The organism is Pseudacidovorax sp. DMC4, from assembly GCF_056314265.1.
This window is the reverse complement of the sequence record NZ_JBQUYR010000015.1, coordinates 31,597-146,329: the sequence shown is the minus strand read 5'-3', so window position 1 is coordinate 146,329 and position 114,733 is coordinate 31,597. Positions and strand designations below refer to the sequence as shown.

At 69.9% G+C, this 114,733-nt stretch carries 95 protein-coding genes (1 of these 95 cut by a window edge); 58 read left to right on the top strand and 37 right to left on the bottom strand.

Annotated elements, in window-relative coordinates; genetic code table 11:
- Positions 1–889 carry the 5' portion of a porin gene (locus ACT54X_RS24245; RefSeq protein WP_294377167.1) on the bottom strand. Its footprint begins 260 nt before the window's first position, so 889 of the gene's 1,149 nt are visible here — the first part of the coding sequence; it begins with the start codon at positions 887–889; its stop codon lies off the left edge, out of view.
- Positions 890–1,048: 159 nt separating this feature from the next.
- Positions 1,049–2,005 (bottom strand): AEC family transporter, encoded by a 957-nt coding sequence (locus tag ACT54X_RS24240; protein WP_294377170.1) that lies wholly within the window; start codon positions 2,003–2,005, stop codon positions 1,049–1,051.
- 183 nt (positions 2,006–2,188) lie between these two features.
- Here ACT54X_RS24240 and ACT54X_RS24235 point away from each other — a divergent pair, with 183 nt between their 5' ends.
- The 5 genes from ACT54X_RS24235 to ACT54X_RS24215 are packed head-to-tail and all read left to right on the top strand — an operon-like array spanning position 2,189 to position 7,069.
- Positions 2,189–3,310: an ABC transporter substrate-binding protein gene (locus ACT54X_RS24235; protein ID WP_294377173.1), complete on the top strand. Its 1,122-nt coding sequence runs from the start codon at positions 2,189–2,191 to the stop codon at positions 3,308–3,310.
- A 1-nt stretch (position 3,311) separates the two neighbouring features.
- A complete protein-coding gene (locus ACT54X_RS24230) occupies positions 3,312–4,334 on the top strand; it encodes an adenosine deaminase (RefSeq protein WP_294377176.1) in 1,023 nt (340 codons plus the stop codon).
- Between the two features lie 21 nt (positions 4,335–4,355).
- Positions 4,356–5,153 carry an ABC transporter ATP-binding protein gene (locus ACT54X_RS24225; RefSeq protein ID WP_294377179.1) on the top strand — a complete coding sequence of 266 codons (798 nt, stop codon included), beginning with the start codon at positions 4,356–4,358 and terminating at the stop codon, positions 5,151–5,153.
- Positions 5,153–6,007 carry an ABC transporter permease gene (locus ACT54X_RS24220; protein WP_476349093.1) on the top strand — a complete coding sequence of 285 codons (855 nt, stop codon included), beginning with the start codon at positions 5,153–5,155 and terminating at the stop codon, positions 6,005–6,007. The genes ACT54X_RS24225 and ACT54X_RS24220 overlap by 1 nt, the downstream gene beginning before the upstream one ends.
- A gap of 42 nt (positions 6,008–6,049) precedes the next feature.
- On the top strand, positions 6,050–7,069 hold the full coding sequence (locus ACT54X_RS24215; RefSeq protein WP_476349091.1) for an isopenicillin N synthase family dioxygenase: 1,020 nt from the start codon (positions 6,050–6,052) through the stop codon (positions 7,067–7,069).
- Between the two features lie 67 nt (positions 7,070–7,136).
- Here the strand turns inward: ACT54X_RS24215 and ACT54X_RS24210 are convergent, their stop codons facing one another.
- From ACT54X_RS24210 to ACT54X_RS24190, 5 genes are all read right to left on the bottom strand, one after another.
- Positions 7,137–8,054: a LysR family transcriptional regulator gene (locus ACT54X_RS24210; RefSeq protein WP_476349089.1), complete on the bottom strand. Its 918-nt coding sequence runs from the start codon at positions 8,052–8,054 to the stop codon at positions 7,137–7,139.
- 66 nt (positions 8,055–8,120) lie between these two features.
- On the bottom strand, positions 8,121–9,131 hold the full coding sequence (lipA, locus tag ACT54X_RS24205; RefSeq protein WP_476349087.1) for a lipoyl synthase: 1,011 nt from the start codon (positions 9,129–9,131) through the stop codon (positions 8,121–8,123).
- Between the two features lie 32 nt (positions 9,132–9,163).
- A complete protein-coding gene (gene lipB, locus ACT54X_RS24200; protein ID WP_476349125.1) occupies positions 9,164–9,781 on the bottom strand; it encodes a lipoyl(octanoyl) transferase LipB in 618 nt (205 codons plus the stop codon).
- Positions 9,782–9,885: 104 nt separating this feature from the next.
- Entirely contained in the window at positions 9,886–10,185 is a 300-nt protein-coding gene (locus tag ACT54X_RS24195) for a YbeD family protein (RefSeq protein ID WP_476349085.1), read from the bottom strand.
- On the bottom strand, positions 10,182–11,057 hold the full coding sequence (locus ACT54X_RS24190; RefSeq protein WP_476349083.1) for a D-amino acid aminotransferase: 876 nt from the start codon (positions 11,055–11,057) through the stop codon (positions 10,182–10,184). Before ACT54X_RS24190 ends, ACT54X_RS24195 begins: the two co-directional genes overlap by 4 nt.
- Positions 11,058–11,174: 117 nt before the next feature.
- On the opposite strand from ACT54X_RS24190, the gene ACT54X_RS24185 reads away from it, so the two are divergent.
- The 16 genes from ACT54X_RS24185 (at position 11,175) to ACT54X_RS24110 (ending at position 26,493) form a co-directional block, all read left to right on the top strand.
- On the top strand, positions 11,175–11,663 hold the full coding sequence (locus ACT54X_RS24185) for an ATP synthase subunit I (RefSeq protein ID WP_476349081.1): 489 nt from the start codon (positions 11,175–11,177) through the stop codon (positions 11,661–11,663).
- 26 nt (positions 11,664–11,689) lie between these two features.
- Positions 11,690–12,568 (top strand): F0F1 ATP synthase subunit A, encoded by an 879-nt coding sequence (atpB, locus tag ACT54X_RS24180; protein WP_476349079.1) that lies wholly within the window; start codon positions 11,690–11,692, stop codon positions 12,566–12,568.
- Between the two features lie 83 nt (positions 12,569–12,651).
- Complete coding sequence (atpE, locus tag ACT54X_RS24175) at positions 12,652–12,906, top strand: F0F1 ATP synthase subunit C (protein ID WP_038200332.1); 255 nt, start codon at positions 12,652–12,654, stop codon at positions 12,904–12,906.
- A 37-nt stretch (positions 12,907–12,943) separates the two neighbouring features.
- A complete protein-coding gene (locus ACT54X_RS24170; RefSeq protein WP_017762128.1) occupies positions 12,944–13,414 on the top strand; it encodes a F0F1 ATP synthase subunit B in 471 nt (156 codons plus the stop codon).
- Positions 13,415–13,424: 10 nt separating this feature from the next.
- A complete protein-coding gene (locus ACT54X_RS24165) occupies positions 13,425–13,955 on the top strand; it encodes a F0F1 ATP synthase subunit delta (RefSeq protein WP_294377211.1) in 531 nt (176 codons plus the stop codon).
- Between the two features lie 50 nt (positions 13,956–14,005).
- A complete protein-coding gene (gene atpA / locus ACT54X_RS24160; RefSeq protein ID WP_354321865.1) occupies positions 14,006–15,559 on the top strand; it encodes a F0F1 ATP synthase subunit alpha in 1,554 nt (517 codons plus the stop codon).
- Positions 15,560–15,579: 20 nt separating this feature from the next.
- Entirely contained in the window at positions 15,580–16,464 is an 885-nt protein-coding gene (gene atpG / locus ACT54X_RS24155) for a F0F1 ATP synthase subunit gamma (RefSeq protein ID WP_294377217.1), read from the top strand.
- 52 nt (positions 16,465–16,516) lie between these two features.
- Positions 16,517–17,923: a F0F1 ATP synthase subunit beta gene (atpD, locus tag ACT54X_RS24150; RefSeq protein ID WP_043117619.1), complete on the top strand. Its 1,407-nt coding sequence runs from the start codon at positions 16,517–16,519 to the stop codon at positions 17,921–17,923.
- A 14-nt stretch (positions 17,924–17,937) separates the two neighbouring features.
- Complete coding sequence (locus ACT54X_RS24145) at positions 17,938–18,357, top strand: F0F1 ATP synthase subunit epsilon (RefSeq protein ID WP_294377223.1); 420 nt, start codon at positions 17,938–17,940, stop codon at positions 18,355–18,357.
- A gap of 264 nt (positions 18,358–18,621) precedes the next feature.
- Complete coding sequence (locus ACT54X_RS24140; protein ID WP_294377352.1) at positions 18,622–19,791, top strand: ROK family protein; 1,170 nt, start codon at positions 18,622–18,624, stop codon at positions 19,789–19,791.
- Positions 19,792–19,813: 22 nt separating this feature from the next.
- A complete protein-coding gene (locus tag ACT54X_RS24135; protein ID WP_294377227.1) occupies positions 19,814–21,337 on the top strand; it encodes a sugar ABC transporter ATP-binding protein in 1,524 nt (507 codons plus the stop codon).
- On the top strand, positions 21,324–22,352 hold the full coding sequence (locus ACT54X_RS24130; RefSeq protein WP_476349074.1) for an ABC transporter permease: 1,029 nt from the start codon (positions 21,324–21,326) through the stop codon (positions 22,350–22,352). Before ACT54X_RS24135 ends, ACT54X_RS24130 begins: the two co-directional genes overlap by 14 nt.
- A gap of 118 nt (positions 22,353–22,470) precedes the next feature.
- Positions 22,471–23,433, top strand: a complete 963-nt coding sequence (locus ACT54X_RS24125) for a substrate-binding domain-containing protein (RefSeq protein WP_476349072.1) — start codon at positions 22,471–22,473, stop codon at positions 23,431–23,433.
- A gap of 13 nt (positions 23,434–23,446) precedes the next feature.
- Positions 23,447–24,472: a sugar phosphate isomerase/epimerase family protein gene (locus tag ACT54X_RS24120; RefSeq protein WP_476349070.1), complete on the top strand. Its 1,026-nt coding sequence runs from the start codon at positions 23,447–23,449 to the stop codon at positions 24,470–24,472.
- A 23-nt stretch (positions 24,473–24,495) separates the two neighbouring features.
- Positions 24,496–25,677, top strand: coding sequence for a Gfo/Idh/MocA family protein (locus tag ACT54X_RS24115; protein WP_476349123.1), 1,182 nt, complete (start codon positions 24,496–24,498; stop codon positions 25,675–25,677).
- A gap of 126 nt (positions 25,678–25,803) precedes the next feature.
- Positions 25,804–26,493, top strand: a complete 690-nt coding sequence (locus ACT54X_RS24110) for a DUF3617 domain-containing protein (protein WP_476349069.1) — start codon at positions 25,804–25,806, stop codon at positions 26,491–26,493.
- 1 nt (position 26,494) lies between these two features.
- Here ACT54X_RS24110 and hpxZ read toward each other — a convergent pair whose 3' ends face one another.
- The 13 genes from hpxZ to ACT54X_RS24045 form a co-directional block, all read right to left on the bottom strand.
- A complete protein-coding gene (gene hpxZ / locus ACT54X_RS24105) occupies positions 26,495–26,872 on the bottom strand; it encodes an oxalurate catabolism protein HpxZ (protein WP_476349067.1) in 378 nt (125 codons plus the stop codon).
- A 23-nt stretch (positions 26,873–26,895) separates the two neighbouring features.
- Positions 26,896–27,657, bottom strand: coding sequence for an ABC transporter permease (locus ACT54X_RS24100; RefSeq protein WP_476349065.1), 762 nt, complete (start codon positions 27,655–27,657; stop codon positions 26,896–26,898).
- Positions 27,654–28,487 (bottom strand): ABC transporter ATP-binding protein, encoded by an 834-nt coding sequence (locus tag ACT54X_RS24095; protein ID WP_476349063.1) that lies wholly within the window; start codon positions 28,485–28,487, stop codon positions 27,654–27,656. Before ACT54X_RS24095 ends, ACT54X_RS24100 begins: the two co-directional genes overlap by 4 nt.
- An 8-nt stretch (positions 28,488–28,495) precedes the next feature.
- On the bottom strand, positions 28,496–29,482 hold the full coding sequence (locus tag ACT54X_RS24090; RefSeq protein WP_476349061.1) for an ABC transporter substrate-binding protein: 987 nt from the start codon (positions 29,480–29,482) through the stop codon (positions 28,496–28,498).
- Positions 29,469–30,005 carry a VOC family protein gene (locus tag ACT54X_RS24085; RefSeq protein ID WP_294377255.1) on the bottom strand — a complete coding sequence of 179 codons (537 nt, stop codon included), beginning with the start codon at positions 30,003–30,005 and terminating at the stop codon, positions 29,469–29,471. Before ACT54X_RS24085 ends, ACT54X_RS24090 begins: the two co-directional genes overlap by 14 nt.
- A 31-nt stretch (positions 30,006–30,036) precedes the next feature.
- Positions 30,037–31,293, bottom strand: coding sequence for an FAD-dependent monooxygenase (locus tag ACT54X_RS24080; RefSeq protein WP_476349059.1), 1,257 nt, complete (start codon positions 31,291–31,293; stop codon positions 30,037–30,039).
- Positions 31,290–32,690, bottom strand: a complete 1,401-nt coding sequence (locus tag ACT54X_RS24075; protein ID WP_476349057.1) for an amidase — start codon at positions 32,688–32,690, stop codon at positions 31,290–31,292. Before ACT54X_RS24075 ends, ACT54X_RS24080 begins: the two co-directional genes overlap by 4 nt.
- Before the next feature lie 5 nt (positions 32,691–32,695).
- A complete protein-coding gene (gene atzD, locus ACT54X_RS24070) occupies positions 32,696–33,898 on the bottom strand; it encodes a cyanuric acid amidohydrolase (RefSeq protein WP_476349055.1) in 1,203 nt (400 codons plus the stop codon).
- Between the two features lie 139 nt (positions 33,899–34,037).
- On the bottom strand, positions 34,038–34,736 hold the full coding sequence (locus tag ACT54X_RS24065; RefSeq protein ID WP_476349053.1) for an aspartate/glutamate racemase family protein: 699 nt from the start codon (positions 34,734–34,736) through the stop codon (positions 34,038–34,040).
- Positions 34,737–34,799: 63 nt separating this feature from the next.
- On the bottom strand, positions 34,800–35,510 hold the full coding sequence (locus ACT54X_RS24060; RefSeq protein ID WP_476349051.1) for a GntR family transcriptional regulator: 711 nt from the start codon (positions 35,508–35,510) through the stop codon (positions 34,800–34,802).
- Between the two features lie 63 nt (positions 35,511–35,573).
- The gene (locus ACT54X_RS24055) at positions 35,574–36,506 is read right to left on the bottom strand and encodes a polysaccharide deacetylase family protein (protein ID WP_476349049.1); all 933 of its coding nucleotides are present in this window, start codon (positions 36,504–36,506) and stop codon (positions 35,574–35,576) included.
- A gap of 147 nt (positions 36,507–36,653) precedes the next feature.
- The gene (locus ACT54X_RS24050; protein ID WP_476349047.1) at positions 36,654–37,700 is read right to left on the bottom strand and encodes a tripartite tricarboxylate transporter substrate binding protein; all 1,047 of its coding nucleotides are present in this window, start codon (positions 37,698–37,700) and stop codon (positions 36,654–36,656) included.
- Between the two features lie 389 nt (positions 37,701–38,089).
- Positions 38,090–38,995: a LysR family transcriptional regulator gene (locus ACT54X_RS24045; RefSeq protein ID WP_476349045.1), complete on the bottom strand. Its 906-nt coding sequence runs from the start codon at positions 38,993–38,995 to the stop codon at positions 38,090–38,092.
- 168 nt (positions 38,996–39,163) lie between these two features.
- On the opposite strand from ACT54X_RS24045, the gene ACT54X_RS24040 reads away from it, so the two are divergent.
- From ACT54X_RS24040 to ACT54X_RS24025, 4 genes are read left to right on the top strand one after another with little or no spacing between them, the layout of a single operon-like run.
- Positions 39,164–40,363, top strand: a complete 1,200-nt coding sequence (locus tag ACT54X_RS24040) for a ligase-associated DNA damage response exonuclease (protein WP_476349043.1) — start codon at positions 39,164–39,166, stop codon at positions 40,361–40,363.
- Positions 40,360–42,174, top strand: coding sequence for an ATP-dependent DNA ligase (locus ACT54X_RS24035; RefSeq protein WP_476349041.1), 1,815 nt, complete (start codon positions 40,360–40,362; stop codon positions 42,172–42,174). Before ACT54X_RS24040 ends, ACT54X_RS24035 begins: the two co-directional genes overlap by 4 nt.
- Positions 42,175–42,227: 53 nt before the next feature.
- Complete coding sequence (locus ACT54X_RS24030) at positions 42,228–42,500, top strand: BrnT family toxin (RefSeq protein WP_476349039.1); 273 nt, start codon at positions 42,228–42,230, stop codon at positions 42,498–42,500.
- Positions 42,481–42,762, top strand: coding sequence for a BrnA antitoxin family protein (locus ACT54X_RS24025; protein ID WP_017758158.1), 282 nt, complete (start codon positions 42,481–42,483; stop codon positions 42,760–42,762). The genes ACT54X_RS24030 and ACT54X_RS24025 overlap by 20 nt, the downstream gene beginning before the upstream one ends.
- 12 nt (positions 42,763–42,774) lie before the next feature.
- Here ACT54X_RS24025 and ACT54X_RS24020 read toward each other — a convergent pair whose 3' ends face one another.
- Together ACT54X_RS24020 and ACT54X_RS24015 are read right to left on the bottom strand one after the other, a co-directional pair.
- A complete protein-coding gene (locus ACT54X_RS24020) occupies positions 42,775–43,563 on the bottom strand; it encodes a GntR family transcriptional regulator (RefSeq protein WP_354321883.1) in 789 nt (262 codons plus the stop codon).
- 100 nt (positions 43,564–43,663) lie between these two features.
- A complete protein-coding gene (locus ACT54X_RS24015) occupies positions 43,664–44,635 on the bottom strand; it encodes a Bug family tripartite tricarboxylate transporter substrate binding protein (RefSeq protein ID WP_476349036.1) in 972 nt (323 codons plus the stop codon).
- Positions 44,636–44,878: 243 nt separating this feature from the next.
- On the opposite strand from ACT54X_RS24015, the gene ACT54X_RS24010 reads away from it, so the two are divergent.
- The 5 genes from ACT54X_RS24010 (at position 44,879) to ACT54X_RS23990 (ending at position 51,774) form a co-directional block, all read left to right on the top strand.
- Complete coding sequence (locus tag ACT54X_RS24010; protein WP_476349034.1) at positions 44,879–47,611, top strand: ligase-associated DNA damage response DEXH box helicase; 2,733 nt, start codon at positions 44,879–44,881, stop codon at positions 47,609–47,611.
- A gap of 209 nt (positions 47,612–47,820) precedes the next feature.
- Entirely contained in the window at positions 47,821–48,543 is a 723-nt protein-coding gene (gene pdeM, locus ACT54X_RS24005) for a ligase-associated DNA damage response endonuclease PdeM (RefSeq protein WP_476349032.1), read from the top strand.
- Complete coding sequence (locus ACT54X_RS24000) at positions 48,531–49,094, top strand: Crp/Fnr family transcriptional regulator (protein WP_294377307.1); 564 nt, start codon at positions 48,531–48,533, stop codon at positions 49,092–49,094. The genes pdeM and ACT54X_RS24000 overlap by 13 nt, the downstream gene beginning before the upstream one ends.
- Positions 49,095–49,445: 351 nt before the next feature.
- Positions 49,446–50,474: an aromatic ring-hydroxylating dioxygenase subunit alpha gene (locus ACT54X_RS23995; RefSeq protein WP_354321888.1), complete on the top strand. Its 1,029-nt coding sequence runs from the start codon at positions 49,446–49,448 to the stop codon at positions 50,472–50,474.
- A 91-nt stretch (positions 50,475–50,565) separates the two neighbouring features.
- Positions 50,566–51,774, top strand: coding sequence for an ABC transporter substrate-binding protein (locus ACT54X_RS23990; RefSeq protein ID WP_476349029.1), 1,209 nt, complete (start codon positions 50,566–50,568; stop codon positions 51,772–51,774).
- A gap of 13 nt (positions 51,775–51,787) precedes the next feature.
- On the opposite strand, the gene ACT54X_RS23985 is transcribed toward ACT54X_RS23990, so the two are convergent.
- From ACT54X_RS23985 to ACT54X_RS23975, 3 genes are all read right to left on the bottom strand, one after another.
- Positions 51,788–52,558: a TetR/AcrR family transcriptional regulator gene (locus ACT54X_RS23985; RefSeq protein ID WP_476349027.1), complete on the bottom strand. Its 771-nt coding sequence runs from the start codon at positions 52,556–52,558 to the stop codon at positions 51,788–51,790.
- Positions 52,559–52,683: 125 nt separating this feature from the next.
- Positions 52,684–53,271: a nucleotidyltransferase family protein gene (locus tag ACT54X_RS23980; protein ID WP_294377318.1), complete on the bottom strand. Its 588-nt coding sequence runs from the start codon at positions 53,269–53,271 to the stop codon at positions 52,684–52,686.
- Positions 53,268–54,149: a BUD32 family EKC/KEOPS complex subunit gene (locus ACT54X_RS23975; RefSeq protein WP_294377320.1), complete on the bottom strand. Its 882-nt coding sequence runs from the start codon at positions 54,147–54,149 to the stop codon at positions 53,268–53,270. Before ACT54X_RS23975 ends, ACT54X_RS23980 begins: the two co-directional genes overlap by 4 nt.
- A gap of 105 nt (positions 54,150–54,254) precedes the next feature.
- Here ACT54X_RS23975 and ACT54X_RS23970 point away from each other — a divergent pair, with 105 nt between their 5' ends.
- Both ACT54X_RS23970 and ACT54X_RS23965 read left to right on the top strand, forming a co-directional pair.
- Positions 54,255–55,046, top strand: a complete 792-nt coding sequence (locus tag ACT54X_RS23970; RefSeq protein ID WP_476349025.1) for a YecA/YgfB family protein — start codon at positions 54,255–54,257, stop codon at positions 55,044–55,046.
- Positions 55,047–55,149: 103 nt separating this feature from the next.
- Entirely contained in the window at positions 55,150–55,950 is an 801-nt protein-coding gene (locus ACT54X_RS23965; protein WP_476349024.1) for an SDR family oxidoreductase, read from the top strand.
- Between the two features lie 240 nt (positions 55,951–56,190).
- On the opposite strand, the gene ACT54X_RS23960 is transcribed toward ACT54X_RS23965, so the two are convergent.
- Positions 56,191–56,463 carry a hypothetical protein gene (locus ACT54X_RS23960; protein WP_476349022.1) on the bottom strand — a complete coding sequence of 91 codons (273 nt, stop codon included), beginning with the start codon at positions 56,461–56,463 and terminating at the stop codon, positions 56,191–56,193.
- Positions 56,464–56,821: 358 nt separating this feature from the next.
- Entirely contained in the window at positions 56,822–57,400 is a 579-nt protein-coding gene (locus ACT54X_RS23955) for a hypothetical protein (RefSeq protein WP_476349020.1), read from the bottom strand.
- Positions 57,401–57,477: 77 nt separating this feature from the next.
- On the opposite strand from ACT54X_RS23955, the gene ACT54X_RS23950 reads away from it, so the two are divergent.
- Positions 57,478–58,092, top strand: coding sequence for a hypothetical protein (locus tag ACT54X_RS23950; RefSeq protein WP_476349018.1), 615 nt, complete (start codon positions 57,478–57,480; stop codon positions 58,090–58,092).
- Positions 58,093–59,681: 1,589 nt separating this feature from the next.
- Here ACT54X_RS23950 and ACT54X_RS23945 read toward each other — a convergent pair.
- Positions 59,682–60,809 (bottom strand): GTPase, encoded by a 1,128-nt coding sequence (locus ACT54X_RS23945; RefSeq protein ID WP_476349016.1) that lies wholly within the window; start codon positions 60,807–60,809, stop codon positions 59,682–59,684.
- Between the two features lie 1,280 nt (positions 60,810–62,089).
- Between ACT54X_RS23945 and ACT54X_RS23940 the strand changes: the two genes are divergently transcribed.
- From ACT54X_RS23940 to ligD, 4 genes are all read left to right on the top strand, one after another.
- Positions 62,090–62,374, top strand: a complete 285-nt coding sequence (locus ACT54X_RS23940) for a hypothetical protein (RefSeq protein ID WP_476349014.1) — start codon at positions 62,090–62,092, stop codon at positions 62,372–62,374.
- Positions 62,352–62,960 (top strand): hypothetical protein, encoded by a 609-nt coding sequence (locus ACT54X_RS23935; protein WP_476349012.1) that lies wholly within the window; start codon positions 62,352–62,354, stop codon positions 62,958–62,960. Before ACT54X_RS23940 ends, ACT54X_RS23935 begins: the two co-directional genes overlap by 23 nt.
- A 1,343-nt stretch (positions 62,961–64,303) precedes the next feature.
- Positions 64,304–65,281, top strand: a complete 978-nt coding sequence (gene ku, locus ACT54X_RS23930; RefSeq protein ID WP_294377327.1) for a non-homologous end joining protein Ku — start codon at positions 64,304–64,306, stop codon at positions 65,279–65,281.
- Between the two features lie 68 nt (positions 65,282–65,349).
- Positions 65,350–68,229, top strand: coding sequence for a DNA ligase D (gene ligD, locus ACT54X_RS23925; protein WP_476349010.1), 2,880 nt, complete (start codon positions 65,350–65,352; stop codon positions 68,227–68,229).
- On the opposite strand, the gene ACT54X_RS23920 is transcribed toward ligD, so the two are convergent.
- Positions 68,219–69,037, bottom strand: a complete 819-nt coding sequence (locus ACT54X_RS23920; RefSeq protein WP_294377333.1) for a transglutaminase-like domain-containing protein — start codon at positions 69,035–69,037, stop codon at positions 68,219–68,221. The two genes, ligD and ACT54X_RS23920, sit on opposite strands and share 11 nt — an antisense overlap.
- 300 nt (positions 69,038–69,337) lie before the next feature.
- Between ACT54X_RS23920 and ACT54X_RS23915 the strand changes: the two genes are divergently transcribed.
- Together ACT54X_RS23915 and katE are read left to right on the top strand one after the other, a co-directional pair.
- Positions 69,338–69,487 (top strand): hypothetical protein, encoded by a 150-nt coding sequence (locus ACT54X_RS23915; protein ID WP_294377336.1) that lies wholly within the window; start codon positions 69,338–69,340, stop codon positions 69,485–69,487.
- A gap of 29 nt (positions 69,488–69,516) precedes the next feature.
- The gene (gene katE, locus ACT54X_RS23910; RefSeq protein WP_476349007.1) at positions 69,517–71,700 is read left to right on the top strand and encodes a catalase HPII; all 2,184 of its coding nucleotides are present in this window, start codon (positions 69,517–69,519) and stop codon (positions 71,698–71,700) included.
- A 782-nt stretch (positions 71,701–72,482) separates the two neighbouring features.
- Here the strand turns inward: katE and ACT54X_RS23905 are convergent.
- The 8 genes from ACT54X_RS23905 to ACT54X_RS23870 all read right to left on the bottom strand — a co-directional run bounded on the left by ACT54X_RS23905 (position 72,483) and on the right by ACT54X_RS23870 (position 82,063).
- Complete coding sequence (locus ACT54X_RS23905) at positions 72,483–74,216, bottom strand: sulfatase-like hydrolase/transferase (protein WP_476349005.1); 1,734 nt, start codon at positions 74,214–74,216, stop codon at positions 72,483–72,485.
- A 31-nt stretch (positions 74,217–74,247) separates the two neighbouring features.
- A complete protein-coding gene (gene fumC / locus ACT54X_RS23900; RefSeq protein ID WP_354321379.1) occupies positions 74,248–75,639 on the bottom strand; it encodes a class II fumarate hydratase in 1,392 nt (463 codons plus the stop codon).
- A gap of 63 nt (positions 75,640–75,702) precedes the next feature.
- A complete protein-coding gene (locus tag ACT54X_RS23895; protein WP_476349002.1) occupies positions 75,703–76,875 on the bottom strand; it encodes an ABC transporter permease in 1,173 nt (390 codons plus the stop codon).
- The gene (locus tag ACT54X_RS23890) at positions 76,875–78,050 is read right to left on the bottom strand and encodes an ABC transporter permease (protein WP_476349000.1); all 1,176 of its coding nucleotides are present in this window, start codon (positions 78,048–78,050) and stop codon (positions 76,875–76,877) included. The genes ACT54X_RS23895 and ACT54X_RS23890 overlap by 1 nt, the downstream gene beginning before the upstream one ends.
- A gap of 67 nt (positions 78,051–78,117) precedes the next feature.
- Positions 78,118–79,104, bottom strand: a complete 987-nt coding sequence (locus tag ACT54X_RS23885; protein ID WP_354321376.1) for an HlyD family secretion protein — start codon at positions 79,102–79,104, stop codon at positions 78,118–78,120.
- 2 nt (positions 79,105–79,106) lie between these two features.
- Positions 79,107–80,531: a TolC family protein gene (locus ACT54X_RS23880; protein ID WP_476348998.1), complete on the bottom strand. Its 1,425-nt coding sequence runs from the start codon at positions 80,529–80,531 to the stop codon at positions 79,107–79,109.
- 10 nt (positions 80,532–80,541) lie between these two features.
- Complete coding sequence (locus tag ACT54X_RS23875; RefSeq protein WP_476348996.1) at positions 80,542–81,246, bottom strand: MerR family transcriptional regulator; 705 nt, start codon at positions 81,244–81,246, stop codon at positions 80,542–80,544.
- Between the two features lie 121 nt (positions 81,247–81,367).
- Positions 81,368–82,063: a Crp/Fnr family transcriptional regulator gene (locus ACT54X_RS23870; RefSeq protein WP_294377789.1), complete on the bottom strand. Its 696-nt coding sequence runs from the start codon at positions 82,061–82,063 to the stop codon at positions 81,368–81,370.
- A gap of 96 nt (positions 82,064–82,159) precedes the next feature.
- Between ACT54X_RS23870 and ACT54X_RS23865 the strand changes: the two genes are divergently transcribed.
- The 19 genes from ACT54X_RS23865 to ACT54X_RS23775 all read left to right on the top strand — a co-directional run.
- Positions 82,160–82,675: an Mpo1 family 2-hydroxy fatty acid dioxygenase gene (locus ACT54X_RS23865; protein ID WP_476348994.1), complete on the top strand. Its 516-nt coding sequence runs from the start codon at positions 82,160–82,162 to the stop codon at positions 82,673–82,675.
- A 185-nt stretch (positions 82,676–82,860) separates the two neighbouring features.
- Positions 82,861–84,996, top strand: coding sequence for a CHAT domain-containing protein (locus tag ACT54X_RS23860; protein WP_476348993.1), 2,136 nt, complete (start codon positions 82,861–82,863; stop codon positions 84,994–84,996).
- An 8-nt stretch (positions 84,997–85,004) separates the two neighbouring features.
- Complete coding sequence (locus ACT54X_RS23855) at positions 85,005–86,660, top strand: ShlB/FhaC/HecB family hemolysin secretion/activation protein (RefSeq protein ID WP_476348991.1); 1,656 nt, start codon at positions 85,005–85,007, stop codon at positions 86,658–86,660.
- Between the two features lie 40 nt (positions 86,661–86,700).
- Positions 86,701–92,289: a two-partner secretion domain-containing protein gene (locus ACT54X_RS23850; protein WP_476348989.1), complete on the top strand. Its 5,589-nt coding sequence runs from the start codon at positions 86,701–86,703 to the stop codon at positions 92,287–92,289.
- Positions 92,290–93,323: 1,034 nt separating this feature from the next.
- A complete protein-coding gene (tssK, locus tag ACT54X_RS23845) occupies positions 93,324–94,658 on the top strand; it encodes a type VI secretion system baseplate subunit TssK (RefSeq protein WP_476348987.1) in 1,335 nt (444 codons plus the stop codon).
- 54 nt (positions 94,659–94,712) lie between these two features.
- A complete protein-coding gene (locus tag ACT54X_RS23840) occupies positions 94,713–96,035 on the top strand; it encodes a DotU family type VI secretion system protein (RefSeq protein ID WP_354322378.1) in 1,323 nt (440 codons plus the stop codon).
- Positions 96,032–99,640, top strand: coding sequence for a type VI secretion system membrane subunit TssM (gene tssM, locus ACT54X_RS23835; protein WP_476348984.1), 3,609 nt, complete (start codon positions 96,032–96,034; stop codon positions 99,638–99,640). The genes ACT54X_RS23840 and tssM overlap by 4 nt, the downstream gene beginning before the upstream one ends.
- On the top strand, positions 99,640–100,332 hold the full coding sequence (gene tagF, locus ACT54X_RS23830) for a type VI secretion system-associated protein TagF (RefSeq protein ID WP_294377766.1): 693 nt from the start codon (positions 99,640–99,642) through the stop codon (positions 100,330–100,332). Before tssM ends, tagF begins: the two co-directional genes overlap by 1 nt.
- On the top strand, positions 100,329–102,281 hold the full coding sequence (locus ACT54X_RS23825; protein ID WP_476348982.1) for a serine/threonine protein kinase: 1,953 nt from the start codon (positions 100,329–100,331) through the stop codon (positions 102,279–102,281). The genes tagF and ACT54X_RS23825 overlap by 4 nt, the downstream gene beginning before the upstream one ends.
- Positions 102,282–102,325: 44 nt before the next feature.
- The gene (gene mltA, locus ACT54X_RS23820; RefSeq protein ID WP_476348980.1) at positions 102,326–103,972 is read left to right on the top strand and encodes a murein transglycosylase A; all 1,647 of its coding nucleotides are present in this window, start codon (positions 102,326–102,328) and stop codon (positions 103,970–103,972) included.
- A 3-nt stretch (positions 103,973–103,975) separates the two neighbouring features.
- The gene (locus tag ACT54X_RS23815; RefSeq protein WP_476348978.1) at positions 103,976–104,755 is read left to right on the top strand and encodes a hypothetical protein; all 780 of its coding nucleotides are present in this window, start codon (positions 103,976–103,978) and stop codon (positions 104,753–104,755) included.
- A 26-nt stretch (positions 104,756–104,781) separates the two neighbouring features.
- Complete coding sequence (locus ACT54X_RS23810; RefSeq protein ID WP_476348977.1) at positions 104,782–105,954, top strand: hypothetical protein; 1,173 nt, start codon at positions 104,782–104,784, stop codon at positions 105,952–105,954.
- Positions 105,955–105,965: 11 nt separating this feature from the next.
- Positions 105,966–107,930 (top strand): caspase family protein, encoded by a 1,965-nt coding sequence (locus tag ACT54X_RS23805; protein WP_476348975.1) that lies wholly within the window; start codon positions 105,966–105,968, stop codon positions 107,928–107,930.
- 36 nt (positions 107,931–107,966) lie between these two features.
- On the top strand, positions 107,967–108,521 hold the full coding sequence (locus ACT54X_RS23800; protein WP_294377749.1) for a type VI secretion system tube protein Hcp: 555 nt from the start codon (positions 107,967–107,969) through the stop codon (positions 108,519–108,521).
- Positions 108,522–108,555: 34 nt separating this feature from the next.
- Positions 108,556–109,422 (top strand): type VI secretion system accessory protein TagJ, encoded by an 867-nt coding sequence (locus ACT54X_RS23795; RefSeq protein WP_476348972.1) that lies wholly within the window; start codon positions 108,556–108,558, stop codon positions 109,420–109,422.
- The gene (gene tssE / locus ACT54X_RS23790) at positions 109,415–109,939 is read left to right on the top strand and encodes a type VI secretion system baseplate subunit TssE (RefSeq protein ID WP_234197456.1); all 525 of its coding nucleotides are present in this window, start codon (positions 109,415–109,417) and stop codon (positions 109,937–109,939) included. Before ACT54X_RS23795 ends, tssE begins: the two co-directional genes overlap by 8 nt.
- Before the next feature lie 9 nt (positions 109,940–109,948).
- Positions 109,949–111,847, top strand: a complete 1,899-nt coding sequence (gene tssF, locus ACT54X_RS23785; RefSeq protein WP_294377743.1) for a type VI secretion system baseplate subunit TssF — start codon at positions 109,949–109,951, stop codon at positions 111,845–111,847.
- Positions 111,844–112,968 carry a type VI secretion system baseplate subunit TssG gene (gene tssG, locus ACT54X_RS23780; protein ID WP_476348970.1) on the top strand — a complete coding sequence of 375 codons (1,125 nt, stop codon included), beginning with the start codon at positions 111,844–111,846 and terminating at the stop codon, positions 112,966–112,968. The genes tssF and tssG overlap by 4 nt, the downstream gene beginning before the upstream one ends.
- 42 nt (positions 112,969–113,010) lie before the next feature.
- Positions 113,011–114,733 (top strand): Clp protease N-terminal domain-containing protein (locus ACT54X_RS23775; RefSeq protein WP_476348968.1); only part of this gene is annotated, 1,723 nt, incomplete at its 3' end.

Genomic DNA, 114,733 nt, shown 5'->3' with positions numbered 1-114,733 from the left:
GCACCTGGCCGTAGGAGGCGCGGATCAGGCCCGCGCCCACCGGCATGCTGGCGCCGATCAGGTAGCCGTCGTAGTTGTTGCTGAGCGAGGTCTGCAGCGTGTCGGAGCGGTCGCGCACGTTGGAGAGTTCGCCGAAGAGCTTGACCGGCCCGAAGTCGTAGGTGGCCCCCAGGTTGCTGCGGCGCACGGTGCGGGTGAGGCTGCCGCTGTCGGTCACGGTGGTCTGGCCGGAGGCCAGGGCGATGTCGAGCGGGCCGTTGGCATAGCCGAAGCGCGCGCCGGTGTAGCGGCCCGCATCGCTGGTGCCGGTGAGGCTGGTGCTGGTATCGACGTTCTCGTGCGCTGCGTACTGCACCTGACCGTAGAAGCCACCCAGCGTGGCCGGCAGGAAGTAGCTCACCATGTTGCTGGCGCGCAGGTAGTTGGTCGCCAGGCCGGTGTCGGCCGCGCTCACCGCGCCGATGATGTTCGCGCCCGAGCCGTTGCCGCCGAAGGGGTCGAAGATCGTGTCGTTCAGGGAGTTGGCGGTGCGGTCGCGGCCGAGGCGGATCTCACCGAAACGGCCCGACAGGCTCACCGTCGAGCGGCGTGTGAACGCCAGGCTGCCGGCGCCATCGTCGGTGGACAGCGGCGCCTCCAGCCAGAAGCTGGCGGCCAGGCCACCGCCGAGGTCTTCCACGCCCCGCAGGCCCAGGCTGCTGTTGCCGTAGCCCGAGTTGCCCAGGCTGGTGCGGCTCTGGCGCGTGGTGAGGCCGGTGGTGGCATCGGTGGCCGTGGCCGACTGATAGGTCACGCCCGTGTCGATGGTGCCGAAGAGGGTGACAGACGATTGGGCCGAGGCGGCCCCGGCGAGCGCGCCGCAGGCCAGGGCGACGAGGGTGTTCTTCATTCTTGCTCCGTTCCTTTCGAGCCACGGCCGGCCGTCGGCCGGAACCATGGGCGCCGGCAGGAGACCGGCGCGAGCGAATGGTCGGGGGCAAAGTCGGAGGAAATTTGAATGGGCCCACGCTGCCGTGCGAGGGCGCAGCGCGGGCCCGGCGTGCCGCGGCTACATGCCGAGCAGGTGTGGCAGTACCGCCAGCAGGGCGCTGATGGTGAAGAAGGACAGGGCGGTGGTGGCCAGCAGCGAGGCGGCCGCCAGCGAATCCTGGCCATGCGGCTGCGCCAGGATCGGATAGATGCTCAGCATGGGCGCAGCCGCCGACAGCACCAGCGCCAGGCGCAGCGCCGGCTCCATGGGCGGCATGCCCAGCGCCTCGGCGGCCAGCAGCACGGCCAGCATCAAAGCGGGGTGCAGCAGCAGCTTGCCGGCCGCGATGCGCAGCACCTGGCGGCGCATGCCCGCCAGGCCCAGGCCCACCAGCGAGCCGCCGATCACGAACAGTGACAGTGCGGTGCTGGCCTGCGCGAACAGACCGATGGTGCGCAGCAGCGGCGCCGGCAGGCGCAGGCCGGTCAGCGCCACCGCCACGCCCGCCGCCATGGCCCAGATCATGGGGTTGCGCGCCAGGCTGTGCGCCGTGCGCCGCAGCGTGAGGCGCCAATCGCCGCGGCCGTCGGCGGCATCAGCCAGCGCCATGGCCAGCGGCACCAGCAGCAGGTTCTCCACGATCATGTTCAGGCCCAGCACCAGGCCGGCGCTCTGCGCGATCACCATCGACAGGATGGGGTAGCCGACGAAGCCGCTGTTGGGGCAGCTCATGCCCATGGCCACGAGCGCCGGCACGGGGCTGCCGGCGGGTGCCTGTCGCGCCGCCCACCAGCGGCCCACGAAGAGCGTGAGCAGCGACCCCACCGCGTACAGCAGCATGTAGCGCAGGTTGAGCACATCGCCCGTCGGTCGCTGGACCAGCGCGCTGAACAGCAGGGCCGGCAGCGCCAGCCGGATGACGAACTGCCCCAGCACCCGCATGTCCGTCCGGGCAAACAGGCCCCTGCGGGTGACCAGCCAGCCGGCAGCGATGGCGAGATAGATGGGAACGGTGATCGAAAGGATGGCGAGCATGGCGGGTCCGGCGAGCCCGGCACTGTAGCCATGCGTCCCGATCCGCGTCGTTTGCGAATCGAACAGCCCCATGCCGCGCTGCGTCTGAATGTGCAAAAAATCAGTACATGAATTGCTGAAATCTGATCCCAAGGTGAACTTCACGGGTGCTATCTTTTCCTGCATCAAGACAGAGGACCCCGCATGCTCTCCCCCACGACAACCGCTCTGCGTATTGGTTTTGCCCGCCTGGCCCTGGGCTTTGCGGCCGCTCTCGCGGCGCTGGCGCCGGCCCATGGGCAGGCACCCGCCAAGCCGCTCAAGCCCGTCACCATCGCCCTGGGCACGCAGGTGGTCAACGTCACCTATCCCTGGCTCACGCTGCCCATCGCGCTGGGCTACTGGAAGGAGGAGGGCTACGACGTCAAGGTGGTCACCGTGGGTGGCTCGCTGCAGGGCATCCAGCAGATGGTGGCCGGCGGCGTGGAGTTCGCGCAGGTCAACTCCACCGGCCTGATCCAGGCCAACACCGACAACAACGTGGCCGTACGCGGGCTCATGGGCACCGGCGTCATCGACTGGGGCATCGGCGTGACGCAGGACGGCCCCATCAAGAGCGTGACGGACCTCAAGGGCAAGAAGATCGGCATCTTCAGCCTGGGCACCGGCGGTGTGCCGCTGCTCAAGGGCTACCTGCGCTCCAACGGCATCGACCCCGACAAGGACGTGCAGATCATCGCCACCGGCGCCGGTGCGCCCGCGCTCGAAGCGCTCAAGAGCGACCGGGTGCAGGCCCTGATGTTCTGGGGCTCGGCGCTCACCGGCTTCCAGAACGCCGGCACACCGCTGCGGGTGCTGTACGCGCCGGCTTGGCGCGCCCTGCCCGACTTCACCTTCGCCACCATGCAGAAGACCATCGACGCCGACCCGGCGATGGTGGAGGCCATCTCCCGCGGCGCCGCCAAGGCCACGCTCTTCGCCTGGACCAACCCGGACTGCGCCCGCCGCATCCACTGGAAGAGCTTCCCCTCCACCAAGCCCACCGGCGCCGACGAGGCCACGCTGGCCAAGTGGGACCTGGCGCTACTCAACACGCAGCTGGACACCATGAAGGCCGCGCACACCATGAATGGCGGCAAGCTGATCGGCGCGATGGACCCGGCCGCCTACGGCCGCATGCAGGACTTCATGCAGGGCGAAGGGCTGATCAAGCGCACGGTGCCGGTCGAGTCGATGCTCTACCTCAAGCCGGGCTTCGTGGAGGCGATCAACCGCTTCGATCACCAGGCCGTCGTCGACGCCGCCAAGGCGTGCAAGAACGGCTGACATGACGCCCGAACAATTCATCGCCGGCCTGCCCAAGGCCGAACTGCACATGCACATCGAGGGCTCCATCGAGCCCGAGCTGATGCTGTCGCTGGCCCGGCGCAACGGCGTGGCCATCCGCTGGCAGACCGAGGCCGAGTTGCGCGACGCCTACCGCTTCACCCGGCTGCAGGACTTCCTGGACCTGTACTACGACGGCTGCCGCGTGCTGCTGCAGGTGGCCGACTTCCACGAGGTGACGCGCGACTACCTGCGTCGCGCCCATGCCGATGGCGTGCGGCATGCCGAGATGTTCCTCGGGCCGCAGGGCCACACCACGCGCGGGGTGCCGCTGGCGGTGGTGATGCAGGGCGTGCTGTCGGCCATGGACGCGGCCGAGGCCGAGGACGGCATCACCAGCGGCCTGATCCTGGTGGCCCAGCGCCACCGCAGCGAAGAGGAGGCCATGGCGCTCCTGGCCGAGGCCGAGCCCTGGTTCGACCGCATCCTGGGCTTCGGCCTGGGCGGCGCGGAGCTGGGCCATCCCCCCTCGAAGTTCGAGCGCTTCTTCGCCCGCTGCCGCGAACTGGGCTTCAAGGTGACGGCCCATGCCGGGGAGGAAGGCCCGGCCGCCTATGTACGCGAGGCGGTGGAGCTGCTGCAGGTGGACCGGCTGGACCACGGCAATGCCTGCCTGGACGACCCGGCGCTGGTGCAGGAGTTGACGCGCCGCCGCATTCCGCTGACGGTGTGCCCGCTGTCCAACCTCAAGCTGCAGGTGGTGACGGACATGGCGGCGCATCCGCTCAAGACGCTGATGGACGCCGGCCTGTGCGTCACGGTCAATTCCGACGACCCCTCCTACTTCGGCGGCTACGTCAACGACAACTACCTCGCCTGCCAGCAGGCGCTGGGCCTGACGCAGGGCGAGCTGGCGCAACTGGCGCGCCAGAGCTTCGAGGCCGCGTTCATGCCCGAGGCGCAGCGCGCGCAGGCGCTGGCGGCCATCGACGACTGGGTGGCGCTGGCCGATGCCGCCGTCTGACCCTTCTCCCGAGGACCTCGCATGAGTTCGACCCTGGCGCCCGAAGCGCCGCCGGCCTTCCGCTTCGGCGGCCTGCACAAGACCTTCCGCTCCAAGGACGGCGGCGACGTCGTCGCCCTGCACGACGTGCATTTCAGCGTGCGGCGCGGCGAGTTCGTCACCGTGGTCGGCCCCAGCGGCTGCGGCAAGAGCACGCTGCTGCGCATCCTGGCCGGCCTGGAGCGCGCCAGCCGCGGCCAGGTGGAGCTGGGTGGCAGGCCGCATGCCGGGCCCAGTCGCGACGTGGGCGTGGTGTTCCAGTCGCCGGTGCTGCTGCCCTGGCGCAACATCCTCGACAACGTGCTGGTGCCGGCCGAGATCCAGGGCCGCGACCGTGCCGCCGCGCGTGAGCGGGCCCGGCACTACCTGCAGTTGGTGGGCCTGTCCGGCTTCGAGACCAAGTACCCCGGCGAGCTGTCGGGCGGCATGCAGCAGCGCGTGGGCATCGCCCGGGCGCTGGTCAACGACCCGCTGCTGCTGCTCATGGACGAGCCCTTCGGCGCGCTCGACGCCATGACGCGCGAGACCATGAACACCGAGCTGCTCAAGCTGCGCGAGCGCACCGGCGCCACCATCATGCTGGTCACGCACAGCATTCCCGAGGCGGTCTTCCTGGGCGACCGGGTGATCGTCATGTCGCCGCGGCCCGGTCGCGTGACGCAGGTGGTGGAGGTGGACCTGCCCTCGCCGCGCACCCTGGACCTGATCAACACCGAGCGCTTCGGCACCTACGTGTCGGGCATCCGCGCGAACCTGCATGCCAGCGGAGGGCTGGACTGATGGCCGACACCCTGACCTCTTCCGTGCCGCCGGGCGCGGCCGCCGCCGAGGACGCCCCGGTGCGTGCCACCGGTCTGACGCCGATGCGCCGGCGCGTGCTCATCGCCGCCGTGTTCGTGGCCGTGATCGCCGCCTGGCAGCTGGCGGTCACAGCACTCGACGTGTCGCACCTGATCTTCCCCGGCCCGCTGGCCGTGGTGCAGGCGCTCTACGACGGCATCGCCTCTGGCGACATCCCCTCGCACCTGTGGGTCACGCTCTACGAGATCCTGGCCGGCTTCGCGGCCGGGGCGCTCGCCGGCTTCGTGCTGGGTGCGCTGATCGGCCAGAGCGCGCTGCTGGAGGCGGTGCTCTACCCGTACGTGGTGGCCTTCCAGACTGTGCCCAAGGTGGCCGTGGCGCCGCTGTTCGTGCTGTGGTTCGGCTTCGGCACCACGTCGAAGGTGATCATCACGGCCACCATCGTGTTCTTTCCGGTGCTGGCCAACACCATCGTCGGCCTGCGCTCGGCACCGCGCGAGCAGATCGACCTGATGCGCGCCTTCACCGCCTCGGGCTGGCATGTGTTCCGCATGGTGCGGCTGCCGCATGCGCTGCCCTATGTGTTCGCGGGGCTGGACATCGGCATCGTGCTGTCGGTCATCGGCGCCATCGTGGGCGAGTTCGTCGGCGCCCAGGCGGGACTGGGCTACCTGATCCTGCAGCGCAACTTCTCGATGGACGCGGCGGGCATGTTCGCCATCCTCATCGTGCTCTCGCTCATCGGCATCGTGCTGCATGCGGCGGTGCGCTGGATCGCCCGGCGGGTGATCTTCTGGGCCGACGCCTTCACCGATCTCTCGCGCGGCAGCTAGCCCTTCCGAACCGCGCGCACCCCCAAAACCAAGGAGCCTCCCATGACCGAATCGAACGACCACGCCGTGGTCGCGCCCCGCCGTGCCTCGGCGCAGGAAATGCCCGTCCTCGACCTGGGCGAATGGATCGCGGGCGGCGACATCGCGCCGCTGGTGGCGCAGTTCCGCGAGGCCTGCACGCACACCGGTTTCTTCTACGTGAAGAACCATGGCGTGCCGCAGTCCGTCATCGATGCCGTGTTCGACGCCACCCGCCGCTACATGTCGCTGCCGATGGAGGAGCGGCTCAAGGACAAGATCGACGAGCGCTTCCGCCGCGGCTTCATGCCCATCGGCGTGACGCAGCATCCCGGCCACAAGCCCGACCTGAAGGAGAGCTACGAACTGGGCCTGGACCTGCCGCTCACCGATGCCGACGTGCAGGCCGGGCGCCCGCTGCATGGCCCCAACCGCTGGCCGGCCGACAAGCCCTGGCTGGAAGAGGCCGCGATGGCCTACTTCAACCACACCATCGCGCTGGGCAAGCGGCTGCTGCGCGTGTTTGCACTGGCCCTGGGCCAGCCGGAGGAGTTCTTCCTGCAGTACGCCCGCAAGCCGATGGTGCAGGCGCGGCTCTTCCACTATCCGCCGCAGGAGTCGCCGACGCAGCTGGAACTGGGCGCCGCCGCCCACACCGACTACGGCATGCTGACCCTGCTGGTGCAGGACCCGATCGGCGGCCTGGAACTGCGCACCAAGGCCGGCGAATGGGTGGCCGCGCCCTACATCGAGGGCACGCTGGTGGTGAACCTGGGCGACCTGGTGAAGGTATGGACCAACGACCGCTATGTGTCCAACCTGCACCGCGTGGCCAACCGCACCGGCCGCGAACGCTATTCGATCCCGACCTTCTTCAACCTGGACTACGACACGCCGGTGGCCTGCCTGCCCGGCTTCGTCGAGCCGGGCGAGGCGCCGCGGCATGCGCCGATCAAATCGGGCGAGTACCTGGTGAGCCGCTTCGCTTCGGTGCAGAAGTACAAGACGCCGGCGGAGCTGGCGGCCGAGGAAGCGGCGGGCTGAGCGCGCCCCACAGTGCACGGGCCCGTGCCGCGGCGGCCGGGCCGGGCGGCACCGAGGGCGGGCGCGTTCACACCTTCTCGGGCTCCAGCTGTTCCAGCGCCGAGGTCAGCTCCGCCGTGAAGGTGGTGACCGGCAGCGGCAGGTTGCGCCCACGATGCACGCACAGCGAAAAGCGCTGCGGCTTGGCGCGCGGGTCCTTCAGCAGGACGTAGCGGCCCCGGCCGGCCAGGTGCTGCGTGTCCTGCAGCGGCGGCGTCAGGATCGACAGCGCCATGCCCTCGGCCGAGACGTTGCGCAGCAGCTCGTAGGAGTTGGTCTCCAGCGCCACCTTGGGCCGGATCTTGGCCTTGGACAGCATCTCGTCGTATTGCTGCTTGGTCCACATGGTGGCGTCGGGCAGCGCCAGGCCGTATTCGGCGCAGTCCGACAGGCGCAGCGTCTCGCGCCCGTGCAGCGGATGGTCGGCGCTCACGTACACGTACAGCGGCAGCAGGCGCTGATAGGCGATGGTCACGTCCTGATGGGTGACGTTGCCGAAGGTCAGGCACAGGTCCAGCCGGTCGTCCACCAGCATCTCGATCAGCTGCGGGCTGTTGTAGACCTGCACGTTGAAGGTGAAGCCCGGAAAGCGCCGCGTGAAGCGGGCCATGAAGCCGGGCATGAAGTCGCGGACCAGCGATTCCGGAATGCCGAGGTTGACGTGGCCGCGGCGCAGGCCCTGGATGGCCTCGATCTCGGAGCGCAGGCGGCGCGATTCGCTGTCCACGCTCTTGGCATAGCGCATCAGCAGCTCGCCCGCGGCCGTCAGCTTGAGGGTCGAGCGGCCCCGGCTGCGCTCCAGCAGCGGCGCGCCCAGTGTCTCTTCGAGCAGGCCGATCTGGCGGCTGATGGCCGAGGGGGCGACGAAGAGGATCTCGGAGGCGGCGCGGATGGAGCCGCAGCGCACCGATTCGACGAAGTAGCGCAGGGCGGTGGTGGAGATCACGGCTTCACCACCCGTACGGGCAGGACGGTGCGCGCAGGCGCCGCCAGCTGCCTCATGGTGCGGTGATCAGGCAGCAGGCGCGGCTTCGGCGCCGGCGGCCAGCACATGGCCGGCCTGCTGGTCGGCGTGGTAGCTGGAGCGCACCATGGCGCCCACGGCGGCATGGCTGAAGCCCATCCTGTAGGCCTCTTCCTCGAACATCTTGAAGGTGTCCGGGTGCACGTAGCGGCGCACCGGCAGGTGGCTGTTGCTGGGCGCGAGGTACTGGCCGATGGTCAGCATGTCGATGTCGTGCGCGCGCATGTCGCGCATGACCTGCAGGATCTCTTCGTCGGTCTCGCCCAGGCCGACCATGATGCCGCTCTTGGTCGGCACGTTGGGATGCAGCGCCTTGAACTTCTTGAGCAGGTTCAGGCTGAACTGGTAGTCGGAACCCGGCCGCGCTTCCTTGTAGAGGCGCGGGATGGTCTCCAGGTTGTGGTTCATCACGTCCGGCGGCGCGGCCTTGAGGATCTCCAGTGCGCGGTCGTCGCGGCCGCGGAAGTCGGGCACGAGGATCTCGATCTGCGTCGTGGGCGAGAGCTCTCGCGTCTTCTGGATGCATTCGACGAAGTGGCCGCTGCCGCCGTCGCGCAGGTCGTCGCGGTCCACGCTGGTGATCACCACGTACTTCAGGCGCAGCCGGGCGATGGTCCTGGCCAGGTTGAGCGGCTCGTCCTTGTCCAGTGGGTCGGGCCGGCCGTGGCCCACGTCGCAGAAGGGGCAGCGGCGGGTGCACTTGTCGCCCATGATCATGAAGGTGGCCGTGCCCTTGCCGAAGCATTCGCCGATGTTGGGGCAGGAGGCCTCTTCGCAGACCGTGTGCAGGTTGGACTCGCGCAGGATCTGCTTGATCTCGTAGAAGCGCGTGGTGGGGCTGCCGGCCTTGACGCGGATCCATTCGGGCTTCTTGAGCACCTCGCCCGAATGCTCGACCTTGACGGGGATGCGCGAGAGCTTGGCGGCGGCCTTCTGCTTGGCCAGCGGGTTGTAGGTGTCGGCGCTCTGGGCGTCGCGGACGACTTCGGTGGAGCTCATTGGGAGGCTTTCGGGGAGGGGCCGGGGGGGTGTCAGGGCAGGAGGTAGGCCTGCAGCTTCCGGCTCAGTACCTGGGCGGCATCGTCCCAGGCCACGGGGACGCCGATTGTAGAAAGGTCGACCGTGCGCAGCCCTGCGTAGCCGCAAGGGTTGATGCGCGAATAGGGTTCCAGGTCCATGGCCACGTTGAGCGCCACGCCGTGGTAGGTGCAGTGGCGGCTGACCTTGAGGCCCAGCGCGGCGATCTTGCCCAGGCCGCGGAAGGGGTCACCGCCGGGCATGGGGCCGGTCAGCGCCGCGTGCGAGAAAGGGTCGTCCAGCCGCACGTAGATGCCCGGTGCCGTGGGCACGCGGTGGCCGGTCACGCCGAAGTGGGCCAGCGTGGCGATCACCGACTCCTCGATGCGGTAGACGTATTCCTTGATGAAGTAGCCGGCGCGCTTCAGGTCCAGCAGCGGATAGGCCACCACCTGGCCCGGGCCGTGGTAGGTGACCTGGCCGCCGCGGTCGGTCTGGATGACGGGAATGTCGCCCGGCAGCAGCAGGTGGTCCTGCCGTCCGGCCAGGCCCTGGGTGAAGACCGGGTCGTGTTCGCACAGCCAGAGACGGTCGGGCGTTTCGGGCACGCGCTCGGCGGTGAAGCGCTGCATGGCGGCGAAGGTGGCGGCGTAGTCCACCCGGCCCAGCCACTCGGGCGTGGGCGGGGGCGGGCGGACGGCTTCTGCCGCGGCCGGGGCTTCGCCGTCGGCCACGCTCACAGCACGACCTTGACCATCGGGTGCGAGGACAGCGTGTGGTAGAGCTCGTCCAGCTGCTCGCGGCTGGTGGCGGTGATGGTGATGGTCACGCCCAGATAGTTGCCGGCTCGGCTGTCGCGCAGTTCGATGGTGCCGGCGTCGAACTCGGGGTCGAACTGCTTGGCGATGTGCGTCACGGCGCCGACGAAGCCGTCCACCTTCGCACCCATCACCTTGATGGGAAAGCGCGAGGGGTATTCGATCAGCGAATCCTTGCGCGGGTCGGTCGAACCGGGGGTGGCGGGGGTGTCGGTCATGGCTGGGGCTCCTGCTTGGCGTCCTGGTAGGCCGCATACAAGGCGTGGTAGATGGGGCCGGGCTCGCCCTTTCCAACCGGGCGGCCGTCCACGCGGGTGACGGGCACGATCTCCTTGGTGGCGGAGGAGATCAGCAGTTCGTCGGCCGAGAAGACTTCACCCCGCGTGATGTCGCGCAGGGCGAAGGGAATGCCGCGCAATTCGCACAGCCGCTGCAGCAGCCCGTACCGGATGCCGCGCAGCACACGGTGGTCGGGCAGCGGCCCGGCGACGGTGCCGTCCTTGATCACCCACACGTTGCTCGACGAGGCCTCGCTCAGCAGCTCGCCGCGGAACATCAGCGTCTCGGCGGCGCCGGCTTCCACGCTGATCTGGCGCGCCAACACGGCGCCCAGCAGGCTGGTGCTCTTGATGTGGGCCTTCTGCCAGCGGAATTCCTCCGCCGTGACGCAGGCCACGCCCTCGGCGCGGGCCTTGTCGGCCACGGGCTTGAGCGGGTTGAGCATCACGAAGACCGTGGGGATGAGGCCCGCCGGCATCGCGTGGTCGCGGATGGCGACGCCGCGGGTGATCTGGATATAGAGCGACTGGGAGGGCGAGCGCTCCGAGGCCTCGATCAGCTGCTCCGCGATGGTGCGCCAGCCGCCGCGGTCGTGCGGGTTGGGAATGCGCAGTTCGTCGAGCGAGCGCTCCAGGCGGGCCATGTGCTCGTCGAAGCAGAACAGGCGGCCCTCGTACACCGGCACGACCTCGTAGATGCCGTCGCCGAAGATGAAGCCGCGGTCCAGAACGCTCACCTTGGCGTCGCGCAGCGGCAGGTATTCGCCATCGAGATGGCACAGGGATTCGGGCAGGGGCGTGGCAGCAGGCATGGGTCGATTATCGAAGGCGCACCACTCTGGGCTGGCCTCTACGTGTTTTTGCTACCTATAATGAGTGGCTTTGTAGATTTCTCCACTTGACCGTTTGGACCGACGGCTGCCATTCGAATGACAACCAAGGCCCCGATCCCCACGGTCGACACCGAGCTCGCGGAAGCTGACGAAGACAGCTTCACCCCGCTGACCGCCGAAGAGGCCCAGCGGCTTCGCGAGCGCCATCCCGAACTCTCCCCCTGGTGGGTGGTCGGGGCCCAGATCGCCTCGGGGTTGATCGTGGCAGCGGTGGCCTGGGGCTGGACGCAGCGGCCGGTGGCGGCGGTGTCCGCGTTCTACGGAGCCATGGCGGTGGCTGTGCCCGCTGCGCTGTTCGCCCGTGCCATGGGTCGCATGCGTGGTGGCGTGTCGCAATCGGCTGCCATGCTGGGTTTTATGGTGTGGGAACTGATCAAGATCGCGCTGACCGTGGCTCTGCTGGCCGCGGCACCGTGGCTGATCGAGGGAATTCACTGGCTGGCTCTGCTGGCCGGCGCGGTGGTCGCGCTCAAGATGTACTGGCTCGCGCTGGTCATGCGGCCCCGCAAACCGAACCGTATTTGACTGTTTAAGAGAAAAGACGCTGAAAGATGGCCGCCGAAGGACACGCCCCGACCGCGAGTGAGTACATCGTCCACCACCTGCAGCACTGGCAGGTGGACTGGAGCCTCAAGCCCGTGGTCCAGAAGGCCATCGTGGACTTCGGTGTCATCAACCTCGACTCCGTTCTCTATGCGCTAGTGATCGGCGCGCTCGGCTGCTTCGTCCTGTGGCTCGCCGCGCGCAAGGCCACGGCCGGTGTGCCCGGCCGCTTCCAGGCCGCCGTCGAGATGCTGGTCGAGATGGTCGACAACCAGGCCAAGGCCAACATCCACAACGCCAAGAGCCGCAAGTTCATCGCCCCGCTGGCGCTGACCGTGTTCGTGTGGATCTTCCTGCTCAACGCCATGGACATGCTGCCGGTCGACCTGCTGCCGGCGATCTGGTCCAAGGCCTACGCCGCCCTGGGCCACGACCCGCACCATGCCTACATGCGCGTGGTGCCGACCGCCGACCTGTCCACCACGCTGGGCCTGTCGACCTCGGTGCTGCTGCTGTGCCTGATCTACAGCGTCAAGATCAAGGGCCTGGGCGGCTGGGGTCACGAGCTGATCTCTGCGCCCTTCGGTGCCCATCCCCTGCTGTGGCCCATCAACCTGCTGATGCAGATCATCGAATACCTGGCCAAGACCATCTCGCATGGCATGCGGCTGTTCGGCAACATGTATGCGGGCGAACTGGTGTTCATGCTGATCGCCCTGATGGGCGGCGCCATGGCGGCCTCGCTGTCGGGCGTGCTGCTGCCCATCGGGCACATCATTGCCGGCACCATCTGGGCGATCTTCCACATCCTGGTGATCACGCTGCAGGCCTTCATCTTCATGATGCTGACGCTCATCTACCTGGGCCAGGCGCACGAAGCCCACTGAGTGGCCCTCGCGGCCCTCGTGCTCCCGCTTTTCCTCTCGTTTCGTTTTTCCCCTCTCTCTTGCCTTTCATCTAAGGAGTCATCATGGCAAACGTTCTCGGTCTCGTCGCTCTGGCTTGTGGTCTGATCGTCGGTCTCGGCGCTATCGGCGCTTCCATCGGCATCGCCCTCATGGGTGGCAAGTTCCTCGAGTCCTCGGCTCGCCAGCCTGAACTCATGAACGACCTGCAGACCAAGATGTTCATTCTGGCCGGCCTGATCGACGCCGCCTTCCTGATCGGCGTGGCCATCGCCCTGCTGTTCGCCTTCGCCAACCCCTTCGTCGTCGCCGGCGCCTGATCCTTTTCGTCCACACCGTCTGTAGAAAGGTGTTGTCGTGAGCATCAACGCAACCCTGTTCGTTCAGGCCGTCGTCTTTTTGCTGCTCGTGCTGTTCACGATGAAGTTCGTGTGGCCGCCGATCGCAAAGGCGCTGGATGAACGGGCTCAAAAGATCGCTGCGGGCCTGGCGGCCGCCGAGAAGGCCAAGGCCGAACTCGCATCTGCCAACCAACGCGTCGAGCAGGAGCTGCAGGCTTCGCGCACCGAGACCAGCAACCGCCTGGCCGATGCCGAGCGCCGCGCCCAGCAGATCATCGAAGAGGCCAAGGCCCGCGCCACCGAGGAGGCCAACAAGATCGTGGCCGCCGCGCGCGACGAGGCCGAGCAGCAGTCCGTGCGTGCCCGTGAGGTCCTGCGCGAGCAGGTCGCCACGCTGGCCGTCAAGGGCGCCGAGCAGATCCTGCGCAAGGAAGTCGATGCCAACGTGCATGCCGACCTGCTCAATCGCCTGAAGACCGAGCTGTAAGGACGAACCGATGGCCGAACTCGCCACCATTGCCCGTCCTTACGCCGAGGCGCTGTACAAGGCGTCAGCCGGCAACGCGCAGGCTGCGGCCGAATGGCTTGAGCCGCTGGCCCAGGTGGCTGGCAGTGCGCAGCTGCAGCAATTCGCAGCCAGCCCCAAGGTGTCCTCGCAGCAGGTGTTCGACCTGATCGCCGGGATGGTGCCGGGCGGCCTGCCGCAAGCTGGCCAGAACTTCCTGCACGCCGTCATCGACAACGGCCGCCTGGCCGCGCTGCCGGAAGTGGCGACGCAGTACCGCGCCCTGCAGAACGCCGCCAGCGGCGCTGCCGATGCCGTGCTCTTCAGCGCCTTCCCCATCGAAGGCCCGGCTCTGGGCGAAGTCCAGGCCGCACTGGAGCGCCGCTTCGGCCGCAAGCTGACCACCCGCGTGGAGCTGGATCCGTCGCTCATCGGCGGCATCCGCGCCGTGGTCGGCGACGAAGTGCTCGACACCTCGGTCAAGGCCCGTCTCGAACAAATGAAGGCGGCGCTCACCGCCTGACCCGGCTGGTGGCGCGCGTCCTTACACCCGATTGAAAGAAGGAAAGAGTCATGCAACTCAATCCCGCAGAGATTTCCGAACTGATCAAGAGCCGCATCGAAGGGCTGGGCGTCAGCGCCAACATCCGTAACGAAGGCTCCGTGGTCTCGGTGACCGACGGCATCGTGCGCGTGCACGGCCTGTCCGACGCGATGCAGGGCGAAATGCTGGAGTTCCCGCCCACGCCCGGTGGCCAGCCCACCTACGGCCTGGCGCTGAACCTCGAGCGCGACTCCGTCGGCGCCGTGATCCTGGGCGAGTACGAGCACATCTCCGAAGGCGACACCGTCAAGTGCACGGGCCGCATCCTGGAAGTGCCCGTCGGCCCCGAGCTGATCGGCCGCGTGGTCAACGCCCTGGGCCAGCCCATCGACGGCAAGGGCCCGATCAACGCCAAGCTGACCGACGTGATCGAGAAGGTCGCGCCCGGCGTGATCGCCCGTCAGTCCGTGGACCAGCCGATGCAGACCGGCCTGAAGTCCATCGACGCGATGGTGCCCGTGGGCCGCGGCCAGCGCGAGCTGATCATCGGCGACCGCCAGACCGGCAAGACGGCCGTGGCCATCGACGCGATCATCAACCAGAAGGGTCAGAACATGACCTGCGTCTACGTTGCGATCGGCCAGAAGGCCTCGTCGATCAAGAACGTGGTGCGCGCCCTGGAGCAGGCTGGTGCTATGGAATACACCATCGTCGTCGCCGCTGCGGCTTCGGAATCGGCTGCCATGCAGTACGTGTCGGCCTACTCCGGCTGCACGATGGGCGAGTACTTCCGCGACCGCGGGCAGGACGCGCTGATCGTCTATGACGACCTGTCCAAGCAGGCCGTGGCCTACCGCCAGGTCTCGCTGCTGCTGCGCCGCCCGCCGGGCCGCGAAGCCTACCCCGGCGACGTGTTCTACCTGCACAGCCGCCTGCTGGAGCGCGCCGCCCGCGTGAGCGCCGACTACGTCGAAGCCTTCACCAAGGGTGAAGTCAAGGGCAAGACCGGCTCGCTGACCGCACTGCCGATCATCGAGACGCAGGCCGGCGACGTGTCCGCCTTCGTGCCGACCAACGTGATCTCGATCACCGACGGCCAGATCTTCCTGGAAACCAACCTGTTCAACGCCGGCATCCGTCCCGCCATCAACGCGGGTATCTCGGTGTCGCGCGTGGGTTCGGCAGCGCAGACCAAGGTCATCAAGGGCCTGTCCGGCGGTATCCGTACCGACCTGGCGCAGTACCGCGAACTGGCCGCCTTCGCGCAGTTCGCCTCGGACCTGGACGCTTCGACCAAGAAGCAGCTGGACCGCGGTGCCCGCGTGACCGAACTGCTCAAGCAGCCCCAGTACAGCCCGCTGCCCGTGTCGCTGATGGCCGCTTCGCTGTTCGCGGTGAACAAGGGCTTCATGGACGACCTGGACGTCAAGAAGGTGCTGCCCTTCGAGCACGGCCTGCACCAGTTCCTGAAGACAAGCCACGCCGCCCTGGTCGACAAGATCGAGCAGGCCCGGGCCCTGGACAAGGACGCGGAAGCCGAACTGACGGCCGCGATCACCTCGTTCAAGAAGTCCTTCGCCTGATCCGAGAGGCATAGAGCGCTATGGCAGCCGGCAAGGAAATCCGCGGCAAGATCAAATCGGTGGAGAACACCAAGAAGATCACCAAGGCCATGGAAATGGTGGCCGCGTCCAAGATGCGCAAGGCGCAGGAACGGATGCGCTCCGCGCGTCCGTACAGCGAAAAGATCCGCGCCATTGCGTCCAACCTCAGCCAGGCCAATCCGGAGTACACCCACGCCTTCATGAAGACCAGCGACGCCAAGGTCGCTGGCATGATCGTGGTGACGACGGACAAGGGCCTGTGCGGCGGCATGAACACCAACGTGCTTCGTGCCGTCACCAGCAAGCTGCGCGAGCTGCAGTCGGCCGGTGTGTCCACCGAGGCGGTGGCCATCGGCAACAAGGGCCTGGGCTTCCTGACGCGCGTGGGCGCCAAGGTGGTCTCGCAGGCGGTGCAGCTGGGCGACACGCCCCACCTAGAGAAGCTGATCGGCCCTGTCAAGGTGCTGCTGGACGCTTACGCCGAAGGCCGCCTTTCCGCCGTGTACCTGAGCTACACCAAGTTCGTGAACACGATGCGCCAGGAGTCGGTGGTCGAGCAGCTGCTGCCGCTGAAGGCCGAGAGCCTCAAGGGCGGCGAGGGCAGCGCCCCGCAGCATGCCTGGGACTATATCTACGAGCCCGACGCGCAGACCGTCATCGACGACCTGCTGGTGCGCTACGTGGAGTCGCTGGTCTACCAGGCTGTGGCCGAGAACATGGCCTCCGAGCAGTCGGCGCGCATGGTGGCCATGAAGGCCGCCACCGACAACGCGGGCAACCTGATCAACGAGCTGAAGCTGGTCTACAACAAGACCCGCCAGGCCGGCATCACCAAGGAACTGTCGGAAATCGTGTCCGGTGCGGCCGCGGCCACCGGCAACTGATTCCGCCCGATCCGGCATTCAGCAGATTCAAGACAAATTACTGGAGCACAACATGGCTCAGGCTCAAGGAACAATCGTTCAATGTATCGGCGCCGTGGTCGACGTGGAGTTTCCCCGTGACCAGATGCCCAAGGTGTACGACGCCCTCAAGTTCGAAGGCGGCGGACTGACGCTGGAAGTGCAGCAGCAGCTGGGTGACGGCGTGGTGCGCACCATCGCGCTGGGCAGCTCCGACGGCCTGCGCCGCGGCATCACCGTGGTCAACACCGGCGCGCCCATCACGGTGCCCGTCGGCAAGGCCACGCTCGGCCGCATCATGGACGTGCTGGGCAACCCCATCGACGAGCGCGGCCCGGTCTCGCAGGAGTTGACGGCTTCGATCCACCGCAAGGCCCCGGCCTATGACGAACTGTCGCCCTCCACCGAACTGCTCGAAACGGGCATCAAGGTGATCGACCTGGTCTGCCCGTTCGCCAAGGGCGGCAAGGTGGGCCTGTTCGGCGGCGCCGGCGTCGGCAAGACCGTGAACATGATGGAGCTCATCAACAACATCGCCAAGGCCCACAGCGGTCTGTCGGTGTTCGCCGGTGTGGGCGAGCGTACCCGCGAGGGCAACGACTTCTATCACGAGATGTCCGACTCCAAGGTCGTGGTTCAGGAGAACCTGTCCGAGTCGAAGGTGGCCATGGTCTACGGCCAGATGAACGAGCCCCCGGGCAACCGTCTGCGCGTGGCCCTGACCGGCCTGACCATCGCCGAATCCTTCCGCGACGAAGGCCGCGACGTGCTGTTCTTCGTGGACAACATCTACCGCTACACCCTGGCCGGCACCGAAGTGTCCGCCCTGCTGGGCCGCATGCCTTCCGCCGTGGGCTACCAGCCGACGCTGGCCGAGGAAATGGGCCGCCTGCAGGAGCGCATCACGTCCACCAAGGTCGGCTCGATCACCTCGATCCAGGCCGTGTACGTGCCGGCCGATGACTTGACCGACCCGTCGCCCGCCACCACCTTCGCCCACCTGGACTCCACCGTGGTGCTGTCGCGCGACATCGCGTCGCTCGGCATCTACCCCGCCGTGGACCCGCTGGACTCGACCTCGCGCCAGCTGGACCCGAACGTCGTCGGCGAAGAGCACTACGGTGTGGCCCGCGCCGTGCAGGGCACGCTGCAGCGCTACAAGGAACTGCGCGACATCATCGCCATCCTGGGCATGGACGAACTGGCGCCCGAGGACAAGCTGGCCGTGGCCCGCGCCCGGAAGATCCAGCGTTTCCTGTCGCAGCCTTTCCACGTGGCCGAAGTGTTCACCGGCGCGCCCGGCAAGTACGTGCCGCTGTCGGAAACCATCCGTGGCTTCAAGATGATCGCCAACGGCGAGTGCGACCACCTGCCCGAGCAGGCCTTCTACATGGTCGGCACCATCGACGAGGCCTTCGAAAAGGCCAAGAAGCTCGGCTGATCGGCGCATCACCCATGGCAAACACCATTCACGTCGACGTCGTCAGCGCCGAGGAGTCCATCTTCTCGGGCGAGGCGAAGTTCGTCGCGCTGCCCGGCGAAGCCGGTGAGCTCGGCATCTTCCCGCGCCACACGCCGCTGATCACGCGCATCCGTCCCGGTGCCGTGCGCATCGAGACGGCAGACGGTGGCGAGGAGTTCGTGTTCGTGGCCGGTGGCATCCTCGAAGTGCAGCCCGACTGCGTCACCGTGCTGTCCGACACCGCCATCCGCGGCAAGGACCTGGACGACGAGAAGGCCGCCGCCGCCAAGAGCGCCGCCGAGGAAGCCCTCAAGAACGCCAAGAGCGAGATCGACATCGCCATGGCCCAGTCCGAGCTGGCCGTGATGGCCGCCCAGCTGGCCGCGCTGCGCAAGTACCGCCAGAAGAAGTGAGGGCCCTGCGGCACCACGCCGCGCTCTTGCCTCCACAGAAAAGCCAGTCAGTTCGCTGACTGGCTTTTTTCTTTGTGCTCGCCGCAGGAGGGGATCAAAGGGAATGACAAAACCGCTTCGGCCTTTTTATGGCCGAAGTTCGGTCTTGTCCGTGCAAAGTCGACCGCCTAGCATCCGTGCCGCTGCTACATCCCTTCACGGATGGCCGCAAGAACACGGAGACAACGCCGAATGGCGCCCTGGAACGGCCTTTCTGCTGCTGAGCTGGATCTGCTGTCGACCCTTTTCTGGTCGGCCGGCGGCTCGCGTCACGGCATGGCCGATCGCCTGGGCTTCTCCCGCAGCCGGGCCAACGCGCTGATCGCAGGCCTGATCGAGCAGGGGCTGCTGGCCGAGGCCGGCCCGCGCGCTTCCACTGGCGGACGCCGGCCTGAGCAACTGCAGCTGCACGCAGAGCTGGGCGTTCTGCTGGCTGTGGACATCGGCGCCACCAGCCTGGATGTCGCCGTGATGCAGCCCGACCTCACGGTGCTCGCCCGGCATGCCGAGGCCATCGACGTGCGCGAGGGCCCGGGCGTGGTGCTGGCCCGCGTGCGCCAGCGACTGCGCGAACTGCTGCAGGCCCGCGGCATTCCAGCTCGTCGCGTGCTGGGCATCGGCATGGGCGTGCCGGGACCGGTCAACTTCGAGGCCGGCCAGCTCGTCAATCCGCCGCTGATGCCGGGCTGGGACAGCTTCTCCATCCGCGATTACCTGCGCGAGGACTATGCGGCGCCGGTCTTCGTGGACAACGACGTCAACCTGATGGCGCTGGGCGAGCTGTGGCGGCTGCAGCGCGGGCTGTCGAACTTTTTGGTGATCAAGGTGGGCACGGGCATCGGCTGCGGCATCGTGTGCCATGGCGAGGTCTACCGCGGCGCCGCCGGCTCGGCCGGCGACGTGGGCCACATCTGCGTGGACCAGCAAGGGCCGCGCTGCCACTGCGGCAACGTCGGCTGCGTCGAGGCGATGGCGGCCGGCCCGGCCATCGTGCGCATGGCGCAGGCGGCGGCGGAGCGGGGCGAATCACCGGCGCTCGCAGCGGTGCTGCGCACCCAGGGCCGCATCGAAGCCATCGACGTGGGCCACGCCAGCCGCGCGGGCGACGTCGCGGCCAACGCCATCATCCAGCGCGCCGGCAGCCTGATTGGGCAGATGCTGGCCTCGGTGGTGAACTTCTTCAATCCCTCGCATGTGTTCATCGGCGGCGGCATCACGCAGATCGGCCCGCTGTTCCTGGCGGCCGTGCGGCAGAGCGTCTACCAACGCTCGCTGGCGCTGTCGACGCGGCACCTTGAGATCCAGTACACGCCGCTGGGCACCGACGCGGGCGTGACCGGTGCCGGCGTGCTGGCCATGCACGAGACGCTGCGCGCCCGCGGCGTTGCACCTTGAGCCGGAGCCCGCGATGACGGCCATGACCACCCCCTCCACGGCAGCGACGTCCGGCGTCGCCGTCGAGTTCGACGGCATCATCAAGGCCTTCGGTCCGGTTCAGGTGCTGCATGGCGTGAGCTTCGCGCTGCCGCCGGGCCGGGTGGTCGGCCTGCTGGGCGAGAACGGCGCCGGCAAGTCCACGCTGATGAAGATCCTGGCCGGTTATGAGAGCCCGAGCGGCGGCGTGCTGCGCATCAACGGCCAGCCGCAGACCTTCCGCAGCTCGCGCGACGCGGAAGCGCTGGGCATCGTGCTGATCCACCAGGAATTCAACCTGGCGGAGGACCTGAGCGTGGCCGACAACATCTTCCTGGGCCATGAAAAGAAGAAGGGGCTGTTCCTCGACGAACGGGCCATGCAGGCCGAGGCCGCCGCGGCGCTGGCCCAGGTCGGGCTGCAGGTCGATCCGGCCGCCAAGGTGCGGCGCCTGATCGTGGCGGAGAAGCAGCTGGTCGAGATCGCCAAGGCCATCGCACGCCGTGCCCGGCTGCTGATCATGGACGAGCCCACGGCCACGCTCACGCCGGGCGAGACGGAGCGCCTGTTCCGCCTCATCGCGCAGTTGCGGGCCGACGGCGTGACCATCGTCTACATCTCGCACAAGCTGGACGAGGTGGAGCGCGTGACCGACGAGGTCGTCGTTATGCGCGACGGCCGCTTCGTCACGCGCGCGGCCACGGCCGAGGTCACGCGTCACCAGATGGCCAACCTGATGGTTGGCCGCGAGATCGCGGACCTCTATCCGCCGCGCGAGCCGGTACCCGCCGGCCGCGAACCCGCGCTGCGCGTGCAGGGCTTCGACGTGCCCGGCTGGGCGCATCAGGCGAGCTTCGAGGTGCGGCCGGGCGAGATCCTGGGCTTCGCCGGGCTGGTCGGCGCCGGCCGCACCGAGCTCTTCGAAGGCCTGCTGGGCCTGCGCCCGGGGCGCGGCCAGGTCGAACTGGCAGGCCGCGCGGTGCAGCTGCGCTCGCCGCGCGATGCCGCCCGCCACGGCCTCACCTACCTCAGCGAAGACCGCAAGGGCAAGGGGCTGCACGTGGCCTTCGGCCTGCGGCAGAACCTCACGCTGATGGCGCTGGAGCAATACGCGCGGCCCTGGCTGCGGCCCGACGCCGAGCGCGCCGCGCTCGACACCGCCGTGAAGGACTACGGCATCCGCACCGGCTCGCTGGACGTGCGCGCCTCGTCGCTCTCCGGCGGCAACCAGCAGAAGCTGGCCCTGGCCAAGGTGCTGCAGCCGCATCCGAAGGTGGTGGTGCTCGACGAGCCCACGCGCGGCGTGGACGTGGGCGCCAAGCGCGACATCTACTTCCTCGTGCAGCGCCTGGCGCGCGAGGGCCTGGCCGTCATCGTCATCTCGTCGGAGCTGATGGAACTCATCGGCCTGGCGCACCGCGTGGCCGTCATGCGCGCGGGCCGCATCGTCGCCACGCTGCCGGCCGACGGCCTCACCGAAGAACAGCTCATCGCCCATGCCACGGGAACAGCCCATGTCGACGCCTGACACCTCTTCCTCCACCGCCGCGGTCGAAGGCGCACAGCACCGCGCCGCCGCCAGGCCGGGCTGGGCTGAACGCCTCCACGGCTTCGGTCCGGTGATCGGCCTGGCGCTGCTGTGCATCGCCGGGGCCGCGCTCAACAGCGACTTCGCCACCGTGGACAACGCCATGAACGTGCTCACGCGCACGGCCTTCATCGGCATCATCGCGGTGGGCATGTGCTTCGTGATCATCTCGGGCGGCATCGACCTGTCGGTGGGCTCCATGGCCGCGCTGATTGCAGGCAGCGTGATCATGTTCATCAACTGGGCCGGCCCGGCCACCGGCTCGCCGCTGCTGGCCGTGGTGCTCGGCGCGGCGCTGGCGGTGGTCCTGGGTGCGATGTTCGGTCTGGCGCACGGGCTGCTCATCACCAAAGGGCGCATCGAGCCCTTCATCGTCACTTTGGGCACGCTGGGCATCTTCCGCGCCTACCTCACCTACTTCGCCGACGGCGGCGCGCTCACGCTCGACAACGACCTCTCGGACCTGTACGCGCCGGTCTACTACGCGAGCCTGCTGGGCATTCCGGTGCCGGTGTGGGTGTTCGTGGCGGTGGCGCTTGTCGGCGGCGTGATCCTCAACCGCACGGCCTATGGCCGCTACGTGCAGGCCATCGGCTCCAACGAGCAGGTGGCGCGCTATGCGGCAGTGGACGTGGACCGCGTGAAGATCCTCACCTACATGCTGCTGGGCGTGTGCGTGGGCATCGCCACGCTGCTGTACGTGCCCCGGCTGGGCTCGGCCTCGCCGACCACCGGGCTGCTGTGGGAGCTGGAGGCCATCGCTGCCGTGATCGTCGGTGGCACCGCGCTCAAGGGCGGTGCGGGCAGCATCGCCGGCACGGTGGTGGGCGCCATCCTGCTCTCGGTCATCAGCAACATCCTCAACCTCACCAGCATCATCAGCGTGTACCTCAACGCGGCGGTGCAGGGCTTCGTGATCATCGTGGTGGCCTTCCTGCAGCGAGGCCGCCGGTGACCGTCGACCCCCGACCGTTCGCCCAGCCTGTCGAAGCCGCGCTCCGGCGCTTCGGCACGCCAGGCGACAACAGATCTTCCGTGCCAGTGACCTTCCATCCAACCCAGGAGACAACCCCATGACCTTCATCACCCGCCGCCTCGCGCTCACCGCCGTGGCCGCCGCCGCCTTCGCCAGCCTGCCCGCGCTGGCCGCCGAGAAAGTCAACCTCGGCGTGTCCATCCCGGCCGCCACCCACAGCTTCATGGGCGGCATCAACTACTGGGCCAACCAGGCCAAGAAGGACCTGGAGAAGCAGTACAAGGACCTGAAGATCACCATCAAGACGGCCGCCAACGCGCCCGAGCAGGCCAACCAGCTGCAGGACCTGAGCACCGTCACCAAGATCAACGCGCTGGTCGTCTTCCCCTTCGAGTCAGCCGCGCTGACCAAGCCGGTGGCGCAGGTCAAGGCCAAGGGCGCCTACGTCACGGTGGTGGACCGCGGCCTCACCGACACCAGCGCGCAGGACGCCTACGTGGCCGGCGACAACACCGCCTTCGGCAAGATCCCCGCCGAGTACATCGCCAAGAAGCTGAACGGCAAGGGCAACGTGGTGGCGCTGCGCGGCATCGCGACCACGCTGGACAACGAGCGCATGGACGCCTTCAACGCCGTGCTCAAGAACTACCCGGACATCAAGCTGCTGGACGCCAAGTACGCCAACTGGAACCGCGACGACGCCTTCAAGGTGACGCAGGACTACCTCACGCGCTTCAAGGAAATCGACGCCATCTGGGCGGCCGACGACGACATGGCCGTGGGCGTGCTCAAGGCCATCGAGCAGGCCAAGCGCAACGACATCAAGATCGTCTTCGGCGGCGCCGGGGCCAAGGGCATGGTCAAGACCATCCTCGACAACAAGGACCCGCGCATCCAGGCCGACGTGAGCTACTCGCCCAAGTTCATCTACGACGCGATCAAGCTCACGGCCGAGGCGCGCCTGAAGGGCGAGAAGCTGCCGGCGACGACCATCATCCCGTCGGTGCTGATCACCAAGGACAACGCGAAAGATTTCTACCACCCCGACTCCCCGTTCTGAGGAAGGACGGTCCATGCCGCGCCCCATCACCCTCTTCACCGGCCAGTGGGCCGACCTGCCCCTGGCCGAGCTGGCGCCGCTGGCGCGGCGCATGGGCTATGACGGCCTGGAGCTGGCCTGCTGGGGCGACCACTTCGACGTGCAGCAGGCGCTGGCCTCCGAGACCTACGTGCGGGACAAGTGGGCGCTGCTGCGCGAGCATGGCCTGACCTGCCTGGCCATCGGCAACCACCTGGTGGGCCAGGCGGTGTGCGACCTGATCGACGAGCGGCACCGCGCCATCCTGCCGGCGCGCGTGTGGGGCGATGGCGAGCCGGAAGGCGTGCGCCAGCGCGCGGCCCGCGAGCTGGCCGACACGGCGCGCGCCGCGGCGAAGTTCGGCGTGCGCACCGTCACCGGCTTCACCGGTTCGTCGATCTGGCACGCCACCTATGCCTTCCCGCCCACCACCCAGGCCTACTGGGATGCAGGTTTCGCGGACTTCGGCCGGCGCTTCGGGCCCATCCTGGACACCTTCGAGCAGCAGGACGTGAACTTTGCGCTGGAGGTGCATCCCACCGAGATCGCCTTCGACATCGCCTCGGCCGAGCGGGCCATCGCCGCCGTGGGCGGCCACCGGCGCTTCGGCTTCAACTACGACCCCAGTCACCTGGCCTACCAGGGCGTGGACTATGTGCGCTTCATCCGCGGCTTTGCCGACCGCATCTACAACGCCCACATGAAGGACGTGTGGTGGGGCAGGGGCGATGGCAGCGTGGGCGTCTTCGGCGGCCACACGAGCTTCGGCGACGCGCGCCGCTTCTGGGACTTCCGCAGCGTGGGCCGGGGCTTGGTGGACTTCGAATCCATCATCGTGGCGCTCAACGACATCGGCTATGGCGGCCCGCTCTCGGTGGAGTGGGAGGACAGTCGTATGGACCGCGTGCATGGCGCCACCGAAAGCGCCGCCTTCTGCCGCCGGCTGGACTTCCCGCCCGCGGCCGGCGCCTTCGATGCCGCCTTCGACAAGGCCGCCCAGGGCGGCATGGCGGGCACATGAGCGAACACACCCAAGCACGGCCCATGGGCATGGACGGCTCGGGCGCGCCCCACGCCACCCGCAAGCTGCGCTACGCCATGGTCGGCGGCGGGCAGGGCGCCTTCATCGGCGCCGTGCACCGCCAGGCCCTGGCGCTGGACGGCCAGGCCGAGCTGGTGGCCGGCGCCCTGTCGTCCATGCCCGAACGCGCGCGCGCCTCGGGCCGCGAACTCGGCCTGGCCGATGCGCGCAACCATGCCGACTGGCAGTCGCTGCTGGATGATGAGCTGCGTCGCAGCGCCGACGAGCGCATCGACTTCGTCTCCATCGTCACGCCCAACCACCTGCATCACGAGGTCGCCCGCGCCTTCGCCGAGGCGGGCATCCACGTGGTGTGCGACAAGCCGCTGGTCCACACCAGCGAGCAGGCGCAGGACCTGGTGGAGACGGTGGCGCGCAGCGGCAGCGTCTTCGGCGTGACCTACAACTACAGCGGCTATCCCATGGTGCGCGAGGCCCGCGACCTGGTGGCGGCCGGCGCCATCGGCGAGGTGCGCAAGGTGGTGGTCGACTACCACCAGGGCTGGCTGGCGACGCGGCTCGAAGGCGGCGACAACAAGCAGGCCGGCTGGCGCACCGACCCGGCGCGCAGTGGCGCCGCGGGCGCGTTGGGCGACATCGGCTCGCATGCCGAGAACCTGGTGGCCACCGCCACCGGCCTGGAACTCGAAAGCCTGTGCGCCGACCTGTCGGCGCTGGTGCCCGGCCGGCGGCTGGACGACGACGCCAGCCTGCTGCTGCGCTTCAAAGGCGGCGCGCGCGGTGTGCTCGTGGCCTCGCAGATCGCGGTGGGCTGCGAGAACGACCTGCGCCTGCGCGTCTTCGGCAGCACCGGCACGCTGGACTGGCGGCAAGAGCAGCCCGAAGTGCTGGTGCATGCGCCGCTGGACGGCCCACGCCGGCTGCTGACTCGCGGCTCGCCGTGGCTGGGCGAATCGGCGCGGCTGGCCACGCGGCTGCCCTCCGGCCATCCCGAAGGCTTCATCGAGGCCTTCGCCAACGTGTACCTGGGCGTGATCGCGCACATCCGCGCGCTGCAGCAGGGTGTGGCGCCCGATCCGCTGCGGGCCGACTACCCCACGCTGGCCGATGGCGCGCGCGGGGTGCGCTTCATCGAGAAGGCGGTGGAAAGCGCGGCCAGTGCGCAGAAGTGGACGGCGTTCTGAGCGGGATCACGGCGCAGCTCGGCGGGCTGGCTCGACCTTCGACCTAGTACGCGCGCGGTATTCGCAGCGGCGGCGCGGGCCACTACAACGGCGGCAGGCGGAGTGCGCATCCGCCAAGGAGCTGCCATGTCCGCCTATCACCCGTTCCGCACCGTTCGCTTCACCATCGCCGTCGCACTGCTCACCGAGGCGGCCGCCGCGCTCGCCGGCCCGGCATTCCCGCGCCGCAAGGACGGCCTGTGGGAGATGCGCGTCGAGACCTCCGCCAAGGGCCAGCCGATGACCCTGCAGCAGTGCGCCGATGCCGCCACCGACCGCCTGCTGCAGGAGCAGGGCGCGAGCCGCCAGGCCGAGGCGCGCAAGCCCACGAACTGCCAGGAGGACATGCGCAGCGAAGTGGGCCGCGTGCTGACGCACAAGGAGGTCTGCAAGCTGCCCGACACCACGATGACGCGGCTCACGGTCGTCACCGGCGACATGAACAGCAGCTACCGCGTGAGCTCGCACACCACCTACGCACCGCCGCGCGCCAAACAGGACGAGAGCGACATGACGATGGAGGCGCAATGGAAGGGCGCCTGCCCTGCCGGCATGCGGCCCGGCGACATGGTGCTGCCCGGCGGCATGAAGATGAATGTCGTCGACATGCAGCGCATGACCGCGCCGATGGGCGCCGCCGCCGCGGCCGGACGGGCGCCCAGCCAGGCCGAGATCCAGCGCATGATGGGCCAGATGCAGCAGTCCATGTCGCCGGAGGACATGCGCCGCATGGCGGCCGAGATGCAGAAGGCGATGCCGGCCAGGGCTGGGAAGTAGCTCAGCCCATCAGACTCACATGTGCCGCCACCACCTTCCAGCCCTCGGGCAGGCGCACCCAGGTCTGGCTCTGGCGGCCGATGCGGGTGCTGCCGGTGCGGCGGAACTCCACGTTGGCCACGGCGAAATCGTGGCCGAATGTGGTGACCGAGCGGGCCGTGATCTCGCGCTCCAGGTTGTTGGCGGGGCGGCCCTGTCGGAATGCCTGGATGGCGGCAAAGCCGTAGAGGTTCTCGGTGGCGCCGTAGCGCAGCGTGTGCTCGGAGTCCCAGAACAGCTGGTCGAGCACCGGCACGTCGTTGGTCGTCAGCGCGCGCTCGTATTCGTCGAACACCGCGTTCACCTCGGCCAGCACGTCCGGCAGGTTGATCTCGTTCATGGACACAGTCATGGGGTCGTCTCTTACTTTCCGCCCCAGTGCACGAAGCGCCGCTCCGCCACCAGGAAGATCAGGTTCATCACGTAGCCCAGCAGGCCCGCCGCGAAGATCGAAGCGTACATGTCGGGCATGTCGAAGATGGTCTGGGCATTCATGATGCGCTGGCCCAAGCCGTCGGTGGAACCGATGAACATCTCGGCCACGATCACGATCACCAGCGCGATGGACACACCCGAGCGCATGCCCACGAAGACCTGCGGCATGGATTCGAGCAGCGTCACGTCGGTCAGCACCCGCCAGCGCGGCGCGCCCATCACGCGGGCCGCCAGCTGCCGCTGCTTGCGCGCGCTCATCACGCCATAGGCCACGTTGAACAGGATGGCCAGCGCCGCGCCGAAGGCCGCCACGGCGATCTTGGTCTTCTCGCCCACGCCGAACAGCACCAGGAAGAGCGGGAACATGGCCGAGGCCGGCGTCGAGCGGAAGAAGTCGATGGCGAACTCGATGCCCTCGTAGATCTTCTCGTTGGCGCCCAGGATCACGCCCAGCGGCACGGCCACCGCCAGCGCGATGACGAAGGAGACCAGCGTGCGCACGATGGTCTTTTCGAAGTCGCCCCACAGCGTGCCGCCGGAGAGCCCCTTCCAGAAGGCCTGCAGCGCCTCGCCGGGCGAGGGCAGCAGCACCGGGTCCACCGCCTTGGTGGCATGGGCGAAGGCCCACAGGGCCACCAGCAAGGCCATGCCCCACAGCGGCCGCAGTCGGGCCGAGAGCGTGGTCTTCATTTGCGCACCTCGCGTTGGAAGATCTCCAGCGCCCGCGTCTTCACATCGATGAACTCGGGCGTAACGGTCGTGGCCGCGGTGCGCGGACGCGGCGCATCGAAGGGCAGGTTGTCGGCCACCTGCGTGGGTCGCTTGGTCAGCAGCAGCACATGGTCGGCCAGCAGCACGGCCTCGTCCAGGTCGTGCGAGACGAGCAGCGTCGTCACCTTGCGCCCCACCAGCACCTTCTGCAGCCGCTCGCGCAGGAACATGACCATCTCGTAGTCGAGCGCCGAGAAGGGCTCGTCCAGGAACAGCACCTCCGGCTCCACCACCAGCGCCCGCATGATCGACACCAACTGCTGCTGGCCGCCCGACATCTGGTAGGGGTAACGCGAGAGGTCGAGCTTGACGTCGAAGTCGGCCATCAGCCTGTCCATGCGCGCCTCGCGCTCGCCCTTGGACAGGCCCAGGTACTGCAGCGGATAGCGGATGTTGTCGATGGCCCGCATCCACGGGAACACCGCCTCGCGGTAGTTCTGGAAGACGTAGCCGATGCGCGTCTCGCGTGCGGTCTTGCCCTCGAACAGGATCTGGCCGCCGTCGTGCGGCAGGATGCCCGCGATCATGTTGATCAGCGTGCTCTTGCCGCAGCCGTTGGGGCCGAAGACCGAGGTGATCCTGCCGTGCGGGATGTCGAGGTCGAAGTTCTCGTACACCGCCGCATCGCCGAAGCGCTTGGTCAGCCCGCGGATGGTGATGTGCGTGCCGGGCGCGAACCAGCGGTGGCCTGCGGCCGCCTCGGCGGCGGTGGCATGGGCGGGCGCGGTGCGCGGCGGGGAGACGTCCATGGCCCGCATCACAGCGCCTTGACCACGGCCTTGCCGTCGATCCTGTCCTTGATCACACCCAGCTCGGTGCCGATGTCCAGGAATTTCTGGAAGTCGGCCACGTCGGCCGGTGACAGGTCGCCCGTCATCACGATGCGCGGCAGCGGCACGGTGGCAGCCAGCTCCGGCGGCACCTTCATGCCCTGGACCAGGTAGCCGCGGGTGCTGGTGTCGGTCTGCGCGGCCTTCACGCCGCGCGCCCACACGGCGGCGAATCGCTTGGCGACCTCGGGCCGCTCGGCGATGAACTTGTCGGACAGCACGGCCCCGGCAGCGAAGGCCGAGGCTTCCTTGCGGCCCAGCAGGTAGGTGGCGATCACGCCCGTCTCCACGCGCCGGCCCACGCCCTGCGCCACCATGATGGTGGCCGAGGGCTCCAGCGTGTAGCCGCCGTCGAAGTTGCCCGACTGCAGCGCGCCCACGTGCACGCCGATCTGCTGCTCCTGGATGGTGAAGTCCTTGCCTTCGACCAGACCCACCTTCTTGAGCACCGCGCGCGCCGCGCCGATGTTGGCCGGGCCCGGCGCAGAGAAGAGCTTGAACCCGTTCTTGAAATCCTTGAGCGACTTGGCCGGGCTGGAGGCCTTGACCACGAACTGCTCGATCACATGCTGGCTGTTCTGGCCGTTGAGCGAGATGTACTTGAGCGTGCCGGGCCGGCGCGACTCCATGTTGGCGCCTTCCAGCGTCACCAGGTTGGCGGCGCCGTCGATGCTGGCCGAGACCAGGGCCTGCACCGTCAGCGGGTGGCTGGTCATCGGCACCTCTTCCACCTCCAGGCCGGCCTCCTTGAACCAGCCGCGGTTCTGGGCGATGTAGAAGGGCAGGGCGGCGCTGGACGGGAAGACGCCGAACTTGATCTTGTCGGCCGCATGGGCGACGCCCGCGAAGGGCAGGGCCAGTGCCAATGCGGCGGTGGCGCGTGCGGCAAGCCGCAGGAAGTCAGTGCGAAGCATGGGCGGGTTCTCCGGGAGGGTTCTTCAGGGAAAGGACGGGATAGGGTTCGGTGGCAAAGAAGGACTCGCCCGCGCGGTAGACGCGGCCGGGCGACATGTCGGGTGGGGCGCCGGCTTCCACCGCGCCCTCGAAGGTCAGTTCCAGCTGCACGCCGCTGGGGTCGTAGACGAAGAGCTGCCACAGCGTGGTGCCGGGCACCAGGAACTCGCGCCACGCCAGCCCCGCGGCGCGGAAGCGGGCGATGTAGGCGTGGTAGCCGCTGCAGGCCAGCGACACGTGGTCGATGGCGGCCGTGCCCTGCGGCACGCGGGCCTCGCCGCCCAGCGCCGGGCCGCCGGCATAGACGTGGATGATGGCCTGCCCGCCCGGCTGGCCGCAGGCGAGCCAGGCGCCGGGATAGCCGAAGTCGGGCCGGGGCACCTCGCGCAGGCCGATCACGCCGATCCAGAAGGCGCGCGTGGCGGTCAGGTCGGCGGTCTTGATGGCCAGGTGGAAGAGGCCGTGGGTGAGTGCGTTGTCCATGGGGCGTGGGGCGCAGGAGGACGAGCAGGAATCAGGCCGCCGGCATCGCGGCGGCGCTGGTCGTTGCGGCGCCGGCCTGGGCAGAGGCGTCATCCGGCACGCCCAGCGCCACGTCGCGGAACAGCGCCGCCAGCTCGGCCTGGAACGGCGCCTCGGTCTTCCAGCGTGTGCCGGCCACCGGGTCGGCGCCTTCGAGCATGGTGTCGGTGGCGCGCACCGACAGGTCCATCACGAAGCGCAGGCGCTCGGTGCGGGCCTCGGCGATGCGGTCGAGCCAGACGCGCGGCCTGCGCTGGCCGCGGGCCCAGGCATCCTCCACGATCAGCGCGGCGGCGCAGGCGTCTTCCATGGCTTGCGTCGCGCCCTGGCCCAGCGTGGGCGCCATGCCGTGGGCACTGTCGCCCAGGTAGAGCACGTCCACCTCGGGCTCGGCGAAGCGCACGTCGGCTTCCTGCATGCGGGCCCAGTGCGCGTCGTGCAACTGCGCGCACATGGCGTCCAGCAGCCAGCGCACGGCGGGGCTGGCCTCGCCCTGGGCAGGCTGGTAGGTGGCTCGCATCACGGCCTCGGTCTTCCAGGCGTCCTGCACCGGGGCGCCGGGGGCCACCGGGTAGGTGGCGGCGATGTAGACATGGTCCGGCGGCACGCGGAAGGCCAGCAGGCGGTGGCAGCCGCTGAACCACTGGCCGTAGTCGTCCACCAGGCCGGCGCTGGTGTCGGGCACCAGCACGCGCAGGATGGCGACGCCGATGTGTCGCGGCTCGGGCGCACCGGAGAAGGTCTCGCGCACGCGGGAGTAGCGGCCGTCGGTGCCCACCAGCAGGTCGATGCCGTCGATCTCGTGCGTGGCGCCACCCTGCGTGAAGCGCACGCGGGTCTTGCCCGGCGCCGTCTCGCTGGCGCCCACCGATTCGAGCGTGCAGCCGTAGCGGATGGCCGCGCCTGCGCCCTGGCGCAGCACGCGGTACAGCTCGGACCAGCGGATGCGGATGCCCGGGTTGTCGGCCACCTGCGCAAGCGGCAGCGCCATCAGCGGCGTGCCGTCGGTCAGGGCGATGTCCCAGCGGGTCCAGGGCAGGCTGGCGGCCTCCACCTCGGCAGCGAGCGCGGCGTCGAGCCGGCGCAGCGCCTTGATGGCGTTGGGCCCGACGTTCAGGCCGGTGCCGGCTTCGGCATGGTCGTCCGGGCCGACGCGTTCGAGGCAGTGCAGTTCCACGCCGGGCAGGCGGGCCAGGCGGCGGGCGAGGATGGCACCGGCCACGCCGGCGCCCACGATCACGATCTTCATGAGGGCATCTCTTCCTTGTCGAGGGCGGGCGGCCAGCACCAGGCCGGCGCGGCGTCGCGTTCCCACATCGCGCCGACGGCGCACAGCAGTGCGTCGCCGCCGCGGGGGGCCACCAGCTGCAGGCCCACCGGCAGGCCGTCTTCCGTCGGGCCGGCGGGCACGGCCAGCGCAGGCAGGCCGGCGCCGTTGACGAAGGCGGTGAACACGGCATGGCCGCGGCCGTCCACCGGCTGGCCGGCGATGGTGGCGGGATGGGATTGGTCGGCCGGCCAGGGCAGGGCCGCGCTGGCCGGGGTGAGCAGCAGGTCGTGGTGCGCGAACAGGCGCTGCAAGGCCTGCGCCAGCGCGCGCTGCAGCGCCTGGGCCTGGAACAGGTCGACCGCGCTGTGGCTGCGACCCTGCGCGAGCAGCGCGGCCATCGCGGGCGTGAGTTCGTCCTCGCGGCCGTCGACGCGGTCGCGCAGCACGGCGGCCAGGCCCGTGCTGGCGATGACCGGCCAGGCCCGGCGGTTGAAGTCCTCGACGTCGGGCAGCGAGGGCTGCACGACCATGGTGTGTCCCATCGCCTGCAGCCGCTCGGCCGCGGCATCGCTGCGCGCCAGGATGGCCGCATCGACCGGGCTGTCGCCGATGGCACGCCAGTAGGCGATGCGCAGCGGACCGGGGGCGTCGCACAGCGGCGTCAACCGGGGCGCGAGCAGGCGCAGGGCCCGCCGAAGATCGCCCATGCTGCGGGCGATGGGCCCGGCTTCTTCCAGCCCCGGCAGCAGCACGGGCAGGCCATCGGCACGCGGCACCATGCCGCGACCCGGCTTGAAGCCATAGAGCCCGGTGAAGCCGCAGGGCCGGCGGATCGAGCCGCCGCCGTCGGTGCCCAGGGCCAGCGGGCCGATGCCGGCCGCCACCGCCGCCACGGCACCGCCGCTGCTGCCGCCGGGCGTGAGTGCCGGGGCCCAGGGGTTGCCGGTGGGGCCGAAGAGCGGGTTGTCGGTGTAGCCCTGCAGCGTGAACTCGGGCACGTTGGTCTTGCCCAGGATCACCATGCCGCCCGCGCGCAGCCGTGCGACGGGGCTTTCGTCGCGCGCCGGCCAATGGTCGGCGAAGAGCCGGCTGCCCCAGCGGCACGGCAGGCCGGCCACGGGAAGGTTGTCCTTGACGGTGAGCGGCACGCCATCGAGCGGCGACAGCGGCGCGCCCCGTCGCCAGCGGGCCTCGCTCGCCTGGGCCGCCGCCAGTGCTGCGGCGTCATCACGCACCACCAGGGCGTTGAGCACGGGGTGCACCGCGTCGGCCCGGCTCAGCACGGAAAGCAGCGCCTCCACCGGCGACAGCGTGCGCCGCGCATAGGCCTGCGACAGGGCCTCGGCGCTCATCTGCCAGGCGTGCATGGCGGTCATGCGTGTCAGGCGACCGCCGCGATCACGGCCACCAGGCCGCCGCCATCCGGGCCCTGGTGCTCCGCGCCGCCCGAGACGAAGAGGCGCCCATCGCCCAGCACGCCGGCCACCAGCCCACCCACCGCGCCGCGGATGTGGCGCTGGGCATTGATGTCGGTGTCGTCCAGCATGGTGTGGCGGGCGCCGCGCACCTGGCCGCGGCGGTCGGGTTCGCACTTGACGAAGACGGCCGCCACGCGCGCTGCCTGCGCCGCCGGCAACTGCGGGGTGGCCGTGAGGCCCAGCGGGCGCAGCGCCTCGCCGACGGCCGCGATGTCCAGCGCGTCGCGCATCGGCGCGCAGCCCATGCGCAGCGGGCCCTGCCAGCGGGTGCTGTGGCCGAGCACGATCACCTCGTTGGCCTCCACCTCCACGCCGGAGGAAACGCTGGCGCGGGCCGAGAAGCGGTCGAAGTCCTGCAGCAGCGCACCTTCCAGCACCGGGTCGTCGGGCAGTTCGCCCAGCGCGATGGCGGCGCCGAAGGCCCCCGCCGCCCGGGCGAAGGCCATGGAGCGGCCGGGGTCCGCGGTCAGCACGGCGTGGCCGGCGGCCGCAGCCGCCTGGGCGCGGGCCGAGGTCACGCACGGGGACTTGAGCTGGACAAAGGCCACGTCCTCGGGCCGGTCGATGCCGGCCTGGTCCATGGCGGCGCGCACGGCCTGGGCGACCGCGCGCACATGGGTCCAGCGGCCGATGTCCTGCGCCGGCGTCGGGGGGCTGAAGGCGGTGCCGATGGCAAGGGCGGCGGAGGCCGCATCGATCGTCCGGGCGTCGGCGGGGGCGTCGACCGGGGCGTCGGTGCTGGCGCCGCGCGCCGCATGCGCCGGCACCAGACGGCGCGAGAAGACCACGTAATGCGGGCTCAGCACGCCTTCGGTGCCGCCCGAGAGCACGCAGGGCAGCGCGCGCCAGATCGCCTCGGCCGGGCGGCCGGTGCGCTCGGCCAGCAGCTGCATCAGCGACTGGGTGAAGTAGCCGCGGGTGAAGTCGTTCACGCCGCCATTGCCCTCGGTCTTGCCGATGACCGCCACCACCTCTTCGGCGGCCACGGTGCCGGCGTCGAACAACGCGGCCAGGGCCGACAGATCGCCGGGATGGGCCATGGCCAGGCGGTGCACGGCCAGCTGCGGGCGGAGGTCGGCGGGAGTTGAAAGGAGGGCGGAAGTCATGATGCGCTGCACAAGATGACCGCAGTATGGGCAGCGGCTGCGCCAACCTCCAGCGCATTGTTTCGCTCGGAGCGAGCGCAATTTGTGTGCAGTCGGTCCGGTCGCCCCTCCGCCGTTCGGCGCAGCGTGCTGGGGCGGGTCAGGCGCCCGGTGCGATCGGCAGCGCGCGCCACTGCGCCAGCGCGGCCTGCAGCCCGTCCTCCAGCAGGCCGCCGTAGCGCAGCGTGGGCCGCATGCCGGCAAAGCCGGCGCCGCCGAGCATGCAGTCGGGCGCCGTGCCGCCCGGATGCGCGCCGGCCAGATCGTCCAGCGCCCGCTGAACCAGCGCCGAGAAGGCGGCGGGGTTCTGGCTGCCGGCCAGCCCGGTGGTGTCGAGTGTGGTGATGCCGTGCAGCAGCGGCCAGGCGCTGGTGTGGCGCGCGGCCAGCTCATGCAGCATCGGCCCCCAGGCCTTGCCGGCGGTGACGATGTGGAAGGGGCGCCCGCGGGCCAGCGCCTGCAGCATGCTCGACTCGGCCATGCCCAGCACCGGCACGCGGCTGGCCGCACGCAGCGCCGCCAGGCCCGGGTCGCCGTAGCAGGACAGCAGCACGGCATCGGCCCAGCCGTCGTCCACCGCCGGCCAGGCGCGGGCGGCGGCCTGGGCGCCGGCGGCAAAGCTCTCGCGGGTGGCGATCACCGGCGGTCCGTCGTCGCAGGTGAAGCCGCGCAGCTCCACCTGGCCGGCCGTCAGCCGGCGCAGCTCGTGCAGCACGGCGTCCGTCATGGCGGCCGTGCGGTTGGGGTTGAGCACCAGCAGCCGGGGGCGGGGCGGCAGGGCGGGAGCGGTCTGGGTCATGGCAGGGCCCGGTGAAGGTGACAGCGGTGCCGGTCGGTGAAAGCAGCGCCCGTGCCCGCGGGGTCAGGCGGCCGGCTGGGCCAGTCCGGCCTGGGCGTCGGCCCAGGCCTCGGCGATGGCCTGCTCGGCGTCCACTTCGGCTTCGGGCGCGGCGCGGGGCTTGAGCCGCGTCTCGATCAGCGACAGGTGCACCTGCATGGCCTTCATGGCGCCGGCCGCATCGCCGCGCCGCAGGGCCAGGGCGATGGCCTCGTGCTCCTCGCAGCCGCAGCCCGAGGCGCTGGCCGGCTCGAAGAAGGCCACCAGCATGGCGGTGCGGCTGACCAGCTCCTGCAGCTGCCGCACCACGAAGGGGCTGCCGGTGAACTCGGCCAGCAGCAGGTGGTATTCGCCCGACAGCCGGATCGAGGCCGCACGGTCGCCCGCATGCAGCGCGGCATGCTCGCGCCGCTCATGTTCGGCCAGCGCCTCGAGCTGCGAGGGGCTGAGCGCGCCGGCCAGGCTGCCGACGATGCCGCCTTCGATGATGCGGCGGGCGTCATAGATCTCGCGCGCCTGTGCCAGCGTGGGGTTGCTGACGAAGCAGCCCCGGTTGGGCACCAGGTCCAGCAGGCGCTCGTGACCCAGGCGGTGCAGCACCTTGCGCACCCGCTCGCGCGAGACACCGAAGACCTGCGCCAGCCGCGTTTCCACCAGCTGGGCGCCGGGCGCGAGCCGCCCGGCCAGCAGCGTCTGCGCCAGCGTTCGGTGGATGGCCTCTTCCGTCGGATGCATCCGGACGACTTTAGCGCAGGCCCTCGGGGCGCCCATCCGCGCGATCCCTGTCGGCGGGCGCCGTCATCCGGCGGCGGTGGCCGCGGCGTCGGGGCGCGGCGCGTGGGCCAGCCAGTGGCGGGCGATCTGCTCGCGCGTGGCGATCCAGGCGCCACCGCGGCGGCGCAGGTGATCGAGGATCAGCGCCAGCGCCTTCATGCGCGCCGGCCGGCCGATCATGCGCAGGTGCAGGCCGACCGACATCATGCGCGGCCGTGTGGCGCCTTCGTCGTGCAGCCAGTCGAAGGCGTCGCACACGTATTCGGCGAACTGTGAGGCGGTGGCGAAGCGCTGCGTGTGCTGGAACTGCATGTCGTTGGTGTCGAAGGCATAGGGCAGCACCAGGTGCGGCCGGCCGGCCACCGGCACGAAGAAGGGCAGGTCGTCGTTGTAGGCGTCGCTGTCGTAGAGGAAGCCGCGCTCGGCCAGCAGCGCCCGGGTGTGCGGCGTGCAGGCCGAGCGCGTGTGCCAGCCCACCGGCCGCCGGCCGCAGGCGGCCTCGATGGCGGCGAGGCAGGCGTCCATGGCGGCGGCCTCCTGCGCGGGCGCCATGCCCGCGTGGCTCTCCCAGCGCCAGCCGTGGGCCGAGACCTCGTGCCCGCGGGCCACCGCATCCTGCGCCAGCCAGGGGCTGCGCGCCACCGCGCGGCCGCAGGCGCTGACGGTCATCGGCGCGCGATGGCGTTCGAGGAGCTCGGCGATGCGCCACCAGGCGGCGCGGGTGCCGTATTCGAAGTGGCTGTCTATGCACGGATCCCAGCCGGTGCGCGGGTCGATCACCTCGTACACCGACTCGTTGCGCGCATCGCCATCGGCCACCGAGAACTCGGCGCCCTCCTCGAAGTTCAGCACGAAGGAGACCGCCACCCGCGCCCCGCCCGGCCAGGCGACGGCGGGTGGGCGGTTGGCGTAGCCGATGAAGTCGCGGGTGCTGTGAGAGGGCTGAGTTGAAGTCATTGAAGCGGGGGTAGCGCTTAAGAAGAATCGAAAGGCCGCGGAGCAGGCCACGCCAGTGCAGCCGCGAAACCGGCTTTGCCGGGCCGCCGGGTGCGCCCCTTGAGGGGGAGGCGGCTACACGAAGTGAGCAAGCAACGGGGTGGGCTCTTAATCTGCTTTGATGTTGCGGTCTTTGACGACTTTGGCCCAGCGCGTGAACTCGGCATTGAGGTAGTCGTTGGCCTGGGGCAGTGTGGTCGTGATGACCTGGCCACCGGTGTCCTCGATGCGCGTGCGGAACTCGGGCAGGGCAGCCAGCTTGCGCAGCTCGGCATTGACCTGCTCCAGCACCGGCCTGGGCGTCTTGGCCGGCGCCAGCAGCATGTACCAGGACACGAATTCGTAACCCGGGATGCCGGCCTCGGCCACCGTCGGCACGTTGGGCAGCTTGGGCGCGCGCTTGGCGCCGGTCACGGCCACGGCATTGAGCTTGCCGCTCATAACCATCGGCAGCGAGGACGTGATGATGTCCACCGACAGCGGCACGCGGTCGGCCATCACGTCCTGCAGCGCGGGGGCGGCGCCCTTGTAGGGCACGTGGGTCATGCGCACGCCGGCCATCGACTCGATGAGCGCCGCGCCCACGTGGCTGGTGGAGCCCACGCCGGACGAGGCGTACTGCACCTCCTCGGGCTTGGCGCGGGCCATGGCCAACAGGTCCTTGAGCGATTTGTCCTTGAGCGCCGGGCCGGTCACGATGACGCTGGGCACCTCGGCCACCACGCCGACGGGCACGAAGTCGGCGCGCGTGTCGTAGGGCAGCTTGCTGTACATGAAGGGGTTGACCGCATGGCCGATGGTCACCATCAGGAAGGTGCTGCCATCGGCCGGCGACTTGGCCGTCACGTCGGTGCCGATGATGCCGCCCGCGCCGGGCTTGTTGTCGATGACGATGGGCTGGCGGTTGCCCGTGGCCTCGGCCAGCTTCTGGCCCACCAGGCGGGCGTACACGTCGGCTGCGCCGCCGGGCGGGAAGGGCACGACGATCTTCACGGGGCGGTCGGGCCAGGCAGCGGGCTCGGCGGCAGTGGCGGACAGGGTCGTGCCCAGCAAGGCCGCGGCGAGCAGCCCGCCGAGCAGGGCGGCGGACAAGGTGCGGCGGGTGGATCGGGCCGGCAGTCGCACGGCGGAGGAAGAGAGAACAGGGCGGTTCATGGCAGCTCCAGCTGAAGGTTGGGCGGGTGCCGCGCTTCGCCTCGGGAAGTGCCTGCACCTGGATTGTGCACTTCATTGATTTGATTGTGCACAATTTAGACTGCTAGCGGCTTTCGTGCCAAGGTGGTGGGTTAGTGCTTCAAGTGCTGGTCATCGGCAGTCGCCGGGCACGGGCGCGCCAGAGGTGTTGCGTGCGGCTGGCTCCCTCCCCTTCTGGGGGAGGGCTGGGGTGGGGGCCTGTGCCCCACCGAACCCTCCGTCCGGCGCTGGCCCCCATCCCAGCCTTCCCCCAGAGGGGGAAGGGGCCAAACCGGAGCTGCGATGGGCTACCGTCGTGACTTTCGCCTGCAGGTGGGGCGCCGACGTGCCTCTGGATGGCCGCCTCAGCCTCAGTGCGGTAGCGCCGCCAGCGCGTTGACCAGCGCCTCCTGGAACGACAGCGCCGCGATCGGCAGCATCCTTCCTTCGCGCGTGGCCAGCACCAGCTGGCTGCTGGTGAGCGACCGGTCCGTCAGCGGGATCGACACCAGCTCCCCGGTGCGCACCTCGCGCAGGGTGCCGATCCGGAACTGGAAGCTGATCGCCCCCGTCTGCCGCGTGAACTCCTTGAGCGTCTGAACCGCGCTGGCCTCCAGCGCCACCTTCAGCTGCAGCCGCGAGCGGGCCATCACCGCATCGAGCAGCCGCCGGCTGCCGAAGGAACGGTCGCCCAGCGCCACCACGAACTCCTGGCAGTCGGCCAGGCGCAGGCTCTCGCGGCCGGCCAGGGGATGGTCGGGGCGCAGCATGGCGCACAGCGGCTGGTCCAGCGCGCTGATGACGCGCAGCGACTCGGACGGCTGCGGGTCGTGCACCAGCACCATCTCCACGTCGTCGGCCATCAGCTGCTGCACCAGCTGGGCCGTCACGCCCGACACCACCTGGAACTGCACACCCGGATGCGCCTGCTGGTAGTGCGCAATGGTGCGCGGCATCAGGTCGCTGGCCACCGACTCGGCGCAGCCGATGCGCACCGTGCCGCGCACCAGGCCGCGCAGCTGCTCGATCTGCGAGGCGGCCGAGCGCAGGTCGCCCAGCGTGCGTCGCACCGCCGTCAGCAGCACCTCGCCGGCCGCCGTCAGCCGCACGCCGCGGGGCAGGCGCTCGAACAGGGGCGTGCCGATCTCCGCCTCGATCTCCAGGATCTTGCGGTTGAGCGCGGTCGAGGCCACGTGCAGCTTTTCGGCCGCCTTGCGGATCGAGCCGGCGCGGGCGACGGCATCCAGATAGACGAAGGAGCGCGGCGGGTGGAGCATGGCGAGGGCATTGTGCAGGGGGCTGTCGCAGCGGGCCCTGCCGAGCCGAATGCCGGGGCGCTGCATCGCCCAGGCCCGGCGCAGGCGTAGGCACCCGCCCACAGGGCGAAGCGCCCCCCGGGGCATGCGCCCGCGCGCCCCGCTGCCTAACATCGGCGGGCCATGCCCATGGAGACACCGCCCGAGACCGAATCGCTCCCGCCACCGCGCGCCGTGTCGCGCCCAGGCGATCTGGTCGTCGCCCGCCCCGAAGGCCTGTACTGCCCGCCCGGCGACTTCTACATCGACCCCTGGCGTCCGGTCGACCGGGCCGTCATCACGCATGGCCATTCGGACCATGCACGCTGGGGCCACAACCACTACCTGGCGCACGAGCAGGGCGAGGGCATCCTGCGCGCCCGGCTGGGCGTCGACATCACGCTGCAGACCCTGCCCTATGGCCAGGCCATCGAGCACCAGGGCGTGCGTATCTCGCTGCATCCGGCCGGCCATGTGCTGGGCTCGGCCCAGGTGCGGCTGGAGCATGGCGGCCAGGTCTGGGTGGCGTCCGGCGACTACAAGACCGAGCCCGACGGCACCTGCACGCCCTTCGAGCCGGTGCGCTGCGACTGCTTCATCACCGAATCCACCTTCGGCCTGCCCATCTACCGCTGGCCCACGCAGCCGGAGCTGTTCGCGCAGATCGACGACTGGTGGCGTCGCAACGCCGAGGAAGGCCGCGCCAGCGTGCTGCTGGGCTATGCCTTCGGCAAGGCGCAGCGCATGCTGCATGGCGTGGACGCCTCCATCGGGCCGATCGTGGTGCACGGCGCGGTGGAGCCCCTCAATGCGGTCTACCGCGCGGCGGGCGTGGCGCTGCCGCCCACGCTGCGCGTGACCGACCCCGGCGTCGATGCCGCGATGCTGCGCCGCGCCCTGGTGGTGGCGCCGCCCTCGGCCCAGGGCAAGCCGTGGATGCGCCGCTTCGGCGCCAATGCGTCCGACGCCTTCGCCAGCGGCTGGATGCTGCTGCGCGGCACGCGCCGGCGCCGCGGCGTGGACCGCGGCTTCGTCATGAGCGACCACGCCGACTGGCCCGGCCTGCACAACGCCATCGCCGCCACGGGCGCCGAGCGGGTGATGGTCACGCACGGCAGCGTCGCGGTGATGGTGCGCTGGCTGCGGGAGAACGGGCTGGATGCGCAGGCCTTCGCCACCGAATATGGCGACGAGGATATTGCCGACGCGCCCGAGTCCGCGGACAAGCCGGCGACGCAGGCACCACCGCCGGTCGATTCGCCACAGGCCGCGCTGGGCCTGGATGCCGCCGATGCGCCTGCCAGGGACGACGAACGGGGCGGCCAAGCCCGGGACCCCGCCGGGCGATGAAAGCCTTCGCCGCCCTCTACCGCGAGCTGGACGCCAGCACGTCCAACCTGGTCAAGCAGGCCGCCCTGCAGCGCTACCTGCGCGCCGCGTCGCCGCGCGATGCGGCCTGGGCGGTGTACTTCCTGGCGGGCGGCAAGCCACGCCAGCTGGTGCCCGTCAAGCTGCTGCGCCTGCTGGCGCAGGAGGCGGCGGGCCTGCCCGAATGGCTGTTCGTCGAAAGCTACGAGGCCGTGGGCGACCTGGCCGAGACCATCGCGCTGCTGCTGCCGCCTTCCGACGGCACCCACGAGCTGGGCCTGGCCGACTGGGTGGAGCAGCACCTGCTGCCCCTGCGCGGCGCGCCGGCCGAGGGCCTGCCCGACACGCTGCGCGCGCAGTGGCGGCTGCTGGCGCCGGAGGAGCGGCTCGTCTACTTCAAGCTCATCACCGGGGCCTTCCGCGTCGGCGTCTCCAAGCTGCAGGTCACGCAGGCGCTCGCGGCGGTGGGCGGGCTGGACCCGAAGCGTGTCGCCCAGCGGCTGATGGGCTACACCCACATCGGCGCGCGGCCCGGCGAGGCGGACTATGCCGCGCTGATCGCGCCCGAAGCCGCCGAGGGCGAGGGAGCGCCCATCAGCGGCGGCCAGCCCTATCCCTTCTTTCTGGCCCATCCCTTCAACGAGCCACTGGAGCGTTTCGACGAGCTGCTGGGGCCGCCCTCCGGCTGGCAGGTGGAATGGAAGTGGGACGGCATCCGCGCCCAGATCGTCTGCCGCGATGGGCAGGCCTGGATCTGGTCGCGGGGCGAGGAACTGGTCAGCGAGCGCTTTCCCGAGCTGGCCGCGCTGGGCGACGCGCTGCCGGACGGCACGGTGCTGGATGGCGAGATCGTGGTGTGGCGGGATGGGCCGGTCGAGGCTGAAGCGCGTGCTGCCAGCGCCGACGCAGACGAAGACGCCGACGCGGATGCGGATGCGGATGCGGATGACCCTGCAGTCGACGCAGCGCCCGGCGCCCGCGCCGCGAGGGCCGCCGCTGCCGGCGTCGCCCCGTCGCCCGCGCGCACGGCCGGCCGTGTGCAGCCCTTCGCCGAGCTGCAGAGGCGCATCGGCCGCAAGACCCTCACGCCCAAGCTGCTGCGTGAGCTGCCGGTGGTGCTGCTGGCCTACGACCTGCTCGAAGAGGCCGGCCAGGACCTGCGCGCGCTGCCCCAGCACGTGCGCCGCGCCCGCCTCGATGCCCTGCTGGCCGAGGTGAACCATCCCGTGCTGCGCGCCAGCCCCGTGCTCACGGGCGACAGCTGGGCCGACCTGGCGCGCCAGCGCGAGGCCTCGCGCAGCCTGGGCGTGGAGGGCTTCATGCTCAAGCGCCGCGACGCGCAGTACGGCGTGGGCCGCACCAAGGACGTCGGCCTGTGGTGGAAGTGGAAGATCGACCCGCTCACGGTCGATGCCGTGCTCATCTACGCCCAGCGCGGCCACGGCCGCCGCGCCAGCCTCTACAGCGACTACACCTTCGCCGTGTGGGACGGCCCGCCGGAGCAGGAGGGCCGCCAGCTGGTGCCCTTCGCCAAGGCCTATTCGGGCCTCACCGACGCCGAGATGGCGAAGGTCGACGCCGTGATCCGCAAGACCACCATCGAGAGCTTCGGCCCCGTGCGCAGCGTGCGGCCCACGCTGGTCTTCGAACTCGGCTTCGAGGGCATCGCCCGCAGCCCCCGCCACAAGAGCGGCATCGCCACGCGCTTCCCGCGCATGCTGCGCTGGCGGCAGGACAAGCCGGTGGAAGAGGCGGATACGCTGCAGACGCTGCAGGCTTTGTTGCCGGCATGATCGTCTGATAACCTTCCCGGACGCGATATTTTTCGCCCACACAAAAAATCAGGGTGGAATGGGTTTTCGACACGGGCAAGGATGCCCTCAACCAGGCCAAGCACGGCGTATCGCTAGCCAGGGCATGCGATCTCGACTGGGACCATGCGCTCGTGGCGCCCGAACTGCGGCGCGACTATGGCGAGCCGCGTCAGGTGGCGCTGGCGCCGATGGCCGGCCGGCTCTGGGTGGTGGTGTTCACCGACCGGGCAGACGTGCGCCGGGTGATCAGCCTTCGCAAGGCCAACCTGCGGGAATTCCGACGTTATGAACAAGAAGCGCCCTGAACTCACAGCCCCGACGGCCGTCGAGGACGACGCCCTCACTGCAGCGGCCCTGGCAGATCCGGACAACCTGCCGCTGGATGATGCGCAACTGGCGGCACTGCGGCCCGCGCGCGGACGCCCCAGGCTGGCCCAGCCCAAGGTGGCCCTCACCATGCGGGTGGACGCCGACGTGCTCGAAGCCCTCAAGCGCAGCGGACCGGGCTGGCAGACGCGGGTGAACAGCCTGTTGCGCAACGCCCTGGCCTTGAGCGCTCATCACTGAACGCGCGCTCCTTCAAGCCAGCCCGTTCTGCGGGCGGTTGTTCTCGATCCACACCCGCGTCGGCCCGCCCACGCGCGACAGGCGCATGTGGTACTCGTAGCGGCCCGGGTGGTACAGCCCCGTGAGGTACTGCACCGGCCGGCCCGCGGCATCGCACACCACGCGCGCGATGCGCAGCAGCGGCTCGCCGGCCTGCATGCGCAGGGCCTGCGCCACCTGCAGGTCGGCCAGGGCGGCGCCCATGGTCTGCTCGGCCGAATCGACCTGCACGCCATGCTGCTCCAGCGCGACCAGCATGGGCATGTCCTGCAGCGTGTGCCGCTGCACCGCCGTGGCCAGGTCGACCGGCAGGAAGACTTCGGAGTACAGGAAGGGCTGCGTCTTGAACTTGCGGATGCGCACCACCCGCAGCACCGGCTCGCCGGCCGCAAGGCCCAGCGCCTCGGCGACGTGCGAAGGCGCTTCCACCAGGCCATGGTCCAGCACCTGCACCCGCGTGCGCTCGCCCAGGCTCACGATGCTGTCGAGCAGGCCGGCGCGCAGGGGCAGATGGCGCGGCGGCTCGCCCGTGCCGGTGGGCAGGGTGCCCTTGCCGCGCATGCGCATCACCAGCCCTTCTTCCTGCAGGCGGGCCAGCGCCGTGCGCACGGTCACGCGGGCCACGCCGAATTCCCGCGCCAGCTGGCGCTCACCCGGCAGCGGCAGGCCCCGTTCGTAGTGGCCGGATTTCAGGCGCTCGCGCAGCAGCAGCCGCACCTGCTGGAAGCGCGGCAGGAGAGAGGGTTCGGCAGCGGCAGGCATGCGACCGAATGTAGGAGGGCCGTTGGCGCGGGGCAAGGCGGGTCCTGGCGTCGGTCGTCCTTGTCCGGGGTGTACCGCCGGTCGCCGGTGCGCGGAGGGCTCAATCGACGGTGGCGCCCGAGGCCTTGATGATCTTCGCCCAGTCCTGCACGTCCTGCGCCACGAACTGGCCGAACTGCGCCGGCGTCATGTGGACGGCGGTGGCCGCTTCGGTCTGCATGCGCTCCTGGTAGGCCGGCGAGTCGATGGCGGCCTTGACCGCGGCATAGAGCTTGTCCGTCACGTCCTGTGGCATGCGCGCCGGCCCGAACAGACCGAACCAGGCCTGCGACTCGAAGCCCTTGACGGTGCGGCCGATGGGCGGCACGCCCGGGAACTGCGCCAGCGGCTCGCGCGTGCTCACGCCCAGCAGCTGGATGGCGCCGCTCTTCGCATGCGGCAGCACATTCACAGCGCTGGCGAACATCAGGTCCACCGTGCCGGCCAGCACGTCGGCCAGTGCGGGGTTGGTGCCCTTGTAGGGCACGTTGACGATGTCGGTGCCCGTCATCATCTTGAACTGCTCGCTGGCCAGGTGCAGCGAGGAGCCCTGCGCGCCGATGGCGAAGTTGAGCTTGTCCGGGTTTTTCTTCGCATACGCGATGAGCCCCGCCATGTCGTTGAAGGGCAGGCCCTTGCGGGCGATCAGCACGCTGGGCACGCGCGCCACCATGGTGATGGGGGTGAAGTCCTTCACCGGGTCGAAGCCCAGGTTCCTGTAGAGCGTGGCGTTGATGGTGTGGCCGGTGAAGCTCATCAGCAGCGTGCTGCCGTCGGGCGGGGCCTTGGCCACGTAGGCGGCGGCGATGTTGCCGCCGGCACCCGCGCGGTTCTCGACCACCACCGGGCGGCCCAGGCTGTCGCCCATCATGCGGCCGATGATGCGGGCCAGGGTGTCGGTGGTGCCGCCGGCCGGGCTGCCGACGACGACGGTGAGGGGCCTGCCCTCCTGCGCGAGCGCAAGGCCGGGCAGGAAGGCGGTGGCCGCCAGCAGCGCGCCCAGGGTGGCGCGGCGTGTGCGCGGGAAGGTCATCGGGGCTGTCTCCTTGTGATCAAGCCATGCTAGGCAGGCCGGGCCGGGCGTTCAATGGGACCAACTGGTCCTATCGATGGAGCCACTTGCGCAAGGAAGGCAGTCCGCGGCGCCTGAAGACGCCGTGGCTGGGCATGGCGCGGGCAGGACGGCGCGCGGAGCGGGGCGGGCCCGCACATCCTCCGAGGCACGACGGCCTTTCGACCTGCAAACGGCCCCCATGGCCTTTGCTGTAATCGCGCCATGCCTCGCCGGCCCGCTTCATCGCCTCTTGCCCAGCCGTCCGGCGCGCCCGGGCCTGCGCCCGCGGGCGGACCTGCCGGGCTGGCCGTCCAGCACTGGTTCGACGCCCGCGGCTGGCAGCCCTTCGCCTTCCAGCGCGAGGTGTGGGCCGCCATCGCGGCCGGCCGCTCGGGTCTGCTGCATGCGACCACCGGCGCGGGCAAGACCTATGCGGTGTGGCTGGGCGCGCTGCAGGCGCTGGCCGGCGAGCCGCCCGCCGCGGAAAGCGGCGGCAAGCCACCCGCGCCACCCCCGCTCACGGTGCTGTGGATCACACCGATGCGCGCGCTGGCCGCCGATTCGCTGCGGGCCCTGTCCGAGCCGCTGCCGCTCGTCGCACCGCACTGGGTGGCCGGCTCGCGCAGCGGCGACACCTCGTCCTCCGAGCGCAGCGCGCAGAACCAGCGCCTGCCCACGGTGCTGGTCACCACGCCCGAGAGCCTGTCGCTGATGCTGGCCCGCGCCGATGCGCAGGAGCGTCTGCGCCATCTGCGGCTGGTGGTGGTGGACGAATGGCACGAGCTGCTGGGCAACAAGCGCGGCGTGCAAGTGCAGCTGGCCCTGGCACGCCTGCGCAGCTGGAACGCGGGCCTGATGGCCTGGGCCATGTCCGCCACGCTGGGCAACCTGCATGAAGCCATGGGTGCGCTGCTGGGCCCGGGCGAGGCCGGCGTGCTGGTGCAGGGCCAGGTGCCCAAGACGCTGGTGGTCGACACCCTGCTGCCCGGACGCACGGACCGCTTTCCCTGGGGTGGCCATCTGGGCCTGGCGATGCTGCCGCAGGTGGTGGCCGAGATCGATGCCAGTCCCAGCACGCTGGTCTTCACCAATACCCGCTCGCAGTCCGAGATCTGGTATCAGGCCTTGCTTGAAGCCCGGCCCGACTGGGCGGGTCTGATCGCGCTGCACCACGGCTCGCTCGACCGCGCGGTGCGCGAATGGGTGGAGCTGGGCCTAAAAGGCGGGCAGCTGAAGGCGGTGGTCTGCACGTCGAGCCTGGACCTAGGCGTGGACTTCCTGCCGGTGGAGCGCGTGCTGCAAATTGGCTCGCCCAAGGGCGTGGCGCGGCTGCTGCAGCGCGCCGGCCGCTCGGGTCACGCGCCGGGCCGGCCCTCGCGCGTGAGCATCGTGCCCACCCACAGCCTGGAGCTGGTCGAGGGTGCCGCCGCGCGCGACGCCATCGCGGCCGGCCACATCGAGTCGCGCCACACGCCGCGCGAGCCGCTGGACGTGCTGGTGCAGCACCTGGTGACGGTGGCGCTGGGCGGCGGATTCACGCCCGAGGCGCTCTACGAAGAGGTGCGGCGCACGGCCGCCTATGCGCACCTGTCGCAAGCCAGCTGGCAGTGGTGCCTGGACTTCGTGCGCCAGGGCGGCCCCTCGCTCGCGGCCTACCCGGACTACCACCGCGTGGTGCCCGATGCCGAGGGCGTGTGGCGGGTGCCCGATGCGCGGCTGGCGCGACGGCACCGCAGCAACATCGGCACCATCGTCAGCGACGCCAGCATGAGCGTGCAGTTCGTCGGCGGCGCGCGCATCGGCACGGTGGAAGAGAGCTTCGTCGCCCGCATGAAGCCGGGCGACTGCTTCCTTTTCGGCGGCCGCATGCTGGAGCTGGTGCGCATCCGCGAGATGACCGCCTGGGTGCGCCGCGCGGCGGGCCAGCGCCCGGCCGTGCCGCGCTGGAACGGCGGGCGCATGCCGCTGTCGACCACGCTGGTCGATGCCACGGTGCAGCAGCTGGCGCTGGCCGCCGGGGGGCGCTACGAATCGCCCGAACTGCAGGCGGTGCGGCCGCTGCTGGAGATCCAGCAGGCCTGGTCGCGCCTGCCCACGCCCGACACGCTGGTGGCCGAGGCCCTGCGCACGCGCGAGGGTTGGCACCTGTTCCTCTATCCCTTCGCCGGCCGGCATGTGCACCTGGGGCTGGCCAGCCTGCTGGCCTGGCGGGTGGCGCAGCATGCGCCGCGCACCTTCTCCATCGCGGTCAACGACTACGGCTTCGAGCTGCTCTGCGCCACCGAGGTCGACTGGCCGCACCTGCTGCCCGAGGTGCTGCGCGCCGGTCACGACGCGCCCGCGCAGGAGGCGTTGGCCGCGCACGACGACGACGGCGCGCTGCTGCACGAGGTGCTGGCCAGCCTCAATGCCAGCGAGCTGGCGCAGCGGCGCTTCCGCGAGATCGCGCGGGTGTCGGGCCTGATCTTCCAGGGCTACCCGGGCGAGAAGCGCAGCAGCCGGCAGCTGCAGGCCTCCTCCTCCCTGTTCTGGGAAGTGCTGCGCAAGTACGACCCGGCCAACCGCCTGCTGGCCCAGGCCGAGACCGAGCTGCTGGCGCAGGAGCTGGACATCGCCCGCCTGCGCGAGAGCCTGGTGCGCATGGCCGGCCAGCGGCTGGAGCTGGTCCAGCCCAAGCGGCCCACGCCCTTCGCCTTTCCGCTGATGGTCGAGCGCTTCCGCGAAAAGCTCAGCAACGAGAGCGTGGCCGACCGCATCGCCCGCATGGTGGCGCAGCTGGAGGAGGCGGCCGGCGGCGACATTCCCGTGGGCGACGCGCAGGACGTGCGCCGCACCCTGGCCTTCGGTCAGGAGCAGCCGCCGGACAGGCCGGTGAAGGGCAGCGAGGACGGGGCGCCGGCGCCGCGTCGCGCCCGTCGGCCCCGCAAGCCGTCCAGGCCGTTGCCGCCGATGTGACCGCCGTGCGCGCCGCGCCGTGGGGCGGGGCGGGGCGGGGTGGGCGGGCCGCCGCGGGGACACCGCCTCGCCGACGGCGAGCAGCCCGGGCGCGCGGCGCGTCTGCGATGCCCCAGGGCATCAAGCCGGCCAGTCGTTCGGGACTTCGTGACCGTTCAGCTTTCTGGATGGTTGCCAAACGTAAACTCCTGCCTCCTCCCGCCTCCCCCATGTCCTTCCTGCCCGTCTCCGACGCCCCTGCCGCCCATGAAGTGCTCTGGGCCGGCGAGCGCCTCCACCTGCTGCCCGAGCGCGCCCTGTGGTGGCCGGCGGCCCGGACCCTGTTCATCGCCGACCTGCACATCGGCAAGGCCGCCACCTTCCGGGCGTTGGGCCAGCCGGTGCCCGGCGGCACCACGCAGGAGAACCTGGCGCGGCTCGACGCGCTGATCCATCGGCAGAGTGCGCGCGAGGTGGTCTTCCTGGGCGACTTCCTGCACGCGTCGCAGGCCCGCACGCCGCAGGTGCTGCAGGCGCTGGCCGCCTGGCGCGCGCGTCATCCGCAGGTCGGCATGACGCTGGTGCGCGGCAACCACGATGACCGGGCCGGCGACCCGCCGGCCGAGCTGCGCATCGCGCTGGCCGACGAGCCGTTTGCGCTCGGTCCCTTCGCCTGCTGCCACCATCCGCAGACCCAGCCGGGTCGCTTCGTGCTGGCGGGCCACCTGCATCCGGCCTGCGCGCTGCAGGGCCCGGGTCGTGACAGCCTGCGCCTGCCCTGCTTCGTCAGCGAGCCGGGTCTGGCCATCCTGCCGGCCTTCGGCGAATTCACCGGCGGCCTGCTGCTGCCGCGGATGCCGCAGCGCCGGCTGCATGCGGTGGGCGGCGGGCGAGTGTGGCTGCTGCCGCCCGCGTCCGGCGATGGCGAAGAAGGAGCACCATGGCCTCGGTGAACCTGCGCGAGGAAGCCGCGCTGATGCTCACCCGCTCGTCCATCGTGGCCGAGCTGGACATCCACGACGCGCGCGTCATCGTCGATGCCATGCGCCCCATGGCCGTCAAGGCCGGCACGATCATCATGACCGAGGGCCAGACCGACGACGTCGACTACATGGCGTTGGTGCTCGAAGGCCAGGTACGGGCCGAGGGCACGGGCGTGGGCGACGGCGACGAGGTGGTGATCTCGGTCATCGACGCCGGTCAGCTCTTCGGCGAGATGGGCCTGATCGACGGCTCGCCGCGCTCGGCCACCTGCACGGCCCTCACCGACCTCAAGCTGGCGGTGCTCACCCGCAAGGCCCTGCGCGGCCTGGTGGAAGTGCAGCCGGCCGTGGCCGCGCGGCTGATGCTCTCCATCTCGCGCGCGCTGGCCGAGCGCCTGCGCGAGAGCAACCGCCGCCTGCGCACCCTGTCGCAGATCAGCCGCGCCATGCAGGCCGAGCTGGGCGCGGTGCACGCCGTGAACAAGCGCCTGCTGGCGGCGCAGGCGCGCAAGGGCGGCTGAGGCTTCCTGCGGGCCCGCGCGTGGCGTGGGCTGGCTTGGCTTGGCTCGAAGGCGGGCTTGGCCAGGGCAGTGGCCTCGCCGGCGCGGCGCAAGGCCGGGCGGCTTGGCTTTGCAGGCTGAGCCTGTCGAAGCCCGCCGCTCCACGCCGGGGCAAACGGGCTGACTGACTTTCATCGCGCACGGCCCCCGCGCTTCTCGCCATGCCCTGCAGCAGTGCACCCCACGCACCGTTGCCGACCATGGTGCACTCGAAAATGGAGTGAATACTCCATTAAGTGAAGAAAACACTTACTCCAGGGCTGGCGCGCCGTATGCTGATGTGGATCAAACATCCCATGGAGCCGACGCACGATGAGCAGCACGCCCTATCCCCGCAACGCCTGGTACCCGCTCGGCTGGGCCCGCGACATCGGCCAGTCGCTGGCCAAGCGGCGCGTCCTAGGCGAAGACCTGGTGGTCTTCCGCACCAGCACTGGCGAGGTGGCCGCGCTGGACGACGCCTGCCCGCACCGCCTCGCGCCGCTGTCGCTGGGCCGGCTGCGCGGCGACTCGGTGGAGTGCGGCTACCACGGCCTGGCCTTCGACTGCCGCGGTCGCTGCACGAATGCGCCCGGCATGCAGCGCGCGCCCGCCAATGCGCAGGTGCGCAGCTATCCCACGGCGACGAGCATGGGCATGGTGTGGGTCTGGATGGGCGACGCGGCCCTGGCCGATGCCACGCAGGTCTTCCATCTGCCCGAGTACGACGACCCGGCCTACAGCGTGATCGAGGGCGACGCGCTGCCCGTGGCCGCCAACTACCTGAGCCTGGCCGACAACCTGTGCGATCCCACGCATGTGGTCTATGTGCATCCCACCACGCTGGGCAGCACCGGCCGTGAGGAGACGCGCGTGCAGCACCAGCGCGAGGGCCGCAAGGTCGTCACCTGGCGCTGGGTGATCGACGGGCCGCTCATCCCCATCTTCCAGGGCCTGAAGGACTTCGGCGGCAACGTGGACCGCTGGCACTACTACCACTACCACGCGCCCAGCATCGCCGTGATCGACTTCGGCTCCGCCGCCACCGGAACCGGGGCGCCCGAGGGCGCACGCGGCGACTGCATCCAGATGTTCGCCTGCCACTTCATCACGCCGGTGGACGCGCGCAGTTGCGTGCAGCACTGGCTGCTGCTGAAGAACTCGGCCGCCGACGCGGCCACCGACGAGCGCCTGCGCGCCGGCCTGCGCGTGGCCTTCAACGAGGACAAGGCGGTGCTCGAAGCCATCCAGCGCAACGAGGACAAGCCCCGCGACTGGCAGCGCGTGCAGCTCGGCCTGGACGCCTCGGCCATCAAGATGCGCCGCATCGTGCAGGAAATGGTCGAGGCCGAGTCGGCCTGAGCGTTCGCACGCGCGGCAGCGCCACCGGCGTGCCGCGTCTCCCATTCGGTCTCCCCTGTCTCCGTCCAACACCCGCCCACGAGGACCCGCGATGATCCCCAAGCCCTGGCGCCAAGCCCTCACCGTCGGCCTTCTGGCCGCTGCCGCCTTCCTGCCCGCCGCCGCGCAGGAGCCCATCCGCATCGGCGAGATCAACAGCTACAAGGCCCTGCCGCAGAATCTGGTGCCCTACCGCAACGGCTGGCTGCTGGCGCAGGAAGAGATCAACGCCGCCGGCGGCGTGCTCGGCGGCCGCAAGCTGGAGACGCTGTTCCGCGATGACAACGCCAACCCGGGCGACGCCGTGCGCATGGCCGAAGAGTTGATCGCCCGCGAGAAGATCGACATCCTCTCCGGCGTGACGCTGTCGCACGTGGGCGTTGCGATGGCCGACTTCGCGCGGCAGAAGAAGATGTTCTTCCTCGCCTCCGGCCCGTTGAGCGACAAGGTGGTGTGGGAGAACGGCAACCGCTACACCTACCGCCTGCGCTCGGGCACCTACGCCCTGGCCACGTCGGTTGTGGCCGAGGCCGCCAAGCTCGGCAAGAAGCGCTGGGCGCTCATCTATCCCAACTACGAGTACGGCCAGGCGGCCACCGCCGCCTTCAAGGAGCAGCTCAGGAAGCTGCAGCCCGACGTGGAGTTCGTGGCCGAGCAGGCGCCGCCGCTGGGCAAGATCGACGCCGGTGCGGTGGTGCAGGCCATTGCCGATGCCAAGCCCGACGCCATCTTCAACGTGATGTTCGGCAGCGACCTCACCAAGCTGGCGCGCGAGGGCAAGACGCGCGGCCTGTTCCAGGGCCGCGAGGTGGTGAGCCTGCTGACCGGCGAGCCCGAGTACCTGGACCCGCTCAAGGACGACGCGCCCGAAGGCTGGATCGTCACCGGCTATCCCTACGCCAACATCGACACCCCCGAGCACCGCGCCTTCTATGCGGCGTACCAGAAGAAGTACGGCGACTATCCGCGCCTGAACGCCGTGGTGGGCTATGCCACGGTGAAAGCCCTGGCGGCCGGCATCCAGAAGGCCGGCAGCACCGACACCGAGAAGCTGATCGCCGCCTTCAAGGGCCTGAACTTCTCAACCCCCTTCGGCCCCGCCACCTTCCGGCCGCAGGACAACCAGTCCACGATGGGCATCTACGTGGGCCGCACGGCGGTCAAGGACGGCAAGGGCGTGATGCCGGCAGGCACCTACATCGACGGCAGCAAGCTGGCGCCGCCGGATGATGTGGTGAAGAAACTGCGCAACCCCGGCTGAGCGCGGCGCGCCTTCAGGCGACGCGTGGCTCTGCCTCGATGCTTCGGAGCACCACCTCGCAGATGTGCGCGCGCCAGCCGCTGCGGCGCGGGCGGCTCATCAGGTCCACGCCCATCCACGCTGAGCAGGTGTACTGGTTGGAGATGTAGAAGAAGCCGAGCGACATGATGCTCATGAGCACATGCTCGGCCTTCACGTCGCGGCGGAACACGCCCTGCGCCTGGCCGGCCGACAGGATCTCGGCCACCGTCTCCACCAGCGGGAAGGACGTGCGCCCCACCTGCTGCGACTGGCGGATGTGCCGGCCGCGCAGCAGGTTCTCGTTCATGATCACGCGCACCAGGTCGGGGTTGGCCACGTAGTGGTCCCAGGCATGCTCGATCAGCTGGCGCATGCCCGCCACCGGGTCGGGCGGCAGCACGAAGTCGCGCTGCGCGCCGATCATCTCGGCATAGAGCTTCTCCAGCACCGCCTGGTAGAGCCGCTCCTTGTTGCCGTAGTAGTAGTACAGCATGCGGTCCACCGTGCCGGCCTGCTTGCTGATGCGCTCGATGCGCGCACCGGCAAAGCCATGCTCCGCGAACTCGGCGACGGCGGCGGCCAGGATGCGGTGCTCGATCTGCTCTTCGGGCTCGCGCGGGCGCATGCGTCGCGTGGGGCCGCCAGGGGCCGGGGCGGCCAGCGGCGCCGCGGGTTGCGGCGCAGCCGTCGCATCGGCCGGCGCGGCGGCAGCGGAGGTCCGGCGCGTCTTCTTGGCAGGCGGGTTGGTGTTCTTGGCAGGCACGGCGCCGGGCGGTGTCGGGGGACGGGAAAGAGGCGGATTCTCGCGCAGGCCGGCGGCCCGCCTGGGTGCGCGCGGTGGCGTCGCTGCGGCCCTGCGCGATGGTGGCGCTGCCGGCTGCTCCCCGCTCACGGCAATGACGCAGGCGCGACCTGCAGCCACGGCCACCGTGCCCGGTACGAGGCCGCCTTGCGTTCGTACAGCGCCGCATGCGGCACCAGCGGGTTCATCGCCAGCGTGCCCGCATACAGGCCGTCCAGCCCGTAGGGCGCATACAGCCGGCCGGGCGCGATGCCGACGCAGGTCGCAGGGATCAGGAAGCGGTCGATGCCGTCGCGGCTGCTGTGCAGGCGCGGGTAGGGCTGGCCGAAATGCGCTTCGTACCAGAGGTGCACGCGGGCCTGGTTGCAGGCCTCCAGAGTGATGCCCTGGTCGGCGAACAGGGCATCCACGCGCCGCTGCACGGCCCGCTCTCCAGCCTCGGAAAGGTCGTCGGGGTCGAAGTAGAAGAGGTCGTAATCCTTGATGTCCGCCGCCGGCGGCCGCCCCGACCGCTGGTTCCAGACGGTCTGGAACAGGCAGCCGGCCACCAGCCAGCCGTCTGGAAGGGCCAGCGCGTCCCAGCGCGCCAGGATGCAGGCGTTGTGCGGGTTGCGCAGCACGTCGGCAAGGAAGCGCGCTTCCAGTGCCCTGTCCGGCCCGGGCTGCACCGTCATGCGGCGTGCCAGCGCCCCAGCAGCACCGCCGCGGCGCGCACGCGCTGCGTGTCGCGGCCCCACCGACGGCCTTGGGGCAGGTGCCGCAGCCAGCGCATGCGGCGGGCCGCTTCGGCCACGCGCTCGCGCACGCCGGGCTCGGCCGCGTCCATGGCCGCCTGCCAGTGCGCCGCTGCAGCCTGCGGGCCGGCCGCCAGGATGAGCGCGCCGGTCGAATGCAGGTAGCTCAGCCAGTCGCGGGCCTGGCACTGGTCGGTGGGCAGCGTGGCGCCGGGGTCGTCCTCGAAGTCGATGAAGCCGATCTCGCCATCGGGGCACAGCACCATGTTGCGGGCGAAGGCCTGGCTCAGGTACTGGCCGCGGGCATGCACCCGGGCGATGGCCTGCAGCCCCTGCGCCCAGGCCGCCAGCAGCACGGCCGGGCCCTGGGTGGCGGCCTGCTCCAGGCGCTCCATCAGCATGGCGGCGCTGCGGCCGCTGCCGGCCAGGTCGCTGATCAACAGACCCTCGGGCTGCTCGGCCAGCACCTGCGGCACGCGCAGGCCGCTGGCGGCCAGGCTGCGCAGGCGCGCGGCTTCGATGGCGATGGCCGCCGCGCCGCCGGGGTTGGGCACGGGTGTCAGCACCTCCAGCCGCAGCGTGCGGGCGATGAGCGACAGCAACCGGTAGCGCAGCGGGCCATGGCGCGGGCCGGCCTTCTTGAGCCAGACGCGCCGGTCGTCCAGCCGGTGGTCGGCCACGCTGCGCGCCTGCTTTGGGAGCATCTCGCGCAGGAATGCATGCGGGTCGCGCCGGGGCGGGGCCTCGCCGCCGGCGGTGTCGTCGCGGCGGGGGGAGGAGGACGAGGAACGTCGGAAGGAGGGGCGGAGCGCTGCCATGAAAACGGATATCGGCCGGGCCGGTCGCAGGGCCGCCAGGGGCGCTCGCCGGCGGGCGGCCCGGTGTGCTGCATCATAGGGGGCATTCCCCGACACCCTTTTTCCATGACTTCCGACACCCCCCAGCCGGCCGAAGTCGGCACCGCCGCCGCCCTGCCTGCCCTGACGCCCGAGGACTTCGACGCCCTGGACGACGCGCTCGACGCGATGCGCGAGCACGACGAGGACATCCCCCAGTGGGAGTTCTGCGACGGCTTCATGGCCGCGCTGGTCTGCACCCGCCGCGTGGTCGAGCCCAGCGAATACTGGCCTGCGCTCTTCGGCCCCGGCTTCTCCCCCGCCCAGCACATGGAGTTCGTCTGGCGCTGGAAGCGCCGCTGGCACGAGATGCAGACGGCCCTCGACGCAGCCGACGTGCAGTCGCTGGACGACGATCGCTGCTTCCAGCCCGAGTGCCTGGATCTGCGCGGCGCCATCGCCGCCCTGCCGCCCGAGGAGCGCGCCGAAGCGCCCGAGGGCGAGCTGCCTTCCTTCGCGCAGGTGTGGGCCCTGGGCTTTCTGGCCGCGGTCGAGCACTGGTCCGAGGACTGGGCACCGCCGCGCGACAAGGAAGTCGCCGAGATGCTGGCCGACGGCCTGGACTGCATCGCCACGCTGGCGGAGGACGACACCCACCCGCCCGCGCTGTCGATGTACGCCGAAGACGGCCCTCCCACCGTCAGCCAGCAGCGGCTGGACGACTTCGGCGAAGCCATCTGGGCCGTCTACGACCTGCGCCAGCTCTGGCGCAGCCTGGGCCCGCGCGTGCAGGCCGTGCGCCGCGCCGACGAGCCCGGCCGCAACGACCCCTGCCCCTGCGGCAGCGGCAAGAAATACAAGAAGTGCCACGGGGCCTGAGCCCGAAGGGCGAAGGCCTGACAGCCGCGTGACACCGCAGCGACGGGCAGGGACATTGGCGGCGGTCGTTTGACAGTTCGCGCCCGACGCGCAGGATGCAGCCATGGACCTCGAACTTGCCGGCAAACATGTCTTGATCACGGGTGGCAGCAAGGGCATCGGCCTGGCCTGCGCACGGGGATTTCTGCAGGAGGGCGCCCGCGTCAGCCTCGTGGCCCGCCATGAGGCGGGGCTGGTCGATGCGGCGCTGGCGCTCGCCGATGCCCGGGCCGACGCGGCCCGCATGGTCGCCACATTCGCAGCTGACCTGAGCGACCCGCAGGCCGCCATCGCGGTGCTGGACCGCATCGAGAAATCCCACGGCCCGGTCGACGTGCTGGTCAACTCGGCCGGCGCCGCCCGAAGGACGCCCGCCGAAGAGCTCGAGGCGGCCCATTGGCAGGCCGCCATGCAGGCCAAGTACTTCACCTACATCCACATGATGGACCCGCTCATCAAGCGCATGGCCGCGCGCGGGCACGGGGCCATCGTCAACGTGGTGGGCGCGGGCGGCAAGGTGGCCAGCCCGATCCACCTGCCGGGCGGCTCGGCCAACGCGGCCCTGATGCTCGCCAGCGTGGGTTTGGCCAATGCCTATGCGGCCAAGGGCGTGCGGGTGAACGTGGTCAACCCGGGCCTCACCGCCACCGAGCGACTGCAAGAGGGCCTGAAGGCCCAGGCCGCCCAGCAAGGTGTCTCGCCCGAGGAGGCTCTGGCGCAGTCCACGGCGAAGCTGCCGCTCGGCCGCATCGCCGAGGCGCGCGAGGTGGCCGATGCGGTGCTCTTCCTGGCCTCGGCGCGGGCCAGCTACGTCACCGGCGCGGTGCTGGCCATGGATGGCGCGGTCACGCCCATCGTGGTGTAGGCGCCGCACGGCGGGCGGCGGCTTCTTCCTCCTACAGGCCGTGCCACGCGCGCCGGCCTAGATTGGCGCTCCCTCGCACGGAGAGCCTTCCCATGCCCGCATCCAGCCCGCGCGTCCTGTGGAAGGGCGCCATCAGCTTCGGTCTTGTCCACATCCCGGTGGCGCTGTACTCGGCCTCAGGCCGGTAGCCCACCAACCCCTTGATGTCTGGGCAGTAGGCCAAGCAGCGGGGTGCGTGGCTCAAAACGACGGCCCGAAGATGTGGGAGTTGGCGCCCCGGTACGCGTCGGCTTCGGCCTTGCTATCAGAGGTGTGCACTGTGATCCAGCCCTCGGTGTCCGCGGACAGGTCGAGCGCTGTCTCCAGGCTTGCTGTGTAGCGGGCCTGCACGGCTACCGTGTCCCCCATGGCACGGACTTGCATGGCTGTCCCACGGATGCGCGAACGGGTGATGGCCGCGATGGGCAGTTGCGTTCCCTGGTAGGGAATAGTCAGGGCGTGCATGTCGATCATTTGCCGGTCTCCTTTGCGTACAGCTCAGCGAGTGAGGGCAACTCCCTGCCATTGGCATGGCGGTCGTAGTAGTTGAGCATTGCAGCGCCGAAATCTGGCGTTGATGCTCCAGTTTGTTCGCATATGACATGCGGGATAGTTACTGGGTCAGGTATTGGAATGCTTCGCGGTCTGTCATTGGGTCTCCTTGGTGCGCATTGCGCGCACCCTCTATTAATCAGCCGGCCACGGCTGCGGGGACTTGAGACCGAAAAACCGTCAGCTCAAAGGAAAAGGCCCCTCCGTTTTGCGAAGGGGCTTTACTTTTTTGGAGACGAACGATATGGCTTTACGTTCGCCATTATTTATCAGTGGGAGATTAGTCGAGCGTCTTCGGTGGCGTCACCTTGGGAATGGTGCCGGTGTTCTTGTTAAGTAGCGGCTTGGAGATACGGAGAATCAACGCTTCAACGATCTTCGGCAGATCGTCCCAGACACTATCCCCGACGTAATAGGCAGAGATATACGAGGTTACTTCGGCTCTGCGCTCTGGTCGTTTGACGCCCTTTGGAAGGTCGATGTGGACTTCCCGCTTGATTGCAGCGTCGACCTCACCCATCAGATTGGTTCCAGCCTTCCCGACATACAGCAGCCGCCCCAGCGAGTCGTAGAACGCATAAATGCCGGGCTTGTTCTTGTACTCGCCAAACATTTCCTTGAACTGCGTCTGATAGGCTTTCGTGTGATCGAACGGTGCAAAGTTAGCAATGGTCCTAAAGCTGGGGACCATTGCGCAGTGCATCAAGTAATCGATCGTTCCGCGGTTTGGCTTACGCGTTCCGGCCGCCCAAGCATCAAAGCTCTGCTTCTTGATGCCGGTCAGCTCAACTGCCTTATCGAAGTCGCCGTCGAAGTAGTTGTTGAAGATGTAAAGGAATACCTGTCCTCGATCTACCATGAGTTCTCCTGTTGGGCGACACGTCATGATACATTTTGCTTACCCGCTTGGGAGTGGACGGGGGCTAGTAAATTCCTATGAGAGACATTAACTACGAAGCCAAATCGTTTCTGAGGCTTCCTGCGCTGGAAAAGAATATTCTGCTTTTGCGGATTCTCCACGTCACGCTATTGACGTACGAGGTGGAGACTCTGAGGGATTTCCTTGTCGGCGCAGTGAAGGCTACCAACAAGATCGCTACTCTGAAAAATCATGAGCCATTGCCCATTGAAGGGAAAATCAACCTCGATAAAGTTCTGCGGCTGTTGGTCGAGATGGATATTCTGAAGCTCGTTGAGCGAGATGAGATTGTTGAGCTTATAAAGCTTCGGAATATCATATCTCATGAAGTTCGTCGCCTCTTCTCAGACGTCAACCTCGGCAACGATTTGCTCGGATCTGTTCAGTTTGATTACGGCGCAGAGGAGCGTATTGAGAGACTTCGACAGATTATTCAACAGCTTGTATTCAAAAGTCGAAAGTTCGTGATGGAAATTCAATGGAACGATATCGCATTTGCCAGAGCGCGGTATGCTTTCAAGGCTGAGATGCAGCGCTTGGGGAAGCGTATCGATACTCTATCTAGAAAGCGTTCAGGGCAGCAATTTCAGTCGCTTATGGACGGGGGAGCGGACCCTGGCGGAAAGGGATGACTTTCGCCCGCTTGATAGGCCAAGCATTGACAGGCTCCCGCTTGCGAATGTGATCCGCAATCAGGAGTCTGGCTTCCTCAATGGTAATGGTGCGGTAGCCTTGGCGGCTTGGCTTTGATCGGGACATGCAGATAGTTATGCGGCAGCCCGAATCCTTGGAATCATCAAGAACTGACGATTTCAGAACTGCAGTTACAGGAGAGAAAAATCATTTCCCAGTGGCATGGCTGGTGATGTTTCCAGTCCTCAGAAGCGTCACTTCCGACGGAAAAAGCGTCACTCTGATGACGCCTAGACGTCATTTCCAGACGTCATTTCCCCCAATATGCCTTCAGCACAGATCCGCTTTCTCTGCTCTGATTGGAATTCCCCTAACAAGGGAATCCCATTCTTCACGGTTCTTGTATTGGATGAATCCCCCACGATGGAACTCCAACAGTGGATGCACCAATCCAATCTCCATGCTGTTTCCTTTCTCTGTCCGTCGATAGTAGAAGGGTACCTATTGCCCATACCCTCCAGCGGTTGTTCAAAAATTCAGCATTCCGCAGAACACATCTGCGTTATCTGACTTCCTGTTCTTGGTGTTCTGGAGTTGCAGGCTCTTCGGGTCTTGGAGGACTTTGTCCATCAGGACGCGGACATCTTTCTCCGTGGGCCCTTGGGCGTCGCAAGCAGATAGCAGTGCAGCAGCTTCCAGGCAAAGGAAAGGTATTTAATTGGTATGAACTCCTCGTAAATGGAACTCCACACTCTAGCGATTCCTCTATGAAATCGTTGATAGAGTAAAGGTAGTTGAAGAAGCGCGAAAAGAAAAGAATGGAAGCTAATCCCAGCGAAGCAACGGCAAAAGCAAGTTAGGTATGGGAAGCTCTTGGTACGTTATCCCCGTACTCGTATCGCTTGGTTCAGTTGTGCCGAACGACGCGCCCATGCGTCATCTGCCAAGTGATAGGGGATGCCAGGGGACTTGTTCAATTCGGTTTTGCGGCATCAGGTTGTTCACAACCACTTAACAGCTAAGAAAGCGTCGGGTAGTGCCTGACCCGATTGTTATCTGGCAGTAGAGCGATTAGCTGAATCCCAAGAAGTGGTGTGCCTAACTACTGGATGAAAAATCACCTTTCGCCACAATGACCTACGTGACGCATCCAAGTTCAAACAAGAACCGTGCAAGTCATCATAGACCGCACGGTTTGATAGTCTTTTCCTATGTTGCTTAGGATTTGCCTATTGACTGAAAGTTGTTCACATGTGAATCATATGAACAACTTGTCGCTTGCAAAACTTGGTTGAACAACTCGACGCTAATCCCCTGGCGTTCATTTGGTGAAGGTTTGGCGCATCGTTTGCCAATGGCTTACCAAATTGTTCAGTGCCAGACTTGACGATCCTAGAGGCTCTCGTGATTGCTGTATGGAACAACTCACCTATGCGATCGGTCAGCAGCCACGTGGGTTGCTTATACCCTGTACGCATCCAATTGGCCAACTGTTTTCTCGACATCACTGCGGCTAGGCTCCCAGTTAGTCCTTTCAGATCATGTTCGTCAGTTGGGGCCCTCTGGTAGGGCCCCATGTCTCGACAAGCTAGGCTTTTTTCAGATATCGCTTCTTTAGATCGCTAGCGATAGTGGAAATGTCGATTTCTTTGCCTGGGTTCGCCTCACAGAACTCAGTGAGAACCGCGATATAAGCGTTACCAAGCGCTTTGGTGATTGTTGCCGCAGTTGTAGCAGCGATAGCTCCTCCAGCAACTGAACCAAGACCTGGGAATAATTTAAGTGCGTTGGTCACAATAGCTCTGCCCACCAGCACTGCACCGGAAGCGCCTAGAACAGATGACACTAGTGTCGTGAGCGCTGCCGTGCTTACTTCCATTCCAAAGGTAACGCCGATTTTTGCCAGCATGCCAACTTGTATCGGCACAAGTACAAAGGAGTCAGAGAATGGAATAGGGGTTGCTCCCGCGGCAGCAGCAAGGGTAGCGGCAGCTAAGACTTCCTTGTTCGCCTGTTCCACTTTAACTCTCAGCGCTGCTTTATTCTTTGAGTTCAGCGCATTGGCGTAAGATCGCTTTTTTTCATCTGACAGGAGACCCCCGGACTCCAAGATCAGTTCGTCGATGCCCTTTTCGCTTTTGATTTTTAGAATCTCATTGGTTTCGTCGTCATAAATTGTTTCAGATACAGAACGAACTCTCACGACCTTACTAACGCCAGGAAGAAGCTTTTCCGCCTCAACATAGAACTTGTTGTCCGGGCTAAACTGGCTCTTGGTTATTACTCCAATTACTGGAATTCCGCGAGAATGGAGCATTGCGCACAGATCAGTTTCGGCTTGCTCGACACGGGCGCTGCCTTCTTGAATACACAACCAGGCGATGTGTATGCGCTCGTTCTCGTTAATGCTCTTGTTTTGATCTTCGATGTAATCTTCAAGCCCGGTGATGATATTCTTATAATCTGCGAGTTCCAGTCCCTTGCTGTCGATGATCGTTATTGGGTGGCCTGGTTTGGTTATCTTCTCAATCTTTTGAGTGACTGGTTTGGAGTCGCCAGTTTTTGCAAGATCACCTCGGAAGACTGTATTGATTAGTGTGCTCTTGCCGACCCCGGTTTTGCCTGCAACGATTATGTTAATTTTGCCGGAAGACTTGACCGCTTCTTTGATCGCTTCTTCGACATCCTCTGCGCTCTTATCAAAAGTGTGCTGCACCGCTTCTCCATCAATTGGAATTGAATGAACTTCGCTTGCTCTCTTTTTGTGTGAGCTTGCGTGTCTAGTGTATGTGGATGTGATGGGGGTGGAAAGCTCGCTAGGTCTTTTAAGCGTCAGCCACTGACGAGGGGCCACTAGGAGATTCACCCATGTTTAGGACGGCACTAGATTCAACCACCCTGCCTACCCCCGAATGGCTGAGTCCATGACGTCATCTGTTGCTGTTGGGCCTTGTTGCTGTCGCTCCACACAACGACGACGGTTTGCCTCTCGGAAGGCTCGTTGCTGCTCAAGGGTATCGGCACGTCGGATCATGAGGGTGATCGGAAAGCTGTATTCCCTTGCAATTAGCCAGACAGCGAAGATTTGTGTGCAGTGCGGTGCATCTCACGAAAACATCTCCTCATTCCAGCAACTGAGCATAGCAAGCGATTCCTGAGCTGTGGGACGCCCAGCTGGTCTACATGAACGGGAAGAACATAGTTCTATCCGGGTACAACCACATCGAGGACCATACGGGCCTGGTGTGCGACTACGCGCAGTCGTGGGTCATCAGTCCCGCGGAGGATCGTCCAGGCCCTGCCATGGGCACCGGCTACGTCTGACCTGTACGACGTCGTTCCGCGCGTCCTAGGAGTTCTACAACTTGCAGGACGGTTGATGTTCGGCAACCAGATGCGCAAGAACATCAACCTCTACAGCGACGTCACTGTGGCAATGATGACGATTGCGGTCTACCTCGTTCAAAACCGTCGGTGTCTACTAGATGCAGATGTGCGGTGCGACAAGGACTTGCCCGAGGGAAGCCGATCCCTTTCACCCCCTGTGAAGTACCCGATCCGCAACCGCGAAGGGTCGTTTCCAGCACGCTCCATAGGGAGAGATTCGGGTCCGCGCAAGGGGTCTGGGAGTGCCTTTCTGTCTTGACACCCAGATTTTCTCCCTAGCATTCCTCCATGCGCCGCACTTTTCGCGGTGTGCAGTGCACGGGATACATGGCTGCCGGGACGTCCAACAGGATGCCCCCAGCGCATGTTCTGTGCGACAGATGGAGGTGGTGATGGCACGCAAGCAACGTCGTTCGAAACAACCGCAGCAGGTGCAGCAGCCGGTCAAGCATGACTGGTACAGGTTTAGTGCGGAAGCCCGTGCATGGGTGGAAACGGTCGCGAAGTTGCCGTTCTGGCCCATCGCTGGCCTGTACGCATGGGCTATGAAGTGGTTCCGAAACTTGATCGCATAGCCCTACCATGCGACATCAGCACAAGGGTAACGACATGGATGCGCAAAAGCTTGGCATCGACGCACTGATCGAGCTGGTCAGCAAGCTCCACGACCGACTTGCGGACTATCAGGTCAGGTTGGGGCTGGTCGAGCACGCCGTAGCGACATTCGCGTTCAGCAATGATCCCCAGGCAGTTGCCAAGCTGACCAACAGTTTGGAGTTAGTCAAACTGGATTGGATCGAGAAAGGTTCGCCCAATACAAAGCACGACTTAATCTCGGTGTTGAAGATGGGGCCGAGCGAAACAGGACCGCATGGGTTTCGGACAAAGAAGTGAGGAAATCGGGATTCATATGGCAACGCTTCACTCGATGTGGAATTACTTCTTCGGAAGCCCTAATTGGTTTTGGACCAATTTCTGGCCGGGACTGGTCTCGACGGTGATTGGTGTGGGCCTGGGTGTGCCTATTGCATTATGGATAAGCCACAGGACAAGCCGGGCTACAGAGAAAGCGGCAAAACTTGAAGATGAGCGTCTGATGCGCGCAGGTCTTCAAACAGTCTATGCCGCAATGGCGGAAAACCTTCAAAAGTCGATGATACTGCTGCAAGTCTTGCAGGCGGATCGCGCAGTGTTCGATACAGGCTTTGACACGTCAGCGTGGGATGTAGCTAGGGACTCTATTCGCAAGGGGCTAAAAGATCCTGACTTACAACGGCGTATCGCCTACCACTTCACTTTGATTCAGACGGTGAATCGCCTGGCTCACATGCACTTGGACATGGTAGGAGGGATCAGTTCTGTCATAGGTGGCGTCGACGGAACGAGAGCAACACTTACGCGTCGGCTTACAGAACTGACTGTGGAGATGCGTTCACAGATTGCAGAAATCGGGGAAGAGATTAAGAAGCATCTGAATTAGACAGGTGTTGCTGAACATTGTCTCTTAGCGCCTACGTTGCGTAGACAACGCGATAAAATATCGGCTACTTTTAAGTAATTTCCCGGATAAATCTTGGGCAAGGCTGTCATTGATACCATCGGCTTGGGCTGGGCCGGCATACGATTATGCCGTGTTCAAAAAATGGAGCATTTAAATGCACCACCCTTCTTGTTCTTGCCGCGTATGCTGCGTCACACGTTTCTTGCTTGCATTGTTCCCCGTGATGCAGCTAATCCAATATTTTCCTGATTCCTCATGGGCCGGCATAGTGCGCGGCTTGTTTTCATAACGCACATGTTCGTAACGGTGTTGCCCCGGGCATAGTACCCGGGGCAATTTTCTTCAATGCCTTGAAATTCCCGGCGTGAACGATTTACCCATGCCCAAACGCATGACTGGGTTTAGCGCCATGATGACATCACGCATCGGGTCATCTTCCAACGAAGACTGAATCGCTGGCCCTGCTGCGGCGCCGCTTACATCTCTCGGCATGCGCCAGCCAATCTCTGGCAATTAAACTCTGGCATCTGGGAAAGCCAGAACCAACTGCGAATGCAGCCGCGTTGCGCGTGGCCGAAGCGTTAGCGAAGGCATAGCGCATAAGCCCACCTGGTTTTGAGGAACGAATGCCCAGGTGCCCCGACAGGGGATGATTTCGCGAATGCCTTGGTGGCATCGGAGCCATGACTTCCGCCTTCGCGACAGAAAACTGATGTCTAAGAACACCGACACCTAGTGGTTTTGCTGGGGTATCTTGCACGCGACACCCGGGGTGTCACGGACAAGCTGCGTCAACATCAGGTTTTGTTCGCTGCGCTTCCGCAAAACCTTCTGTTCGACTCGCTTGTCTTAAGCAATCAAAAGCAGTAGACGTAGGTGTTCTTATGTCCTCCTCCCCGTGGGAAGGTTTGCTTCTGAGATATCCTCCTCTCCGAGCGTTCAACTCCTGTTGATTACACTCTCAACGCGCGTCAGCATCAAAGCTGCGGCCGGCTTGTCCGGAATCGTCTCTGCTGTTTCATGCCCAGATGCGTTGATCTAATCTGGGCAGCCTGTGCAGATTACTCCGCATCGTCATACAAGGATGGGCGTCCTTTACCATACCCACCGGCGAGTCCCGTAGTTGGCTCGTCTCTGACCGTAAGCGCGGCATTGGTGCTTTATCCGTGGTTGATCCAGGAAACCAATTGCATTGAGTCTGATGGCGCGGTCACCCCCATCGTGGTGTAGGCGCCGCACGGCGGGCGGCGGCTTCTTCCTCCTACAGGCCGTGCCACGCGCGCTGGCCTAGATTGGCTCTCCCCCGCACGGAGAGCCTTGCCATGCCCGCATCCAGCCCGCGCGTCCTGTGGAAGGGCGCCATCAGCTTCGGACTCGTCCACATTCCGGTGGCGCTGTACTCGGCCACGCAGGACGGCAGCATCGACTTCGACTGGCTGGACAAGCGCTCCATGGACCCCGTGGGCTACAAGCGCATCAACAAGAAGACGGGCAAGGAGATCGCCCGCGAGAACATCGTGCGCGGCGTCGAATGGGAGGACGGCCAGTACGTGGTGCTGACCGACAAGGAGATCGCCGACGCCTATCCGCGCACGCTGCAGACCATCGAGATCGAGCGCTTCGTGCCGGCCGATGGCATTCCCTTCATCCACCTCGACCGGCCCTATTACACGGCGCCCATCCAGCGCGGCGCCAAGGTGTACGCCCTGCTGCGCGAGGCGCTGGTGCGCACCGGGCGCATCGGCGTGGCGCGGGTGGTGATCCAGACCAAGGAGCACCTTGCGGCGCTGGTGCCCGCGGGGCCGGGCCTGGTGCTCAACTTGCTGCGCTGGGGCGCCGACATCCGCTCCTGGGAAGGCCTGCCGCTGCCCGACGCCGATGCCCGCAAGGCCGGCGTGAACGACCGCGAACTGAAGATGGCCGAGCAACTCATCGACGACATGTCGGGCGAATGGAAGCCCGAGGAGTACGAGGATCGCTTCCGTGACCGCATCATGGCGCTGGTCGAGCGCAAGGCCGAGGCGGGCCAGGCGCAGGACGTCGCCAAGCTGGAGCCTCAGGAGCAGGCCAGCTCGGGCGCCAAGATCCTGGACCTGACCGAGCTGCTGCAGCGCAGCCTGCGCGGTGGGAAGGGCCGAGCGGCGGCCAAGGACGACGAGGCGGACGAGGGCGAGGACGACGGCAGCACGCGCACCAAGGCCGCTGCAGGCAAGCGCGCTGCGGCCAAGGCACCCGCCAAGCGGGCCACCGCCAAGTCCGCGCCCGCCCGCAAGACGGCCCCGCGCCGCAAGGCGGCATGAGCAGGCGCACGGGCTGAAGGCTGCGCCACAGCGCCACGCTCGCCTCCGCCCGATTGCCACTGATTCACATGGCCACCGCCACCCACAAGACCCCTGCCCGCCGAGCGGCGCCGGCCACCCGCAAGACGGCCCGCCAGGCACGCAGCGCCACGACCGGCAAGGCGAGCAGCAAGGCGACGCGCAATACCGCCGGCCCACGCGACACCGCCATCTCGAAGCCCGCGGCCGACGCCGCCCAGGCCCTCGCCGACTACCACCGCAAGCGCGACTTCCAGCGCACCCCCGAGCCCCGCCATGGCGGCGCGCCGGGTGTAGAGGCCCTGGCCTTCGTGGTGCAGAAGCACGATGCCACGCGCCTGCACTACGACTTCCGGTTGGAGCTGGACGGCACCCTCAAGAGCTGGGCTGTGCCCAAGGGCCCCTGCCTCGATCCCGCGGTCAAGCGCATGGCGGTGGAGGTGGAGGACCACCCCATTGCCTACGGCGACTTCGAGGGCCGCATTCCCGAAGGCCAGTACGGCGCCGGCACGGTGATCGTGTGGGACCGCGGCACCTGGGTGCCCGAAGGCGATGCCCGCGCTGGCCTGCGCGCCGGCAAGCTCAGCTTCACGCTGCAGGGCCACAAGCTCCATGGCCGTTGGACGCTGGTGCGCATGCACGGCAGGGACGAGAAGAAGCCCAGCTGGCTGCTGATCAAGGACGAGGACGCTGCGGCCAGGCCGCTGGCCGACTACGACGTGATCGAGGCCGAGCCGGACAGCGTGCGCCACATCGGCCAACCCGATGCCGCCCCCGCCGCCGAGCCGGCAGAACCCGACGCCCCGACCGCCAGCAAGCCTGCGATCCGCGGCCGGAGCAAAGCCGGCACCCAACGCGTCGACGCCACGGCCAGGAAGGGAAGGCCGGAGGACGCCGAAGAGACGCCCCTCCCGGGCGTGGCCGCCGCGCTGCCCGACACCCTCGCCCCCCAGCTCGCCGTGCTGGCCGACGGCCCGCCGGCCGAGCCTGCGCAATGGGCGTGGGAACTCAAGTTCGACGGCTACCGCCTGCTCACCCACATCGACGGCCGCGGCCGTGTGCGCTGCTTCACCCGCAATGGCCACGACTGGACCGATCGCCTGCCCGAACTGGCCCGCGCCCTGACGCAACTGCCCGTGCGCAATGCCTGGCTCGACGGCGAGATCGGTGTGCTGGGCGCGAACGACGCGCCCGACTTCCAGGCCCTGCAGAACGCCTTCGACCTGCAGGCCACGGCGCCGATCGTCTACTGGCTGTTCGACGCGCCTTTCGTGGGTGGCCGGGACCTTCGCGATGAGCCACTGTCGCTGCGCCGCGAGGCCCTGCGTGCCATCTTCGACGCCGGTGAGCTGCCGCCCTCGCTGCGCTTCAGCGAGGCCTTCGACGCCACGCCGCGCGACCTGCTGGCCTCTGCGGCCGGCATCGGATTCGAGGGCATCGTGGGCAAGCGGCTGGACAGCCCCTACATCAGCGGCCGTTCGACGGCGTGGATCAAGCTCAAGCACCAGCTGCGGCAGGAGTTCGTCATCGGCGGCTACACCGCGCCGCGCGGCAGCCGCAGTGGCTTCGGCGCGCTGCTGCTGGGCGTGTACGACGAACGGGGTGAGTTGAAGCACGCCGGCAATGTCGGCACCGGCTTCGACGAGCGGCGCCTGGCCGAGATGCACGCCCAGCTGCAGGCGCTGGCGCAGGACGATTGCCCCTTCACCCCGCGGCCAGCGGGCGAGAAGGCGCAATGGGTGCGGCCCGAGCTGGTCGCGGAAGTGGCCTTCGGCCAGTGGACGCGCGAAGGCAAGGTGCGGCAGGCCGTGTTCCAGGGCCTGCGCAGCGACAAGCCCGCGCGGCAGATCGTTCGGGAGCACGCCATGGATTCATCGACTGCCGACGGGAAGGCCCCGCGGGCCGCGGGGAAGGCGGACGCACATTCGACGCCGAAAGAGGCCGCGTCCCCCAGGCCGACAGCGCGCGCGGCTGCGGCGAAGCCCGCATCCGCCAAGGGCCGTCGCAAGCCGGCCGTCGTTGCCGGCGAGAGCAGCGAAAGCGACCTGCCGGCCGACCTGCGCATCACCCACGCCGACCGCGTGATCGACCGCGTCAGCGGCGCCACCAAGGGCGAGGTCATCGCCTATTACGCCCAGGTCGCGCCGCTCATGCTGCCGCACCTGCGTGGCCGGCCGGTCTCGCTGGTGCGCGCGCCCGACGGCGTGGGTGGCGAGCTGTTCTTCCAGAAGCATGTGCAGAACGCACCGCTGCCCGGCGTGCGCCTGCTCGATCCCGCGCTGGACCCGGGCCATGAGCCGCTGCTGCAGATCGACAGCGCCAAGGGCCTGCTCTCGGCTGCCCAGATGAACACGCTCGAATTCCACACCTGGAACGGCCATTCGCGCGGGCTGGACAAGCCCGACCGCATGACCTTCGACCTCGACCCGGGCGAAGGCGTGCCCTGGGCCCATGTGCAGGAAGGCGCCCTGCTGATGCGCACGCTGCTGCAGGAGCTGCGCCTGGACGGCCTGCTCAAGACCAGCGGCGGCAAGGGCCTGCATGTGGTGGTGCCGATCCGGCGCCAGCATGGCTGGGACACGGTGAAGGACTTCTCGCGCGCCGTGGTGCAGCACCTGGCCCGCACGCTGCCCGAGCGCTTCGTGGCCAAGAGCGGCCCGAAGAACCGCGTGGGCCGCATCTTTGTCGACTACCTGCGCAACGGCTTCGGCGCCACGACGGTGAGCGCCTGGTCGGTGCGGTCGCGGCCGGGGCTGGGCGTGTCGGTGCCCGTGGCGTGGGACGAGCTGCCCAACCTCACCAGCGGTGCGCACTGGACGTTGGCCAGCGTCGGCGAGCGGCTGGCGACGGGCAATGCCCCTTGGGACGAGGCCGATGTGCCCAGCCAGGGCCTGACCCGCGCGATGCAGGTGCTCGGCTTCAGCCCCTGACTTCCTCGGTGATCACGTCGAAACGGTTGAGCTGGTGCTGGCCGAACACCATGGTGATCGGCACATCGGCGGCATCGCGACCGCGGGCGATGACCACGCGGCCGATGCGCGGAACGTTGTGGCGGGCATCGAAAGTGTGCCAGCGGCCGCCCAGGTAGACCTCGAACCAGGCGCTGAAGTCCATGGGGTAGGGCACCGGCGGCACGCCGATGTCGCCCAGGTAGCCCGTGACGTAGCGGGCCGGAATGTTCATGCAGCGACACAGCGCCACCGCCAGGTGCGCATAGTCGCGGCACACGCCCACGCCCTGGCGCCAGCCGCCCAGCGCCGTGCGGCCGGCATCGGCGCAGCCGTAGTCGAAGCGGATGTGGTGGTGCACCCAGTCGCAGATGGCCTGCACCCGGGCCCAGCCCAGCGGCGTCTGGCCGAATTGGGCCCAGGCGAAGGCCAGCAGTTCGCTGTCCACCTCGCAATAGCGGCTGGGCAGCAGGAAGGCCAGCGTCTGGGGCGGCAGCTCGTCCACCGGGTGTTGCAGCGCGCCCCAGTCCTGCTGGTCGGGCCAACCCGGATCGTGGATGGTGGCCTGTCCGTGCAGCCGCAGCCGGTGCTGACCGGCCGGCACGCGTACGCGGGCGCAACGGTTGCCGAAGCCGTCCACATAGTGGTCGGTCCAGAAGGGGGGATCGGCCACCGGATGCTCCGGCGCGACGAGATCGTGCGCGCGGTCGGGGTGCACCTGCAGCAGGTAGACCACGGCGGTGGGTCCGGCCAGGGCCAGTTCGATGTCGTAGCCGATGCGGATGAGCATGGGAGGAGGGCGGGCCTTCGTCCGGGGTGGACTGTCGCGGCGCGGGTGCGTGAGCCTAGACGGCCTTGCACCGTTCGTGCCACAGGCCTTCGCGCCCTGCCGTGTAGGCGTGCGCCGCGCGTCGGCCATGTCCTACCTTGTCGGGCTCGGCGCTCCCACATCTGCCGGCGTGGCGTCACTACGCGTCCGGCGAAACCACGGGCCTACGCTTTGTCACATTCGCGGCCCACCTGTCAGGGGCATGCCTCGCACGAAGCGGCCTGCGTTCCCCCCCAACTTCCTTCTCGAAGCAGGATTCCCATGGAACTGACCTCTGCCCTTGTCAGCGCACTCAACAGCGCCTGGCTGGACGAATTCCTGGTCTGGGGCGTCGCCGGCATGACCGCCGTGATCGCTCTGGTCGCTCTGGTCAACGCCGTCGACGTGTTTCTCGACAGCGAAGCCGGCTGACCGGCCCCACCTCCTTCTCTAAGCACCCGATGCCCACCAAGAGCAAGTCCCCCGCCCCGCGCCGCGGCCGCACGGCCGACACAACGAACGCCAAGATCGAGCAGCTGGCTGCCTCCACCGCCGAGCTGCCGCTGCCGCACCTGAGCACCAACCAGGGGACGCGCATCGCGGACAACCACAACTCGCTCAAGGCGGGCGTGCGCGGCCCGACGCTGCTCGAAGACTTCATCCTGCGCGAGAAGATCACGCACTTCGACCACGAGCGCATTCCCGAGCGCGTGGTGCATGCGCGTGGCAGTGCGGCGCACGGCTACTTCCAGGTCTACAAGTCGATGTCGCAGTTCACGCGCGCCGGCCTGCTGAACGACCCGTCGCTGAAGACGCCGGTGTTCGTGCGCTTCTCCACCGTGGCGGGCGGCTCCAGCTCGGCCGACACGGTGCGCGATGTGCGCGGCTTCTCGGTCAAGTTCTACACGCAGGAAGGCATCTGGGACCTGGTAGGCAACAACATCCCGGTGTTCTTCATCCAGGACGCGATGAAGTTCCCCGACCTGGTCCATGCCGTCAAGCAGGAGCCGCACCACGGCATGCCGCAGGCGGCCAGCGCGCACGACACCTTCTGGGACTTCGCTTCGCTGATGCCCGAGACCACCCACATGCTGATGTGGGCCATGAGCGACCGCGCCATCCCGCGCAGCCTGCGCATGATGCAGGGCTTCGGCGTGCACACCTTCCGCCTGATCAACAGCCGGGGCGATGCCCACTTCGTCAAGTTCCACTGGAAGCCCAAGCTGGGCAGCCATGCCCTGGTCTGGGACGAGGCGCAGAAGATTGCCGGCAAGGACCCGGACTTCCACCGCCGCGACCTGTGGGAAGCCATCGAGAACGGCGACTTCCCCGAATGGGAGCTGGGCATGCAGCTGATCCCGCAGGACAAGGAGCATTCGCTGGGCTTCGACCTGCTGGACCCGACCAAGCTGATCCCCGAAGAGATGGTGCCGGTCACGCCCGTGGGCAAGCTGGTGCTCAACCGCAACCCCGACAACTTCTTCGCCGAGACTGAGCAGGTGGCCTTCCACCCGGGCCATGTGGTGCCGGGCATCGACTTCAGCAACGACCCGCTGCTGCAGGGCCGGCTGTTCAGCTACACGGACACGCAGCTGTCGCGCCTCGGCGGCCCCAACTTCCACGAGCTGCCGATCAACCGCGGCGTCTGTCCCTTCCACAACTTCCAGCGCGACGGCATGCACCGCCAGACCATTTCGCGCGGGCAGGTGGCGTACGAGCCGAACTCGCTGGGCAATGGCTCGGAGTTCCGCGTCGACGGCGACAGCGAGGGCTTCCAGACCTACCCCGAGACGGTCGAGTCGCCCAAGGTGCGCCGCCGCAGCGAGAGCTTCGACGACCACTTCACGCAGGCGCGCCTGTTCTTCAACAGCCAGACGGCGGTGGAGAAGGAGCACATCATTGCGGCCTTCCGCTTCGAGCTGTCGAAGGTGGAGGTGCCCGCGGTGCGCCAGCGCATGGTGGACAACCTGGCCCATGTGGACGAGAAGCTGGCCCGCCGCGTGGCCGAGCCGCTGGGCATCGAAGCGCCCGACGCCAAGGCCGCGGCCGGCCAGGCGGGCTACCGCGAGGCGCGCATCCACCTGCCCATCGAGGAATCGCCCGCGCTGAGCATGATCGGCACCGGCGACGGCAGCATCAAGACGCGCAAGATCGCGATCCTGGTGAGCGACGGCGTCGACTCGGCCTCGCTCAAGCCGATCCGCGAGGCGCTGGAGTCGGCGGGGGCGATGTGCAAGGTCGTGGGCCCGCGTCTGGGCAGCGTCACGAGCGCATCGAAGCGTCAGGTCGAGGTGGATGCCACCTTCACCAACATGCCGTCGGTGATGTTCGATGCGGTGCTGGTGCCGGCGGGCACCGAGAACGCCAAGACGCTGATGGCCAATGGCGAGGCGCAGCATTTCGTGCTGGAGGCCTTCAAGCACCTCAAGTCCATCTGCGTGGTGGGTGAGGGGGCGCAACTGCTGGCCTCGGTCGGTGTGGAAGAGGGCAAGACCGACGCGCCAGCCGGCGTGGTGGTGGCCGCGACGCCGGCTCAGCAACTGGGCGAGAACGAAGAGGCGCAAGGGATTGCGCAGACCTTCGTCGCTGCCATCGCCAAGCACCGGCACTGGGATCGTGCAGGGGTCGAGGCTGTGCCGGCCTGAGTCTTCTTCGCGGGTCTTCACGCAAGGGTCAATGCGGCTGTGGTCGCGTTGGCCCTTTTTGCTTTGCAGTGGTCGGTGTGGGTGCTTGGTGTTGTGTGGTCCGTGGTCCGGCCCTGGTGCCGGTGAGGGCGTGTCGGCGCTTCAAGTGGGGCGGTCGGCGCCGCGCGCCGACTTCCCTGCGGTGCTCGGACAGACGGGCCGCGGCAGAACTCGCTACGCGCTTCGCGCTGCGCTCAAACAACTGCCGCGAGTCAGTTCACGAAGCGGGCCTGTCCTTCGGCAGGCCCGCAGCCCGTCCGCCCTGCGCTCCTCGGCGCCCCACAGGCGCGCCGCCACGCCCTCACCGGCACCAGGGCCTGCGTCGCGGGTGATCGGCCGGCACCGGCGACATGCCGAACTGACCGTAGCGGTACATCGAACTGCCAGGGAGGCAGGGAGCCAGGGAGCCAGGGAGCCAGGGAGAAGCGGGCACGCTCGGGTATTCAACGATCGTTTCCACGCGGTGGTGGCGGGCTCAGGGTGCGCGGGCGATTTCGGGGTCGGCGAGGAGCGGAGGATGGACGGGCTGCAGGCCTGCCGGAGGACAGGCCTGCTTCGTGAACTGATTCGCGGCGGTTGTTTGAGCGCAGCGCGAAGCGCGTAGCGAGTTCTGCCGCGGCCCGTCTGTCCGAGCACCGCAGCGGAGTCGGACCGCAGGGCCGACCGACCCCGTATGAGCCCGCGCACCCTGAGCCCGACACCACCGCGCACCCCGAAGCATCGCCGAAGCAGCAGCGACGATCTCAATCCAGATACGACCGCACCTTCACCGGCAGCACCGGCGCCTCCCACCGGTAGTCGTCCGCCAGAACGTCGCGCCCGCCGACCTGGCCCTTCCACTGCAGGGCCAGCAGGTCGGCCATCGTCCATCCCAGCCAGTCCGCGCGGAAGGGACGTTCGGCCACCGAAGTCGCTTCGGCCGGCACCTGGTTGCGCCACACGATGGCCGGGATGCGGTAGCCCGAGGCCGTGCTCGGGCTGTGGCCCACATGGTCGCTGCCGTGGCCCACCTCCTGGCCATGGTCCGAGACGTAGACCCAGGCCCGGTACTCGGCCAGGCGCCCCACGGTGCGCGTGAGCTGCAGCGTCTCGGCGACCACGAAGTCGTGGTACAGCAGGGCGTTGTCGTAGTCCTGGCGGAAGCGCCGCACCCACGCCGGGCGGCCCTTGGCGATCAGGCCCGACTCGACCGCGTCCACCGTGTCGTCGAAGGGGTTGTCCTGCGTGCCCGGAAAGCGCAGCCGGTAATGCGGATGGGCGCCCAGCAGGTGCACCACGATCAGCTTGCGCTCGGCCGGGTCGGCCAGCGCTTCCTGCACGCAGTCGAGCAGTTCGCCGTCCAGCGAGGCGCTGGCGCGGCCCGGCACGCGGTTGACGATCTCCACCTCGTCGGCGAGACGCGCATGCTGCTGCTCGATGGCCACGTCGTCGTGGTTGCTCATCCACCAGACCTTGTAGCCGGCCGCGCGTGCCAGCGGCAGCAGGTGTTGCGCGTCGGCGGCCGTGGGCTGGCCGAATCGCATCATGTTGGCCATGGCCGGCAGCGTGCTCGCGTCCACCGACCAGGCATGGCGCAGCACCGTCATCTGCTGCGGCTCGCGCCGCTGCGCGGCCGCCAGGCGCGGCGTGGTGTTGCGACCGTAGCCGTAAAGCCCCAGGTTGTCGCGGTTGATGCTGTCGGTGATGACCAGCACCACCGTCGATGGCCCTGCGCGCGTCACCTGTGGCGCCGCCGCATGGGCGTGCTGCAGGGCGGCGTCGCGCATGCGCTGCTGGTCGGCCCAGGCGGTGCGCAGGTCGCCCGCATCGTCGACCCACTGCGTCCAGAAGACCACCGGATGCAGCCGCCGCCAGGGCTTGCTGGCATGGGCCAGTGCACCGAAGGCGAAGGCCACCACCAGCAGGGCCAGCCAGGCGCGGTGGGGCGCGACCTCGATCTCGACCGGCGTGCCTGCTGCACCGCCATCGGCGGCATCGCGTGGCGCTCCGGCGGCCGTGGCGATGCGGCGTCGCCGCCCGTAGGCCGTCAGCCGCCACACGGCATAGCCCGCGGCCCCCATCACCGCGCACCACAGCGCGGCCGTGCGCCAGTGCATCTGCAGGTACTCGCCACTTTCGCGCGCATTGGTGTTGGCCAGCGCGCCCAGCACCACAGCGCCGTCGGGCGCGGACTGGTAGGTGTCGAGCAGGTAGGCCCGCACCACGCCATCGGCCGCGAAGGCCATCACCGCCGCCAGCACCGCCACCCGCCGGGCGCGGTGCACCGCCGTGCTGCGCACCGGCCAGGCCATCCAGGCCAGCGCGGGCAGCAGCAGCACCAGCATCTGCGCGACCCGCCGCCCATCGTGGCCCAGCACCACGAAGCCGGTCGCGATGGCGACGAGGGCCATTAGCGGCCAGGCCTTGGCGCGTCGCGGTGCGCCAGGCGTCGGGACGTCGGTCGGCGCCATGTCGGCGTCCTGGCGGCGGTCGCTCAAATGGAGGGCTCCTGCAGGCGAATGCGGGCGCTCAGCGGCCGGTCATGTTCTCGGGAATCACCCACTGGTCGAACTGCTCGCCCGTCAGGTGCCCCGAGGCGATGGCCGCCTCGCGCAGGCTGGTGCCTTCCTTGTGCGCCTTCTTGGCGATGTAGGCCGCCTTGTCGTAGCCGATGTGCGTGTTCAGGGCCGTCACCAGCATCAGCGAGCGGCTCACCAGTTCGGCGATGCGGTCGCGGTTGGGCTCGATGCCCACGGCGCAGTGGTCGTTGAAGCTCACGATGCCGTCGGCCAGCAGGCGCACGCTCTGCAGGAAGTTGTGGGCCACCATGGGGCGGAACACGTTCAGCTCGAAGTTGCCCGACATGCCGCCGATGTTGATGGCCACGTCGTTGCCCATCACCTGCGCGGCCAGCATGGTCACGGCCTCGCTCTGCGTCGGGTTGACCTTGCCGGGCATGATCGACGAACCCGGCTCGTTCTCGGGAATGCTCAGCTCGCCGATGCCGCTGCGCGGCCCGCTCGCCAGCCAGCGCACGTCGTTGGCGATCTTGTTCATGCTGGCGGCCAGCGTCTTGAGCGCACCGTGCGCATGCACGAAGGCGTCGCAGGCGGCCATCACCTCGAACTTGCTCGGCGCCGTCACGAAGGGCAGGCCCGTGAGGCGGGCCAGCTCGGCGGCCACGCCCTCGGCATAGCCCCTGGGCGCGTTCAGGCCGGTGCCCACCGCGGTGCCGCCCAGGGCCAGCTCGCACAGGTGGGGCAGGGCGGCGCGCACGTGGCGCTCGTTCTGGTCCAGTTGCGCGACCCAGCCCGAGACCTCCTGGCCCAGCGTCAGGGGCGTGGCGTCCTGCAGGTGCGTGCGGCCGATCTTGACGATGTCCATGAAGTCCTCGGACTTCTTCGCCAGCGTGGCGCGCAGCTTGGCGATGGCCGGCAGCAGCTTGTGCGTGAGCGCCTGCACGGCCGCCACGTGCATGGCGGTGGGAAAGACGTCGTTGCTCGACTGGCTGCGGTTGACGTCGTCGTTGGGGTGCACCAGGCGGCCTTCGCCGCGCTGGCCGCCGAGCAGCTCGCTCGCGCGGTTGGCCAGCACCTCGTTGACGTTCATGTTGGTCTGCGTGCCCGAGCCGGTCTGCCAGACGACCAGCGGGAACTCATGCGGATGCTTGCCGGCCAGCACCTCGTCGGCGGCGGCCACGATGGCATCGGTCTTCTTCGCGTCCTGCAGGCCCAGCTGCTGGTTGACCACGGCCGAGGCCCGCTTCACCAGGGCCAGTGCCTGGATGATCTCCAGCGGCTGGCGCTCGCCCGAGATGTCGAAGTTCTGCAGCGAACGCTGCGTCTGCGCGCCCCACAGGTGGTCGGCGGGGACTTCGATGGGACCGAAGGTGTCTTTCTCGATGCGGGTGCTGGAGCTCATGGCGGCGAGTGTCGGATGGAGGAAGGAAAAGTCCGCCAGTATCCCCCGCGATGAGAGAAATTCTCAACGGCGCGGGTATGGCCCGGCGCGCAGCCGTCCCGCCCACAGCAGTCCCGCCAGTGCCAGGCCGAACACCGTGGCCAGCTTGCCCAGCCAGGGCAGCACGTCCGCCAGCGGCGCGCCCATCTGGTTGAGCCGCAGCGAGGCCTGGATGCCCGCCGTGCTGGGCAGCCAGCCGCCCAGCCACTGCAGCGGCATCGGCAGTGCCTCGCTGGGCCAGGAGAAGCCCGAGAGGAAGGCCAGCGGCAGCGAGCTGAACAGGATCACCTGCAGGGCCCGTTCCCGGTCACGGAACCAGCAGCCCAGCAGCAGGCCCAGCGCGCAGACCGTGGGCACATAAAAGATCAGCAGCAGCACGGCCGCCGGCGGATTGCCGCCGCGCGGATAGTCCTGCAGCACGAAGATCCAGCCGAAGAAGAACAGCCCCGTCATGAGGCCGAAGCCCGACAGCGCCACGAGCCGCCCCAGCCAGGCCGCGGGCCGCGCGCGCAGCCGGTCTGCCTCGGCCCAGGTCCCGGCCAGCATGGCGCAGCCCATCAGCAGCGTCTGGTGCAGGATCAGCAGCGCCACGGCCGGCACCACGTAGCTGCCGTAGCCCTCGGTCGGGTTGAACAGCGGCACCAGCTGCGTGTTGAGCGGGCTGCGGCTGGCGCGGGCCTGCGGCGCGCTCTGGCCGGCCGCCTGCAGGCGGCGGATCTCGATGCCGGCCGACACCGTGCCCACCGCTTCCGAGAAGCCGTAGAGCACCGACTTGTTGAGCAGCGCATAGGCGCCGTTGCCCTCGATGGTCACGCCCACCGCCGCGCCGCGCACCACGTCGCGCTTGAGGTCGCGCGGCAGCAGGGCGTAGCCCTCGATCTCGCCGCGCCACAGGGCCTGTCGCGCGGCCTGCTCGTCGCCGGTCACCAGCCGCACGTCGATGCGCGGGCTGGCCTGCGCGAAGCGCACGATCTGGCGCGAGAGGTTGCTGCCGTCCTGGTCCACCACCGCGACGGGCACGCGCGTGACCGCCTCGGTGCCGTAGGGCCAGGGATAGAAGAAGCCGTAGATCACCGGCGCGAGCAGCAGGATCAGCAGCACGCCCGGATCGCGCAGCACGGCCAGGGCCGTGGCACGCCACGCGTCGGCGAAGCGCTGCCGGGTGCGGTCGGCGGTGGGCGCGTTTTCGTTCGTCATCAGCGCTTGCCCCAGCTCTCGGGCGCCTTCGCCGCGCGGCCGACCAGGCCGGCGCTGGCGGCCAGCAGGGCCAGCGCGGCCACCGCCATCCACAGCGGCGTGGCCATCGAATAGACCAGCGGCGCGCCCATCTGCAGCTGCTCGATCTGCACGCGGGCGTAGTGCGTGTAGGGCAGCGCCAGCGCCCACGCGCGCGCCGCCGCAGGCATGGCCACCAGCGGAAAGCCCACGCCGCCGAAGGCGAAGGCAGGCGCGGTGATGAAGCCCGTGCCCGAGAGCGCCGTGCGCAGCGAGCGCGTCAGCGCCGCCAGGAAGGCGCCCATCGCCACCGACAGCCCCAGGAACAGCACCAGCGCCACGCCCACCCACAGCAGCGAGCCGGCCGGGTGCCAGCCCCGCCCCAGCGTGAGACCCAGCAGCGCCAGCAGCCCGACGACCGACAGCGATGCCCACGGCAGCAGCAGCTTGCCGCCCAGCGCCGCGGCCGCTTCGCCCCAGTTCGCGCCCGGCGCCAGCCACTCGCCCAGGCTGCGGTCGCGCAGCTCGCGGCCCAGGGTCCAGGCGCCCGCGGTCATCGCGAAGATGTGCAGCAGCGCCGGGATCAGCGCCGCGCCCAGGAACTGCTCGTAGTTGCTCGACGTATTGAACAGCGCCACCGTGTTGGCCCGCACCGGATCGAGGTGCGCCCGCGCCGCCGGGGCCGATTCGCCGCGCTTGGCGCGTGCCGTCAGCTCGATGCCGGCCGACACCGTGCCCACGGCCGTGCGCACGTCGCGCTGGATCAGGCTGGAGTGCGTGCCGCGCTGCGCGTTGTGCAGCAGCACCACCTGGCCGGCGCGGCCCTGCTTGAGGTCGCGCGAGAGTTCGCGCGGCATCCACACCGCCGCATGCACGCGGCCGGCCACGAGGGCCCGGTCCATCTCGGCCGCATCGGCATAGCGCTCGGCCACCTGCAGGCCGGGCGAGGCTTCCAGGAAGCGCTCGATCTGGCGCGAGATGGCCGAATGGTCCTCGTCCAGCACACCGATGGGCAGCCGGTTCGGCAGCCCGGCCGAAAAGATCCACCACATCAGCGCGGCGGCCAGGGCCGGCACCCAGCTCACCATGGCCAGCTCCCAGGGCTGGCTGGTGAGGCGCCAGGCTTCGCGGCGCAGGCTGCGGGCGAAGGGGGTCATCGGCTCAGGCACCGTGCGCGGACGTGGCAACGTCGGGCAGGCGGCGCAGACGGATGGCGGCCACGTCTCAGTCGACCAGCACGCTCATGCCCGGCCGCGCGCCTGCGATGGGCTGCAGCGGTTTGGCGCGGACCTCGAAGGTGCGCACGTCAAAGCCCGCGCCCGCGCGCGTGGCGCGCCAGGTCGCGAAGTCGGGCAGCGGCGCGCTGTAGCTCACCTTGAAGCGTGCTGGCGCAGCCTGGGGGCCCAGGGCCGGCAGGCGGGCGTCGAACTCCTGCCCCACCGCGAAGCGCGACAGCCGGTCCTCGCGCACATTCAACACCACCCACTGGTCGGCGAGGTCCACCACCGTGACGGCGGCCACGCCCTGCGGCACCAGCTCGCCGGCGCGGGCCAGCACCTTGGCCACTTCGCCGGCGACGGGGCTGCGCAGCTCGGTCTCGGCCTTGGCGGCCTGGGCCTCGGCCACCACGCCGGCCACCTGCCGGGCCTGCGCCTCGGCGGCGGCCTTGTCCTCGCCGCGGGCGCCCTGGCGCGCCAGGTCGTACTGCGCGCGGGCGGCGATGGCGGCGTCGCGCGAGGCCTTCCAGTTGGCCTCGGCCTCGTCGCGCTTCTGCGCCGCCACCAGGCCCTCGCGCGCCAGGCCGTCCACGCGGTCGAAGGACTTGCGGGCGAGCTCGGCGGCCGTCTCGGCGCGCTGCCACTGCATGCGGGCCATCTCGATCTCCTGCGGGCGGGCGCCGTTCTCGGCCTTCTTCGCCACCGCCTGCGCCGCCTGCTGGGCGGCCGTGGCCTGGGCCAGCTTGGCATCGACCTCGGGCGAGGCCATGCGCAGGATCGGCGCGCCCGCCTCGATGCGGTCGCCCTCGCGCACCATGACCTCGGCGATGCGGCCGGGGATCTTGGCGGCGATGTCGGTTTCCTTCGCCTCCATCTGGCCCTGGAACACCTCGGGCGCCGGCCGGCTGGCGCGCCAGAAGCCCCAGCCGATCAGGCCGGCGACGATGAGGCCGGCCACGATGGCCAGGGGCAGGGTCTTGCGACGTTGGGTCATGGTCATTCGATCCTCACATCGGCGCGGGCGATGTAGTCGGCAAAGCGCTCGGAGATGCCGGCGCTCTGCAGCAGGCGGGCCAGGGCCTGCACGTACTCGTTGGCGGCCTGGGCGCGTTCGGTCTGCACCTTGGCCAGGTTGGTCTCGGCGTCGATCAGGTCCTGCGTGGTGCTGGTGCCTTCGCGCAGGCCGGCGCTGCGCAGGCGCACCACCTCCTGCGCCAGGTCGATGCCGGCCTGCATCGACGCGAACTGCCGGCGCGCGTTCTCCAGTGCCCGCCAGTTGCGCTCCACCAGCAGCGAGATGTCGCTGCGCGCCTGCGCATCGGTGCGCTCGGCCTGCTCCACCTGCTTCAGGCTGGCGGCGGCCAGCTGGTCGCGGTCGATGCTGTCGTAGAGCGTCCAGTACACGCCCACGCCGGCCACCCAGCCGGCCTCTTCGCGGCGCTTGAGGTCGTGCGTGCCGAAGGCCAGCACCTGCGGGCGACGCAGGGCCTCCTCGCCGGCATGCAGTTCCTCGGCCTGCATCTTCTTCGCCGCGACCTTGGCCAGGCCCGGATGGTGCAACTGCGCCGCATCGAGGAAGTAGCCGAGCGGCTCGACCGGCTGGCTGAGGACGAAGAGCGGCGTGCGCGGCAGCACCGGCTGGTCGGCCCGCACGGTGCGGGCCAGTGCGACGGCGGCCAGCTCGGCATCGTCCTTCGCCTTCTCGGCATTGCGCCGCGCCTCTTCGTAGGCGCTGCGGGCCTGCAGCCGCTCCACGCGCGAGATGACGCCGGCGGCCAGCATCTTCTGCGCCGCCTCGTCGTGGCCGGCGATGGTGCGTTCGGCCTGGGCGCGCAGGTCGGCGGCGCGCTGCGCGAGCTGGGCGCCGAAGTAGCGTTCCACCAGCGTCTGGTCCACCTCGCCGCCGGTCTGGTCGGCATCGGCACGGGCCTCGCGCGTCTGCGCGCCGGCAAAGCCGCGCACCGCGTCGGTGGCGCCGCCGGTGTAGAGCGGCCAGATGGCCGACACCGAGGATGTGAAGCCATGACCATCGCGCTGCAGCGTGTAGCTGTCGGGCAGGCGCACGGGCAGCCGGGCCAGGCTGCTCTGCAGGCTGGCGGGCAGCAACTGGCCGACCTGCGTGAGGCCCGAATCGAAGGAGGACAGATCGACGTTCAGCCGCGCGTCATAGGCATAGCCCACGCCGGTCACGCTGACCACCGGCCCGCCCAGGTTGCGCAGCGCATCGGCGCGCAGCGACTTGGACTCGACACCGGCGCGCGCGGCGGCCAGCTTGTCCGAACGCTCCAGCATGCGCTGGCGGGCGGCCTCGAAGCTCAGCGCCAGGCCGTCGGGCGCGGTCTGCGCATGCGCCGCCGAAGCAGCCAGGCCCGCGGCCAGCGCGAAGGCCGCAAGCGGGAAGGGGCGTCGCAGGAAGGTCATGGCGTGAAGGTCATTTCTGGCGGGCGACGAAGGCATCCAGCTCCTGCTGGAGGATGAGCGGAAAGGCCGCCTGCACCGCCCCCGTGGCCAGCGGTCCGGCCTGCTGCAGCAGCGCGGACGCGCGCTCGGGCTGGGCCAGCACCGCATCGACCAGCGTGCGCAGCCAGCGCCGCGCCACGCTGCGCAGGGTGCGCACCAGCGCCTCCTGCATGTCGATGGCCTGCTCGGGCGTGAGGCCCAGGGCCGCCAGCTGCTCGGCGATGCGCGCGAGCGCGGGGCTCAGGTGCTGCACGCTGCCGTCGGGCAGGCGGCGCGCCAGGCCGGCGCGCAGCGCGCGGTCGAGCAGGGCGGGTGTCATGCGGCCCTGCCATTGGGCCTTGACCTGCTCGGCTGGCACCACCAGCGGCGCTTCGGCCGCGAAGAGGTTGTCCGAGATCGACTGCGCCACCGCCGCCAGGCTGCGCCAGGAACTGGCCGGCGCCTGCTCGAACACGCGGCGGATCGCCTCGATGCCGAAGCCCTGCTCGCGCAGCGCGCGGATCAGTTCGAGCCGCTGCGCATGCTCCTCGCCATAGAGCCCCAGCCGCCCGCGCAGCTTCGGCGGCGGCAGCAGGCCGGCCGTGGTGTAGGCGCGGATGTTGCGCACCGTCACGCCCGAGCCCGAAGCCAGGGCTTCGATGGTCAGTGCGTCGGTGGCGGTCGGGTCGGGGGGCATGGGGTGGGCGTGACGTGTCTTTTTCTATGTTACATGCGTCATGTCAAATAACAAAGCCGGATCGACGTCGGTCCGCAAGACCCCGCCAGCGCCTGATGTACGTGCAGCCCCGGCGTGCAGATCAGCCGACGCGGCCAGCCAGCGCGCGCAGCCGCGCCGCATCCAGGATCTCCACCGTGCCGCGCCCCGGCCGCACGATGCCCTGGTGCGCCAAGCCCTGCAGCACCTGGTTCACCGTCTGGCGCGAGAGGGCCAGCATCGAGGCCAGCTGCTCCTGCGACAGCCGGACCACGCGGCGCGTCTGGTGCGTCCATTCGCCGTAGCCCTGCGACATGGCCAGCAGGCGCGCGGCGATGCGGTTCTCGGCCGGCAGCAGGGCCATGTCCTCCAGCGCCTGGAAGGCCGCGCGCAACTTGCTGGTGGCCAGCAGGCCGATCCACTGCCACAGCGCGGGCTGCGCCTGCAGCACGGCCAGCAGCGCCGCCTGCGGCACATGCAGCGTGACGGCCGCACCCTGCGCGTGGGCGTCGTGCGTGCGCGGCAGGCCGTCGAGCAGGCCGATCTCGCCGATCCACTGCGAGGGCTCCGCGATGGCCAGCAGGGCTTCCCGGCCATCGGCCGCCAGGCCGGTGATGCGCACCGCGCCCTCGGCGACGCCATAGAGGCCGTCGGGCGGGTCGCCGCGCCGGAACAGGCAGGCGCCGTCCGCATGGCGGCGCGCCACGGCCAGGCCCAGCAGCGCCTGCTGCAGGGGCGCGGGGGCGGCCTTGAACCAGCTGCCGCTGGCGGCGATGCGGGGCCAGTTGTCGTCGTTCATGGGTCGCAAGGGCGGCGGGCGCCTTGTGTCCGGCAGCCGACAGTGGCGCGCGGGGGGCCCGCCCTAGCATCGCCGCATTGCGCCAAGGAGACAACGATGAAGACACTGACCGAGCAACTGTCCACCTACGCGGGCTACCACAGGGACCCGCGCAACATCGCCACGCATTTCATCGGGATTCCCATGATCGTCCTGGCGGTCGTCGTGCTGCTGTCGCGGCCCGGCTTCATGCTGGCCGGGCTGTCGCTCACGCCCGCGGTCATCGCCAGTCTGCTGGCGATGGCCTACTACCTGCGGCTGGACCTGCGCTTCGGCGCCGTCATGGCCGCGCTGCTGGCCCTGGCGCTGTGGTTCGGCGACTCGGCCGCGGCACTGCCCACGGCCCAATGGCTGACCGTGGGCGTCGGCGGCTTCGTGGTCGGCTGGGCCTTCCAGTTCGTCGGCCACTGGTATGAGGGCCGCAAGCCGGCCTTCGTCGACGACCTGATGGGCCTGCTGATCGGTCCGCTGTTCGTGGTGGCCGAGGCTGCGTTCATGCTCGGCCTGTGCCAGACGCTGCGCCAGGCGGTGGAGCAGCGCGCCGGCCCGGTGCGCCAGCGCGTGACCGCCTGAGCGGTCCGGCCACCGGCGTGCCCCTACGCCGTTCGCCCTAGACCTTCCTGCAAATTGGCCCCGCGGGGGCCCGTTCCTAGACTGCCCCGACGACGTCCGACGGGCAGGTCGCATCCTGCGCCTGCGGGGCCCGCCGCCCGGGCGTGCTCCACGGCCGGACGCCTGGGGGTCGAATGGAACGCAAGATGCACAAGCCGGCCGGGGGCGCCGGCCGCCACCGCGCCGGGTGGGGCGCCTGGGCCGTGGCCGCGGCACTGGCCTGGCCCGCCGCCGGCGCCTGGGCACAGGCCGCCGCGCCCGATGCCGAAGCCGCCGCCCGCCAGCAGGAGCAGGCCCGGCTGGCCGATTCGGACACGCTGCTGGCGCTCACGCAGGAGGGCGCCATCCTGTATTCGCAGGACAAGGTCAAGCTCAGTGCCTACCAGTACTGCAGCCAGGCCGTGTCGCTGGCCGAGGCGGGCGACTTCCGCCAGAGCGTGCGCGCCGCCAGCAAGGCGCTGCACCTGGCCGGCGCCACGCAGGACCCGGCCCTGCTGGCCGCCGCCAAGCGCGACCTGGCCATCGTCTACAGCTATGCCGGCCAGCTGGAGAAGGCCGAGCAGTTCGCGCGCGAAGCGCTGCAGCTGCCCACGCGCGAGCCGCAGCTCATCCGCGGCCCGGCCCTCAAGGTGCTGGGCGATGTGGACGCGCGCCGCGGCGACCTGGCCGGCGCCATCCGCAGCTACGACGAGGCCCTGGCCGCCAGCTCGCCGCGCTATGCGCCGCTGGTGCAGGCCTCGCTGGCCAATGCGCTGATCGACAGCGGCAAGCCCGCCGACCTGGCGCGCGCGCGGCAGCTGGTGGACAGCCTGCCCCCGCAGCGCGACGCCTCGCTGGCCGCGCAGGTGGAGCGCACCCGCGCCAACCTGCTGCTGGCCGAAGGCAAGCCCGCCGAGGCCCTGACCGTCTTCCAGCAACTGACCACGCGCCGCGCCGGCACCGACGCCGGCTACTTCCAGCTCTGGGCCTGGGACGGCGTGGCCCGCAGCGAACTGGCGCTGGGCCGCAAGGCCGAGGCCGCGCAGGCGCTGGACCGCGCCCTGGCCGGCGTGGACAAGGTGCGCGCGCGCTTCCGCAGCGACGAATTCAAGATGGGCGTGTTCTCCGACCTGCAGCAGCTCTTCGAGCGCGCGGTGGGTCTGTATGCCGACATGGGCGAGCCGCGCCGCGCCTTCGAGGTGAGCGAGCACAGCCGCTCGCGCGCCCTGCTCGACGCCGTGCGTGGCCGTGCCCAGCTGGCCACGCAGGCCACGGCCGTGGTCGACCTGGCCAGCCTGCAGGCCACCCTGGCGCCCGACGAGCGCCTGGTGCAGTACCACGCGCTGCCCGACCGGCTGCAGGTGTGGGTGGTCAGCAGCACCGAGGTGCGCAGCCAGAGCCTGCCGATCCGCCGCGACGAGCTGGTGGAGCTGGTCGACACCTTCCGCAACTCGGTGGTGCGCGGCCGTCGCACGGCCATCGGCAATGCCGACAAGATGGGCGCGGCGCTGATCGGCCCGCTGGGCCTGCAGCCCGGCCAGCGCATCGTGGTGGTGCCGCACGGGCCGCTGCACTACCTGCCCTTCCAGGCCCTGCGGGTCAACGGCCGCTACCTGATCGAGACCAACCCGGTATCGGTCTCGCCCTCCATGAGCATCGCGGTGCAGCTGGCGCGTCGCACGCCGCGCGTCGACGGGCGGCTCACGGCCTTCGGCAATCCGCGCATCGAGGACAAGTACGACCTGCCCGGCTCGGTGGCCGAGGTCCAGCGGCTGGAGCAGCTCTTTCCGCGGCACACCGTCTTCATGGGCGCGCAGGCCACCAAGACGCAGTTCCGCCAGGCGGCCGGCGGCTCGCCGCTGGTGCACGTGGCCGCGCATGCCGAGGCCGATCAGGTCGACCCGCTCTATTCGCGCATCCTGCTGGCCAACGAGAACGGGCGCCAGAACTTCCTGGAGGCGCACGAGATCCTGGAGCTGCCCATGCAGGGCACGGCCCTGGTCACGCTGTCGGCCTGCGAATCGGGCCTGGGCCGCATCGCCTCGGGCGACGAGGTGCTGGGCTTCACCCGCTCCTTCCTGTCGGCCGGCAGCAGCAGCCTGATCGCCTCGCTGTGGCCGGTGTCGGACGACGCCACCGCGGTGCTCATGAGCACGCTCTACGGCGAACTCGCCAAGGGCCGCGACCTGCAGCAGGCCATGCAGGCCGGCCAGCTGGCGGTGCTGCGCGATCCCAAGATGGCCCATCCCTTCTTCTGGGCCCCCTTCAACCTGATCGGCAACTGGCGCCTGACCGTCCAATGAAGCCCGCCATGACCTCATCCTTCGCGATCCGTGCAACGGCACTGGCCGCTGCATTGACGGCCATGGTGCCCGCGCTGGCGCAGCAGCAGCTGGTGCCCACGCAGCCGCCGTGCACCAGCTGCGCCGCGCCCGGTGCGCAGACCCTGCCCGCGGCGCCGGCCGCGCCGGCGGTCTCCTTCCGCCTGAACGACCTGCGCCTGACCGGCGCCGAAGCGCTGTCGGCCGAGGACCTGCGCGAGATCACCGGCCCCTACATCGGCCGCGACGTCACGCTGGCCGACCTGGAGAAGCTGGCCCAGGCCATCACCGACCGCTACCACGCCCGCGGCTACTTCCTGGCCCAGGCGGTGGTGCCGGTGCAGACGGTGCAGAACGGCGTGGTGGAGATCAGCATCGCCGAAGGCCGCATCGGCAAGGTGGACGTGCAGGTGGCGCCCGAGGCGCCCACCAGCGAGGCGCGGGTGCGCGGCTTCCTGGCCGCGCTGCAGCCCGGCGCCGCCGTGAGCGCCCCGGCCTACGAGCGCGCCATGCTGCTGCTGTCCGACCAGCCCGGCATCGCCGTGGGCTCCGGCCTGCAGGAAGGCAGCCAGCCCGGCACGACCGACCTGGCGGTGGAGGTGAATCCCGGCTCGCGCTTTTCCTTCAGCGCCGATGCCGACAACCATGGCACCCAGGAGTCGGGCCGCTACCGCGTGGGCGGCTCGCTGCGGTGGAACAGCCCGCTGGGCATCGGCGACAACCTGGACCTGCGGGCCATGGTGTCCAACAACGACGCGCTGCAGCTCGGCCGCATCGCCTACGAACTGCCGCTGGGCACCAGCGGCCTGCGCCTGGGCGCCGGGCTGGCCCGCATCAACTACCAGCTCGACGGCGAATTCGCCGTGCTGGGCGCGCAGGGCAAGGCCGACGTGGCCGACTTGTCGCTCTTCTACCCGGTGATCCGCCAGCGGCGGCAGAACCTCTTCGTGCGGCTGTCGGTGGACACCAAGCGGCTGACGGACGAATACACCACGCTGGCCTTCGAGGGGCGCAAGCGGGTGCACGGCCTGGGCCTGGGCTGGACCTGGGAACTGCGCGACGACTGGCTGGGCGGCGGCTACTGGGCCAGCTCGGGCACGGCCTACCGCGGCAGCCTGTCGATCCGCGAGCCCAGCCTGCTGGCGGCCGACCAGGCCCTGGGCGGGCCGCGCACCGAGGGCAGCTTCTCCAAGCTCACCTTCCAGGCTTCGCGCCTGCAGTCGGTGCTGCCGGAGCATTCGCTGTACCTGGCCCTGGGGGGGCAGTGGGCCAGCAAGAACCTCGATGCCTCCGAGAAGCTGAGCCTGGGCGGCGCGCGTGCCGTGCGGGCCTATCCTTCGGGCGAGGTGCTGGTGGACCAGGGCCTGATCAGCACCGTCGAATGGCGCTGGTCGGCCACCTCGGAGTTGACGCCCTACGTCTTCTACGACGCGGCCCGCGGCCGGCCGCAGAAGACCCCGGGCCTGTTCGACACCACGCCCGCCAGCCGCAGCCTGCGCGGCGCCGGCATCGGCCTGCAGTGGGTGCGCGCCGGCAACTTCTCGATCAATGCCTCGCTGGCCTGGCGCGCCGGCACGCCTGCGGCCGTCACCGACGGCGGCGGTCGCAATCCGCGGCTGTACGTGCAGCTGCAGAAATCCTTCTGACCGGCCGCGGCACCCGGCGCTTTATCCAAGAGGCCTCGCCATGAGTTCCCGACATCCCTCTTCTTCCGCCGCCGCGGCACGCCACTGGCGCCTGCGGCCCCTGGCGCTGTCGCTGCTGTGCATGGGCGCCGGCTCGGCCATCGCCCAGCTCGCACCGCTCACGCTGCCGGTGATCGCCCCGGGCGCGGGCTCGCTGCGCGGCGTCGCCATCACCGCGCAGAACGCTGGCGCCGGCACCATGACGCTGACGCAGAGCCAGGCCCGCGCCATCGCGCAGTGGACGAGCTTTTCCATCGGCTCGGGCGCGGCCGTCAACATCGTGCAGCCGACGGCCGCGTCGGTGCTGCTCAACCGGGTGACCGGCGGCAATCCGTCGGAGATCGCGGGTCAGCTCACGGCCAACGGGCGCGTGTTCCTGGTCAACCCCTCGGGTGTGCTGTTTTCGGGCACGGCGCAGGTGAACGTGGGCGGTCTGGTGGCCACCACGCTGGACATTCCCGACGCCAGCTTCATGCCCGCCGGCCGCGAGAACACGGCGCTGGGCCCGGGCGAGGTGCTGGTGTTCGAGCGCAACGATGCGAGCGCCACGACCGTGGTCAACCGCGGGCGGATCGTGGCGACCGCGGGCGGCACCGTGCTGCTGATTGGCGCGGGCGTTAGCAACGACGCCGGGGGCACGATCAACGCGCCTGGCGGCACTGCGGGCCTGGTCTCGGGCCGCAAGGTGTCGCTGGACTTCGCAGGCGATGGCCTGACCAATGTGGTCATCAACGCCGACGCGCTGGCGACCAACGCCTCGGCCGCCAATGCCGGCGTGCTGCAGGCCGACGGCGGCCGGGCGCTGATGCTGGGCAGCTCGACCACCACCGGCCAGCTGGTGGTGAGCAACACGGGCGTGGTGCAGGCCCGCAGCCTGGAGTCGCGCAACGGCGAGATCGTGCTGGGTGCCGGCCGCACCAACGTGCTGGCGGTCACCGGCGGCACGGTCGATGCGAGCGGCATCGAGGCCGGTCGCCAGGGCGGCAGCATCACGCTGGCCGGCGGCCAGGTGGTTCTGGCCGACGTTCCCCCGCCTGCCGTGCCTTCCGTCGCGGCCGACGCGCCGGCCACGCGGCTGGACGCGCGCGGCGCCGCGGGCGGCGGCACCGTCACCCTCGCGGGCACCTACGTGGGCGTGGCGCCCACGGCCAGCATCGATGCGAGCGCCACCGGCAGCGGGGCGGGCGGCAGCATCGTGATCGGCTCGGCCCAGGCGGTGACGCTGCCGGGCGAGGCGGCGCCCTCGCCCGAGGTCCCGCGCACCACCGTGCAGCTGGCCGGCACGCTGCGGGCCCGCGGCGCGGGCAACGGTGCCGGCGGCAGCATCTCGGCCAGCGCCGACGGCATGGTGGCCAGCCCGGCCGGCGTGGATGCCGGTGGCGGCAGCGACGGCGGCACCAACGGCCGGCTGACGCTGGCGGTGGGCGATGCGGTGCAGGTGCTGGCCGGCGACGTGGCCTACGACTCGGCCCTCTCGGCCACGGAAGGCGGCCGGGTGGGCGCCGCATCGCTGGGCCGGGCGCTCAGCAGCGGCACCGATGTCACCCTGTCCAGCGCCTCCACCGGCGATGGCCGCGGCGTGGTCTTCCAGCAGGGCGACACGCCGGCCAGCGCCGCGCAGGTCATCAAGACGGGCGGCCCGACCACCACGCTGCGCATCGATTCGGCCGGCAGCATCGACATGGGGCCGGGCAGCGCCATCACCGCCACCGAGGGGGCGCTGAACGTGGACTTCAATGCCGACTCGACCGGCGCGGCCCTGGCCACGGCGGGCACGATCCGGCCCTTTCCCGATTACGACACCGCCTGGGCGGGCGCGATCCGCCTGGACGGCGCGCGCATCGACGCCAATGGCGGCAACGTGCGCTTCTTCGGCCAGGGCGATGCCGCCAATGGCCGCGCCGTGGGCGGCGGCTATTCGGACGGCGGCACCGCCAGCGACCGCTGGCGCGCGGGCGTCTACATCGGCAACAGCCAGGTGCTGACCCGTGGCAGCGGCCAGCTCAGCCTGGCCGGCCAGGGGCGCAGCTGGGCTACCAGCGGCTCCTACACCGCCAGCGAGGGCGTGCTGGTGACGGCCGGCAGCACGGTGCAGGCCGGCACGGGCGGCCTGGCCGTCACAGGCACCAGCGGCGTGGGCGCGAGCGGCGTGCGGGTGGACGGGGCATCCACGCTCACCTCGGGCGGTGCGGCGGCGCTCACCGGCGTGGCCAGCAGCTGGACCGACGCGCAGCCGGGCGGCAGCATCGGCAACACGGCGGGCGTGCTGCTCAGCGGCGCGGCCGTGCAGGCCCAGGGCAACGTGACGCTGCAGGGCACCGGCGCCAACCTCGACGGCATGCGCGGCGACAACGAATTCACCGGCTTCCTCAGCACCGCCCAGGCATCGCAGGGCGTGCAGATGGTGTCCAGCCAGGTGACGGCAGGCACGGGTGCGCGCATCGACGTGACGGGTACCGCCGGCAGCGGCGGCTTCTCAGCCGTGCGCGACGGCACCACGGGCGCGATCTCCATCGTCGAAGGCGCGTCGGCGCGGGCCATCGACATCGGCGGCGCGGTGGGCGGCGGCCTGCGGGCCGAAGGCGGCACCGTCAACCTGCAGGGCGGCAGCGGCGCCGTGCGCCTGGGCACCGACGCCACCACGGTCGCGCTGGCCGGGCCGCGGCTCGATGCGCTGGTCGATGTCTCCAGCACCACGGGCACGGGCGGCAGCATCGTGATCGAGGCCAACAACGTGCTGCTGCAGAACCCGCAGGCCGATCCCGGCGCCACCTTCATGGACGCGAGCGGCGCGGGGCAGGGCGGCAGCATCGTGGTCAAGGGCACCAACGCCGTCGCCATGGCCAACGACGCGGTGCTGCGCGCCGACGCCAACGCGGCCACGGGCAACGGCGGGCAGATCCAGCTGCTGGGCGGCCGCACGCTGCGGGCCCACGGCAGCCTGTCGGCGCAGGGCGGCGCTTCGGGCGGCAACGGCGGCAGCATCGAGACCTCCGGCGCCGGCTTCGACCTCACCGGCATCCGCGTGAACGCCGGGGCCAGTGCCGGCAATGCGGGCACGTGGACGGTCGACCCCTTCGACATCACCATCGTCAACGGCAATGCCAGCGGCAGCCTGCCGGCCAATCCCTACGACGCGGTGGCCACCTCGACCATCCAGGACGGCGACATCAACAACGCGCTGCTGCGCTCCAACGTGACCATCGGGACGGGCACGGGCGGTGCCGCCGACCAGGGCGACATCTTCCTGGACGCGGCGCAGATCGCCTACGCGGGCACCGGCGCGCGCACCTTCACGCTCAATGCCAACCGCAGCGTGCGCTCGAATGCGGGCGCGAGCATCGCCTCGTACGGCACGGGCGGGCCGCTGAACGTGGTGTTCAACGCCGCGGCGACGACGGGCAGCGCGGCCGTGGGCGGCGGCCAGGTGAGCTGGGACGGCCAGATCTACACCAACGGCGGCAACGTCGTGATGAACGGCGCCTGGACCAACGACTCCAACGGCGCCACCAGCGTCAGCCTGGGCGGCACGGCCGTGGTCGACACCCGCGGCGGCAATGCGCTCACGTCCCCGGGCGTCTACACCGGCGGCAGCGACGCGCAGGCGGGCGGCAGCGTGCAGATCACGGGGCGTACCGACACCACTTCGACGGGCAACTTCGTGACCGCGGCCGTCAACCTGGCCGGTGCGCGCATCGTCACGTCCACCGGCAACGTCGACATCCTCGGCACCACCACGCTGGGCACCGGCGTGCAGCTCACCGCCAACACGGCCACCGCGGGCATCCACACCACCAGTGGCAATGTGCGCATCACGGGCGTGGGCAGCTATGCGGCCAACAGCGGCAATGCGCCCGGGCATGGCGTGGCCATCGGCGCCCAGTTCGGCGGTGCGGGCTCGCTGCCGATGGTGGAGACCGGCACCGGCAGCATCGACATCACCGGCCTGCGGCTGGCGGGCGGCGCGTCCACCGGCGGCGACGGCGTGTGGCTGGGCAACCAGGCGCAGATCGGCAGCACCGGCGGCGGCAGCGTCACGGTGACCGGCGAGTCGCGCAACGACGGCGGCGCCGGCATCCGCATCATCGATGCCGGCGGCATCAGCGTGCCCTCGCCCGCGGGGCGCATCCAGTCCACCGGCCAGGTGGTGCTGCGCGCCGGCGCAGCGGGCACGGCCGATGCGCTGGTGCTGGGCAACGGCAGCCAGGTCAGCGCCGGCACGGTGCTCAACCTGCGGCCGGGCGCCGTGACCCTCACGGGCACCCCCGACAGCTATGCCGCTACCGGCACCGAGCGCGGCACCGACGCCATCGCGCTGGGCGGCACCAGTGCCAACGGCTTCGCCGTCTCCGCCGACGAATGGGCGCGGCTGTCCGCGCCGACGGTGGTGGTGGGCAGCAACGCACAGGCCGGCGCCATCACCGTGGCCGGCGCGCTCGGCGCCTCGGGCAACCTCACGCTGCAGGCCGACAACGAAGGCAGCATCGCGCTGCAGGCGCCGCTCACCGTCGGCGGCACGCTGGGCCTGCTGGCCACGCGCGACATCACGCAGACGGCGGCGGGGGGCATCACCGCGCCGACGCTGCTGGCGCGCTCGACCCTCGGCAACGTGCTGCTGGACCAGGCCGCCAACGACGTGGCGGCCAGCACGCTGGGTGGCAGCGCCGGGGGCAGCTTCCGCTACGTGGACGTGAACACGCTGCGTGTGGGCAGCGTCACCGCCTCCGGCTTCGATGCGGCGGCCAATGCCGCGCAGGCCGTGACCAGCGGCACCCTGAGCGGCAGCGACGTGCTGGTGCGGGCCACCACGGGCGACCTGCTGCTGGACACCTCGGTCGCCAGCACGGCGGGCACCGACCTCGTGGCCGGCAACACCTTCCAGAACATCGGCGGCGGCGGCATCAGCGGCCCCTGGCGCATCTGGGCGGCCACCTGGGTGGGCGAGACGCGCGGCGGCCTGGCCGGCACCTCGCCCATTCCCAACCTGTACGGCTGCACCTATGCGGGCGCCTGCGTGCCGGCCTTCCCGACCTCGGGCAACCGCTTCATCTACACGGCGCGGCCCACGGCCACCATCACCATCGCCGACGCGAGCCGGCAGCAGGGCCAGGCCAACCCGGCCTTCGGCTACGGCATCACCGGGTTGATCCTGGGCGACACGGGCGCCGGCATCACCGGCGCGGTGGGCACCAACGCCGATGCCGGCAGCCCGGTGGGCGTGTATGCCATCAACGGCAGCTTCGTCTCTGCCGAGGGCTATCTGCTGAATGTGGTGCCGGGCCGGTTGAGCGTGACGCCGGCCCCGGTGCCGCCGCCTCCTCCCTCTCCTTCGCCTGCTCCGGCGCCGTCGGTGTTCAGCCCGCCGAAGGTGGCGCCGGCCGACGTCATCCGCGAGGACGTCAACACCTACACCTTCGACCGCAACATCGGCGGCCCGCCCATCTGCTACGCCACCGGCCCGCTGGGCGGCAGCCGCACGGCGCAGCAGGGCGACGACGTGCTGGCCCGCGAATGGACGCGGGTGCGGTCGCGGCCACAGCTGACGAGTTGCGTGGACACGGAGCGCAAGAACGGGTGTTCGGACTTCTGAGCGTTGGCGGATCAGGCTTTGCTTGGCGCTTGGCGCTTGGCGCTTGGTGCAGGTGCAGGTGCTTCGTGCCCAGGGTTGGGCTGATGCGGGCGGTCGGCGGCACGAGCGGCTGGGACGGTAACCCGGCAGAGGGCGCCGGCATGCGCGCTCCCGGCGCACGCTCGCGCTGACCGGCTTGCCTCACCGGACGGGTGCCCGCTTTCCACCGACGCGCTTGGGGCACTGCACGGCGCCGCGAATGGCACCTCCGCACGCACACCGGCACCCTCCGCCTCGACGGTGCGCGCGAGCCCTCCCGGTTTTCGGGCCTTGGGACCTTGGTCGTGTGAGGCCTTGGTCCTTTGGTCTTGGGTCCTCGGGTCCTTGGGCCTTGGGTCCTTGGGGTCCTGGAGGTAATGCCGGCCAGTCAACCCCAACCCGTTCGGGCTGAGCCTGTCGAAGCCTCGCCCATGGGGTTGCACGCAGGCGGCTCAAGCAGCGCCAGGCACATGCGCCGCGCGCCGCTCTGCCCTTCGACAAGCACAGGGTGAACGGAGTCAGGACCCGGGCGGCCAAACCCGGCCGTTCGGGCGCAGCGTCCAGGCGGAGGGTGCCGGTGTGCGTGCGGAGGTGCCATTCGCGGCGCCGTGCAGTGCCCCAAGCGCGTCGGTGGAAAGCGGGCACCCGTCCGGTGAGGCAAGCCGGTCAGCGCGAGCGTGCACCGGGAGCGCGCATGCCGGTGCCCTCTGCCGGGTTAGTACCCCGCAAGCCCAGCCGCCCAGCCGCCCAGCCGCCCAACCGCCCGAACGGACCGAACGGACCGAACCGCCCGATCAACCCCGAGCGCCCCACAAGCGCCCCGGCGTACTAGGCCCTTCGGACGAGTCCCGCCCCCCGCCTATTCCGTCCGATGGATTTGCCGCGCCCGGCGCCCCCGGGACACTGCACCTCGCTTGCCGCATCGAGGTTCCGAGCGCCCCGCCCGCGTCCCGGCCCGGGATGAAGAAAGAAGCCCGGGCGGTGCAGCCCTGTCGTTTGGAAGGAGCGTGCGCGCGATGAGTTGGCGATCGAAAGTGGTCTGGAGCGAAGGCATGCTGCTGCAGCCGCAGCACCTGCAACAGGCCGAGCGCCACGCGGACCATGCCCGCCACCTGCTGCTGCGCGGCACGGCGCCCTGCGGCTGGGGCTTCGCGGCCCTCGACATCGATGCGGCGGCCCTGTCGCTCGGCAAGCTCGCGCTCACCCGCGCGGTGGGCGTCTTCGCCGACGGCACGCCCTTCGACATGCCGGCCGTTGACCCCCTGCCCGAGCCCATCGACGTGCCGGCCAACCTGCGCGACGAGGCCATCGTGCTGGCCCTGCCCGTGCGCCGCGCGGGCGCGCGGGAATCCAATGCCGAAAGCGGCGACGAGGACGAACTGGTGCGCCACCGCGTGCTCGAGTCCGAGGTGCCCGACGCCAACACCGCCGGCGAGCGCACCGCCCTGCTGCAACTGGGCGCGCTGCACACCCGGCTGATGCGTGCCGGCGAGGCCACCGATGCCTGGACCACGCTCTCGGTCGCCCGCGTCGTCGAGCGCCGCACCGACAACCAGCTCTCGCTGCACCGCGGCTGGGTCCCGCCCTTGCTGGACGTGGCGGCCCATGCCGTCATCCGCGGCTGGGTGGACGAGCTGCTCGGCCTGCTGCGCCAGCGCGCCGATGCCCTGGCCGGCCGCATGACCCAGGGCGGCACCGGCGGCGTGGCCGAGATCGCCGACTTCATGCTGCTGCAGACCGTCAACCGCCACGAGCCGGTGTTCGCGCACTTCGCCCGCGGCCCGCTGCTGCATCCGCTGCGCTTCTACGAGCAGGCGCTGGAGCTGGCCGGCGACCTGGGCACCTTCCGCGACAGCCGCCGCGCGCTGCGCCTGCCGCCCTATGTGCACGACGACCTGGAGGCCAGCTTCCGTCCGCTGATGGACGACCTGCGCCGCAGCCTGTCGATGGTGCTGGAGCAGTCGGCCATCCGCATCGAGCTGCACGACCGCAAGCACGGCGTGCGCGTGGCGCTGATCCCCGACGTGGAGCTGCAGCGCAGCGCCACCTTCGTGCTGGCCGTGCAGTCGCAGCTGCCGGGCGATGCGCTGCGGGCGCGCTTTCCCACGCAGGTCAAGATCGGGCCGGTCGAGCGCATCCGCGACCTGGTCAACCTGCAACTGCCGGGCGTGACCCTCACGCCGCTGCCGGTCGCGCCGCGGCAGATCCCCTTCCATGCCGGCGCCAACTACTTCGAGCTGGAGACCAAGGGCAGCGACCTGTGGCGCCAGCTGGAGGCTTCGGGCGGCATGGCGATGCACATCGCGGGCGACTTCCCGGGGTTGGACCTGGCCTTCTGGGCGGTCCGATGACAGCCCCTCGTTTCCTGCTCGCTTCGCGTAGCCGAATGCTCTCTGGAGGCCCTCGTGAGCACGCCTGATCCCTTCGCGGCCTTCGAGTCCGAACGCACCGTCATCAAGCCCAAGCCGCGCACGCCCGGTGCGGGCGGCAATGCGCCGCCGCCGATGATGCCGCCGCCTTCCTCCCCAGGGGCCGAGCCGCCGCCCACCGAGCTGGGCGACCTGGGCCTGCTCAATCCGCTGGTGTCGGCCGCCGGCCGGCTGCTGGTGCTCATGGGCAAGCTGCGCAACCTGGTGCAGCCGCCCGACGTGGGCGCGCTGCGCGCCTCGGCCGCGCAGGCGGTGCAGCAGTTCGAGGCCGACGCGCGCCGCGCCGGCGCCAGCAACGAGACCGTGCTGGCCGCCCGCTACGTGCTGTGCACCGCGCTGGACGAGGCCGTGGCCAACACGCCCTGGGGCGTGTCGGGCGGCTGGAACAAGCAGAGCCTGCTGGTGCAGTTCCACAACGAGACCTGGGGCGGCGAGAAGGTCTTCCAGCTGCTGGCCCGCCTGGCGCAGGACGTGCCCACGCACCGCCAGCTGCTCGAACTCATCTACAGCGTGCTGGCCCTGGGCTTCGAGGGCCGCTACCGCGTGGTCGACAACGGCCGCGCCCAGCTGGACTCGGTGCGCCAGCGCCTGGCCGACCTGATCCGCAAGGACCGTCCGCCGCTGGAGCCGGCCCTGTCGCCGCACTGGCAGGGCGCCGGTGGCGGCAGCGCGCGGCTGCGCGAGTCGGTGCCGCTGTGGGTGGTCGGTGCCGGTTTTCTGCTGCTGCTGGCGCTGGTGTGGTTCGGCCTGCGGCTGTGGCTGGGCAACCTGTCCGACACCACCTGGTCGCGCGTGGCGGGCCTGCGCCTGCCCAACACCCAGCTGGTGCCGCCGCCCGCGCCCGTGCCCGCCAAGTCGCCGCGGCTCGCGCGCTTCCTGGAGGCCGAGGTCAAGCAGGGCCTGGTGACCGTCACCGACGAGGCCGACCGCAGCACGGTGCGGCTGCGCGGCGATGCCTTCTTCGGCTCCGGCAGCGCCGAGCCCATGGCGCAGGCCATGCCGGTGCTGGTGCGCATCGGCCAGGCCCTGGCCGAGGTCAAGGGCGAGGTGCTGATCACCGGCCATTCCGACAGCCAGCCGATCCGTTCGCTGCGCTATCCCTCCAACTGGCACCTGTCCACCGCGCGGGCCGAGGCCGTGCGTCAGGCGCTCACGCCGCTGGTCGACCCGGCCCGCATGAAGGCCGAGGGCAAGGCCGACGCCGAGCCCGTCGCCGCCAACGACACGCCCGCCAACCGGGCGCGCAACCGGCGCGTGGACATCGTGCTGCTCGCTTCGCCCGAAGGAGTGGCGAAATGAAGGCCGTCTTCAAGTTCATCTTCCACCCGGTGCTGCTCACCGTGGTGGCCCTGGCCATCCTGGGCCTGCTGATCTGGTGGATCGGCCCGCTGATCAAGATCGGCGCGCTGGTGCCGCTCGAAAGCGAACTCGCGCGCGCCATCCTCATCGGCGCGATCGTGCTGCTGGTGCTGCTGCGCCTGGCCATCCGCCGCTGGCGCGTGCGTCGTGCGAGCCGCGCGCTGACCGACGGCCTGATGAAGGCGCCGGCCGCCGCCAAGGCCGACGCCCCCGGCAACGGCGAGCAGCAGGTGCTGGCCGACCGCTTCGGCGAGGCCATCGCCACGCTCAAGAAGATGCGCCTCACCGCCGCCGGCAAGAAGCCCGGCTGGCGCGACTGGCTGTCGCTGTCGGGCGGCAGCTACCTCTACGACCTGCCCTGGTACGTCTTCATCGGCGCGCCGGGTTCGGGCAAGACCACGGCGCTGGTCAACTCGGGCCTCTCTTTCCCGCTGGCCGAGAAGTTCGGCGCCGGCGCCATCCGCGGCGTGGGCGGCACCCGCAACTGCGACTGGTGGTTCACCGACGAGGCGGTGCTGATCGACACCGCCGGCCGCTACACCACGCAGGACAGCCATGCCGCCGAGGACAAGAGCGCCTGGGACGGCTTCCTCAACCTGCTGAAGAAGGCCCGCCCGCGCCGGCCGCTCAACGGCGTGTTCCTCACCGTGAGCGTGGCCGACCTGCTGGGCCAGGGCCTGGAGGCGCGCAGCGCGCTGGCGGCATCGATGCGCGCGCGCCTGCTGGAGCTGGACGAGCGCCTGACCACCCGCCTGCCGGTGTACGTGCTGGTGACCAAGAGCGACCTGCTCTACGGCTTCACCGAGTACTTCGCCGACCTGGGCAAGGAGCAGCGGGCGCAGGTCTTCGGCTTCACGCTGGGTCCCGACGAAGGCAGCCATCTGGCCGAGCACGGCCTGCTGCAGCCCTTCCAGCGCGAGTTCTCGCTGCTGCACGACCGCGTCAACAACGGCCTCATCGAGCGCATGCAGCAGGAGACCGACGGCACCCGCCGCGGCGCCATCTTCGGCTTCCCGGCGCAGTTCGCGACCGTGGGGCCGCTGCTGGCCGATCTGCTGGACCAGGTCTTCACCGGCTCGCGCTTCGCCCAGCCGCCGTGGGTGCGCGGCGTGTACTTCACCAGCGGCACGCAAGAGGGCAGCCCCATCGACCGCGTGATGGGCAGCCTGGCGCGCAGCTTCGGCATCGAGCGTGCCATCCTCGCGCCGCAGAAGTCCAGCGGCCGCAGCTACTTCCTCACCACGCTGCTCAAGGACGTGGTGTTCCCCGAGCAGCGCCTGGCCGGCGCCGACGTCAAGCTGGAGCGCAAGCGCCACCTGCTGCGCCTGGCCGGCGTCTCGGCCATGGGTCTTGTCACGCTGGCGCTGCTGGCGGGCTGGGGCTGGTCGGCCTGGCGCAATGCCGAGTACCTGAAGTCGGTCGAGGCCAAGCTGGAGCCTACCCGCCAGTCGCTGGCCACGCTGCCGACGCAGGCCAGCAGCCCCATCGACATGGCACCGGTGCTGGGCAACCTGCGCGACGTCTGGCGCACGCCGGTCAACCGCGAGGGCGACACGCCCTTCCTGATGACGCTGGGCCTCTACCAGGGCGACAAGATGGACGCCGCCGCCCAGGCCGCGCACCAGCGCGCGCTCAACGAGGCCTTCCTGCCGCAGCTGGCGCGCCGCATCGAGGACCAGCTGCGCAGCGCCCCGCGCGACAACCTGGAGTACCTGTACGAGGCGCTCAAGAGCTACCTCATGATCCACCAGCCCGAGCACTTCGACCCCGAGGCGCTCAAGGCCTGGATCACGCTGGACTGGGAGCGCACGCTGGACCGCGGCGTGCCGCCCGAGCGCCGCAAGATGCTGGAGGACCAGCTCGACCTGCTGATCGCCCAGGGCCCGCCGCGCTCGCCGCTGCCCATGGACGAGAACCTGGTGCGCAGCACCCGTGGCCTGCTGGCCAGCTACCCACCCGAGCAGCGCATCTTCAGCCGCCTCAAGCGCCAGCGCCTGGGCAAGGACATGCCCGACTTCACCGTGGCCCAGGCCGCCGGTCCTTCGGCGCCGCTGGTGTTCGAGCGGCCCAGCGGCAAGCCGCTGACCGAAGGCGTGCCGGGCCTGTTCACCTACGACGGCTACCACCAGCGCTTCCAGAACGCCGTGGTGCTCGTGACCGGCCAGCTCGCCGCCGAAGACCCGTGGGTGCTCGGCCAGGAGAAGAGCGCGGCCGACCGCGCCCGCGACGCCGCAGCGCTGGGCCAGCTCACCGACCGCGTGCGGCGCCTCTACCTGGAGGAATACGCACGCCTGTGGCAGGCCCTGCTGGCCGACGTGCGCCTGATCCGCGCCGGCGGGCTGGAGAAGAACATCGACATCGCCCGCATCGTCTCGGGCGTGGATTCGCCGCTGGCCAACTTCCTGCGCGCGGTGGTCAAGCAGACCACGCTCACGCCCGTCAAGGACGACAAGTCCGCCGTCGGCAAGGCCGCCGAGACCGTGCGCAACACGCGCAAGGGCCTGGAAGAGTTGTTCGGCGGCAGCAGCAGCGATGCCCAGCGCGCGGTGCCCGTGGGCAAGAGCATCGAGTCCATCGTGGACGACCGCTTCGAGAGCCTGCGCCGGCTGGTCACGCCCGCGGCGCCGGGCCAGCCCGCGCCCATCGACGACGCGCTCAAGCTCTTCAACGAGGTCTACGTCTATCTCACGGCGGTGGACACGGCCGTCAAGAGCCGTAGCGCGCCGCCGCCCGGCGACGTGGCCGGCAAGCTCAAGTCCGACGCCGGCCGGCTGCCCGAGCCGGTGCGCTCGATGATCGAGAACCTCAGCAGCACCGGCGCCGCCCAGGCCCGCGTGGCCGAGCGCGGCAACCTCAGCCAGGACCTGCGCCCGGTCACCGAGTTCTGCCAGCGCGCCATCGCCGGCCGCTATCCCTTCGTGGAAAGCAGCAACCGCGACGTGCTGCCCGAGGACTTCGGCCAGATGTTCGGCCCCGGCGGGTTGATGGACGACTTCTTCCAGAAGAAGCTGGCGCAGCTGGTGGACACCAGCCGCCGGCCGTGGCGCTACCGGCCCATCGCCGAGCAGGGCGCCATCTCGCCGGCGGCACTGCAGCAGTTCGAGCGCGCGGACGTCATCAAGCAGGTGTTCTTCCGCGGCGGCGGCCGCACGCCGGGCATGCGGCTGGACTTCAGGCCGGTGGAGATGGACGCGGGCATCACCAGCTTCTCGCTCGACGTCGATGGTCAGACGGTCAAGTACGCGCACGGCCCCATCGTGCCGATGACCGTGCAGTGGCCCGGCCCGCGCAACACCAACCAGGTGCGCCTGACCATCGCGCCGCCCACGTCGGGCGGCACCTCGGGCCAGGTCACCGAAGGGCCGTGGGCGCTGTTCAAGATGCTCGACCGCGGCCAGCTGGCCTCGGGCGACGGGCCGGAGAAGTTCTTCATCACCTTCCAGCTCGATGCGCGTCGCGCGCGCTTCGAGGTCACGACCAACAGCGTGCAGCATCCGATCCGGATGAAGGAGCTGCGCGAGTTCTCCTGCCCGGAGGGCCTCTGATGGCGGCGCACTTCCTGGCCGAGCCGCAGACGCTGCCGGGCTGGTTCGGCAAGCTGCCGGGCATCGGCGACTTCGCCCACCGGCGCCTGCCGGCGGACTTCCGCGAGGCCTGGGACGGCTGGCTGCAGGAGGGGCTGATGCAGCTGCGCCTGCGACATGAAGGCGAATGGCGCGAGCGCTACCTCGAAGGGCCGCTGTGGTTCTTCGTGCTCGCGCCGGGCGTGGCCGGCGAGGCGGGATGGATCGGCGTGATGATGCCTTCGGTGGATGGCGTGGGGCGCTACTTTCCCTTCACCATCGCCGGCCGTCTGCGTGACGGCGGGCTGCAGCCAGGCGACTGGCAGGCCGTGGCCGCCTGGTGGCAGGACGCCACGCAGGCCGCGCTGCAGTCGCTGGAGCAGGACCTGGATGCGGCCGCCGTCGACGCCCTGCTGGCGGCGCTGGGCGGCCGGACGTCCCCCGCCGCTGCTGGCGGTGCCGCGCCTGCGCCTGCGGCGGGCGAGGGGCAGGGCGCCGCCGCCGGTCCGGGTGCGGTCTCGCATGGGCAGTCGCTGTGGCTCACCCATCCGGAGGCCGGCGCCGCCGGGGCCCAGGTGCTGACCGTGGCCGGCCTGCCGCGCGGCGCCCGTTTCGATCTGCTCTTCGGCTTCGACGATCCGGCCGAAGGCGCTGTGCAGGGAGCGGCGCAATGAGCGATCCCCGCCCCGATGAACCCACCCGCGTCTTCGGCGGCGGCGCGCCCGGCCCCGACGAGGCCACGCGCGTGGTCACCGGCGCCGCTGCAGGCGATGCGACCCGTGTCATCACGGGTGGCGTCGCGCCGGCCGGCGACGCCACGCGGGTCGTCACCGGCAGCATCCTGTCGCCCACCCAGCCGCGCACCGGCACCGGTGCCGCGCCTGCGGGCGGCGGCGATGCCGGCACCTTGCCGCCGGGCAGCGTGATCGCCGAATTCGAGATCACCCGGCTCATCGGCCAGGGTGGCTTCGGCGTGGTCTACGAGGCCTGGGACCACACGCTGGAGCGCGTGGTCGCCATCAAGGAATACCTGCCCACCTCGCTGGCCACCCGCACCGGGGACGGCACCATCATGCCGCTGTCGGAGCGCCACCGCGAGACCTTCGACCTGGGCATGCGCTCCTTCATCAACGAGGCCCGGCTGCTGGCGCAGTTCGACCATCCCTCGCTGCTGAAGGTCTACCGCTTCTGGCAGGAGCGCGGCACCACCTACATGGTGATGCCCTTCTACCGCGGCGACACGCTGCGCCAGGCGCTGGCCGACATCCCGGCCGGCGTGGACGAGGGCTGGCTGCTGCGCGTGATGGACGGCGTGAGCCAGGCCCTGGCCGTGATGCATGCGGCCAACTGCTTCCACCGCGACATCGCGCCCGACAACATCCTGCTGCTCGAAGGCTCGGGCCGGCCGGTGGTGCTGGACTTCGGCGCCGCGCGCCGCGTGATCAGCGACAAGACGCAGGCCATCACCGTCATCCTCAAGCCCGGCTACGCCCCCGTGGAGCAGTACGCCGAGATGCCCGACATGAAGCAGGGCCCGTGGACCGACGTCTACGCCCTGGCGGCCGTGATGCACGTGGCCATCTGCGGCCGGGCGCCGCCGCCCTCGGTGGCCCGCATCCTGAGCGACAGCTACGTGCCGCTGGCCGGCAACGAACAGCTTCTGCAGCGCTACAGCCCGGCCGTGCTGGCCGCGGTGGACGCCGGCCTGGCGGTGCGGCCCGAGGGCCGGCCGCAGTCCATGGCCGAGTTCCGCCAGCAACTGGGCCTGGAAGAGACGACCACCATCGCCGCCACGCGCAGCGCGCCGGCCGGCGGCGCGGCCCTGGCCGTGGCCCGCACGCCGGTCGCCGCGCGCACGCAGCCACCCCGGCCCGCGCCTGCACCGGCTGCGGCCGACGGCGGGGCGGGCCGCTCCAAGCTCGTGCCCGTGATCGGCGGCGTGGCGGCGCTGGCCGTCGCGGCGGGCGCGGCGCTGTGGTGGAGCGGGCGCGGCGATGGCGCTGCGCCACCGCCGCCTTCCGCCGTGGCCCAGGCCCCGGTGGCCGATGCGCCCGCTGCCGCGCCCAGCCCGGCCCCCGCGCCACCCGCCCCGCCGCCACGCGTCGCGCCGAAGACGCCGCTCGAATCGCTGCAGGCCCTGTCGGTGGGCGCCACGCCGGGCTTCGACGTCACCGCCACGGCCCGCAAGCCGGAGGTGAGCATCGGCAAGGACAAGCTGGCCTTCGACGTGCGCAGCAACCGCGACGGCTTCGTCTACGTCTTCCTGCTGGCCAGCGGGGGCGAGCTGTTCCAGCTCTTTCCCAACCTGCTGGACCGCCACAACCGCATCACGGCCAACACCACGCTGGCCCTGCCGCGCGCCTCCTGGCCCATGGAGGCGGGCGGCCCGCCCGGCACCAACCACTTCGCCGTGGTGGTGAGCGAGCGCGAACGCGACTTCAGCGATGCCGGCATGAAGAACGAAGGCGTCTTCCCGCAGTTCCCGGCCGCCGGCCTGGTCGCGATGGAAGCCGCCAACCCCGGCCCTGCCGCCACCGTGCTGCTGGGCCGGCCCGTCTGTCCGCAAAGCGCCGGCTGTGCCGACGCCTACGGCGTGGGGAGCTTCAAGATCGTCGAGAAGTGATCGTCTTCATGGTCTTCCACGCGCGTGAACCGAAGGAGTGATCCATGCAAGCCCTGGCCCCGATTCCCCCGTCCCGTGAGGCGCGCGCGCCTGGCGGCGGCCCCCGTGCCGCGTCCCTGGCCGGCACCGCCGCACTGACGCTGGCGGCGCTGCTGGCGGCCGGCTGTGCCACGCCGCCCCCTCCGCCGCCGCCCCCACCCGCGCCGGTGGCGGCGCCGCAGCCGCCCATCGTGCTGGCCCCGCCGGCACCGCCGCCCGTGGCCGTCCCGGCCCCGCCGCCGCGCACCGGCGGCAGCGTGGCCGGCCAGGCCCGCACCTTCTCGACCCAGCTGGCCACCTACACCGCGACCCCCTTCGACGTGGTGCCCGGCTGGCAGCGCGACGACTTCGTCGACAGCTGGTCGGCCTTCCTCGACAGCTGCAAGGTGCTGGTGCGCCGCGGCCAGCAGTGGCAGCAGGTGTGCGAGCGCGCCCGCCAGGTGGACGGCCGCAGCAACCCCGCCATCCGCAGCTTCTACGAAAGCGAGTTCGCGGCCTACCAGATCCGCGACGACGACCGCCGGCCCGACGGCGTGGTCACCGGCTACTTCGAGCCCGAGATCGAGGGCAACCGCAGCTACGCGCCGCCCTTCATCTACCCGGTCTATGCGCAGCCGGAGGACATGCTCTTCCTCGACACGCGCCGCCTGCCCGCCGGCAACGGCACCGTGGCCGCGCGGCTGAACGGACGCAACGTGGTGGTGCAGCAGGGCCTGTCGACCCGCGACATGGGCGCGCCGGGCCTGTATGCGCTGGACCTGTCGCAGATCACGCGCGACACGGTGGACCGCAAGGCCCGCCTGCGCGTCGAGGGTCGCCAGCTGGTGCCCTACTACACGCGCGCCGAGATCGAGCGCCTGGGCGTGCCCAATGCCAAGGTGCTGGCCTTCGTGCGCAGCGCCACCGAGCTGTACGAGATGCAGGTGCAGGGCTCGGGCCGCATCCGCCTGCCCGACGGCCAGACGGTGCGCGTGGGCTATGCCGAGCAGAACGGCCAGCCCTTCCGGCCCACGCTGGCCAAGGCGGCCAACGGCAAGGCCAAGACCGCCGTGCGCACCCGCGGTTCGGCCGTCGAGCTGGAGGTCGACGACGACGACGCCGACGAGACCGACATCAGCACCGTGCGCACCCGCGGCTTCGCGCTGGCGCTGCCGGCGCGCAGCGGCCCCGTGGCCGTGCCCGGCCAGCGCACGCCGGCGGCGGCCGCCACCGGCACCGGCATCCAGGACCCGAGCTACGTCTTCTTCAAGGAAGTGCCCGCCAGCGCCGACGGCCCGGTGGGTGCCCTGGGCGTGCCGCTGCAGCCGGGCCGTTCCATCGCGGTCGATCCGCGCAGCGCGCCGCTGGGCTTTCCGGTGTTCGTCTCCACGCGCCAGCCGGGCACCGGCACGCCCATGCAGCGCCTGACCATCGCGCAGGACACCGGCGGCGCCATCCGCGGCGCGGTGCGGGCCGACTACTTCTTCGGCAATGGCCGCCAGGCCGCCAGCCAGGCGCGCCGCATGAAGGAGCGCGGCCAGCTCTGGCTGCTGCTGCCGCGCGGCCTGACGGTGGCCGCAGCCACGACGGGCGGCGGCTCGGTGCGCACGCGCGGCGCCAGCCTGGCGAACTGCGTGGTGCCGGACGACGACACCTGCACGGATGACCAGTAGGCCATGCAGAACACCCTCTCGTCCGAAGACAGCGCGGAGCTGGTGCGCCTGTGGCGCCGCCGGCAGACGCTGGCGCCGCACGAGATGGGGCGCATGTACGGCATCGTCGGCACGGCGCTGGGCGACTGCCATCCGCCCGAACTTAAGGCCCTGGGCGAGGGCAGGCAGGAGCTGGTGGCGCAGTTCATCTACCTCAAGGTGCTGCGGCTCGACGCCGACCCGGAGGAGGGCGAGGAGGAGGGCGGCGCCAGCGTCCCCGACCGCGCCGCGCACAGCGCCCCGTCCACCGCCTTCGCCCTGTGCGCCTACTTCCGCCGCTACCTGATCGACTGCACGCGGGCCACCAGCTTCCGCCGCAAGCTGTCGCTGGGCGAGGAGGTGAGCGACGAGCAGCTCGACGCGCACCTGCGCGGCCACCGTGGCGCCGCGGGCGATGCCGCCGGTTGCCTGGCCGAGCATGGCCTGAGCATGGCCGGCGTGGCCGAGGCGGCGCGCCGCTTCATCGCCGGCCTGGGTGAGCCCGAGCGGCTGCTGCTGTGCGAAGGCTTCGGCCGCGAGGCGCCGCTGTCGGGCGTGGCCGCGCGCCATGCCATCGCCTCCTACCACTACCGCGCCGGAAGGCTGGGCCTGGTGCACCGGCGCGAATCGCTGCCGGCGGACTACGGCCGCACCCTGCTGGGCGGCTGGATCACGCAGACCCTGGGCATCGCCATCGAGCCCGGCAACATGGACGCGATCGGGGCGGTTTTCGAAATCCTCGGTGCTGAGGCGTCCTCCTCCTGACGACATAGACCATCAGGACGGATGCCATGCGCCCCCTCGACCTCTGGCCCCCGCTGGCCCACATCCGCAGCACGCTGGAAGGCCCGCCGGCGCGCCGCCCCGCCGCGGGCCCGGCGCGCGAGGGCGAACCTGCCGCTGCCGAAGCAGGCGCCCCCACCGACCTGCTGCTGCCGCTGACCGAGCTGGCCCGCCGCCGCGAAGCCCTGGCCGCCCGCGGCTTCGGCGCGCGCTGGGCGCCCGGTCGCCTGCTCTCGGTGCTGTGCGAGGGCCGCATGCTGGGCGTGCTGCTCGACCGCCTGCTGCCCGACGGCCGGTGGCAGGGCTGGCTGGCCGTGGGCGAGGCCGACTGGGCCGGCGCCTGGGACGTGCTGCTGGAGCCACGGGACGAGCCTTTCGAGCCGCTGTTCGGCGTGGTGCAGGCCTGGAACCCGGTCACGCTGGTGCCCTCGCCGCAGCTGTGCGCGCGCGTGCTGGGCGAGCTGTCGGCCACGCGGCTGGCGGCCGTGCGCGCCGTGGCCGACGAATGGGCCGCTCAGCGCGTGGGCGCGCCGGCGGGCGCCGTGCCCGCGACCGCGCCCGCGCCGGGTCAGATCGCGCTGCGCGTCGTGGCCGGCTGCTTCACGGTGCTCACCGGCACGCCGCTGGCGGCCGAGGGCGATCCGCGGGCCGACTACCAGGTGCTCTACCAGCAGGCCGCGCGGCGGCTGGCGCAGTCGGCGGCGCCGGCCGCGCTGGCGGGGCGCACGCAGGCGCGTTCCGCGGCGTCGCCGGCGGGCGGCCAGGCACGCAACGGCGGCCGCGAGGATGATGCCGGCCCGCTCGGGCGCTTCCTGCGCCGCCTGGGCGGGGGCGGCGGCGGCTTCCGCGGCACCTGGGGCCCGGCCCTGGCCGTTCTTGCGCTGGTGCTCGTGGTGCAGAACGCCGGCCTGCTGCCCGCCCTGCACGGCAGCGACGACGACGCCATGCGCCTGCGCGATGCGCCGCCCACGGCCCCCGCCGCGCCGCAGGCCGACGCGCGGGTGCGCTGGAAGCCCGGCACCGACATGGCCGAGGCCACGCGCCTGCTGCAGACGGCCGGCGCGCAGGTCGTCGGCGGGCCGGACGGGCAGGGCCGCTGGTCGCTGCGCCTGCTGCAGCCGCAGGACGGCCTGGCGGTGCTGCGTTCCTCGCCGCTGGTGGACGCGGTCGAGCTGCCCTGAAAGCCGCCCTCATGCGCCGTCTCGCCCTGCTGCTCCTGCTCGCATTGGCGGCCCTGCCCGCCACGGCCGTGCAGCGCGCGCTGCTGGTGGGCGTCTCGGAGCTGCCCTTCCAGCCCCAGAACCTGTGGCTGCAGGCCCCGCGCAACGACGTGCTGCTGATGCGCGAGGTGCTGCAGCAGCAGGGCTTCGCGCCGGCCGACATCGCCACGCTGGCCGACGGCGTGCCCGGCGCGCAGCCGCCCGACAGCCGCGCCATCGGCCAGGCGTTGCAGCAGCTGCTGGCCCGCTCGGGCCAGGGCGACTTCGTGCTGCTGTACTTCTCGGGCCATGGCACGCGGCTGCGCGACACGGCCAAGCGCTACCAGGAGCCCGACGGCCTGGCCGAGAACTTCCTGGCGCGCGACGTGCGGGGAACCATCGGCGCAGGCCGCGCTCTGAACGGCGGCGTGCGCGACGTCGACGTGGACGGCTGGATCCAGGCCTTCCTCTCGCGTGGCGTCTTCGTGTGGGCGGTGTTCGACACCTGTTCGGCCGCCTCCATGACCCGCAGCACCCGTGCCATCGACACCCCCGACCCCGGCCCGCCGGACGACGAGGTGCGCTGGCGCGGCGTGCGACCCGAACAGCTGACCGGCGGCGATGGCGCCGCGGTCCCCCCTCTGCCCGCCGCGCCGGCTACCGCCGCCGTGCCGCGTGCCCGCTACGTGGCCTTCTTCGCTTCGGAGAGCCACCAGGTCACGCCCGAGCTGCGCCTGCCGCGCGGCGATCGGCAGGCCCGTCCGCACGGACTGCTCACCTGGGCCCTGGCCCAGGGGCTGCAGCGCCGTCCCGCCACCTGGCGCGAACTCTTCAACGACGCGCTGGCGGCCTACCCGCCGGTCATCGACGAGCTGGAGCAGCGCTTTCCGCAGCGCGAGCTGCCCTCGCCGGTGGCCGAGGGCAGCCTGGACCTGCCCCTCTTCGACAACAGCAGCCGCCCCCGCAGCACCCAGCCGGCCTGGCCCGCGCAGCGCGCCGGCGCCAGCCTGTCGCTGGACGCCGGCCTGCTCGACGGGCTGGAGGCGCAGCAGCCGGTGACGGTCACGGCCGTGCTGCCCGACGGCAGCGCCCGCAGCGCCACGGCCCGCCTGCAGGAGGCCACGCTCGCCCAATCGCGCCTGGCGGTGCCCGACACCCTGCAGGACGCCGCCGGCGGCGCGCTCTGGAGCGTCGCACCGGTGGAGCCGCCGCCCTCGCTGGTGCTGCGCGTGCGCGCCGACCGGGCCCTGCCCGCCGGCATCAACCTGGACTATCCGGCCGCCATCGAGTCGGTCGATGGCGACGCCGACCTGCTGTGGGCGCCGGCCGGCCGCGCGGGCCAGCGGCTGTCCCCGCTGTCGGCCGACGCGGCGCGCTGGACGGGTGCCGTGCCCGCGCCGCCGCCGCTGACCAGCGATGCCGCCGTGCGCCGGCGGCTGGAGCTCATGGCCCAGCTCAAGTGGTTCGAGCGGCTGCAGCAACTGGCCGACGGCCGCCGCGTGGATGGGCTGGACCTGGCCATCGAGACCTGGGAAGGCGAGCGCCTGGTGGCCAGCCGGCCCCTGCCGGTGGACAGCGTGCTCGCGCCGGCCGAGGGCCAGCGCCTGCGCCTCTTGGTGCGCAACGCCAGCGGCCATTCGCTGGACCTGGCCGTGCTGGCCCTGGACGCGCAGGGCGGCCTGTGGTCCGTCTACCCGGGCGAGGCCGGCGAGGCCAACCGCTTCGAGCGCGGCCAGCCGCAGTCGCCCGCCATGAAGCGCTTCGACCTGCCCGCGGGCGGGGCCGGCCGGCTGCTGGTGGTGGCCAGCCCGGCACTGCCGCAGAGCGCGCCGCGCCTGTTCGGCCTGTCGGCCGCCGCCCCGCTGGCGGACCTGCGCGTGCGCGGCCAGGCGCGGCCCGACCGCGAGCGGCAGGTGCTGGCCGTGGCCGTGCGCTGGGGCGCGGCCCGGGCGCCCTGACCCGCCATCTCCCCTTTCCGGAACACGAGGAACACCATGTCATTCAACCAGGACCAGCAGATCGACGCCGACGAGGCGCTGCGCATGCTCGAACTCTCGCTCAACCGCAGCGACAACATCGACGTGGTGATGACCATCGAGAGCAAGGGCAACCCGATCGAGGGCGAATCGCTCCGGCTCTTCGGCGATGGCAAGAAGCGCATGGCGGTGCTGGGCTACTTCAGCGCCGTGCGGGCCGATGCGGCGCCGGGCGGCACCAAGTCCAAGCTGAGCATGAACGCCATGCTGATCGTGCGGCGCTGCGACGCGGCCACGGCGTCCATCGCCAACCTGATCAAGTCGCAGGCCAGCGATGCCAAGGTCGTACTGTCCTGCTTCAAGGCGTCCGGCGACTCCTCGAAGGAGCAGGAGTCGACGCTGGAGATCGCGCTCAGCGACGCCCGATTGGCCAACTATGTGCTGGTGACCGGCGGCAGCGTGGGCTTTCCGTGCGAGATCCTGGCCTTCGCCTACCGCAAGCTGAGCATCGCCTCCGCCCCGCAGCTCGACGACGGGCGCCGCGGCGCCATCCGCATGGCCGAACTGGGCTGACCGTCCCCGATCCCCGTCCACCAAGGAGCCCCGAATGAGCACCCCCGAAGAACTGCTGGCCGCCCACGACCCCGCCGGCGCCCTGGCCGCCCTCACCGCGAAGGTGCGCGCCAGGCCGGCCGACATGAAGCTGCGCGTCTTCCTGGCCCAGCTGCTGTGCGTGCTGGGCCAGTGGGAGCGGGCGCTGAACCAGTTGAGCGTGGCCGCCGAGATGGATGCCGCCGCCATTCCCATGAAGCAGATGTACGGCGAGGCCATCCGCTGCGAAGGCCTGCGCGCCGAGGTCTTCGCCGGCAAGCGCACACCCATGATCTTCGGCCAGCCCGACGAATGGCTGGCGCTGCTGGTGGAGTCGCTGCTGCGCATCGGCGCGGGCGATGCCGCGGCCGGCGAGCAGCTGCGCGAGCGCGCCTTCGACGCGGCCCCCGCCACCTCGGGCACGCTCGACGGCCAGCCCTTCGAATGGCTGGCCGACGGCGACATGCGACTGGGCCCGGTGCTGGAGGCCTTCGTCAACGGGCGCTACTACTGGGTGCCCTTCTCGCGCCTGGCGGCCGTCAAGATCGAGGCGCCCGAAGACCTGCGCGATGCCGTGTGGATGCCCGCGCACCTGACCTTCGCCAACGGCGGCGAGGCGCTGGCCCTGATCCCCACGCGCTACGACGGCAGCCAGGCCAGCAGCGACGGCGCGCTGCAACTGGCACGCAAGACCGAATGGCAGGAGCGTGCGCCCGAGGTGTGGACGGGCCTGGGCCAGCGCAGCTTCAGCAGCGACGCGGGCGAGCATGCGTTGATGGACGTGCGCGAGATCGTGTTCGACGTCGTGATGGACGCCGGCGCGGCCGAGACCGGCCAGGGCGACGCCGTGGACGCCGCCCAGGACAGCGCCGCCGGTGGCTGAGCCGCGCGACATCGCGAGCGCGCAGGAGCGCCTGCAGCCCTCGCTGCTCGACCGGCTGGTGGACCTGGAGCCCGGCCGCGAGCGCGAGGGCGACGACCAGCGCACGCTCACGCGCCAGGCGCTGCGCGCCGCGGTGCTGCGCGACCTGGCGTGGCTGTTCAACGCCACGGGCGGCCTACGGGGCCTGGACGAGCGCCGCCATCCGCAGGCGGCGCGCTCGGTGCTGAACTACGGATTGCCTATGCTGTCCGGCCAGTTCACCTCGTCGATCCAGCGTGTCAGCATGGAACAGGCGCTCAAGAACGCAATCCTGCAGTTCGAGCCCCGCATCCTGCCCCGCACCCTGGAAGTTGAACTCGTCATGGAAGGCTCGGCCCTGGACTCCCACAACCGCGTCGGTCTGCAGATCCGCGGCATGCTGTGGGCGCAGCCGGTGCCGCTGGAGTTCCTGATGCGAAGCCGCATCGACCTGGAAGAAGGGCGCGTCGACATCGAGCAGGCCACGCCACCGCGCTGAGGGCACACCATGGACCCCCGGCTGCTGAACCTGTACGAGCAGGAGCTGCGCTACTTCCGCGAGAGCACGTCGGAGTTCGCACGCACCTTCCCCAAGATCGCGCACCGCCTCGGCCTCGAAGGCCAGGAAGTGGCCGACCCCTATGTGGAGCGGCTGATCGAGGCCACGGCCTTCCTGGCCGCGCGCGTCAACCTCAAGCTCGACGCCGACTATCCGCGCTTCACCGGCCACCTGCTGGACATCGTCCATCCGCACTTCCTGGCCCCCACGCCGGCCATGACGGTGTGCGCCTTCGACGTCGACCTGGAAGACGCCAACCTGGCCCGCGGGCCGGTGCTGCCGCGTGGCAGCGGCCTGCGCGCGCGGGCCGCCAGCGGCCAGAACACGCACTGCGAGTTCCGCACGGGGCAGGACCTGCGCGTGTGGCCCGTCGCGCTCACGCAGGCCCAGTACTTCAGCTATGCGCCGGACCTGCCGCTGGCGCGGCATCCACGCGCGCGCGACATCCGCGGCGGCCTGCGCTTCACGCTGCAGGCGACGGCCGGGCTCAACTTCAGCCAGATCCCCATGGACGCGCTGCTGCTGCACTTCGCCGGCGCGGATGACGTGGCCTGGCAGTTGCACGAATGCGTGCTCAACCGGCCCGTGGCCGTATGGCTGCGGCCGCTGGGCACGCCCGCGGGCGGCGCCACGACAGCCGGCCTGCGCGAGCTGCCCGGCAGCACGGTGCAGGAGTGCGGCTTCGACGACGACGAGGCGCTGCTGCCGGTCACCCACACCGGCTTCTCGGGCTTCCGGCTGGTGCAGGAGTACTTCGCCTGCCCAGAGCGCTTCCGCTTCGCGCGGCTCACCGGACTGGCACCGCTGCTGGCGACCATGCCGGTCGCCGAGGTCGAAGTGGTGATCCTGTTCTCGCGCGGCGACGCGGCGCTGGAGAAGCTGGTCGGCCCCGACACCGTGCGGCTGAACTGCGTGCCGGCCATCAACCTCTTCCCCAAGCGGCTGGACCGTGTGCAGGTGGGCGAGGGCGTCAGCCAGTTCCACCTGCTGCCCGACCGCACCCGGCCGCAGGACTTCGAGGTGCACTCGGTGACCGAGGTCGTCGGCCACAGCGGCACGGTGCAGGGCGAGGGCGTGCAGGAGCAGCGCTTCCTGCCTTTCTATGCGGCCTTCCACGGCAGCCGCCATGTGCACCCGGCCTACTACACCACCACGCGCGAGCCGCGCCTGCTGTCGGCGCGCCAGCGCAGTGAGGGCCACCGCAGCAGCCACATCGGCTCGGAGGTCTACCTGCAGATCGTCGATCCGCAGGAGGCGCCCTTCCCGACGCAGCTGCGGCAGCTGGCGGTGTCGGCATTGGTCACCAACCGCGACCTGCCGCTGCTGCTGCCGCAAGGGCGCGACAACGACTTCGAATGCATGGACGCCTTCCCGGTGCAGCGCGTGCGCATGCTGCGGGCGCCGTCGCGGCCGGTCTCGCCGGTGGTGCAGGAAGGCCTGGGCTGGAAGGTGATCGACCACCTGGCGCTCAACTACCTGTCGCTGGCCGACAGCTCGCCGCAACAGGGTGCGGCGGCGCTGCGCGAGATGCTGCAGCTCTATGCCTCGCATGCCGACGAGTCGCGCCAGGCGCAGGTGCGCGGGCTGCTGTCGGTGCGCACGCGCGCGCTGGTGCGCCGCCTGCCGCTGCCGGGACCGATCGCCTTCGGCCGCGGCCTGGAGGTGGCGCTGGAGGTGGAGCCCACGGCCTTCCACGGCGGCAGCGTGTTCCTGTTCGGCGCCGTCATGTCGCGCTGGCTGGCGCGGCATGTGGAGGTCAACCATTTCGTCGAGACCGTGCTGCACGCCGCCGGCCGCGGCGAGCTGATGCGCTGGAGGCCGCAGTGCGGGACCCGGGCGATCCTGTGAGCACCGGCGGTGCACCCGCAGCCGCCCCGGCCGTGGCCACGCCGGCGCCGGCGCGCGCGGGCGCGGCGCAGCTGCTGGCCGCGCGTGCCGAGCAGGCCTGGGCCTACGACTACTTCGCGCTGATGCGCCGGCTGGAGGCGACCGACCTGTCGGCCCCACGCTGGGGCCACGCGCTGCGGCCCTCCGCCGAGCCGGTGCGCGTGGGGCAGGAGCCCTCGCTCGCCTTCGCGCCCGCGGGGCTCAGCCGCTTCGAGCTGCCGCAGGGCGATGGCCGGCCGCCGCTCATCCGCCAGCATTTCTTTGCCTACGTGGGCCCCAACGGCCCGCTGCCGGTGCACCTGTCGGACTTCATCCGCGAGCGGGCGCTCAACCATGGCGACCGCACCTGGCTGGCCTTCCTCGACACCTTCCTGCACCGATTCGCGCTGCAGTTCTACCGCGCCTGGTCGCAGGCCCGGCCCGCACCCGGCATGGACCGGCCGGGCGAAGACCCCTTCCGCCACCGCGTGGGCGCGCTGGTGGGCATCGGCGGTGCCGCACGGCAGCAGCGCGACGACGTGCCGGACGATGCGCGCCTGCACTTCTCGGGCTGGCTCGCGCGCCGGGTGCACAGCGCCGAAGGGGTGGAGCGGGTGCTGTCGGGCTTCTTCGAGGTGCCGGTGCGGCTGGAGCGCTGGGTGGGTCACTGGATGACCCTGCCCGAGGACGAGCTCACGCGCCTGGGCGCGAGCAACCCCAACACGGCCTCACGCACGGTGGGCCTGGGCGCCGTGCTCGGCCGGCGCGTGTGGGACCGGCAGCACAAGGTCTGCCTGCACCTGGGCCCGCTCACGCTGGATCAGTACCGCCGCTTCCTGCCCGACGGCAGCGCGCGCGGCCCGCTGGTGCGCTGGGTGCAGCAGCTGCTGGGCGGCGAGCTGGACTGGGACGCGCGCCTGCTGCTGCAGCGCGCCGAGGTGCCTCCCACCCGGCTGGGCAGCGGCGCGCGCCTGGGCTGGACCAGCTGGGTCGGCAACCGGCCGCGCGCGAACCACGCGGTGGACGTGCGCATCGCCGGTCCTTCGCACCTGTCCTCCATCGTCGCCGCGCCCGCGGCGGCCCCCGCCCACGTGGCCTTGTGAAAACACGCGCCGCCGTTCGTCCTGTCTCTACTGGAGAAACCCATGAGTGAAATCAGCCGCACCGCCCTCTTCGGCAAGCTGAATCCCCTGGCCTACAAGGCCATCGAAGGCGCGACGGTCTTCTGCAAGATGCGCGGCAATCCCTATGTGGAGCTGGAGCACTGGTTCGCCCAGCTGCTGCAGAACCAGGAGAGCGACATGCACCGCATCGTGCAGCACTACGGGCTGGACATCTCGCTGCTGGCCAAGGACGTGACGGCTGCGCTGGACCGCCTGCCGCGCGGCGCCACCGCCATCAGCGATTTCTCGCCGCACATCGAGAACGCCATCGAGCGCGCCTGGACCTATGCCACGCTGCAGTTCGGCGAGGCGCAGGTGCGCACCGGCTACATCGTGGTGGGCATGCTCAAGACGCAGAGCCTGCGCAACCCGCTGCTGCAGCTGTCCAAGCAATTCGAGAAGATCAAGGTCGAGGACCTGGCCGCCAACTTCGCGAAGATCTGCGACGCCTCGGCCGAGGGAAAGATGCGCGCGCAGGACGGCACCGGCTTGGGGCAAGGCACGCCGGGCGAGGACAGCGGCGCCATCGCCCCTGCCGCCATGGGCAAGGGCGACGCGCTCAAGAAGTTCACCACCGACCTCACCGAGCAGGCCCGCAGCGGCAAGATGGACCCCATCGTCGGCCGCGACGACGAGATCCGCCAGGTGGTCGACATCCTGATGCGCCGGCGCCAGAACAACCCCATCCTGGTGGGCGAGGCCGGCGTGGGCAAGACGGCCGTGGTCGAGGGCTTTGCCCAGCGCATCGCCCGCGGCGACGTGCCGCCCGCCCTCAAGGACGTGAAGCTGCTGGCGCTGGACGTGGGCCTGCTGCAGGCTGGCGCCAGCATGAAGGGCGAGTTCGAGCAGCGCCTGCGTTCGGTGATCGAAGAGGTGCAGGCCAGCGAGCAGCCGATCATCCTGTTCGTCGACGAGACCCACACGCTGGTGGGCGCGGGCGGCGCGGCCGGCACGGGCGATGCGGCCAACCTGCTCAAGCCGGCGCTGGCGCGCGGCACGCTGCGCACCGTGGGCGCCACCACCTGGGCCGAGTACAAGAAGTACATCGAGAAGGACCCGGCGCTGACCCGCCGCTTCCAGAACGTGCAGGTGGACGAGCCCGACGAGCGCAAGGCCATCCTGATGATGCGCGGCGTGGCCAGCACCATGGAGAAGCACCACCAGGTGCAGATCCTGGACGAGGCGCTGGAAGCCGCGGTCAAGCTGAGCCACCGCTACATCCCGGCGCGCCAGTTGCCCGACAAGAGCGTGAGCCTGCTGGACACCGCCTGCGCGCGCGTGGCCGTGAGCCTGCATGCCACACCGGCCGAGGTGGACGACAGCCGCAAGCGCATCGAGTCGCTGGAGACCGAGTTGCAGATCATCGGCCGCGAGAAGGCCATCGGCATCGAGGTGGCCGAGCGCGAGCAGGCCGTCAATGCCGACCTGGCCGCCGAGCGCGACCGCCTGGGCGACCTCGAAGGCCGCTGGGGCCAGGAGAAGGCGCTGGTGGACGAGCTGCTGGCCCTGCGCGCCAAGCTGCGCAGCGGCGGGCAGCCCGTCGACGTTCCTCCCCCTCCCCCCCTGGGGGAGGGCAGGGGTGGGGGCCCGGCGGCCTCCGCCGAGGGCGCGGGGGGGGGGCCCCCCCCCCCCCCCCCCCCGCGGGGGGGGGGGGGGGGGCCCCCCCCCCGCGGGGGGGGGGGGGGGGGGGGGCGGCGGCGGGGGC

Coding starts and splice junctions, on each gene's coding strand:
- ACT54X_RS24240 (WP_294377170.1), bottom strand. CDS start 2,005: ATGCTCGCCATCCTTTCGATCACCGTTCCCATCTATCTCGCCATCGCT.
- ACT54X_RS24235 (WP_294377173.1), top strand. CDS start 2,189: ATGCTCTCCCCCACGACAACCGCTCTGCGTATTGGTTTTGCCCGCCTG.
- ACT54X_RS24230 (WP_294377176.1), top strand. CDS start 3,312: ATGACGCCCGAACAATTCATCGCCGGCCTGCCCAAGGCCGAACTGCAC.
- ACT54X_RS24225 (WP_294377179.1), top strand. CDS start 4,356: ATGAGTTCGACCCTGGCGCCCGAAGCGCCGCCGGCCTTCCGCTTCGGC.
- ACT54X_RS24220 (WP_476349093.1), top strand. CDS start 5,153: ATGGCCGACACCCTGACCTCTTCCGTGCCGCCGGGCGCGGCCGCCGCC.
- ACT54X_RS24215 (WP_476349091.1), top strand. CDS start 6,050: ATGACCGAATCGAACGACCACGCCGTGGTCGCGCCCCGCCGTGCCTCG.
- lipA (WP_476349087.1), bottom strand. CDS start 9,131: ATGAGCTCCACCGAAGTCGTCCGCGACGCCCAGAGCGCCGACACCTAC.
- lipB (WP_476349125.1), bottom strand. CDS start 9,781: ATGCAGCGCTTCACCGCCGAGCGCGTGCCCGAAACGCCCGACCGTCTC.
- ACT54X_RS24195 (WP_476349085.1), bottom strand. CDS start 10,185: ATGACCGACACCCCCGCCACCCCCGGTTCGACCGACCCGCGCAAGGAT.
- ACT54X_RS24190 (WP_476349083.1), bottom strand. CDS start 11,057: ATGCCTGCTGCCACGCCCCTGCCCGAATCCCTGTGCCATCTCGATGGC.
- ACT54X_RS24185 (WP_476349081.1), top strand. CDS start 11,175: ATGACAACCAAGGCCCCGATCCCCACGGTCGACACCGAGCTCGCGGAA.
- atpB (WP_476349079.1), top strand. CDS start 11,690: ATGGCCGCCGAAGGACACGCCCCGACCGCGAGTGAGTACATCGTCCAC.
- atpE (WP_038200332.1), top strand. CDS start 12,652: ATGGCAAACGTTCTCGGTCTCGTCGCTCTGGCTTGTGGTCTGATCGTC.
- ACT54X_RS24165 (WP_294377211.1), top strand. CDS start 13,425: ATGGCCGAACTCGCCACCATTGCCCGTCCTTACGCCGAGGCGCTGTAC.
- atpA (WP_354321865.1), top strand. CDS start 14,006: ATGCAACTCAATCCCGCAGAGATTTCCGAACTGATCAAGAGCCGCATC.
- atpG (WP_294377217.1), top strand. CDS start 15,580: ATGGCAGCCGGCAAGGAAATCCGCGGCAAGATCAAATCGGTGGAGAAC.
- atpD (WP_043117619.1), top strand. CDS start 16,517: ATGGCTCAGGCTCAAGGAACAATCGTTCAATGTATCGGCGCCGTGGTC.
- ACT54X_RS24145 (WP_294377223.1), top strand. CDS start 17,938: ATGGCAAACACCATTCACGTCGACGTCGTCAGCGCCGAGGAGTCCATC.
- ACT54X_RS24135 (WP_294377227.1), top strand. CDS start 19,814: ATGACCACCCCCTCCACGGCAGCGACGTCCGGCGTCGCCGTCGAGTTC.
- ACT54X_RS24130 (WP_476349074.1), top strand. CDS start 21,324: ATGTCGACGCCTGACACCTCTTCCTCCACCGCCGCGGTCGAAGGCGCA.
- ACT54X_RS24125 (WP_476349072.1), top strand. CDS start 22,471: ATGACCTTCATCACCCGCCGCCTCGCGCTCACCGCCGTGGCCGCCGCC.
- ACT54X_RS24120 (WP_476349070.1), top strand. CDS start 23,447: ATGCCGCGCCCCATCACCCTCTTCACCGGCCAGTGGGCCGACCTGCCC.
- ACT54X_RS24115 (WP_476349123.1), top strand. CDS start 24,496: ATGGGCATGGACGGCTCGGGCGCGCCCCACGCCACCCGCAAGCTGCGC.
- ACT54X_RS24110 (WP_476349069.1), top strand. CDS start 25,804: ATGTCCGCCTATCACCCGTTCCGCACCGTTCGCTTCACCATCGCCGTC.
- hpxZ (WP_476349067.1), bottom strand. CDS start 26,872: ATGAACGAGATCAACCTGCCGGACGTGCTGGCCGAGGTGAACGCGGTG.
- ACT54X_RS24100 (WP_476349065.1), bottom strand. CDS start 27,657: ATGAAGACCACGCTCTCGGCCCGACTGCGGCCGCTGTGGGGCATGGCC.
- ACT54X_RS24095 (WP_476349063.1), bottom strand. CDS start 28,487: ATGGACGTCTCCCCGCCGCGCACCGCGCCCGCCCATGCCACCGCCGCC.
- ACT54X_RS24090 (WP_476349061.1), bottom strand. CDS start 29,482: ATGCTTCGCACTGACTTCCTGCGGCTTGCCGCACGCGCCACCGCCGCA.
- ACT54X_RS24085 (WP_294377255.1), bottom strand. CDS start 30,005: ATGGACAACGCACTCACCCACGGCCTCTTCCACCTGGCCATCAAGACC.
- ACT54X_RS24080 (WP_476349059.1), bottom strand. CDS start 31,293: ATGAAGATCGTGATCGTGGGCGCCGGCGTGGCCGGTGCCATCCTCGCC.
- ACT54X_RS24075 (WP_476349057.1), bottom strand. CDS start 32,690: ATGACCGCCATGCACGCCTGGCAGATGAGCGCCGAGGCCCTGTCGCAG.
- atzD (WP_476349055.1), bottom strand. CDS start 33,898: ATGACTTCCGCCCTCCTTTCAACTCCCGCCGACCTCCGCCCGCAGCTG.
- ACT54X_RS24065 (WP_476349053.1), bottom strand. CDS start 34,736: ATGACCCAGACCGCTCCCGCCCTGCCGCCCCGCCCCCGGCTGCTGGTG.
- ACT54X_RS24060 (WP_476349051.1), bottom strand. CDS start 35,510: ATGCATCCGACGGAAGAGGCCATCCACCGAACGCTGGCGCAGACGCTG.
- ACT54X_RS24055 (WP_476349049.1), bottom strand. CDS start 36,506: ATGACTTCAACTCAGCCCTCTCACAGCACCCGCGACTTCATCGGCTAC.
- ACT54X_RS24050 (WP_476349047.1), bottom strand. CDS start 37,700: ATGAACCGCCCTGTTCTCTCTTCCTCCGCCGTGCGACTGCCGGCCCGA.
- ACT54X_RS24045 (WP_476349045.1), bottom strand. CDS start 38,995: ATGCTCCACCCGCCGCGCTCCTTCGTCTATCTGGATGCCGTCGCCCGC.
- ACT54X_RS24040 (WP_476349043.1), top strand. CDS start 39,164: ATGGAGACACCGCCCGAGACCGAATCGCTCCCGCCACCGCGCGCCGTG.
- ACT54X_RS24035 (WP_476349041.1), top strand. CDS start 40,360: ATGAAAGCCTTCGCCGCCCTCTACCGCGAGCTGGACGCCAGCACGTCC.
- ACT54X_RS24025 (WP_017758158.1), top strand. CDS start 42,481: ATGAACAAGAAGCGCCCTGAACTCACAGCCCCGACGGCCGTCGAGGAC.
- ACT54X_RS24020 (WP_354321883.1), bottom strand. CDS start 43,563: ATGCCTGCCGCTGCCGAACCCTCTCTCCTGCCGCGCTTCCAGCAGGTG.
- ACT54X_RS24015 (WP_476349036.1), bottom strand. CDS start 44,635: ATGACCTTCCCGCGCACACGCCGCGCCACCCTGGGCGCGCTGCTGGCG.
- ACT54X_RS24010 (WP_476349034.1), top strand. CDS start 44,879: ATGCCTCGCCGGCCCGCTTCATCGCCTCTTGCCCAGCCGTCCGGCGCG.
- pdeM (WP_476349032.1), top strand. CDS start 47,821: ATGTCCTTCCTGCCCGTCTCCGACGCCCCTGCCGCCCATGAAGTGCTC.
- ACT54X_RS24000 (WP_294377307.1), top strand. CDS start 48,531: ATGGCCTCGGTGAACCTGCGCGAGGAAGCCGCGCTGATGCTCACCCGC.
- ACT54X_RS23995 (WP_354321888.1), top strand. CDS start 49,446: ATGAGCAGCACGCCCTATCCCCGCAACGCCTGGTACCCGCTCGGCTGG.
- ACT54X_RS23990 (WP_476349029.1), top strand. CDS start 50,566: ATGATCCCCAAGCCCTGGCGCCAAGCCCTCACCGTCGGCCTTCTGGCC.
- ACT54X_RS23980 (WP_294377318.1), bottom strand. CDS start 53,271: ATGACGGTGCAGCCCGGGCCGGACAGGGCACTGGAAGCGCGCTTCCTT.
- ACT54X_RS23975 (WP_294377320.1), bottom strand. CDS start 54,149: ATGGCAGCGCTCCGCCCCTCCTTCCGACGTTCCTCGTCCTCCTCCCCC.
- ACT54X_RS23970 (WP_476349025.1), top strand. CDS start 54,255: ATGACTTCCGACACCCCCCAGCCGGCCGAAGTCGGCACCGCCGCCGCC.
- ACT54X_RS23965 (WP_476349024.1), top strand. CDS start 55,150: ATGGACCTCGAACTTGCCGGCAAACATGTCTTGATCACGGGTGGCAGC.
- ACT54X_RS23960 (WP_476349022.1), bottom strand. CDS start 56,463: ATGATCGACATGCACGCCCTGACTATTCCCTACCAGGGAACGCAACTG.
- ACT54X_RS23955 (WP_476349020.1), bottom strand. CDS start 57,400: ATGGTAGATCGAGGACAGGTATTCCTTTACATCTTCAACAACTACTTC.
- ACT54X_RS23950 (WP_476349018.1), top strand. CDS start 57,478: ATGAGAGACATTAACTACGAAGCCAAATCGTTTCTGAGGCTTCCTGCG.
- ACT54X_RS23940 (WP_476349014.1), top strand. CDS start 62,090: ATGGATGCGCAAAAGCTTGGCATCGACGCACTGATCGAGCTGGTCAGC.
- ACT54X_RS23935 (WP_476349012.1), top strand. CDS start 62,352: ATGGGTTTCGGACAAAGAAGTGAGGAAATCGGGATTCATATGGCAACG.
- ku (WP_294377327.1), top strand. CDS start 64,304: ATGCCCGCATCCAGCCCGCGCGTCCTGTGGAAGGGCGCCATCAGCTTC.
- ligD (WP_476349010.1), top strand. CDS start 65,350: ATGGCCACCGCCACCCACAAGACCCCTGCCCGCCGAGCGGCGCCGGCC.
- ACT54X_RS23920 (WP_294377333.1), bottom strand. CDS start 69,037: ATGCTCATCCGCATCGGCTACGACATCGAACTGGCCCTGGCCGGACCC.
- ACT54X_RS23915 (WP_294377336.1), top strand. CDS start 69,338: ATGGAACTGACCTCTGCCCTTGTCAGCGCACTCAACAGCGCCTGGCTG.
- katE (WP_476349007.1), top strand. CDS start 69,517: ATGCCCACCAAGAGCAAGTCCCCCGCCCCGCGCCGCGGCCGCACGGCC.
- fumC (WP_354321379.1), bottom strand. CDS start 75,639: ATGAGCTCCAGCACCCGCATCGAGAAAGACACCTTCGGTCCCATCGAA.
- ACT54X_RS23895 (WP_476349002.1), bottom strand. CDS start 76,875: ATGACGAACGAAAACGCGCCCACCGCCGACCGCACCCGGCAGCGCTTC.
- ACT54X_RS23890 (WP_476349000.1), bottom strand. CDS start 78,050: ATGACCCCCTTCGCCCGCAGCCTGCGCCGCGAAGCCTGGCGCCTCACC.
- ACT54X_RS23885 (WP_354321376.1), bottom strand. CDS start 79,104: ATGACCCAACGTCGCAAGACCCTGCCCCTGGCCATCGTGGCCGGCCTC.
- ACT54X_RS23880 (WP_476348998.1), bottom strand. CDS start 80,531: ATGACCTTCCTGCGACGCCCCTTCCCGCTTGCGGCCTTCGCGCTGGCC.
- ACT54X_RS23875 (WP_476348996.1), bottom strand. CDS start 81,246: ATGCCCCCCGACCCGACCGCCACCGACGCACTGACCATCGAAGCCCTG.
- ACT54X_RS23870 (WP_294377789.1), bottom strand. CDS start 82,063: ATGAACGACGACAACTGGCCCCGCATCGCCGCCAGCGGCAGCTGGTTC.
- ACT54X_RS23865 (WP_476348994.1), top strand. CDS start 82,160: ATGAAGACACTGACCGAGCAACTGTCCACCTACGCGGGCTACCACAGG.
- ACT54X_RS23860 (WP_476348993.1), top strand. CDS start 82,861: ATGCACAAGCCGGCCGGGGGCGCCGGCCGCCACCGCGCCGGGTGGGGC.
- ACT54X_RS23855 (WP_476348991.1), top strand. CDS start 85,005: ATGACCTCATCCTTCGCGATCCGTGCAACGGCACTGGCCGCTGCATTG.
- ACT54X_RS23850 (WP_476348989.1), top strand. CDS start 86,701: ATGAGTTCCCGACATCCCTCTTCTTCCGCCGCCGCGGCACGCCACTGG.
- tssK (WP_476348987.1), top strand. CDS start 93,324: ATGAGTTGGCGATCGAAAGTGGTCTGGAGCGAAGGCATGCTGCTGCAG.
- tssM (WP_476348984.1), top strand. CDS start 96,032: ATGAAGGCCGTCTTCAAGTTCATCTTCCACCCGGTGCTGCTCACCGTG.
- tagF (WP_294377766.1), top strand. CDS start 99,640: ATGGCGGCGCACTTCCTGGCCGAGCCGCAGACGCTGCCGGGCTGGTTC.
- ACT54X_RS23825 (WP_476348982.1), top strand. CDS start 100,329: ATGAGCGATCCCCGCCCCGATGAACCCACCCGCGTCTTCGGCGGCGGC.
- mltA (WP_476348980.1), top strand. CDS start 102,326: ATGCAAGCCCTGGCCCCGATTCCCCCGTCCCGTGAGGCGCGCGCGCCT.
- ACT54X_RS23815 (WP_476348978.1), top strand. CDS start 103,976: ATGCAGAACACCCTCTCGTCCGAAGACAGCGCGGAGCTGGTGCGCCTG.
- ACT54X_RS23810 (WP_476348977.1), top strand. CDS start 104,782: ATGCGCCCCCTCGACCTCTGGCCCCCGCTGGCCCACATCCGCAGCACG.
- ACT54X_RS23805 (WP_476348975.1), top strand. CDS start 105,966: ATGCGCCGTCTCGCCCTGCTGCTCCTGCTCGCATTGGCGGCCCTGCCC.
- ACT54X_RS23800 (WP_294377749.1), top strand. CDS start 107,967: ATGTCATTCAACCAGGACCAGCAGATCGACGCCGACGAGGCGCTGCGC.
- ACT54X_RS23795 (WP_476348972.1), top strand. CDS start 108,556: ATGAGCACCCCCGAAGAACTGCTGGCCGCCCACGACCCCGCCGGCGCC.
- tssF (WP_294377743.1), top strand. CDS start 109,949: ATGGACCCCCGGCTGCTGAACCTGTACGAGCAGGAGCTGCGCTACTTC.